At 66.4% G+C, this 98,520-nt stretch carries 109 protein-coding genes and 2 pseudogenes; 62 read left to right on the plus strand and 49 right to left on the minus strand.

The window, feature by feature from the left end; translation table 11 throughout:
* The 12 genes from NA11_RS25270 to NA11_RS25330 form a co-directional block, all read right to left on the minus strand.
* Positions 1–912, minus strand: a 912-nt coding sequence (locus NA11_RS25270) for a hypothetical protein (protein WP_069164484.1), incomplete at its 3' end; no start/stop codon positions are given.
* A gap of 111 nt (positions 913–1,023) precedes the next feature.
* Entirely contained in the window at positions 1,024–1,308 is a 285-nt protein-coding gene (locus NA11_RS25275; protein ID WP_069164485.1) for a hypothetical protein, read from the minus strand.
* 228 nt (positions 1,309–1,536) lie between these two features.
* On the minus strand, positions 1,537–2,049 hold the full coding sequence (locus tag NA11_RS25280) for a hypothetical protein (RefSeq protein ID WP_141717816.1): 513 nt from the start codon (positions 2,047–2,049) through the stop codon (positions 1,537–1,539).
* A 411-nt stretch (positions 2,050–2,460) separates the two neighbouring features.
* Positions 2,461–3,504, minus strand: a complete 1,044-nt coding sequence (locus NA11_RS25290) for an alpha/beta hydrolase (protein WP_141717817.1) — start codon at positions 3,502–3,504, stop codon at positions 2,461–2,463.
* Between the two features lie 160 nt (positions 3,505–3,664).
* A complete protein-coding gene (locus tag NA11_RS25295) occupies positions 3,665–4,480 on the minus strand; it encodes an inositol monophosphatase family protein (RefSeq protein WP_069164488.1) in 816 nt (271 codons plus the stop codon).
* Positions 4,477–5,484 (minus strand): BadF/BadG/BcrA/BcrD ATPase family protein, encoded by a 1,008-nt coding sequence (locus NA11_RS25300; protein WP_069164489.1) that lies wholly within the window; start codon positions 5,482–5,484, stop codon positions 4,477–4,479. Before NA11_RS25300 ends, NA11_RS25295 begins: the two co-directional genes overlap by 4 nt.
* A 76-nt stretch (positions 5,485–5,560) precedes the next feature.
* On the minus strand, positions 5,561–6,850 hold the full coding sequence (locus NA11_RS25305; protein WP_167837724.1) for a condensation domain-containing protein: 1,290 nt from the start codon (positions 6,848–6,850) through the stop codon (positions 5,561–5,563).
* Positions 6,851–6,954: 104 nt separating this feature from the next.
* A complete protein-coding gene (locus NA11_RS25310) occupies positions 6,955–7,302 on the minus strand; it encodes a hypothetical protein (RefSeq protein ID WP_141717818.1) in 348 nt (115 codons plus the stop codon).
* 286 nt (positions 7,303–7,588) lie between these two features.
* Positions 7,589–7,891, minus strand: coding sequence for a hypothetical protein (locus tag NA11_RS25315; protein WP_167837725.1), 303 nt, complete (start codon positions 7,889–7,891; stop codon positions 7,589–7,591).
* Positions 7,888–8,136, minus strand: coding sequence for a hypothetical protein (locus NA11_RS44980; protein WP_141717820.1), 249 nt, complete (start codon positions 8,134–8,136; stop codon positions 7,888–7,890). Before NA11_RS44980 ends, NA11_RS25315 begins: the two co-directional genes overlap by 4 nt.
* 277 nt (positions 8,137–8,413) lie before the next feature.
* Positions 8,414–8,995, minus strand: coding sequence for a hypothetical protein (locus NA11_RS25325; protein WP_069164494.1), 582 nt, complete (start codon positions 8,993–8,995; stop codon positions 8,414–8,416).
* Positions 8,977–9,324 (minus strand): hypothetical protein, encoded by a 348-nt coding sequence (locus NA11_RS25330; RefSeq protein WP_069164495.1) that lies wholly within the window; start codon positions 9,322–9,324, stop codon positions 8,977–8,979. Before NA11_RS25330 ends, NA11_RS25325 begins: the two co-directional genes overlap by 19 nt.
* A 231-nt stretch (positions 9,325–9,555) precedes the next feature.
* On the opposite strand from NA11_RS25330, the gene NA11_RS25335 reads away from it, so the two are divergent.
* Positions 9,556–10,503 carry a helix-turn-helix domain-containing protein gene (locus NA11_RS25335; protein ID WP_245746159.1) on the plus strand — a complete coding sequence of 316 codons (948 nt, stop codon included), beginning with the start codon at positions 9,556–9,558 and terminating at the stop codon, positions 10,501–10,503.
* Positions 10,504–10,509: 6 nt separating this feature from the next.
* Positions 10,510–10,890, plus strand: coding sequence for a DUF397 domain-containing protein (locus tag NA11_RS25340; RefSeq protein ID WP_069164496.1), 381 nt, complete (start codon positions 10,510–10,512; stop codon positions 10,888–10,890).
* Between the two features lie 194 nt (positions 10,891–11,084).
* On the opposite strand, the gene NA11_RS25345 is transcribed toward NA11_RS25340, so the two are convergent.
* A complete protein-coding gene (locus NA11_RS25345) occupies positions 11,085–12,155 on the minus strand; it encodes a hypothetical protein (RefSeq protein WP_141717821.1) in 1,071 nt (356 codons plus the stop codon).
* 155 nt (positions 12,156–12,310) lie between these two features.
* On the minus strand, positions 12,311–13,096 hold the full coding sequence (locus NA11_RS25350; protein WP_069164498.1) for a sigma-70 RNA polymerase sigma factor region 4 domain-containing protein: 786 nt from the start codon (positions 13,094–13,096) through the stop codon (positions 12,311–12,313).
* A gap of 823 nt (positions 13,097–13,919) precedes the next feature.
* Between NA11_RS25350 and NA11_RS25355 the strand changes: the two genes are divergently transcribed.
* The 12 genes from NA11_RS25355 (at position 13,920) to NA11_RS25410 (ending at position 28,911) form a co-directional block, all read left to right on the plus strand.
* A complete protein-coding gene (locus NA11_RS25355) occupies positions 13,920–14,123 on the plus strand; it encodes a hypothetical protein (RefSeq protein ID WP_069164499.1) in 204 nt (67 codons plus the stop codon).
* Positions 14,120–15,094, plus strand: a complete 975-nt coding sequence (locus NA11_RS25360; RefSeq protein ID WP_069164500.1) for a conjugal transfer protein — start codon at positions 14,120–14,122, stop codon at positions 15,092–15,094. Before NA11_RS25355 ends, NA11_RS25360 begins: the two co-directional genes overlap by 4 nt.
* 121 nt (positions 15,095–15,215) lie before the next feature.
* Complete coding sequence (locus NA11_RS25365; protein ID WP_069164501.1) at positions 15,216–15,545, plus strand: hypothetical protein; 330 nt, start codon at positions 15,216–15,218, stop codon at positions 15,543–15,545.
* The gene (locus NA11_RS25370) at positions 15,542–15,985 is read left to right on the plus strand and encodes a hypothetical protein (RefSeq protein WP_069164502.1); all 444 of its coding nucleotides are present in this window, start codon (positions 15,542–15,544) and stop codon (positions 15,983–15,985) included. Before NA11_RS25365 ends, NA11_RS25370 begins: the two co-directional genes overlap by 4 nt.
* Positions 15,982–18,546 carry an ATP-binding protein gene (locus tag NA11_RS25375; RefSeq protein WP_069164503.1) on the plus strand — a complete coding sequence of 855 codons (2,565 nt, stop codon included), beginning with the start codon at positions 15,982–15,984 and terminating at the stop codon, positions 18,544–18,546. The genes NA11_RS25370 and NA11_RS25375 overlap by 4 nt, the downstream gene beginning before the upstream one ends.
* Positions 18,543–20,711, plus strand: a complete 2,169-nt coding sequence (locus NA11_RS25380) for a hypothetical protein (protein WP_069164504.1) — start codon at positions 18,543–18,545, stop codon at positions 20,709–20,711. The genes NA11_RS25375 and NA11_RS25380 overlap by 4 nt, the downstream gene beginning before the upstream one ends.
* 92 nt (positions 20,712–20,803) lie before the next feature.
* Complete coding sequence (locus tag NA11_RS25385) at positions 20,804–21,472, plus strand: NlpC/P60 family protein (protein ID WP_069164505.1); 669 nt, start codon at positions 20,804–20,806, stop codon at positions 21,470–21,472.
* A 21-nt stretch (positions 21,473–21,493) separates the two neighbouring features.
* A complete protein-coding gene (locus NA11_RS47075) occupies positions 21,494–22,957 on the plus strand; it encodes a transglycosylase SLT domain-containing protein (RefSeq protein WP_084655057.1) in 1,464 nt (487 codons plus the stop codon).
* Complete coding sequence (locus NA11_RS25395) at positions 22,957–25,383, plus strand: type IV secretory system conjugative DNA transfer family protein (RefSeq protein ID WP_069164507.1); 2,427 nt, start codon at positions 22,957–22,959, stop codon at positions 25,381–25,383. The genes NA11_RS47075 and NA11_RS25395 overlap by 1 nt, the downstream gene beginning before the upstream one ends.
* A gap of 77 nt (positions 25,384–25,460) precedes the next feature.
* Positions 25,461–25,871, plus strand: a complete 411-nt coding sequence (locus tag NA11_RS25400) for a hypothetical protein (RefSeq protein ID WP_069164508.1) — start codon at positions 25,461–25,463, stop codon at positions 25,869–25,871.
* Entirely contained in the window at positions 25,864–26,955 is a 1,092-nt protein-coding gene (locus NA11_RS25405) for a C40 family peptidase (RefSeq protein ID WP_069164509.1), read from the plus strand. The genes NA11_RS25400 and NA11_RS25405 overlap by 8 nt, the downstream gene beginning before the upstream one ends.
* Positions 26,956–26,967: 12 nt before the next feature.
* Positions 26,968–28,911, plus strand: coding sequence for a hypothetical protein (locus NA11_RS25410; protein WP_069164510.1), 1,944 nt, complete (start codon positions 26,968–26,970; stop codon positions 28,909–28,911).
* Positions 28,912–28,947: 36 nt separating this feature from the next.
* Here NA11_RS25410 and NA11_RS25415 read toward each other — a convergent pair whose 3' ends face one another.
* From NA11_RS25415 to NA11_RS25425, 3 genes are read right to left on the minus strand one after another with little or no spacing between them, the layout of a single operon-like run.
* Positions 28,948–31,416: a hypothetical protein gene (locus NA11_RS25415; protein ID WP_069164511.1), complete on the minus strand. Its 2,469-nt coding sequence runs from the start codon at positions 31,414–31,416 to the stop codon at positions 28,948–28,950.
* Positions 31,413–31,940, minus strand: a complete 528-nt coding sequence (locus NA11_RS25420) for a hypothetical protein (protein WP_069164512.1) — start codon at positions 31,938–31,940, stop codon at positions 31,413–31,415. Before NA11_RS25420 ends, NA11_RS25415 begins: the two co-directional genes overlap by 4 nt.
* 12 nt (positions 31,941–31,952) lie before the next feature.
* A complete protein-coding gene (locus NA11_RS25425) occupies positions 31,953–32,471 on the minus strand; it encodes a hypothetical protein (protein ID WP_141717823.1) in 519 nt (172 codons plus the stop codon).
* 407 nt (positions 32,472–32,878) lie between these two features.
* Here NA11_RS25425 and NA11_RS25430 point away from each other — a divergent pair, with 407 nt between their 5' ends.
* The 10 genes from NA11_RS25430 (at position 32,879) to eccCa (ending at position 45,857) form a co-directional block, all read left to right on the plus strand.
* Positions 32,879–33,136, plus strand: a complete 258-nt coding sequence (locus tag NA11_RS25430; RefSeq protein ID WP_141717824.1) for a hypothetical protein — start codon at positions 32,879–32,881, stop codon at positions 33,134–33,136.
* 129 nt (positions 33,137–33,265) lie between these two features.
* The gene (locus NA11_RS25435; RefSeq protein ID WP_084655058.1) at positions 33,266–33,580 is read left to right on the plus strand and encodes a type VII secretion target; all 315 of its coding nucleotides are present in this window, start codon (positions 33,266–33,268) and stop codon (positions 33,578–33,580) included.
* Positions 33,581–33,592: 12 nt separating this feature from the next.
* Positions 33,593–35,290: a PPE domain-containing protein gene (locus NA11_RS25440; protein WP_167837726.1), complete on the plus strand. Its 1,698-nt coding sequence runs from the start codon at positions 33,593–33,595 to the stop codon at positions 35,288–35,290.
* The gene (locus tag NA11_RS25445) at positions 35,290–35,637 is read left to right on the plus strand and encodes a YbaB/EbfC family DNA-binding protein (protein WP_141717825.1); all 348 of its coding nucleotides are present in this window, start codon (positions 35,290–35,292) and stop codon (positions 35,635–35,637) included. The genes NA11_RS25440 and NA11_RS25445 overlap by 1 nt, the downstream gene beginning before the upstream one ends.
* Before the next feature lie 48 nt (positions 35,638–35,685).
* The gene (locus NA11_RS25450; protein ID WP_141717826.1) at positions 35,686–37,491 is read left to right on the plus strand and encodes an AfsR/SARP family transcriptional regulator; all 1,806 of its coding nucleotides are present in this window, start codon (positions 35,686–35,688) and stop codon (positions 37,489–37,491) included.
* Positions 37,475–37,834 carry a hypothetical protein gene (locus tag NA11_RS25455; RefSeq protein ID WP_069164518.1) on the plus strand — a complete coding sequence of 120 codons (360 nt, stop codon included), beginning with the start codon at positions 37,475–37,477 and terminating at the stop codon, positions 37,832–37,834. Before NA11_RS25450 ends, NA11_RS25455 begins: the two co-directional genes overlap by 17 nt.
* Positions 37,835–38,071: 237 nt before the next feature.
* Entirely contained in the window at positions 38,072–38,359 is a 288-nt protein-coding gene (locus NA11_RS45810; RefSeq protein ID WP_069164519.1) for a hypothetical protein, read from the plus strand.
* On the plus strand, positions 38,356–40,191 hold the full coding sequence (gene eccA, locus NA11_RS25465) for a type VII secretion AAA-ATPase EccA (RefSeq protein ID WP_069164520.1): 1,836 nt from the start codon (positions 38,356–38,358) through the stop codon (positions 40,189–40,191). Before NA11_RS45810 ends, eccA begins: the two co-directional genes overlap by 4 nt.
* 25 nt (positions 40,192–40,216) lie before the next feature.
* The gene (gene eccB, locus NA11_RS25470) at positions 40,217–41,761 is read left to right on the plus strand and encodes a type VII secretion protein EccB (RefSeq protein WP_141717827.1); all 1,545 of its coding nucleotides are present in this window, start codon (positions 40,217–40,219) and stop codon (positions 41,759–41,761) included.
* 1 nt (position 41,762) lies between these two features.
* The gene (gene eccCa / locus NA11_RS25475; RefSeq protein WP_069164522.1) at positions 41,763–45,857 is read left to right on the plus strand and encodes a type VII secretion protein EccCa; all 4,095 of its coding nucleotides are present in this window, start codon (positions 41,763–41,765) and stop codon (positions 45,855–45,857) included.
* A 12-nt stretch (positions 45,858–45,869) separates the two neighbouring features.
* Here eccCa and NA11_RS44985 read toward each other — a convergent pair whose 3' ends face one another.
* The gene (locus NA11_RS44985) at positions 45,870–46,124 is read right to left on the minus strand and encodes a hypothetical protein (protein WP_141717828.1); all 255 of its coding nucleotides are present in this window, start codon (positions 46,122–46,124) and stop codon (positions 45,870–45,872) included.
* Between the two features lie 276 nt (positions 46,125–46,400).
* Between NA11_RS44985 and NA11_RS25480 the strand changes: the two genes are divergently transcribed.
* The 11 genes from NA11_RS25480 to NA11_RS25530 all read left to right on the plus strand — a co-directional run bounded on the left by NA11_RS25480 (position 46,401) and on the right by NA11_RS25530 (position 57,246).
* Positions 46,401–46,697, plus strand: coding sequence for a PE family protein (locus NA11_RS25480; protein ID WP_069164523.1), 297 nt, complete (start codon positions 46,401–46,403; stop codon positions 46,695–46,697).
* A gap of 24 nt (positions 46,698–46,721) precedes the next feature.
* Positions 46,722–48,074 (plus strand): PPE family protein, encoded by a 1,353-nt coding sequence (locus NA11_RS25485; protein ID WP_084655061.1) that lies wholly within the window; start codon positions 46,722–46,724, stop codon positions 48,072–48,074.
* Positions 48,075–48,177: 103 nt separating this feature from the next.
* A complete protein-coding gene (locus NA11_RS25490) occupies positions 48,178–48,489 on the plus strand; it encodes a WXG100 family type VII secretion target (protein ID WP_069164525.1) in 312 nt (103 codons plus the stop codon).
* Between the two features lie 32 nt (positions 48,490–48,521).
* Complete coding sequence (locus NA11_RS25495; protein WP_069164526.1) at positions 48,522–48,803, plus strand: WXG100 family type VII secretion target; 282 nt, start codon at positions 48,522–48,524, stop codon at positions 48,801–48,803.
* A 133-nt stretch (positions 48,804–48,936) separates the two neighbouring features.
* A complete protein-coding gene (locus tag NA11_RS25500; protein ID WP_167837727.1) occupies positions 48,937–49,758 on the plus strand; it encodes an ESX secretion-associated protein EspG in 822 nt (273 codons plus the stop codon).
* A gap of 208 nt (positions 49,759–49,966) precedes the next feature.
* Positions 49,967–51,373: a type VII secretion integral membrane protein EccD gene (gene eccD, locus NA11_RS25505; RefSeq protein WP_281197084.1), complete on the plus strand. Its 1,407-nt coding sequence runs from the start codon at positions 49,967–49,969 to the stop codon at positions 51,371–51,373.
* A 74-nt stretch (positions 51,374–51,447) separates the two neighbouring features.
* Entirely contained in the window at positions 51,448–52,806 is a 1,359-nt protein-coding gene (mycP, locus tag NA11_RS25510) for a type VII secretion-associated serine protease mycosin (protein ID WP_141717846.1), read from the plus strand.
* Positions 52,803–54,926: a type VII secretion protein EccE gene (eccE, locus tag NA11_RS25515; RefSeq protein ID WP_069164530.1), complete on the plus strand. Its 2,124-nt coding sequence runs from the start codon at positions 52,803–52,805 to the stop codon at positions 54,924–54,926. Before mycP ends, eccE begins: the two co-directional genes overlap by 4 nt.
* A 51-nt stretch (positions 54,927–54,977) precedes the next feature.
* Positions 54,978–55,670 carry a helix-turn-helix transcriptional regulator gene (locus NA11_RS25520; protein WP_141717829.1) on the plus strand — a complete coding sequence of 231 codons (693 nt, stop codon included), beginning with the start codon at positions 54,978–54,980 and terminating at the stop codon, positions 55,668–55,670.
* 147 nt (positions 55,671–55,817) lie between these two features.
* Positions 55,818–56,522 carry a chymotrypsin family serine protease gene (locus NA11_RS25525; RefSeq protein ID WP_141717830.1) on the plus strand — a complete coding sequence of 235 codons (705 nt, stop codon included), beginning with the start codon at positions 55,818–55,820 and terminating at the stop codon, positions 56,520–56,522.
* A gap of 340 nt (positions 56,523–56,862) precedes the next feature.
* Positions 56,863–57,246: a hypothetical protein gene (locus tag NA11_RS25530; protein WP_141717831.1), complete on the plus strand. Its 384-nt coding sequence runs from the start codon at positions 56,863–56,865 to the stop codon at positions 57,244–57,246.
* A gap of 24 nt (positions 57,247–57,270) precedes the next feature.
* Here NA11_RS25530 and NA11_RS25535 read toward each other — a convergent pair whose 3' ends face one another.
* The gene (locus NA11_RS25535) at positions 57,271–57,615 is read right to left on the minus strand and encodes a GntR family transcriptional regulator (RefSeq protein ID WP_141717832.1); all 345 of its coding nucleotides are present in this window, start codon (positions 57,613–57,615) and stop codon (positions 57,271–57,273) included.
* 547 nt (positions 57,616–58,162) lie between these two features.
* Between NA11_RS25535 and NA11_RS25540 the strand changes: the two genes are divergently transcribed.
* From NA11_RS25540 to NA11_RS25615, 16 genes and pseudogenes are all read left to right on the plus strand, one after another.
* Positions 58,163–58,498 carry a hypothetical protein gene (locus tag NA11_RS25540; RefSeq protein ID WP_069164535.1) on the plus strand — a complete coding sequence of 112 codons (336 nt, stop codon included), beginning with the start codon at positions 58,163–58,165 and terminating at the stop codon, positions 58,496–58,498.
* 32 nt (positions 58,499–58,530) lie between these two features.
* A pseudogene (locus tag NA11_RS25545) lies at positions 58,531–58,770 on the plus strand (WhiB family transcriptional regulator); the annotation flags it as partial.
* 110 nt (positions 58,771–58,880) lie between these two features.
* On the plus strand, positions 58,881–59,123 hold the full coding sequence (locus NA11_RS25550) for a hypothetical protein (protein WP_069164536.1): 243 nt from the start codon (positions 58,881–58,883) through the stop codon (positions 59,121–59,123).
* The gene (locus tag NA11_RS45815; protein WP_167837728.1) at positions 59,120–59,275 is read left to right on the plus strand and encodes a hypothetical protein; all 156 of its coding nucleotides are present in this window, start codon (positions 59,120–59,122) and stop codon (positions 59,273–59,275) included. Before NA11_RS25550 ends, NA11_RS45815 begins: the two co-directional genes overlap by 4 nt.
* 190 nt (positions 59,276–59,465) lie before the next feature.
* Positions 59,466–59,939 carry a hypothetical protein gene (locus tag NA11_RS25555; RefSeq protein WP_069164537.1) on the plus strand — a complete coding sequence of 158 codons (474 nt, stop codon included), beginning with the start codon at positions 59,466–59,468 and terminating at the stop codon, positions 59,937–59,939.
* Positions 59,940–60,057: 118 nt separating this feature from the next.
* A complete protein-coding gene (locus tag NA11_RS45820) occupies positions 60,058–60,546 on the plus strand; it encodes a hypothetical protein (protein WP_069164538.1) in 489 nt (162 codons plus the stop codon).
* On the plus strand, positions 60,543–60,830 hold the full coding sequence (locus tag NA11_RS25565) for a hypothetical protein (RefSeq protein WP_069164539.1): 288 nt from the start codon (positions 60,543–60,545) through the stop codon (positions 60,828–60,830). The genes NA11_RS45820 and NA11_RS25565 overlap by 4 nt, the downstream gene beginning before the upstream one ends.
* A gap of 144 nt (positions 60,831–60,974) precedes the next feature.
* Positions 60,975–61,478: a hypothetical protein gene (locus tag NA11_RS25570; RefSeq protein WP_069164540.1), complete on the plus strand. Its 504-nt coding sequence runs from the start codon at positions 60,975–60,977 to the stop codon at positions 61,476–61,478.
* Positions 61,479–62,079: 601 nt separating this feature from the next.
* Positions 62,080–63,360: a hypothetical protein gene (locus NA11_RS25580; RefSeq protein WP_141717834.1), complete on the plus strand. Its 1,281-nt coding sequence runs from the start codon at positions 62,080–62,082 to the stop codon at positions 63,358–63,360.
* A pseudogene (locus NA11_RS44135) lies at positions 63,360–63,456 on the plus strand (glutaredoxin domain-containing protein); the annotation flags it as partial. The gene NA11_RS25580 and the pseudogene NA11_RS44135, both read left to right, overlap by 1 nt.
* Positions 63,457–63,849: 393 nt before the next feature.
* Positions 63,850–64,440 (plus strand): hypothetical protein, encoded by a 591-nt coding sequence (locus tag NA11_RS25585; RefSeq protein WP_069164542.1) that lies wholly within the window; start codon positions 63,850–63,852, stop codon positions 64,438–64,440.
* Positions 64,437–65,798: a replicative DNA helicase gene (gene dnaB, locus NA11_RS25590; protein ID WP_069164543.1), complete on the plus strand. Its 1,362-nt coding sequence runs from the start codon at positions 64,437–64,439 to the stop codon at positions 65,796–65,798. Before NA11_RS25585 ends, dnaB begins: the two co-directional genes overlap by 4 nt.
* 1,227 nt (positions 65,799–67,025) lie before the next feature.
* Positions 67,026–67,940: a ParA family protein gene (locus NA11_RS25595; protein ID WP_069164544.1), complete on the plus strand. Its 915-nt coding sequence runs from the start codon at positions 67,026–67,028 to the stop codon at positions 67,938–67,940.
* 41 nt (positions 67,941–67,981) lie between these two features.
* On the plus strand, positions 67,982–68,572 hold the full coding sequence (locus NA11_RS44140; RefSeq protein WP_141717835.1) for a hypothetical protein: 591 nt from the start codon (positions 67,982–67,984) through the stop codon (positions 68,570–68,572).
* A gap of 1,331 nt (positions 68,573–69,903) precedes the next feature.
* Positions 69,904–70,947: a replication protein RepA gene (locus NA11_RS25610; protein ID WP_069164547.1), complete on the plus strand. Its 1,044-nt coding sequence runs from the start codon at positions 69,904–69,906 to the stop codon at positions 70,945–70,947.
* 498 nt (positions 70,948–71,445) lie between these two features.
* Positions 71,446–71,841 carry a hypothetical protein gene (locus NA11_RS25615; protein WP_069164548.1) on the plus strand — a complete coding sequence of 132 codons (396 nt, stop codon included), beginning with the start codon at positions 71,446–71,448 and terminating at the stop codon, positions 71,839–71,841.
* Positions 71,842–71,893: 52 nt separating this feature from the next.
* Here the strand turns inward: NA11_RS25615 and NA11_RS25620 are convergent, their stop codons facing one another.
* Positions 71,894–72,394 (minus strand): hypothetical protein, encoded by a 501-nt coding sequence (locus NA11_RS25620; protein WP_069164549.1) that lies wholly within the window; start codon positions 72,392–72,394, stop codon positions 71,894–71,896.
* Positions 72,395–72,612: 218 nt separating this feature from the next.
* Between NA11_RS25620 and NA11_RS25625 the strand changes: the two genes are divergently transcribed.
* The 5 genes from NA11_RS25625 to NA11_RS25645 all read left to right on the plus strand — a co-directional run bounded on the left by NA11_RS25625 (position 72,613) and on the right by NA11_RS25645 (position 76,970).
* The gene (locus NA11_RS25625) at positions 72,613–73,929 is read left to right on the plus strand and encodes a hypothetical protein (protein ID WP_141717836.1); all 1,317 of its coding nucleotides are present in this window, start codon (positions 72,613–72,615) and stop codon (positions 73,927–73,929) included.
* An 81-nt stretch (positions 73,930–74,010) separates the two neighbouring features.
* Positions 74,011–74,481, plus strand: a complete 471-nt coding sequence (locus tag NA11_RS25630; protein ID WP_069164551.1) for a hypothetical protein — start codon at positions 74,011–74,013, stop codon at positions 74,479–74,481.
* 58 nt (positions 74,482–74,539) lie between these two features.
* Positions 74,540–74,830, plus strand: a complete 291-nt coding sequence (locus NA11_RS25635) for a hypothetical protein (RefSeq protein ID WP_069164552.1) — start codon at positions 74,540–74,542, stop codon at positions 74,828–74,830.
* A gap of 233 nt (positions 74,831–75,063) precedes the next feature.
* On the plus strand, positions 75,064–75,642 hold the full coding sequence (locus tag NA11_RS25640) for a transglycosylase SLT domain-containing protein (RefSeq protein ID WP_084655070.1): 579 nt from the start codon (positions 75,064–75,066) through the stop codon (positions 75,640–75,642).
* 137 nt (positions 75,643–75,779) lie between these two features.
* A complete protein-coding gene (locus NA11_RS25645) occupies positions 75,780–76,970 on the plus strand; it encodes a hypothetical protein (protein ID WP_069164553.1) in 1,191 nt (396 codons plus the stop codon).
* 128 nt (positions 76,971–77,098) lie between these two features.
* Here the strand turns inward: NA11_RS25645 and NA11_RS25650 are convergent, their stop codons facing one another.
* The gene (locus tag NA11_RS25650; RefSeq protein ID WP_069164554.1) at positions 77,099–77,404 is read right to left on the minus strand and encodes a hypothetical protein; all 306 of its coding nucleotides are present in this window, start codon (positions 77,402–77,404) and stop codon (positions 77,099–77,101) included.
* Positions 77,401–77,790 (minus strand): hypothetical protein, encoded by a 390-nt coding sequence (locus NA11_RS25655; RefSeq protein WP_141717837.1) that lies wholly within the window; start codon positions 77,788–77,790, stop codon positions 77,401–77,403. Before NA11_RS25655 ends, NA11_RS25650 begins: the two co-directional genes overlap by 4 nt.
* Before the next feature lie 66 nt (positions 77,791–77,856).
* Between NA11_RS25655 and NA11_RS45825 the strand changes: the two genes are divergently transcribed.
* The 5 genes from NA11_RS45825 to NA11_RS46365 all read left to right on the plus strand — a co-directional run bounded on the left by NA11_RS45825 (position 77,857) and on the right by NA11_RS46365 (position 80,464).
* Positions 77,857–78,027, plus strand: a complete 171-nt coding sequence (locus tag NA11_RS45825; RefSeq protein ID WP_167837729.1) for a hypothetical protein — start codon at positions 77,857–77,859, stop codon at positions 78,025–78,027.
* Positions 78,028–78,099: 72 nt separating this feature from the next.
* Positions 78,100–78,354, plus strand: a complete 255-nt coding sequence (locus tag NA11_RS25660) for a hypothetical protein (RefSeq protein ID WP_069164556.1) — start codon at positions 78,100–78,102, stop codon at positions 78,352–78,354.
* A gap of 38 nt (positions 78,355–78,392) precedes the next feature.
* Complete coding sequence (locus NA11_RS25665) at positions 78,393–78,779, plus strand: hypothetical protein (RefSeq protein ID WP_069164557.1); 387 nt, start codon at positions 78,393–78,395, stop codon at positions 78,777–78,779.
* 73 nt (positions 78,780–78,852) lie between these two features.
* Positions 78,853–79,110, plus strand: a complete 258-nt coding sequence (locus tag NA11_RS44995; RefSeq protein WP_141717838.1) for a hypothetical protein — start codon at positions 78,853–78,855, stop codon at positions 79,108–79,110.
* Positions 79,111–79,735: 625 nt separating this feature from the next.
* Complete coding sequence (locus NA11_RS46365) at positions 79,736–80,464, plus strand: hypothetical protein (RefSeq protein ID WP_218023377.1); 729 nt, start codon at positions 79,736–79,738, stop codon at positions 80,462–80,464.
* A gap of 74 nt (positions 80,465–80,538) precedes the next feature.
* Here the strand turns inward: NA11_RS46365 and NA11_RS25675 are convergent, their stop codons facing one another.
* From NA11_RS25675 to NA11_RS25695, 5 genes are all read right to left on the minus strand, one after another.
* The gene (locus tag NA11_RS25675) at positions 80,539–80,928 is read right to left on the minus strand and encodes a hypothetical protein (protein ID WP_069164558.1); all 390 of its coding nucleotides are present in this window, start codon (positions 80,926–80,928) and stop codon (positions 80,539–80,541) included.
* 71 nt (positions 80,929–80,999) lie between these two features.
* The gene (locus NA11_RS25680; RefSeq protein ID WP_069164559.1) at positions 81,000–82,193 is read right to left on the minus strand and encodes a hypothetical protein; all 1,194 of its coding nucleotides are present in this window, start codon (positions 82,191–82,193) and stop codon (positions 81,000–81,002) included.
* Between the two features lie 586 nt (positions 82,194–82,779).
* On the minus strand, positions 82,780–83,559 hold the full coding sequence (locus tag NA11_RS25685; protein ID WP_069164560.1) for a hypothetical protein: 780 nt from the start codon (positions 83,557–83,559) through the stop codon (positions 82,780–82,782).
* Positions 83,560–83,635: 76 nt separating this feature from the next.
* Complete coding sequence (locus tag NA11_RS25690) at positions 83,636–84,109, minus strand: hypothetical protein (RefSeq protein ID WP_069164561.1); 474 nt, start codon at positions 84,107–84,109, stop codon at positions 83,636–83,638.
* Positions 84,110–84,163: 54 nt separating this feature from the next.
* Positions 84,164–84,916, minus strand: coding sequence for a hypothetical protein (locus NA11_RS25695; protein WP_069164562.1), 753 nt, complete (start codon positions 84,914–84,916; stop codon positions 84,164–84,166).
* Between the two features lie 530 nt (positions 84,917–85,446).
* Here NA11_RS25695 and NA11_RS45000 point away from each other — a divergent pair.
* Entirely contained in the window at positions 85,447–85,746 is a 300-nt protein-coding gene (locus NA11_RS45000; protein WP_141717839.1) for a hypothetical protein, read from the plus strand.
* 11 nt (positions 85,747–85,757) lie between these two features.
* Here the strand turns inward: NA11_RS45000 and NA11_RS25705 are convergent, their stop codons facing one another.
* The 22 genes from NA11_RS25705 to NA11_RS47415 all read right to left on the minus strand — a co-directional run bounded on the left by NA11_RS25705 (position 85,758) and on the right by NA11_RS47415 (position 98,033).
* A complete protein-coding gene (locus tag NA11_RS25705) occupies positions 85,758–86,678 on the minus strand; it encodes an N-6 DNA methylase (protein WP_069164564.1) in 921 nt (306 codons plus the stop codon).
* Complete coding sequence (locus tag NA11_RS25710; protein WP_069164565.1) at positions 86,675–87,157, minus strand: LPD29 domain-containing protein; 483 nt, start codon at positions 87,155–87,157, stop codon at positions 86,675–86,677. Before NA11_RS25710 ends, NA11_RS25705 begins: the two co-directional genes overlap by 4 nt.
* Before the next feature lie 632 nt (positions 87,158–87,789).
* Positions 87,790–88,077 (minus strand): hypothetical protein, encoded by a 288-nt coding sequence (locus NA11_RS25715; protein ID WP_069164566.1) that lies wholly within the window; start codon positions 88,075–88,077, stop codon positions 87,790–87,792.
* Positions 88,077–88,415, minus strand: a complete 339-nt coding sequence (locus tag NA11_RS25720; RefSeq protein ID WP_141717840.1) for a hypothetical protein — start codon at positions 88,413–88,415, stop codon at positions 88,077–88,079. The genes NA11_RS25715 and NA11_RS25720 overlap by 1 nt, the downstream gene beginning before the upstream one ends.
* Positions 88,416–88,417: 2 nt before the next feature.
* The gene (locus NA11_RS25725; RefSeq protein WP_141717841.1) at positions 88,418–88,687 is read right to left on the minus strand and encodes a hypothetical protein; all 270 of its coding nucleotides are present in this window, start codon (positions 88,685–88,687) and stop codon (positions 88,418–88,420) included.
* A 65-nt stretch (positions 88,688–88,752) separates the two neighbouring features.
* A complete protein-coding gene (locus tag NA11_RS25730; protein ID WP_069164569.1) occupies positions 88,753–89,049 on the minus strand; it encodes a hypothetical protein in 297 nt (98 codons plus the stop codon).
* 51 nt (positions 89,050–89,100) lie between these two features.
* Positions 89,101–89,664, minus strand: a complete 564-nt coding sequence (locus tag NA11_RS25735) for a hypothetical protein (protein ID WP_069164570.1) — start codon at positions 89,662–89,664, stop codon at positions 89,101–89,103.
* Between the two features lie 562 nt (positions 89,665–90,226).
* A complete protein-coding gene (locus tag NA11_RS25740) occupies positions 90,227–90,925 on the minus strand; it encodes a hypothetical protein (protein WP_069164571.1) in 699 nt (232 codons plus the stop codon).
* Between the two features lie 186 nt (positions 90,926–91,111).
* Positions 91,112–91,855, minus strand: coding sequence for a hypothetical protein (locus tag NA11_RS25745; protein ID WP_069164572.1), 744 nt, complete (start codon positions 91,853–91,855; stop codon positions 91,112–91,114).
* Between the two features lie 112 nt (positions 91,856–91,967).
* Positions 91,968–92,243: a hypothetical protein gene (locus NA11_RS25750; RefSeq protein WP_069164573.1), complete on the minus strand. Its 276-nt coding sequence runs from the start codon at positions 92,241–92,243 to the stop codon at positions 91,968–91,970.
* Positions 92,240–92,527, minus strand: a complete 288-nt coding sequence (locus NA11_RS25755; protein WP_069164574.1) for a hypothetical protein — start codon at positions 92,525–92,527, stop codon at positions 92,240–92,242. The genes NA11_RS25750 and NA11_RS25755 overlap by 4 nt, the downstream gene beginning before the upstream one ends.
* Before the next feature lie 15 nt (positions 92,528–92,542).
* Positions 92,543–92,785 (minus strand): hypothetical protein, encoded by a 243-nt coding sequence (locus NA11_RS25760; RefSeq protein ID WP_069164575.1) that lies wholly within the window; start codon positions 92,783–92,785, stop codon positions 92,543–92,545.
* A 30-nt stretch (positions 92,786–92,815) separates the two neighbouring features.
* On the minus strand, positions 92,816–93,079 hold the full coding sequence (locus NA11_RS25765) for a hypothetical protein (RefSeq protein WP_069164576.1): 264 nt from the start codon (positions 93,077–93,079) through the stop codon (positions 92,816–92,818).
* Positions 93,080–93,158: 79 nt separating this feature from the next.
* Complete coding sequence (locus NA11_RS25770; protein ID WP_069164577.1) at positions 93,159–93,512, minus strand: hypothetical protein; 354 nt, start codon at positions 93,510–93,512, stop codon at positions 93,159–93,161.
* A 20-nt stretch (positions 93,513–93,532) separates the two neighbouring features.
* Entirely contained in the window at positions 93,533–94,048 is a 516-nt protein-coding gene (locus NA11_RS25775) for a hypothetical protein (RefSeq protein WP_069164578.1), read from the minus strand.
* Positions 94,049–94,125: 77 nt separating this feature from the next.
* Positions 94,126–95,142, minus strand: coding sequence for an ArdC-like ssDNA-binding domain-containing protein (locus NA11_RS25780; RefSeq protein ID WP_069164579.1), 1,017 nt, complete (start codon positions 95,140–95,142; stop codon positions 94,126–94,128).
* 83 nt (positions 95,143–95,225) lie between these two features.
* The gene (locus NA11_RS25785) at positions 95,226–95,420 is read right to left on the minus strand and encodes a hypothetical protein (RefSeq protein WP_069164580.1); all 195 of its coding nucleotides are present in this window, start codon (positions 95,418–95,420) and stop codon (positions 95,226–95,228) included.
* 541 nt (positions 95,421–95,961) lie between these two features.
* A complete protein-coding gene (locus NA11_RS25790) occupies positions 95,962–96,270 on the minus strand; it encodes a hypothetical protein (protein WP_069164581.1) in 309 nt (102 codons plus the stop codon).
* 333 nt (positions 96,271–96,603) lie between these two features.
* Positions 96,604–96,888 carry a hypothetical protein gene (locus tag NA11_RS25800; protein WP_141717842.1) on the minus strand — a complete coding sequence of 95 codons (285 nt, stop codon included), beginning with the start codon at positions 96,886–96,888 and terminating at the stop codon, positions 96,604–96,606.
* Positions 96,889–96,919: 31 nt separating this feature from the next.
* Positions 96,920–97,423, minus strand: coding sequence for a hypothetical protein (locus NA11_RS45005; RefSeq protein WP_141717843.1), 504 nt, complete (start codon positions 97,421–97,423; stop codon positions 96,920–96,922).
* Positions 97,420–97,806, minus strand: coding sequence for a hypothetical protein (locus NA11_RS45010; protein WP_141717844.1), 387 nt, complete (start codon positions 97,804–97,806; stop codon positions 97,420–97,422). The genes NA11_RS45005 and NA11_RS45010 overlap by 4 nt, the downstream gene beginning before the upstream one ends.
* A complete protein-coding gene (locus tag NA11_RS47415) occupies positions 97,701–98,033 on the minus strand; it encodes a DUF8033 domain-containing protein (RefSeq protein WP_501193648.1) in 333 nt (110 codons plus the stop codon). Before NA11_RS47415 ends, NA11_RS45010 begins: the two co-directional genes overlap by 106 nt.
* Between the last annotated feature and the right edge of the window lie 487 nt (positions 98,034–98,520).

Genomic DNA, 98,520 nt, shown 5'->3' on the forward strand with positions numbered 1-98,520 from the left:
CTGGATTTGGAGGCATGCGTGGAGGGTGTCGTCGATGGTGCCGGAGACCCATCGCTGGTTCGTGAGGGCCGGATCGGTGATGGTCTCGACGAGGACCCGCCCGGAATCGTCGAGGGTGGCACGGCGGCGGGTGAACAGGACCGCGGGCAGTTCCAGACCCGCGGCTGTCGCGACGAGGGGCATTGCCGGACTTGGGTGGTCGCGGTGCGGGTGTGAATTGATCACAGCGGTGACAGAGCGTTCGGAACCCGATAGGAACTCGTTGGCCGTGACGGTTCGGTTGCCCACCGTGTCCGACAGCACGAGCCATAGGTGCTCGGTGGTCGCGAGGACGTGTTCAGCATCGACGGGCGCCTCACCGAAATGCGAATCGGGTTGGGTGACCGCCAGCCGTGTGCTCAGGTCGGGCGCACAGCGACCGAGTTCGGCGAGATGGGTCGGGGATCCGGTCGCGATCCAGCGCAGCGGTAGCCATGCCGGTGCCGCGTCGCACAGAGCGCGAACCGGGTCGAGCAGCGCGGTGGTCCGATGCTGTCCTGTCGAAGCCGCGACCACGTCCGTGCGGCCGTGACCGACCGCGTCGAGGACATCGCGGGCGTAGCGGGTGCTGGTCACGTCAGGGGTGATCACCAGCGCCAGGTATCGGGATGCCGCGAGACACAGCAGGGCCAGCAGGTGGGCGGGATCCTCACCGACGGGGATGTCGGCGATGATCGGTGTCCGGACAAGCGGCGGGAGAGGTGGACCGGCGGCTCGAAGTTTCGCGGCGATCACCGTCATATGCTGACGGTCGTAGAGCTCCAGATCTGCGGCGTATTCCGCGCGTTCGCTCTTGTATCGGGCTTGGTCGTGGGCCTCGAGGTCATCGGCGAGCACGGACAGCGATTCCTTCCCTGGTTCATCGATCATCATCGCCAGGTCGGTCTTGTCGACTCGTTGCCGTAGGCCGGTACGAGGAGATTCATCTGGCTGGCGAGTGGTGGCCGGTGTGGTCGTGTCGACCCGGCGACCTCGGCTTCGAGGTCAGCGCGCCGGCTTGTCATGGTCGCCTCCGTTCCACATCTGCTGTGTCTTGGCGAGGCGGGCTCGTTCCCGGCGCAGCCCGATGGCGGAAACAATCGCCAGTCCCGCGCAGGCCACGGCGATAAAGATCGCCACCGCCATTGCCCCGTCTCGCTTGTCCGGAGCCACCTCGATGAGACCGAACTGGATCATCGCGCCGTAACCGGCACCGACCAGGGACACGATGATCGCTACCTGCCGTGCGGTGAACCACGTTTCCAGGTCCGTGGGATCCTCACGACTCATCCGATGCCCCTTGACCTCTCGCGGCGGCGCGGTCTTGTGCCCCTGGCTGATCTCGAGCTCCCGCGCTGCCTGGTGATGACGTTGTGTGTCATTGATCGTGGTTCCTTCTGTGAAATGTCTTCAGCTGCTGGGGAAGTGGTGCATCGGCCTACCTCGGCGGGGCCGTGTTCTCCGGTCAGGGTCGTGAGGACGTGTTCGGCCAGCGGCCGCAGCCTTGACGTAGTTCTGCTACAGCCGCGGGGGTGGTGGTGCGGGAAGGTCGTCTCGTACCTGGTACACCGCGCCGCTTGCGGTAACTCGTTCTTGCACAGGTCCCATCACCCGCAGGTTTGGCAGGAACCAGCAGTGCTGTTCCAGCCGCAGCGGCACCGCACCGGTCAGGCACTCGGCGATAGTTCCACCGTCGTCGTGTTCGTGGCCGGTCATCAGTCGCTCGGCGAAGGCTGCCAATTCCCATGCCGTCGGGATCGGTCCCACCACCACGCCAGGCCTGTCCCCGAAGCAATATTCGGGAAATTCCAATGGCCCGGCGATGCGCCACCGGATCGGCGGTGGCGGAGCAGTTTTCAATCTGTCGAAGCCGACGTACCAGACCGCATCGTCGAGTTCGCTCGGTTCGACGCTGGCCGGTTTCGCGTCCTCGAGATGATCGGACAGTGTTGGCGCGTCACAATCGTCGTCGTCCCAGGTTCCGAGAATCCTGGACTCTTTCGGACGTGGCGTCGCGTAGAACCTCGTCAAGCAGTGCTTGTCCTCGCACAACGTGCACACTGGATCATCACCCCCGATCCAGCTGGTCGCCGTGGCTGGGTGGTTCCTCAGCACGCGAAGCCGATACCGGATCTTCGGCCGCCGGCATCAGCCTGAGCACTGCCCGATGATCCGAACCTTCCAGTGCCGCAACCTTTTCGGTGACATCCTGGATATCATCGCGCAGCCCATGCGACGTAGCGAGATCCGAACTCAAGGGCTCTCCTTTCCCCGGGGCGGGCACATGGTCGCCGGAACGTCGACCGATCCGGACCTGCCAATGAACATCAACGAATGTCCCCGGATCTCCGCTGTGGCGCACCACGGTCCGAGAGATACGGATGCCGACACGTCGTAGCCAGCGCCGGATGCGGGCGCTGCGCCGATAGCGCTGAACCACGGCTAGGCCCCCGCCCGGACAGCGGCGGCCCATCCGACGACCGCCGTCTGAAACTCACCGGTGTTGGGAGCCAGTGTGGTTGCGTGCCCAGCATTGTCGAGCACGTAGGTAGTGAGCAGACCCGCCGCAAAGTACGGCTCTTCGGCCACACGAAGTGCGGGCGCGTCAGCACACACCTGGGGTGCGCACAGCCGGTCTCGCTGCCCGTTGGCCACGAGCACCGGCACGGCGATCTGGTTGGTCACATTCGTGACTGTGGTCGGCAGGCCGTCCAACATCTCGGCCAGGGTGAACACCTCGGTGTGTTCCTCGGCCAATCGCGACACCTGCGGCTCGGTCGAGGGTCCCAGGAACGATTGCGCGCGAGTACCCGGCGCGGTCGTCCAATAGCCCGCGTCGTAGCCGCGATCGGTGAAGCGAGAATCGGTCGCCGCGGGTACGAAGGTTCCCGCGATCGGGAGTAGGCCGCTCGGCTCGAGGAGGTGGGAAAACCCAGCCAGCAACACCGCGTCGACATCGTGATAGGTCGTCGCCTCCCACACCGCGATGCCCGCACCGAGTGACACCCCGGCCAGGATCACGCGCGCGAACGGAGCAGCAGGCGCGGCCCCGGTGCGTAGCAGGCTGATGATGTCGTGCAGACCGTGGGCCTGCCCGAGCGAGGTGACCTCACTACTTGGTGGGCGTGTGCTCGTTCCGGTGCCGAGCAGGTCCACCGTGAGCGTCGCAATCCCCGCGGTGTTCATCGCGCGACGAAAGCTGTATCGCTCTGGAACGTAAGGGAAGTCCCAATAGGATTGATCTATTGAGATCCCCGGCACCAACAGCATGACGGTGTCGGCGCCACCATTCGGAACGCACAGTGTTCCGCCCATCCGGCCTGCGGGTACCGGGAACGACTGCGCTGAACATGTCGCCGGGTCGGGATCGGACGCGCTGGCCGGTGGCGGTGTCGAACCCAGCACCCCGATCACTGCCAGCGCGCAGATCGCGCTCACGCGGACCCGAAATCGGCCCGAATAGTGCGGCTGTGTAGCCGATCTCATGGCCAACCCCCGGCGGTCCGATCGACATAGATCAGGATGGCAGCCCGGATGGGGAAGAGTAACCAATCCACGATCCGCTCCCCGACCGGTGAATACCAGTGGGAGGTGGTGCGGTGCGGCGTCTTTCGCGCCGGAGTCGTGCCGGGTTTTGGTTTGGCGATCATGGTCTCTCCTGAAGTTGGGCGGACAGGATCGGGTCGGCGTGCGAGGCCAAGGCGTGCCAGCCGTGGGCAATTGCGAGGGTGGTGGCTGCGAGGTCTTGGCCGGTGATGGCGGCGGTGACGGTTCCGCCGCTGGCTGCGACCGTGAGGGCGGCCGCGGTGAAGGCTCGGAGTTCAGCAGTCTCGTCGTGTTCGGGGAGATAGAGCGCGGCGCTGGCGCGGCCGGTCGCCACGAGTGTCAGCGCGACCGAGGTGGTCGCGACAGGAACGGTGGTGAGGTGGTGGATGCGTCGGCATCGGAGCCAGTGCGCCACCTGATGTTGTTGGGTGGTGCTGGTCAGGACGGCTCCTCGCGGCATGCGTGGTAGCTGGTCTAGCGACCCGTGGACGCGGAGGAGTTCGGGGGTGGCGTCCAGGCGTATTCCGTAGGCGGGCAACGCGATCACGGCCTCGATAGGGCGGAAGTCGTGGATGCGGCAGGCGGTGATCGCGTAGGCGGGTGAGCCTTTCACCATTGATTCGCTGCCGTCGATCGGCCCGATCAGCACGCAGTCGTTCACCGGTTCTACGGTGCTGGATTCGTCGGTGACCATAGGCAGGCCCGGCCAGGTCTGGGCTATCGCGGCGGTGAGTATTTGTTGCACGGCCTGCTGTGCGGTGGTGACCGGGACAAGCTCGCCATGACCGCGGCCAGGGGTCAAGTGAAGCGGTGCCCCCGTGCTGCGCCAGGCGTCGATGGCGCGGCGGCAGTCCGGCAGGACCGCGGCGATCACTCGGGCCAGGTCCGAATCGGCGAGTTGTTGCGAGTCGGTCATGAATCCCCCTGCGGTGCAATGTGATAGGTCGGAATTGCCGAGGCGATGGAATCGAATGTGTCTGAGGCGGCGCTGATGTGGTGGTGCAGTGTCAGCAGCGAATGAGCGTGGTTGTCGGGGCCGACCTGGGTGATCCACTGCAGAGCCAGGTGGGGCTGGACCGCCCGCACGAGCCGCTCGCGCAGTGACGCGCTGTCGTTGAGCAGGGACCCGGAGACCACCAGGGATGCCGGGGTGGTTTCGGTGATGTCGGTCTGGCCGCTGACGGCGATCACTCCGAGCGCGAGCTCGAGTGCGGCGGCGTCGACGAGTGCCGAGGCGACCGGGTCGGTGTTGTCGGCGGCGTGCAGGACTCGGTAGGCGAAGGCGGCGATGTGGGTCGAGTTGTAGCTGCCGCCGACGTGCACTGTGTCGAAGAGCGCGTCGGTCAGCGACTCGTCGGCGGGAAGATCGAGCCATTCGTGGGCCGCGGCGGTCAGGGCCGTGGCCGGGCCACGGTGGTCGCTGGCGCGGGTGACCGCGCGCAGACCTGCGAGGGCCAGATCGTGGGCTCCCCCTTCGTCGCTGAGTTGCCAGCTCAGCCCGGAGGCGCGCGCGACCGATCCGCCATGGCGCGCCGCGAACCCGGTGCCGGTGCCTGCGGTGGCGGCGATTACGGCGGGGGAATCACAGAGCAACAGCAGCGGGGTGATGTTGCTGGTCACCCAGATCGGCGCGAGTATGCCCAGGCGAGTAGCGATTTCGTGGATCAGTGTCGCGAAATGTTGCGCGGCTGTGCTGGTAGCCGCAGCACTGTGAGCGGCCAGGATGCCCTGTATCGGGCGGCTGTGCCCGGTTGCCAGGTGACGGATCAGGCCGCGCAGCAGGCGCGCGGATCCGGGTTCGCCGACGGTGCTCAGGTTTGTCGACGGTCCGGTCACCTCGGCGACGACCGCGGTGGCGTCCGGGTCGGTGAGCCCGGCCCAGGTGCGGAATCCGCCCCCTTCGAGCAGGATCCAGCTCATGTGACCGCCACCGGTGGGCTCGGGTCGTCGTGTGGGATCTCCACCGGGGATCTCGACAGGTTCGCGACGATCGCGTTCATGTTCGGCCCGCCCCCTCCTCGCCGGGAGCGCGCGGGTTCAGCAGCGACTGCTGCACCGACTCCGTCGCGATCCGTGCTGCCGTTCGCGTGAGGACATCGGTGCGGTAGGTCAGCGACACCGCCAAACCTCCGGTCTCGTCGGGGGTGAGCGAAATCGTCAAGTGTCTTGCGGAGGTGCGTGTTTCGCCAACCTCGACGGTGTTGGCGGGCGCTGAGCCGACTGTGGGTAGCGGAGCCCGCAGCGTCGCGATGTCGTTGTAGTTGACCTCGATGGTCGGCCGGATCTGCGCGTCGAGTTCGGTGTCGATGCGGGTTTGGGTGCTGATGTCGGTGTCGAGCCATCGATCGCGGATCTGGCCGGCGAGCGTGGTGGGCGTGGTGCAGCGTCCGACCTGCACGCGTGTGAGCCGTGTGGTGGTGAACATGCCCACGATGGCCTCGGTGCCGGGCTCGCGGCTGGGGTCTGTGCTGGCGAGGACGATGTCGTCGGCCTGCGCCCATTGCCCGATACTTGTCGAGCACAGGGCCAGGACCAGGTGGAACATGGTCACCGAGTGCTGTCGTGCGAGGTTGCGTATTTCCTCGGTTGCGGCCGGTGAGACCGGAAAGGTGACCGTTCGAGTGGTCCCGCTGGCCGGTGGGTGCGCCGGTGCGCCGGGGAGTCTGAGCAGGGCCTGTACACCGAAGTGGTTCGACCAGTCGCTCAGTTGCTGGTCGGGGTCGAGGGTGCTGTGTTGCCAACGCGCGTAGTCGCTGTAGGCCGGCGGGACCGGGCCGAGCGCACGCGGATCGCGACAGGCCGTCGCCAGCTCGCGTAGCAGTACACCCCAGGACCAGTGATCCATCACCATCGGGTGCGCAGCGAGGGCCAGAATGGCGTGCTCGGTGCCGGGCACCAATGCCCAGCGGGTCAGACCGGTGCGGCCGTCGAGGTCGAAGCGCTGAGTGCGGGCCCACGTGCGGGCACCCGCCAACGGCGACAGCACGGCCAATGCTCGCGTGTCGAGGACCGTCAGCGGCGCCGCGTCTGCGGCGACCCATTGATGCCAGCGTCCACCGTGCTCGCCGATCGCGGTCCGCAACGCGGGGTGCCGCCACCCGAGTGCGGCGACCGCACGGGTAAGGCGACGCGGATCCGCGTCGCGTACTCGAATGGCGAATATCGTCGGGCGTCGGTGGTTCGAACCACCGTCAGGCATCAGCGCGAGCAATGCTTGTTGCTGGTACGAGAGGGGATGCACACCCTGGCGGGGTCCGCTGTGCAGGTTCGGTTCGGCGCCCATCATCCGGCCTCGCCAAGCATCGGATCCGGGATCAGTCGCGCCATGGTTCCCCTTCGTTGCTGTCCCCCTTGGTATTTCGCCCGTGGAAGGCCGCAGCTCGGTGCTCGTCACTCCCCCTCGGCTCGGCTGCATGCTCGCGGCTGCACGGCATCGCGTTCGGTGGCGCTCCGGCAGGTCAGCACGTCGATCAGTTCGTGCGCGGTCGACTGGTCCGCGGGATCATCGATCAGGTCCTGGGCCAGCGCGCACACCTGGTTTGCCCATCGCGGTTCGGACGGTTCGATGCTGTCGCGCTCGAGCAGTTCGTCCTCGATCTGCTCGGCCGCGCGGTGCCATCCCCGGGCGTGTAGATCGGCGATGCGGTCGATGACCTGCTGCATGCCGACCTCGGCTACTACGTCGCTGACGCTGAGCAGACGCTCTTGTCTGCGGTACGGGGGCCCCGGGCCGGTCATCGCGATCGCCTCCGCTGCGACCGGATCTCCGGGGCCCCATCGTGGCGATGCACCGCATCACCGCTGGGAGGAGAAAACGTTCGAAAGGGTGGGGCGGCCTTCCCGGCCCTGAATGGCCGGCGTCGTCGAACAGGCCGGGAAGGCACGCCCCGTGCCACCACCGCAGCTCCCGCGCCTTGGAAGACCGGGGGCTCGCTGGTGGTGGCGATCATGGTGTCGGCGTCACGACGACGCGCCGACAAGGTTGAGCCGCAGTCGTTTTCGGCTCGCTGGAGTGGTTCGGGTATCACTGCAGCTCCTCCCGGCACGGCCAGAACCGATTGGAGGTCGGAGCAGGTTTTCGAGCTCGGCGCCGGACAGAGTGAGACGACGACAGGAGCTGGGGCTTCCACGCGAGGTCGTCGTTGCCGTCCGTCTCGATCTCCTGCTCACGCAGGATCATGAGGTCGGCGACGGTGGGGTGCTCAGGCCGCCACCCTGCGCGCAGTCTCAGCACGCGCAGCTGACGAGACTGCTGCATTCGGCGCATCACGAGCGCAACGCCGATCGCGGAAGCCAGCACGATCGCCAGCACGGCAGCCCCGGTCACCACGTCATGTCCTGGGCTCGCGCGATGTGGTGGCGACAGGTCGAGCACCACGGCTGAAACATCGCATGGTCAGCGTCTGCACTGACCAGTACCGCCATCATCGACAAGCCAGCGTCGATGAGCCCCAGACCGATCCATGCTGGGCCTGCGAGGAATTCAGCGGTCACTACGCGGGCGGCGAAGGTCACCTGCACTGCCACCACCCCGGCCAGCAGCGCTGCCAGTGCCAGCCCCACCCGTGGCATCGATGGTTTGTGATGGAGTGCGAGCAGCATCCGCCGCCGGTGCGCGTGTACCGCTGCCTTGCGGGGCCGACACCACAGGTGATCGCCACATCGGTTCTCCGAAAGCCACAGAACCTGCGCAATGAGTACGGCCAAGAAGACGACCCGTGCGAGCGCTGACACCACCCAAGACCGCTCGGAGTGCGGACCGATCGCATCGGTGGCCAATGCGATCATCGCCAGCCACACCAGCAGCTTTGTATGCGCGAAACGGCACTGCATGCGCCACCTCCACCAGTCACGCACCACAAGCCACCCCCGCGCATTCCGGCAGACTCGTGTTCGCGGCGCACTCCTCGACAGGGCAGCACCACGGTGCCCCGGTCAAGAGCGCAGCACGTCGATTCGCGTAGCAATCCACCAGCTGAGCAAGCTGATTCCACATGCTCAGCACGGTGTCGTCGCGTCCACCCAACAAACGAAGCGTCCGGAAAGTCGACACGCCCAGCACGACGATCTGCCGCAATAACGACGTGATGGAACGACGCTCGGCATCAGGCATCTGCGGCAGGTATCGGCGCACGACGTCGTCGATCCGGGCGGCAATTTCCTCACGGCGGCAACCGAAGTCGGCGTCGCAATCAGCGGTCGTCCTACCGCACTCCGCAGCCCGGGTATCAGCGGCGTGACGCTCGGCGAGCTCACGCATGCACCGCAGCACCAGCCCGGCCACAGGACCACCGACCGACTCGACGGCACCGCATGGTCCAATCGCGCTCAGCAGCTCGAACTGGGTCGGCAGAACCCGCGTAACCGCGGCGCCATCGAGCCCCGTCATCACGCTGCTCGGCGATGCCGTCATCACCGACGTGTCAGCCATCGCTGCCACCTCCGCGCCTTGTCCACGGCCACAATCGGGGGTGCCGGGATCGGCGGCTGGAGCGGAGTTCCGAGCATGCCCGCTGCCTCATGAGCAGTCAGACCGACCGTTCGAGCAGAGTCTTCGATGGTCCGCCAAATCGGATCCCCGACCGAATAGGGCTGACCGGCGAAGGCTTCGGCGAGCCAGACCATCGCTACTCCGCGCTCCTCGGTCAGATGCCAGCCCCGGAGATTCGCCATCACCCAGCCGAACTCGCCGACTTTCTGCACGGAATGGCCGGTGAGATCGCTGTAGATCTGGCTGCCTGCGACGAACTGGACTGCCATTAGTCGTTCACCTCACGGGCACCACGGCCGCTGGCACTATCTCCGTGACCAGGGCGCGTTATGACGCGTGATGAGCAGATGACGGAGCCTGCCGACAGCAGTGGTCGGCGATGCGCCTGGCTGACGCGCCAATTCAGTTTGGTTCGCGTTGTCATCGCTGCTCACCCCAGACCGGCGGACTTATCCGCCTCTTGGCGATCCTGTGACTGCGGCCACTCTTGACAACTAACTATGGCAGACGTTTTGACAACTGTCGAGACAGCACGCATGAGCTACAGTTCGGGTGTCATGTTCATCCGGCGGTATCTGGAGGTCGCCATGCCATCCGAATCCCCCGCTGTGGCACAGATGGAGCTCATCCAGCGAATTCGAGAACAGCGCAGGCGCCTGGGCTATGACGCTGCCGCAGTCGCGAAATCGGTGTCGATCGCGCCGGCCAACTGGTCACACGTCGAAGCCGGGCGGCGCATGCTCACTGTGGCGAAGCTGGACATCTTGTGCGACTACCTCGAGTTCACCGAGCCGGAGCGCAAGAGGCTGCTCGAACTTCGGGCGTTGGCAAAGGAACGAAGCTGGTATCACGACTACAGCGCGTTGCTGTCTGACGAACTTCTGCGATTCCACGGCTTGGAGTTCGGTGCACGCAAGGTTCGCTCGAACGACAGCCTGCTCGTGCCCGGGCTCCTGCAGACCCGCGAATATGCCCATGCGCTGATTTCCAGCGACACGACGTTCATCCCTCAAGCTCAGGTCAAGCAGCGCGTCGCGCTCCGACTGCGCCGACAGGAACGGTTGCGTGGCGACGATCGTGTCGAAATAATCGCCGTCGCCAGCGAAGCAGCTCTGTACCAGCGAATCGGCGGGATCGATGTTCTTCGCGGTCAGATCATGCATTTGATCCAACTGCTGGAGACGTGCGACAACGTCGATCTGCGCCTGATTCCGTTCTCCGCAGAATCCGGAATCCACAATGGCGCAACGTTCTACCTGCTCGACTTCCACGACAGCACGGTGCTGCCGACCATCGGCTGGCACGAATCCCCAGGCGTTGCAGGTCTCCTCGAAGATGCCTCGACAGTGCAAGCCCTCGACGTCATCCACGAACGGGCACTGGTTGCTGCGCTGTCACGCGCAGAGACCCTCGACTTGATCCGAGAAACTGCCCGAAAGATAGGCTGAACAGTTATGAACGATCCCCATTCTCCCCAGGGCGTCTGGACAAAATCCAGCGCCTCCAACGGCGCCACACAGTGCCTTGAAGCCCGCCTCGACGGAGACGTTGTGCACGTCCGCGACAGCAAGTACCGACGCAACCCGCACAATCACCTGGACGACGAACCCATCCTGACTGTGCAGCTCACAGACTGGAGAAACTTCCTCGCCAACATCACTGACGAGCGTTCCTTCGACACCACGATCGCGATCAGTATCGACAGTCATGGATCGGCCATCTTGACCACCAAGTCCGGTGACATCGAGCTGCGGTTCACCCCTGGGGAGTGGACGGCATTCCTTATTGGCGCGCAAGACGGCGAGTTCGCATTCGAAGTCGTTCCCGCCGCTTAACCACCACCGCCGCTTGCTTCCGACAGATCGGGTGGGGAGCCGATCCCGGGACTCGAGGCTACGGCGCGTCCCTGTTGGTCCAGATCACGATCAGCCTGGACCGGCAGGGGCAAACCGGCCTCAGTCGCGCGCATCACTCGGAGTCCCAGGCCTCCCTGCGCCGTGCCCTCCGGTCGGCCAGCACTGACGGTTTTTCAGCTAGCGGAGTGACCGGTGATGGTGATGGAGGAGACGGCGAAGTCGGAGCTGTTGGTGTTGTTGGTGGGGGTCGGGCCGACGTTCATTCCGGGGCCTTGTTGCTCGGCGCCGGTGGGTGCGGTGGTGCTCTGGATTGTGATCTGAACGGTGGATGCGAGGACGGGCGGGGTGATGGCTGTGACGACTTCGTCGCGGGTGTTTTGCGTGGGTTGTTCGATGCTGGTGTGGGCTGGGTCGTCGAAGGTGTAGCGCAGTTTTGTGACGACTCGATGTTTGATCCACTCGTCGCTGCCGTCGCTGTTTTGGCGCAGCCATCCGGGAATGATGCTCATGCGAGTGATGACGTAGGGGTGGTCGAGTTTGATGGTGAGAACTTGGCCGTCGATGCCGTAGACCCGCACGCACATCCACGCGGTTGCGGGGTCGGTGTCGAACGCGAGCGTCGGATCGGTACTGCCTGCCGGACAGCGCGCGGCGACCGACGCCGGCTTGATTGTGTGATCGGCCGGAGCGTCGGGATTGGGGGCGGGGAGACCGGCGGTCGCGGTGCCGGTTTTCGGCGCAACAATGTACGGATTCGGGGTTGTGGTCTCGTCCGTGCTGGCGCGGATGATCAGGGTGAGGCAGGCCAGCACAACGAGGGTGATGATGCCAGCCGTGACGACCTTCTTCTGTGTTGAAAGCGCGTTCCAACGGGGTCTGACGGAGGCCGAGACGGTCCGCCAGGACCTGGATTTAGAGGGTGTGGTCGCTGCGGTCTCACCGCTCAATTCCTGCTCGTCCGTGGTGGTTTCTGCGTCGTCCGAGACGGCGATCTCGGGGGTGCGCAGACTACGGTCGAACGGGTCGTCATCGTTGGCGTCGGTTTCGGGCTGTGTCGTCTGCGCGGTCGAGCCAGGACGGCCGGAGGCCGGAGGAGCCTCGGAGTGCATGATGGTCTTGAGTCGTTCGCTGGTCTCGGACACGGTGGTTGCACTTTTCTGTGCGGGTGCCGTCTGGGTGGTGGGTTCGGCGGCAGCGGATGCGGGGCGGGTGTTGAGAGATTCGTCGGCGATCAGCACGTCCACGATCTCGTCCCTGGTGAGAGGCGTTTCTTGAGTGCTCATGGACTTCGATCTCCCGGTGGGTGTCCCGTGTCGTCGGTGGCAGTTCTGTTGATCGTAGAAGCGCGGGGACGCTTGTACTGGCCTCTGGACCGCGGGTCACGCCGGATTCTGAAGGGTTATGCCGCGGCAGATGCGTCGGCGAACAGGCCGGTGCGGCGATCGGTGAGTGCGGCACGAAGGCGGGATCGAGCTCGGCGGACTTGGCTTTCGACGCCGTCTTCGGACAGGCCGAGGTGCAGCGCCAGTTCTCGTGCTGACAAGGGCGTGTCTGACATGAACTTGACGGCGAGGAGTTCGAGGGCGCGGCGCTCCTTGTCGGTTCGCCGACGGGCCCAGTTGGCGAGGTCCTCGACGGTGATGTCGTCATCCTGCTCGTGGTCGCCCGGGGCGCAGAGTTGATGGACTAGGGGGCGGGTGCGGCGGCGGGGGCCGTCGTGATCGGCGAGATCGTCGGGCAAAGGGTTGGTGCCGGCGAGGTCGACCGGGATCTCCATGAGGCTGCTGTCGCGGATCGGGCCACGATGGCCGCGGTGGCGGCGAATCAAGTTCAGGGTTTTCCAGTAGATGGCGGTGGCGACATCGTCGGCCGAGTCGAGGTCGGCCAGTGTCTGATAGAACGCGGTCATGGTGAGTTGGACCTGGACGGCGGTGTGGTCCGGCCATTCCCACGGGTCGACGTGAGCGCGGCGCGCGACCGCGCGCAGGGTCTCCAGGTGGCGCAGTGCCAGCAGCGCCGCGGCGGCAGGTACGCCCTCGTTGAATCTGTCGACCAGCCAGCGGTCGACGACGCTGGGTGTGGTGTCGGGCGGCAGGCCGGCAAGGCTGGCCTGGGCGTGTGGAGAGGACACCTGCCGGTTGAGCGAGTCCTCGATAGTGGTCCAGATCGTCGCGGTTGTGGCCATTGTCGGCACCTCCCGAATGTGCGTGGTCCAGGGCGGATACCGAGCAGCAAAGCGTCGAAGGTTGCGCGTGGGTGGTTGCGAGCGAAGTTGCCGATGTTGCGGCGCAGGTTGCGGGGACCACCGGTGTCGGTGGTTGCGAGAAACGAATAAGACCAGTTCAGTGGCCTGGTTGTGAACAGTGACGAAACCGTGACAATTGAGGTGGCGGAGCCGTGCGGCGGTGAGCGAGCCCATGCCTTGTTAGGCGGGCAGGCAATTCCGGCGACCGGTCAGCAATGATTTGCCGGGCCGGATCTATCAACCTTCAGCCGGTGCGGGACGGACTCCTTCTAGAACTCGGGACTGCCCGGCGGCCTCGGCCACGTCGTCGGCCGGTGCGGCCTGTCCGAAGGGGCTGACTTCCGCGTCAGGCCGGACTCGGCATCCGGGAGTGCGCCAGAGAACTCGACACGCCGAAGATCATGGGGTCCCCACTTCAGGTGGTACGCTCGGCGCAACGACAGCGAAGCTCAAAGGAAGCCGAGCGCCCCCCTTTTTGGGTAGTTGCGCCGCCGGAATTCTCCGCAATATTGCGTCTCCTCCGTCACCGACACTGAGCGCACGCATTCCTATTCACGCCTCACCGGATCCCTTTGCTCCGGTGGGGCATTGTCGTCTTCTTGCCCCCGAAGACGCGGTCTCTGGGGTGATTGTTCAAAAAATTTCTGCGCCAGGTGACGGAATCGCCCGATCGGCGCGCCTATATCCACTGTGTAGGCAGCGACTGCCCGTCCCCGCCATCGGCGGTGCGGCGGGCCCTGATCGGAGAGGAACCGCTGAGACCATGGCCCCTGCCCGCCGTCACCCGCCCAACCAGGCGGCCGAGATCACCGCGTTCGTCGGTCAGCTGCGTTCGGCGCTGACCGACCTTCACGACGACCCGCTCAACCCCGGTTACGCCGGGACCGTACTCGATTTCCTGGTCAAGGATTGGCCGGGCATGCGGCAGAAGTGCGACGACTTACTCGCCGCTGGAGCGGGCCGATGAGCGCGCGTGGCTCGGCGACTTCTCCCGCGTCCGGTGTCGGGGTCAGCGTCGCGTGGTCGGCGCATCTGCAGCGCCGCGAACGTCGCACGCGTCTGCTTCACGGGGCGGTCGCGGTGCTGGCTGTGCTCGGCGGGTTGGGCACGCTGGCCGGGTGGATTGTTCCTGACTCGGATCCCCCCAATCGTGCTGCCGCTGGGTCGGTGTCGGCGGCGCAATTGGTCGGCGCTTTCTCGATGGATTTCGTCACCAGATATCTGTCGTCCAAGAGCGGTGATGAGAAGGCATTGACGGCATACATCACCGCACCGGCAATCACACTGCCCAACGTCGCGGCGACGGTGTCTGATCCATGGGTCGTTTACACAAAACTGATCACGAATTCAGCGCAAATGACGACCTGGACCGCGGTGGTGTCATTGCGCATCGACGCTGCGGTCAATCCCGACCGGGAACGCGCCTACTTCCGAACCTCGGTCTCGGTGTTCAACGGTGCGCCGCGTGCGCTCTCGCTGCCGCAGCGTGTCGAGGCTCCACACATCGGCGTCGACGCCACGCTGGCCTACCCCGTCACCGCCGATCCGGGAACCGATCTTCATGTGCTGGCGACCGGGTTTTTGAGTGCGTATCTGACCGGTCGCGAAGACCTCTCGCGCTACACCACTGCCGACACCATCCTGACCGCGATCCGGCCTTCTCCTTATACCGCGATTTCGATGGTCACCGTGCAGGTGGATCGGCCCGCTTCGGATGCGTCGTCGCTGCACCTTCTGATGACGGTGGACGCACGCACCACGAACTACTCGGTGACCCGTCTGCAGTACTGGGTTACCGCCGTGAATTCAGCAGGCCGCTGGCAGGTGCGAGCGTTCGACGATCAGCCGCTGATCAACCCGGGCCTGTCCACGCCCGACCCTTCGCATCCGAGTTCCGCGGCGCCCGCCTCACCCACTCAAACCGGAGGAAGCCGATGACAGCACCTGACCTCGCCCCACCATCTCGGCAGCTGAATTTGGTCGGGGCCACCGTGGTTCCCCGAGCTCGGTCCTCACCGCACCGAGGGGTGCGCACGCTCTCCAGGAAAGGACGCCGGCCATGAACGGCACCGCCACCATCAACACACTGCTCAATCACATCGCGGCGTGGAGCCGCCCCGCAGGATTCGCAGTCATCGTGATCGCCGGGCTGTGGTTCTTCGTCGTGCACGTAACGAAGAACAAGTTCGGTCCTGCGGCGATCGCCACCGCACTCGTCACCGTCGTCGCCGCGGCCGTGATCGTGTGGTATCTGCCCTCGTTCATCAGCGTGGGCCGCAACAGCGGAAACGAGATCACCGGCCTCAATCCCGGCGGCACGGGCGGCACCTACGGGTTGCCGCTGCTGGGCGTCGGTGTGCCGGAACTACCAGATTCGGGGCCGGCATGAGCGTGGTGAAAGTGTTCACCGGCGCACGCCGGTTCCCGATCATCGTCGGCAAGTTCACCAACGGCCGGCCGATCCCCCTCGGCCCGTACTCGTTGACGCAGATCATCACCGGAGTCGGCATCATCGCCGGATTCCTCATGCTCGGCACCGTGACGAACGCCGGCCCGGTCACTCTGGCGGTGCTGTTCGTGATCGGAACCGTTCTGGGTGCGGCAGGGGTTTACGTGACCGGACGGATCACCTTCGACGGCATTCCCATGACCCATCGGCTCCTGCGTGAACTGGATCTGCAATTGTCCGCCGGCCCGATCTCGACCGCCGAGGAACTGCGCCCCCTTGGCGAGGAGGACCTGTTCGTCGTCGGCGGTGACGAAATCGTTTTCGAGAACACCGCCATCGCCGATTCACGTAACTACGTGAAGAGCGGGGGCCACCGATGAGAAGGACACGGTTCAAACAACCCACCGTGCATGTCAACGGGCATCTGCAGCTGACCCGTACCGGCGTGGTCACGGCCACCTATTTCGTGACGCCACTGGACTACGGGCTGCGCCCTGATGACGAGAAGGAATCCATCGTCGCCCCGGCGCACAAGAGCCTGATTCAAGCTGTGCCCAGCGGCACGGTGTTCCTGGGCTTGGTGGCGCCGATGGACATGCGTCAGGTATTGCAGGCCATGATCGGTGCCGCTGATATCGACGAACTCGAAGAGTACGCCGAGGAGTGTTCCGCGGCCTACAACCGACTGCTGTTCGATGTCCGGCCCGAGACTCGTGTGCACCTGATGTGCATGCCCGTGCTGAACCCACCCTCGATGGGATCGGCACTGACCAAACAGCTACGCGGCCGTGAACACCACGGCGGGCGACTGCTCACCGGCGAGCAAACCCGCGCCGCGCTGGCCAACGCCTCCTCGATCCTGTCGAAGATCGATGACGTTTTCGGGTTCCATCCGGTCCCGTCCCAGCTGTTCGCGTGGCTGTGGGAGCACAACCTCACCCGCGGCGTGGGGATGGTGCCCCCACCGATCGACGGCGACGGGGCCGCACCGTCCGGCGGGATCGGCACGGCAACAACCCGCGCGGCATTCGAACCCGCGCTGCTCGATGAAGGCGCACGGACCGACCGTCCTCGGCACCGGCGACTGGCGTGGCGGTTGCCGAACTCGCGATCCCCGGTGTTGAAGATTTTCCGCGAGGATCCACTCGAGCCACCGAGCTATCAGACGATGCTCACGATCAAAAGCTTCCCCTCCGGCGGCATGGCCTTTCCCGGCGGATCGGAATTCCTGGCCATAGTCGACGGTCTCGACCTCGGCGGCGGTGACGATTCCTCCTCCGTGTCGGTGGACTGGGCGATGTGGGTCGAACGCCACAGCGCCGAGGACACCATCCGCAAGAATTCCGCAGCACTACGGCGGCTCGACGAGCAAGTCGGTCAACGTGAACACGAAGCCTCGTTCGCGGCGAACTCACTGCTGGACCGCGGCATGCAACTGGGCGAATACACCGGCCATCTCGAGGCCAACGACGGCGAATCCGAGGTGGTGTTCACCGTGGCCCTCGCGCTGGGCGCGATGAGCCACACCCAGCTGCAGCAGGCGGCCGATCGAATCAGAACTGCCTACAAGAAATCCCACATCGAATGGCGTCAACCGATCGGCGCACAAGTCGATCTGTGGAGCTTGTTCCACCCCGGCGCGGCGGCACCGGTCGCGTGGGAAAACTTCAGCCACATCACACCGAGCGACTTCTGGGCCGGATTCGTGCCGTTCACCAGCGCACGCGTCGGAGACTCCAGCGGCCCGGCGATCGGGGCGAATCTGCTGTCGGGGCACTTCGAGCCGGTTCATCTCGATCTGATCGACCATGTCGTCAACGACTTCTCCGCCTGCGTCGCCTGCTCTGGTGACCTCGGCAGCGGAAAGAGCTACTTCTTGAAGAGCCGTTGTCTGGACATCGTCGATCTCGGTGGGCAGTTCCTGGCCATCGATGGCACCGCGATGAACGAATACGGGCGGCTCGCCGCCGCGATCACCGATTCCACCGAAGTCGACCTGGCCCATCCTCGTGTCTCGCTCGATCCGCTGCGCATCTTCGGCAACGACCATTCCACCGCGGTCACGGTCAGCCTCGGCACATTGCTGCCGCTGCTGGGCACCGACCCGATGTCGGACCCGGGCATCCTGATGGCCAATCTTCTCGCTCCATCGACCCGGCGCGAACACGAGATCACCAGCATCCCCGCTCTGCACCGATACCTGGGCGAGTACACCGATCGACACCCCGGCGACTCGGTCGAAGCCACGCTGCTGCGGGCGATGAACGCGATCGCGCATCTGGCCCCGGTCCTGTTCGATCCCAGCCTGCCGGTACTCGAACTGACGACTCCGGCCACGGTGGTCCGCACCCACGGCCTGGATCTACCGAGCTTCGATGAGATGAAAGAGGCGCATCTGTATCGGCGGATGGGTGCACCCAAATTGCTCGGCCAGGCCATGCTCGAACTCACCGCTGTCCTGGCCAGCCGGGCATTCCTGCAACCCAACGGCCGCTTCGGCGCACTGGTCACCGACGAAGCACACCGGCTGACCGGATCCCCGATCGGCACACGGGTGATGCGTGATTTCGCCAACGACGGCCGCAAGAACGGCGCCGGCCTGTTCATGGCCTCCCCCAAACCCCGCGAGCACTTCCGGGGTGTGGACGGCGACCTGGTGCCGATCCGGCTCGGTTTCCGTCAACCCAACCCAGACCTCGCTCACGCACAGCTGGAGTGGCTCGGCATCGATCCCGCCACGAACCCGCACCTGGTGAAGACAGTGCGCTACGGGCTGTCTCCCATGAACGCCAGCGGAAAGGTCAGCCCTGGCCGCGAGGGCGAAGCCATGATGCGCGACGGCCGCGGACGTATCGGGATCATCAAAACCTTCGGCCCCGCCCGCCAGCACCGCATCGACGCGATCAACACCACCCCCTCGCTGCACGGACGGACCTCATGATCCTGACCTCTGTACGTCTGCGCTGGACCCGGCTCCCCGACGGCGAGTGGGACTTCGCGACACCACTGGCCCGCCAGCTCGCGGGCCGTTTCATCGCATGGATGAACGCCACCCGGTGGCGCCGGTGGATCGGCTGGCCGCTGGTCCTGACCCAAATGCTGCTCGTCACCCTCACGATCGTGGCCCCCGACGCCGCGGCCGCCACCACGATGTCGGCGACCTCATGGACCGGGGTCACCGACAGCTACGGCGTACCGGCGTCGGAGTACTTGTTCAGCACCGATCACGGCTCGGCATGGCATCCGCTCAACATCGGTTCGAGCAACCTGCTGCAAATGGAATTCGGCCTGTTCCTGGCCATCACCATCACCGCGATCTGGCTGTTGTCCTGGACGCTGAGCTTCCGCTGGCTCGACCTGCTCCACAGTGTGACCGTCCAGATCAACACCTCGATGGACCGCACCATCCTCGTGCCCGGCCTGTTCTTGCTTTGCGCCAGCATCGGCGCACTGGTGATCGGCTTCGCGTTCACTCGCGGCCAAATCTCCAAGGGCACAATCCATATCGTGTCGGTGCTGGTGCTGGCCATCCTCGGCATCACCATCTTTGCTCATCCGGTCGAGCAAATGCTCAGCCAGAACGGTCCGCTGATCGCCGGGCGCGACATCGGGCTCTCCATCGCGGCCGGGCTGACCGGCAACGGCAACACCGATGCACAAACCACCGTCACACAGTTACAGGGCAACCTGGTCGACCACGAGATCCGCCACCCACTGCAGCTCTGGAATTTCGGCCAGATCATCGACTACGAATCGCCGATGTGCAGCGACGACTGGTCGGCTGCCGTGCGCAGCGGTGACGAGGATCGGATCAAGAACGCGATGCGCGACTGCGGCTCCCCGACCTCTCGCGAGATGAAGATGCGGGCCGATCGCCCCAACGGCCCCCAGATCGGCACCGGATTCGTGTTGCTGGTCTTCAGCACACTGCTGCTGGCCTTCGGCGTCGTCTTCTCGCTGCGGATCCTGTGGTACGGATGCAAAGCCGTCGGAATGGCGGTGCTCGCGCTCCCGGCCTACGCCGCCTCCCAGATCCCCGGCGCACCACAGGTGTTCTACCTGCGTTGTCTCGCCGACGCGGTGATGTCGGCGGTGTCGATGGCCGGCTACATCATCTTGCTCGGTGTCTACTCGCTGGCGCTGAAGTCGGCGTTCGAGGCAGCCAAAACCAATGGCATCGCAGTCATTTTCCTGGGCGCGGTCATCATGGTGCTCGGATTGGTCGCGGTCCGGCGCTTGGGACGCAGCCTCGACAACGGGTCCAAACAGCTCACCCGCGGGCTGGCCAAGTCCACCGGCAACACCGCATCAGGGCCGGTCGAAGGCGCCGGACCGGGTCACCGCCGACACCACATGGGCCCGTTGTCCTCAGCAGCCCTGTGGTATGTCTCCCCGCAAGGGCGGCTGGCCATGGCCGCCCTGCGCGGCGCCAAGCACACCATGCCCAACGGGGCGCCCGGGACGGGCTCGACGCGACCGGCCCAGCGACAGGGTGCGACTAGCGGGTGGCCCGGCATGAGCGAGGCAGCGGCCAAGCGGTTCCGGGGCGCCACTGTGCATCACCGGACGCTGGGTCAGCGGGTTGTCGAGATCCCTGCCGACCACCCCCATCATCCCGACCATCCTCACCATCAGCCCCGACCCAGCACGCGCGCCGGCGGCGCCAAACCCACCCGCACACAGTCCGGTGATGCAGCGACGGGGTCGGATCCGGTCAGCACCACCGCGGCGACCGCGACCAGATCTCGGCGTCGGACCTCGACGTCCAAGACGAGCACCACAGAGCCCAGCCAGCTCAGCGTCGACTCGCCGTCGACGGCGGGTCCCACCCGTCGCGAGATCGAGCCCACCCCGCTGCCGATGCACGACCCGCCGCTGGAGCGTTCCGAACGCCAGGCCGACGGCGGTCATGTGGATGCTGCTGATCCCGAGCCGGCAGCGGACTCCCCCGAGGCGGGCGACACCGACGCAGCGCCGGAGACGGCCGCACCAGATCCGACACCGTTCGGCCCGCCGCGGTCCGCGCCGCCCCAGGGTCCGGCACCCGAGCCGCCGGTCGAGTTGCCGCCGCCAGGAGCGACGCCACCGGCGAACGAGAGCCAATGAGCCAGCAAATCTGGGCTCGGATGGCACGCCCGGACAAATAAGGCCACAAACGATGCCAAGATGCGAACAGGCAGGACGGAGGTGATCAAGAGATGACAAAAGTGCTGCTCATCGCCGGTGCGGTGCTCGCTGCCCTGGTCGCGGCACCGGTGCTGATGGTGACGGTCCTCTTACCCGGCAGCGCAGGCCTGGGTGAGGGCCTCACCGACAGCTGCCCCGAGCAATTTCCCGCCCTCGACGCATCCTCACTCGAGCAGCCCCGGCCCGCCGCAACGACAGCTTCCCCCGCGCCCCGGACGACACCCTCGCCGATCACACCGACCAGTGCCGCGGATCAGTGTGTGCAGGCGTTGCTGACCGATGCGGTGGCCGGGCCGCAAGGGCGTCAGGCCGCGGTCCTGGCCTTCGACCAGCTGGGCCTGGCTGCTCGTGCGGGCGCTGGCTCGCTGCAGGGACCGACCGAGGACGCGTGGAGTGATGTGGCGCTGGCTCGCTATGTCATCTACGCGGCCAGCGCTCACCGCATTGTTCTGCCGGAGTCCGTCGCCGCTCAAACCGGCTACGGGCACCCCGTAGACATCCGCGAGAGCGCCGCAGGCGATCTGGTGTTCAGCCTCTCGATGCCGGGCCGCGCCCTCGATCACGTTGCGGTGGTGCTCAATCCGGCCCTGGTGGTCGACGTCCCGGTCACCGGTGGCCGGGTTGTCGTCGCGGCGTTCCCCGCCGACGAGTCCGTTCTGGTGAAGCGAGTCCTGCGATGAACCGCGAAAGGCAGGTGCACGATGACCAGCCCCGATGACATTGCCTCGGTCGAAGGACACGGCGGCGGACTGCAATTCGGCGCCTATCTCGCCCACGACCAAGACACCCAACACACCGGTGAGGAGGACCCGCGCCGACGCCGCGAACCCGGACGCCCGCCCACCCCGTTTACCCCGGCGCCACCGCGCACCGCCAATGACCCCGATTCGGGGCGGCCCGCTGGTGGCACGCCCGACCCGAGCGCTGCGCCGGCAACCGGACAACCATCCTCGCCGGGCCAACCCGGTGCGACGCCCGCCGCGCCGGGAACCCCGGTCCCCGCGCCGATGCCGAACCCGATTCCGGGGGCACCGACTCTTACCCCCGCTCCCGCTCCTGCTCCCGCTCCGCCGATGGCCGATCCCGGCGCACCGGCGCTGCACGTGGAAACGCCCCTCGGTTCGGCGACGCTGCAGGCACCGCCCCCACCCCAGCTTCCGCAACTGAGCCCTGAGCAATTGTCGACCTTGACCTCGCTGGCGCCGACAGTGCTGTCGGCGGCGCTGTCGCTGCCCTCGACGGTGCTCGGCGCCGCGATGAGCGTCATGGGGGCGTTGACGATGTTGCGTCAGCAATTCGGCACCGGAGAGCCCACGACCGCCGATCCTGCGATCTGTCCTGCAGACCCGCTCTACGCGGCCCTCGACGCCGCCGGCAATTCCCTCGGCTGGTCCGGACCGTCGAGCACCGCGCACGCCGATGCCACCGTCGAGCAGGACATCGTGGTACGCGCCATTGTCGATCTCGATCAGCGATTGCACGCGATCCTGGGCAAGTCCGCCCATACCGTCCGTGATGGCCGACGCAAGATCGACGAGATCATCAGCAGGACCGACGCCACTCTGATGACTCTTGCTCCGGTTGCCAACACCATCGCCGGTCAGACCGCCATCGTGAACACGATCAGCCAAGCCCTGCAGCAGGGCAGTGCTGTCGTCGCCGACGGCGTGCGTGCCTCGACCACCAACGCCACCTCCACCGCCACGCTGTCGAGCACCCCTCGTGCTCGCGGCGCCCAGCTCACCTCCGGACCTGCCTCCCACACTCCGAGCACCCGCCGCAAGCCCGCCGCCCGCAACGTCGAGGAGGCCATCAACGCGGCCCTGGACCATCTCGGGATCACCGACCCGCGCGCCCGCGCCCGGTGGGCGATCGGCTACCGCACGCTCATCGACCGCGAATCCACCGGCAACCCCGATGCCGTCAACGGCTGGGATTCCAACGCTGCGGCGGGACAGCACTCCCGGGGCTTGACTCAGTTGATTCCCGCCACCTTCCGGGACCATCACGTGGCGGGCACCAGCACCGATATCACCGACCCGACCGCCAACGTCGCGGCGTCGATGCAGTATGTGATGAGCCGCTACAACGTCAGCCCCGACGGCACCGACCTGGCCTCGAAGGTGCAGCAGGCAGATCCGACCAGGCCCCCGCGCGGATACTGATGACCGGCTCGGCGACCCGCACCGATCCCACCGCGATGCCGGTGGAACTGCTGGTGCCCGCCGGAGGCCTGGTGTTCGGATTCCTCGCCTGGCAAGCCCTGCACCAGCCGTTCTCGGAGTGGGCACTGCGCAATCACCTGTTCAGCACCGATCCGATCATCGAGTTCCCGGGAGCGGGCCTGGCCCACACCGGGCCGACGTTCGCGGGCCTGGTCGCCGCCGCGGCTCTGCTGCTGGCGTTGGTCTGCGCGGTCGGCACGATCATGAGGGTCATCGGGTGGTGGCATGCTCGTTTCGATCCTTCCGCCACGGACCGGGATCGGCGCCTGCCCAGGTTCACCGCGGCGGCCACCGTAGCGTGCACCACCGACAGCGCGGCGACCGTGGTGCTGACTGCGCTCACCGCAGGAGTGATCCACCAGTACCTGGTGCTCGTGGCCGCGGCAGTGGCCGCGACGGCGGTGACCAGCATGGCGGTGGTGCTGGTCCGACCGCGCGTGGAGCGGATCGAGCTGCTCGATGAGCTCGCCCACGCCCTCTACCCTTACCTCGGCTATACCAAGCTGCCGAACCATCGGTTCCTCACCGCACGCGGGTGGGACACCAACACCCCTCACAAACTGACGCTGTCCTTCAACGGACGGCTCGAACGCCTCCCCAAGGTACTCGGCGAGCACCTCAACGCCATCCTGGAGGGCAACTACGTCCTGACCACCGACCGCAAGGCCCGCCGCATCCACGCCACGTTGGCGACCGAGGGCGATGCGACTCCGACCTCGATCGCGCGGCTGCGGGACAAGATTTCCCAGTCGACGATGTTCGAGGCTGGTGCCACGGTCACCGATATCCAGCCGACCGGAACGCCTGATTTCACCAGTTTCGTTGTGCGCCACAATATTTCACACAAGCTGGCCGGTTCGGTGCGCACCCAGTTGATCGAACGCAAGATCTCCGAGATCCTGCCCGGACGCTGGCGCGCCAGCTGGGATCACGAAACCGACTCCGTGCGATTCAGCCGACGCCCGGAGTTCCCGGAGCAGCTCGCGCCGCTGCTGCCCAAATCGCCTCCGAAAAGCGCTGCAGAGGCCATCGCCCGTTACGACGAGACAGTGTTCGTCTTCGCCGACACCGAGGACGCCGAGGACGTCGTCTGGGATCCCAAGCGGTTCCCACACGCACTGTGCATCGGCACGTCCGGGTCAGGCAAAACCGCCACGACGCACACGATGATCACCCAGGCCGCCCAGCACCAGTGGCCGATATTCATCTTCGATTTCAAGGGCACCGAGTTCAACGCCTACCGCGAATGGCCCAACGTCCAGATGGTGATCACCGAGGTCGAAGAAGCCATCACCGTGATCGAGCACCTGTATCAGATCATGATGCGGCGCTACGACAAAGGCAAGGTCGATCCCAGCGCCAAAAAGAACGCACTGCCGTTCCTGATCGTGGTCGACGAGTTCACCGAGCTCGTCGACCGCATCAGGGAGTTCTACGCCGACAACCGCGATCCTCAGCGACGCGGCCCGGCCGAGCCCCCCACGCTCACCCAGTTCTATTCGATGGCGCGGCTGGCCCGCACCAATCGCATGCATCTTTTTGTCGGCTTGCAACGCCCTGATGCCTCGATCATGGCCGGTGAGGGCCGTGACAACTTCATTATGAGAATTTCGATGGGAAAACTCAGCCGGGTGGCTGCGGACATGGTGTGGGAGTCCATTTATATCGGTCGCACCGTTCCACCAGGGAAACGAGGACGCGCCACCGCACGCGATCGCGGCGGGACACCGGTGGAGGTCCAGTGCCATTTCACCCCGGACCCGGACGATCCGAGCTCAGCCGCGCAGCGCATCATCACCGCATTGCGGCCCACGGTCCGCTCTTACGACCGGCTGCTGGTTGTGCCGTCCTCGCAGATGGCCGACAAACCAGGCTCTTTCGACGGCTACCGGCATCTGGAAATCGTGCGCGCAGTCGATCGACCCGACCTGGATCCGTTGTCCCCGCAGTACTTCCGGCTCGCCGAGCTCTCCGCGGTGGATCCCTCGGCGCCGATGACCCCGACCAAGTCCACACCTGCAGCCGGGCACGAACCAGCCCTGACGATGGTCAAACCGCCCGCCGCCGCGGCGAGGAAACTGGCCACCGATCCGGTCGAAACCTGGTTCGGGGCGCTGGAATCCGAGCCGGAGCCCACGCCGATCACGCGGCTCGAGCCCGGCGATTGCCTGCTCTACGACATCGAACCCGAGCGGTGGGTGATCCTCGAGGAAGCGCCCGCCATCGACGAGGACACGCGCTTGGCGTGTCTGTTCGTGCGCGACCCCTACACCGGCGAACAAGAGGTACGCGAGATCTCCGTCGACGACACCGTCTACGTCCGTGCCGAAAAACCCGAGGAGGTGCCAGCGTCTCCGGCCGCCTGACCGCGCAGTCTCGATACGATGGAACGTCCCACCAGTGGGACACAAGGACCCTCTATTCGACAAAAGGAAACCGACTGATGGCAACTGCGAAAACCGTTCGAGAAAATGCAATCAAAGCCGCCCAGGAACACCTCAGAGCTCGTGCCGATCTGATCGGTGATCTCGGCGAGGTGCTGCAGCGGGCCGCCGACGCCGAAGCCGCCCTGGAAGAGATTCGCAACGACATTTCCGACGCCTACGACAAGGCCATTGCGGGCGGCTGGAAACCCGATGAGCTCACCGCGATGGGTTACACCAGGCCACGGAAACCGCGCAAGCAGAAGCCCGACACCAACGCCACCGCCGAGCACAGCAGCAAATCCGCCACTGCCGCCCCCACCGGCAACGGCGCCACTTCGCCGATGTCGGCACCGTCCACGCCTCGGACCGAGCCCGTGCTCGCCGGTGTCACCACGGCGACGACCAGCCCCCACGAGCCCGGTGACTGACGAGGTCGAGGCGCTACTACAGCGTCTGCGCGCAAGCTACGGCGACGGTGCTCCGGTCCGCGGCGACGCTGACGCGTCGGCCGAGGCCTCCACCGTCGCCGATCAGCTGCGCGCCAACGACGCGACCACCACCACGATGTCGGGCCAGGGTGTGCGCTCCTACACCACCACCGCGCACGAGCAGATCGCCGGAATCGAGGATCTCGCCGACCGCGACGACGCGGCAGGCCAGATCGTCGACAGCTCAGCTACCGACACCACGAGCGGGCGCACCGCGCTCGATGCCACTACCGGGCAGTATCTGCTCGGGCGTGCGGTGGTCGCACCGGTCACCCGAACTCCGGCCGGGGCCCTGGCGATGCTCAAACTCAAGCACGGCGCCGTCTCCGAGGGCGCCTCGGTGCTCACCCGCGACAGCCAGTACTCCGCCGCGCGCGCCGCGCTGGTCCGTCAACTCGCCGCCGAATACATCCGCCGCGTCCAGCCGATGACCGGGCCGATGACGATGGCCGCAGGTGCCGGAATGGGTATACCGGCCACGATGGCGTCCTCCCTCGGCTCGCCGGTCAGCGCGCTGATGGCCTCCGCGCCAGTGCTGCGCCAATCCCGCCCGCGCGCACAGTCCACGCCCGGCCCGGCCGGTCTGTGGTCCGGCGGTAATGCCCCGGCCCTGTCCACGGGTGGTGCCGCGGCAGGTACCCGGGTCGTCGATGCTGCCCGCGGTGCGTTGCGCCTGCCCTACGTGTGGGGCGGCGGATCCCTGACCGGGCCGACCGGCGGCGGCTACGACTGCAGCGGCCTGACCCGGATGGCGGTCTACCAGGCCACCGGCGGACATATGGAATTGCCGCGCACCACCTACGACCAGATCAAGCTCGGCCAGCGCGTCGCACCCGGGCACGAAGCACCCGGAGACCTGGTCTTCAGCAACTTCAGTGCGCGCGGGCCCGAACACGTCCAGATCTATGCAGGCAAGGACAGCTCCGGAAACGCCATGGTCATCGAGGCGCAGCAGTCCGGAGTGCCCGTCAAATACAGCCCGTACAACCCTGCGGGCGCCGTCGTCAAGCGCGTCGTCGAGTAGGAGAGCATCGCCATGGCACCAGAACCGCAGAACCCGCCTCCTGCCGGCCAGCCCTCGCCCGGTTCGATCATCGAATGGCGCGGGCGCAGGGACCCCACCATCCGCGAGCCCGGCCACGACGTAGGCCCCACACCCAAGCCGGTGCCGGGGAAGTCCGAACCCGAACCCGTCGAGGTACGCATCCCCCCGGGCGCGCCGAACCCCTCCGGCCCGGTGTCGTTCCCGCTCCCGCCGGGCAGCCCGGTGCTCGAGAACAAGGATTTCGAGGCTGCGGTCGCCAGACATCTGGCACCAGGGCAATCGATGACGCTGCCCAGCGGTGCGACCTTGACCATTGGGCCCACCGGTTCGTGGATCGTCACTGCGGCCCCTCAATCGGGCCCGACCAGCGGACAACCGGCCCCGGAGCCCGGTTCCACCCAGCCTGGCACGACCCAGCCCGACCCACGCAACGACGAGCCCCGCAAATCGGCCACTCCCGCGCCGACGATGCAGTTCCCGCCGGGCACCGACGCTGATACCCAGCACACGGTGCAGGCGGCGATGGACAGATTGTGGGCGGCGCTGGGTCGGTCCGCGCCGGTCACCGCAGAGCCGGCACCGGTGCCTGGCGGGGTTCCCAAGTCAGACCCCGGCATCGGCGGGTACGGCAACGTCGTCGACGGGCAACGCACGGTCCGCGACCAGTTCGTCGCCGCGGAAACACGCCTGGCGCAACTACTCGCCCAATCGGCACAGAACACCGAGACCGCCCGCAAAGCGGTATTGGATTGTGTCGAGGAGTTCAACACTGCGGTAACCAACGTCGACACGAGCACCCCAGCGGGACAAAAGGTCCTGCTCACCCGCATCCAGACAGCACTGGACACCGCCCAGAACGCCGTCCAACAGGCCCTGACCAACTCCCCCAAGTCCGCACCGACCGTGCCGAAGGACGGCACCGACGGCAAGGACACCCCCGTCCCTGTCGAGCCCGCCGCGCCAGGCACCGACGGAGGCTGGAAGAACGACCCGACCGTAGACACCGATCCCGATCCCTTCGGTGCCCCATTGGATTCCTATCCTTCGCTGACAACCGGCGACCCGTACGAGGCCAGCCCATACCCTATGAGTCCGTTGCCGATGAACCCCTACGCGATGAACCCTTACGGCGCCGGCATGTACGGTGCGAATCCAATGGGTGCGAATCCGTTGGGGGCCAACCCATTAGGCACCAATCCCCTGGGCACCCTGCCTGGGCTGCTGCAGGCGCTGTCGGGCATCCCGCAGAACTCGGCGCCTGCCACCAGCCCCTCACCCGCTACGACCGCGCCGAGTCCGGTTCCCGCAGCCCCTGCCACGGCAAACAGCCCCACGGGCGCCTCGGTGGTCCCCGAGGCGACAATGGCGCCACCGCCATCGACCACCACCGCCGTTCCTGGGACGGCCCCGGCACCACCCAGCGCGCCGACCACCACCGATCCCGGCGCCACGGCACCGAGCACGGCCCCCTCGCCCCCCGCGGCCGCCGAACCGAACGACCACCCCGGCACCGATCAGCCCAAATCCGCCGAGGCAGCAGCCGAGAACACCTCCACCGTGAAACTCCCCGACGGCAGCGAGCAGCAGGCTCCGAATCCGCAAGCCGCGCAGGCGGTCCGGCAGGCACTGCTCAACGCCGACAACACCGGCGACGCAGCCCAAACCGCCTACGCGGGCACCGGTGTCAACCTGCCGGCAGGCCGTGACCCCGGCGCACCGGTGGATCCGGCCGACCTGGCACCGGGCGATGTCGCGGTCTGGGGCGACCACACCGCGATCGTGGCCTCCCGCGGGAACCTCATCGATCACGGCAAGGTCGTTCCGATCGCCGAGCTGATGAACACCGGCGCGGACTTCAAGGGCTTCTTCCGCCCCACCGACACCACAGCCCCTGCCACCACGCCGGATTCGGCACCACCGGCGAGCAAGGGGTGAGACGTGCCCGGGCACCGAGGGCTCGCGGTGGACCGCTCAGACCTGGTCGCCCACCCGGACCGGCGTCTGGGCATCATCGAGGCGTAACAGTGACCTCAGCTGCCGGTAGGCGTAGTACACATCGGCCAGCGCAGGGTCCTCGCGCAGCAGCAGGACTGTTTCGTTGGCGGCACACTCGGCGCTGATCATGGCGAACTGGGGATCCTCGGTGGGTAGTGCCCCGTAGGGCACCGACGGGCCGGGGCTGCGGCGGCACGCGCGAGCGGCTTCGTCGAGCAGTACGTCGGCCTCGGCCAATTCGACCCACCACTGCGGGTCCACCGGCGTGTGGTGGTGCAGGGCCTGCAGAATCAACCCCCGCAGCTGCACGCAGGTGTACCCGGCCGGGGACGCGACATCCCAGCAGGGCGTGGTATCGGCAGCGCTCCATGCCAGCCCGAGACATTCATCGAAAACCCTTGCCTGGTCAACGGATTCGATCTGTTCCACCATGTGGGGCCATGTCGCCTGCAATCGGTGCATGGTGGCCGGGGTGGGGCCGGCCAAGTCGATGTCGGGATCGGCGAGGCTGGAATGGGCGAACGCTGCCTCGTCGGGCAGCGCGTTCTTCAGCGCCGAGGGCACACTGGCGGCCACCGCCGCCAGTTCGGTGCCGAATCGCTCGCTCATGAGGGTGGCGTACTCGGCGATGATGCGGGTGGGATCGGCCAGCCCCTGCCACTGCTGGGAGTCGAGCTCGGTCTGTCCGACCCACGGCAGGGCGATCTCGACCGGCAGGTGCAGTCCTCGCGGCAACCAGCCGCGCCCGCGAGTAGAGGTCACCACATAGCTCGGAGCACCGATGACTCCGGCTCGCAGCACCCCGACGGCCCATTCGGTCACCAGCGCTCCCGGTACGGCCAGGATTCCCGAGAGCAGTGTTTTCGCATGCAGCAGAGCAACATTCACCGGTGCCGAGATCAGGCCGGCCGACGGGGAGGCCGCCACGAACGCGGCGGCGGCGCCGTCACGAATGGCTACGGGTGCGGTGGCGGCCGCGGCGGCCGCGGCGGGCGGTACGACCGGGCCCTCGGCGTGCACCGGCATCGCGGTGGCACCGACGGTGGACATGGGTGGTGGTGGTCCGGTGAACCCAGGGGCCGATGGCGTGATCGGTTGTCGGGCCATCATCGCGGCGGGATCGGCGGCCGGAGCGCGGACCTCGCCGCCATGGATCGGTGGCGCGGCGCTGACCGCGGTGCTGTGCGGGGTCGGTGCCACGGGGGCGCGGGGGGCGGCCTGCGCGGACTCGGCGGTGGGCGCCGCGGGAGTGATCGGCGCGGGTTGAGTCAACGCCGAGGTCCCTGGGTTCATCAGCGGCGACTGTCCGAAAGTGTTGCTGCCCAGCCGGATTCCCTGATTGCCGAGGCCGCTGCGTTCGGGCACGGTGACACCGGGTAGCCCTTTTCCTGTCCCTTCGGTGGTGCCGACGCCGGAGCCTTTGGGGCTGGTGCCCAGATCTCGGCCGGTGCTTGCTCCGGCAGTGACGTCGGGTCGAGCGCTGGTGCCGGTGGATCCGTGTCCCGTTCCCGGGCCGGTCTGTGTGGTGCTGGTGCCGAGCCCGCTCGTGCCGACCGATGTCGAGGTCGGCGTCGTGGGCGTACCTGCGGGGCCGGCGGGGTGCGCACCGGCAGGATCGGGACTGACGGAGTTGGGCGAACCAGCTTGTGGCGCAGTCGGGTTCACGGGGTCGGTGAGACCTGTCTGGTGGGGTCCCTGCGGTGCTGGCTCGGTGTCGGGGAGTCTTGTTCGCCCTCCGCCGAACAAGCCATCGGCCTGGGAACTGGATGATCCGGCGGTCGAGGTCGCCGTGTCGACGGGTCCGGCGGGAACACTCGGGTTCCACGCGGCGTGAGTGCTGGCCTGTGGGGGCAAGGCTCCCGGGGTGAGCGGCCCGGCTCCCCCGGGGATGAGGGAAGGCGCTGCGGCAGCGGTGATTTCACCGGCCATGCCGGAGACTTTGACGGTGGCGGCCGCGGACACGGTGCCGACTTCGGTCGCGGCGGCGGCGACGATCGCGTCGATCATCGCTTCGGCTTTGGCGTGGATCGCCAGGGCAGCGCCGGGCGCGGTCGCGGTCATCTCGGCGGCCGCTGCTTGGGTTTTGATGGTGGCGATGGCCGCTTGTGCTTCGGCGACCAGAGCGGCCAATTGTGTTTGGACACTGCGGATCGTCCATGCCATGACGTCGACCACGGTGCCTGCGCGCACGAGGGTTTCGCCGTGTTCGGCCCAGGTTCGGGCATCGAGCTGCACTTGCGTCGACATCGCTTCGGGCCCGGCGCCTTGGTTGTGGTTGATGATTCCGGCGCCGATGCCGCTCATCTGGGCGGCGGCGGCTCTGATCTCGTTGCCGCTGCTGGTGGTGTCGACCGCGATCTGGGCCAGCAGGTCCGGATCGCCGCTGGGCCAGTGTGAGCCGAGTATTTCATCGGCGTACGGGCCGCTCGGCCGGGGGATACTCATGATCGCCCGCAGGCTCGTCGCGCGGCGACCTCGGCGACCGCGGCGCGGCCGTCGAGGGTGTCGAGGCTGCGTCCGTCGTGGGTGAGCATGGCCTGACTCGCCATCAGTGCGGCGCTGATCCAGTCGCCGACCGCCGCGGTGACGGTCCGGTTGGTTCCCGGTGCGATCTGGACGCCGGTGACGGCCTGATCGACGGCGGTGGTGAACGGGTTGATCCAATTGTCGACCCCGGGGTCGGTGAAGCTCCATTGCGCCGGCCGGTGTGTGCGTCCCGCCGTCACCACCGCATTGAGTGCCGCCGTGAACCCGTCACAGGTCTGCGAGGTCGCTTGCTGCGGCGTCAGACTCGGCGCGCTGGTCACCGTGGTGAGCGTCTGCCCGGAGGGCCGCGTGACCAGGCTGGCGATCAACGCCACCGTCATCGCAGCAAGTAGGCCCGAGAGCACGAGGATGCTCACTCGTGCCGACGATTGTTTCCTCGGTGCCGGGTCGGTGCCGGAATCGGTTGTTCGGGTCTGCACCATCTGCCTTCTCCTTCAGCGGATTCCGCAGGCCGCGCGGCTGGTCAGCTCGGCGGCGTCCAGGCGTGGCCCCAGCACACCTGCCAGTAGCTGCTGGTTCTTGGCACCGATCACCTGGTCGCCGATCAGCACGGTGGTGACCCAATCGGTGAGCGCGGCCTTGACCGCGGGGGCGGTGCCGGGTTCGATACGCACTCGCAGTGCCGCGGCGTCCATCTGGCTGGTGTAGGAGTCGATGCGCTCATCGACGCCGGGGTCGGTCGGTCTCCACCCTGCCGGCAGTAGCGCCTGCAGCGGGCCGATCGCGGTGAGGGCTGCGGAGAACGACGCGCACGAACGGCTGGTGGCCTGCTGGGGTGTCAGGACAGCGGCGGGGTCCGGGCCGGCCGCGGCGACGACGGTGGTCGGCGCGGTGAACAGTTTGACCGTCAGCACGAGCAGTCCGGCCATGAGCACGATCGCGGCCACCACCGCGGCAAGGCCGATGGTCCTGGTCGGTCCCGGCGCCGTGGGCTGCCCGGAGGGTGTCGTCACGTCGGGTGCCTCCTTCCTGGCTTCAGTATGAAGTGAGGAAGGCAGAGTTCTGTGACCTCCGGCGTGCCGTTTGCGCTGCCTGCGACCCATATTCGGGCGCACCGGGCCACGGTGGGGGTCCACGGCGATGGGCTTCATGACCGCTCCTTGGCATCCGGGTGCGCGCTCCGCGCCCGGAGTTGACCACTTTCACCCCCTGGATCCGCAACCTCCGGCGTGGCGTGCCGAGAGGTCGTGGGGAGGCGCTTTCGCCACGGATTTGCGCCAACAAATTCCCCAGCTGTTCTTCGAGGGTAATACTGAGATCGGAACCCAGCGTAGTTTCGAGGGTGAGGAGTATTCGAATGCGAGAAGATTCGGCAGATTTAGGCTCACGGGTGGAACAACTCGGACAACTGATCACCAGCATGAGCAGCGTTTCGTCCGCCGCTGCCGGCCGGTTGACCGGCGGGGTCGGGGGCACCAGTCCGATCGATGCGGCGGTCTCGGCCATCACTACACAGGCGTCGACGGTGCTGACCGATCGGGCGACCCAAGCGCGCACCACCGCGGCAGCGACAGCGGCGCAGATATCGGCCTCTATCAGCGACTATGAGGTCACAGACGATACCAATGCCGCCAGCATCGACGCCGCGGCGCAATCCCTGAGCGGCCCTGCGCGCTGACCGGCTCGGTTGCTGCACCCGGTCAGCCGACACGGCCCCAGGGAATCCTGCGGGCGGAGTCCCGTCGCTGCCGTCGCGAGCGCCTAGACTTGCATTCAAAGGTCCCACCAGTGGGAAAGGAATAGAACAATGAGAGAGCTACACGTCGAGCCCGGTGATCTGGATCGCCTCGCTCATTCTCACGACGATGCTGCCGATCGGCTGGCTGCCTACGGACGCCCCAACGAGCCGTTGATGGAAAACGTTTTGACGACCCACGGTGATGTTTCGGGCCCGTTCGTCGCGGCGCTGGCCGACTACTACCAACGCCGTCGCGAAGCGACCGCCGCGGCCGCCGCCGATCACAGTCAGACTGCCCAGGATCTGCGGATCTCGCGTGCGGACTACGTGGCCACCGACCAGGACAACGCGTCCGCGGCGACGCGCGCGGTCGGCAACCTGTAGCTCGCTGTGGTCGTGCGAGTCGATGCCGAAGGCGTGCGGGCCGCCGCGGACGCCCTCGACGCGTGCGGTGCGCGCTTGAGTTCTGCGATCCCGGTGACCGTGGTAGCTCCGGCCGGGGGTGACACGATCTCGTCGACGGGGGCGCAAGTCATCAATCAGCGCAGCGCACATCTGGTCAGTGCCGCGCATGCCGCGGTGGCGGTGATCCTAGGTGCTGCGGCGGCATTGCGGGCCAGCGCGGCCGACTACACCTCAGCCGACGGCGCGAACGCTTCCTCGATCGCGGCGAACCGCTTCGGTACTGGTGGCGCGGGAGGCGCGCAGGGTGCGCCGGGCCCGGTGGATATCCCGCCGGTCCCCCGTGTCCTCGACACGGCTCGCGGGCCGATCATGATGCCCTCGTCCTTGGGCGCGGAGCCGTTGGCTGCCGCGACCGCGCTGCAAGCCGGCGATCACGGCGCCTCAGCAGCAGCGCACGCGCAGCAATGGTCGACACTGGCCACGGTCTTCGGCCAGGAGGCCGCCGTGACCACTGCCGTCGCCGCCGGTCTGGCAGGTTCGTGGGAGTCTCCCGCCGCCGCGCTGGCCTTGCCGAAGGTCGCCGAGCTGAGCCGATGGCTCGCCGATGCCTCGCTGCACGCCGAGGCGGTCGCGGCGGCCGCGGCCGCGCACGCCGGCAATCACGCCCAGGCAGTTGCCACCCACCCGACGCCGGAATACGTCACCGCGGTGCGCGCGGCGTTGATGACGAATACGGCCCGGGTCGCGGCCGGAGACACAGCTGCGGCTCCCGCGCTGACCCAGACACGAGCACAATGGGCGCAGCTGACCTCCGATTCCGGTGAAGTCGGTGCCCAGTACGGAGCTTCGACGACCCGTTCCGCGGTGACAGACGCCGAGGTGGGAGCACCGCCTGCTGTGGCAGGCGAGGGCGCCGACTCCGCGGACGCCGACCGTGACAATCGCCCCTCCGATGAGCACGATCCCCACGACGAGGCGGATGATCAGTCGTCGACATCCGAGGATTTAGGACTCGATCCCAACGATCCCGCGATCCAAGCCGAAGCTCAGGCCTTGGCCGTGCAGACGCTGGCGGCCCAGCAGGCCGGGCAGATGGGTCCGCAACTGCTGGGCATGGGTTCGCAGATGCTCCAGCAAGCCGTCGGCCCGATCAGCTCGCTGGCTTCCTCGGCGGTGCAAGCCGTCGCGACGGGTACGTCCCCGGAGGATCTGAGCGCCGGACTGGATCCCGCGTTGCCCGAGCCTGCCTTTCCCGGGCTCGATGTCCCTACCGGCACTGGCGATTTCGGCGCGGGCGGGTCATCGGGTGATTTCGGTGCCGGAGCCGATTCCGGTATCGCCGCGTCCGTGCCGGGGGTGGGGGCTACCGCACCGGCAGCAGCCAATGCTGGTGCTGTCGCGGCCCGGACCGCCCCGACCCAGGTTGTGGCGCCTACGGTCGCCAGCGGTAGTCCCGCACCGACCCGGCCGGCCGCTGCCCCGGCGATGATGCCGATGATGAACCCGGCGATGATGGGCGGGCTCGGTGGCGGAGCCCAGAACGAACGGGCGCGCAACCGTAAGGTCGTTCCCGACGAACCGGTGTATCAGGACAAGACCCCGTCGGTTGCGCCGGTGATCGGTGCCCGCAAACGCACTCCCCCTAAACCGACCCCGGCAGCACGCGCCGAGAAAGGCGACGGCGACTGATGGACATTCAGGCCCAGGCCCAGGCAGCACAACAGCGTGTGGAGTCGGCATTGACCGAGGCCGCACAGCTTCGAGATCGACTCGGCACCGGAATCGATGCGTTGACCAGCATGCGGGTGCGCCGACCCTCTCCTGATGATCAGGTGGTGCCCGAGGTCGACGGGATGGGCCGACTGACCGGGCTGTGGCTGGCCCCGGGGCTGACGACACGGACCTCGGCCGACGACCTCGGTGCCGCGATCACCGCGGCGATCCGGGCGTCCCACACCGACGCTGCGGCTCGGCGCGAGCAGATAAACCGTTTCGTGGGTGGGACTAAAGATTCACTCGATTTCGATCCCGAATAGCCCGACACCTGCACCGGATTACTGCTGTTCTGACCGTAAACTCGGAACGTGAGTTCCACCGCGCCTCCAGCACCGACTGCGATCCTCGATTGGCTGTTGCGTAATGACGGATTGCGGCGCGTTCACGCGGGGTGCCAGCGTTTCGAAACGGCGGGAGCTCGCCCCCTTGCCTGCCGCCTGAATCTGGTCTCCGGGCACGTCCATTTCGACCTGAGCGCACCGGCGAAAATGGACCTGCCCTGGCAGCGCGACACCGGCGACGACCACTGGTGGATCGACTGCGATGACCTGCCGTTGGCCGCCGCCACTCAGGGGCTGTTGGTGGTGGTCGGCATCACCGCTGAGGGCGAGTTCCTGATGATCAACCTCGCCGCGACATCGCGGCTATCGGTCCATTCCGTACTGGCGCTGCAGGTGGCCCGGGCCTGGGCGTTGCAGTTGTCGCTCGAACCCGATCTGCGTGCCGCCACCGTGGATCCATCGGTGTCGGTCGCCGGGCCCGGCACCACGATCCGATACTGCCCACCAGGGGCGGTGATCCCCACCGCGCGGGTGGTATTCACCGGCCCCGACACCCGCCAGCTCGACCTCGCTGCCGATGCGATAGTCATCGATCGGGCCCCGGCTCGGGTGGACGCAGATGCCGAGGGCTGGGCGCTGTATCTGGGACGTGATCGCAGCGGCGAAGCCTTCCTGGGTGCTGCCCGCTACCTGCTGCGCACCACCCTGGTGGTCAGCGAAGAGCAGTGGGCGGCTACCGGATCGAGCACCGGTGCCGATGTCGAGCCCACGGTGGCTGCATCTGCTGAGGAAAGTCCGCCACCGGATAGCGACACCGACGTCGCGACCGTTGCCGAGAGCCGCGAGCCGGGGTCAGAGCGTGGTGCACGCCGGCGTGCTCAGCGCGCGGCAGGCTCGGCCGAGGCCCAGATTCCGGAGTTGCTGGGCACCACGGCGATGCAGGCCGACAGCACCTACCCACCCCCGCGGCCAGAACCTGGCCCCGGCACCGAAACCGAGGACGGTGGCGAGGACGCCGAGGCCGCGGCACTACTGGCCGAGTTCGGACATATCTGGGTGCGGGTGCTGGGCCGAATCCGCGTCTGTGTACCGAACGGGCCGACCCTGACCGCCCGTCGATCGACACGCAGCCCGGAGGGCACCGACGGCAAACCCGTGCGAGAAACCGAACTGGTGGTGTGGATGGCCTTGAGTCCCCACGGGCTCTCCGGCGATGAGGTCGCCACGCTGTGGCCTGACGATCATCCCGGCGATACCGCACACCAGCGCCGCCGCAACGAATTCGTCTCGCGGCTGCGGCGCCAGCTCGGACCGATCACGCCGGAAACACCGGAGGAGACCGCGCTGCTGGAACGCGAGCGCAGCGGTGGTGCGAATTTCCGTGTCCATCCCCGGATGCTCACCGACTGGGATGCCTTCCAGCGGCTGGTTCCCGGTCCGCCCGCAGAGGCGCCGACCGCGGCCTTGGCTGCCGCGCTGTCGCTGGTGACCGACCGGCCTTTCGCTGACGCGCCGCACGGACATTACGGGTTCGCCCGCGCGTGGACCGACGTGATGCTCGATGCGTGCACCGACACCGCGGTGGAGCTGGCCACCCGTTACATCACCGCCGGGCGCACCGCGCACGCTTTCGCCGCCGCCAACCGCGGCGTACTCGCCGACCCAGCCCGCCAGGATCTGTGGCGGCTGGTGCTCTCGACCGCGCCGCGCGAGGACCCCGCCGAGATCTATGACCTCATCGCACAGCTCAAACGGCTCATCCCGGCCAGCGAGCTCGAGAACGCGACCTTACGGCTGATAGAGAGGTTGAAGAGCAGTGAACTACCCCGATAATCCAGAGCTCGCCGAGGCCGGCGAGGAGGCCGTCCACGCCGTGCACACCCGGGACCAGAGCATCGTGGTCTGGGCCGACAGCAACGGCGCGGTCACCCAGGTCGAACTCACCTCCGAGGCACTGCACTACGGCGAGCAGTACCTGAGCGAGCAGATCCTCGCCCTCGCTGATCTGGCTCACCAGAATGCCATGGTCGCCATCCGCGCCAGGATCCTCGACGCCGGCGCCCAACGCGGTGAAGCCGGCCTCGCCCAAGCACAGCGTCTCGTCACCGAGATGGAGCTGCCGACCGAAGAGTCCTACCGGCAGGCACTCGATACCCATCTGTACGGCGACGATTGAAAGCCCCGTAGCGCCAGATCCGGGGCTGCGGAAACCTGTCGATCAAACCTCGTCACACGATGGTGAATAGGACATGTTTCGAATTCTGGAAGCGACCTTGTCGGCGGCTTACCAATTCAACTACGAAACCCTTGACTACCCCGGTGTTAGTCTCATTGGTGGGACTATTTGATGGAGATAGGCAAGGGGTTTGCCGTGACTTCGACTCCACGACGACGCTCAGTGGATGCGTCCCTTGTGACAGGGATGGACCATCGCGAAGAAGTGTCCGGGTGCACCCGCCACGCGATGGTGTACGCCGGGTGGGAGAACCGCTTGGATGCTTTGGTGGGTGCAGCGCGACCGCTGCGCCGGGCCACACTGCGGGCCGCGCAGAACTTCGCTTCCCACTGCGCGAACTGCCCGGTGATCGCAGCGTGCCGAGATCGCGCGCAGGCCAATCGCTACACCGGAATCGCCGGCGGGAAACCGTTCATCAACGGGACCGCCATCGCGACCTCGACGACCAGCAGGCGTGCGGCATGACAGCGGCGGTGGAGGCCTTCCGGCTCGGGGTCCGTGAACTCATGAACGCCGCGCAGGAACACAGTGCCCCCGGCGCTCCGGGTCCGGCTCGCACCCGCGCGGCGGAGGCGTTTCGCACCGCGGTGAAGCTGGATCCGACGATGAGTGATGCGGTGATGGGATTGATCGCCGCGGGCGACAACTCCCGGGCGACGTTGTTCAAGGCCAGCCGTGCCCGCAACCTGTATGTGCATTCCCGCGCCGAGGGCCTGCTCGATGGCGAGCTGCTCAGCGGATTGTTCGATCTGCACGTCTACGGCATCCATCATCCGCTGCGGCGCGCGAGCGAAGCCTCGATCGCCTTGGCCTGCGCGCTGGCCTATCCCGCCGACGGCACTTCCGCGCAATGGCAAGAAGCCGCCGAACAGCTCCAGCAGCACCTCGGTGATCGGCACGGCGAGGCCCACGACCAGCAGCTGGCGACGACGGTCCTGCTCGGCATGTACCTGGCCACCGAGCAGTGGACGGCCATCACCGACCTCGAACCCCAGCTCAAGGCCACCCAGTGGGACCAGCCGTTGCTGCAGGTCGCCTGCGCGACCGTGACCGCGCAGGCCTACGCCAATCTCGGCGCGTTCGACGAGGCGCTGCGCCGGGTGAGCGGCATCCTCGACGACCCGCGGGAACCGGCCCAGCATCTGCGGGCCCAGGCTCGGCTCATCCAGGCGCTGGTCTTGCGCGAGCAGGGCGACGAGGAACGCGCTCAGCAGATCATCGCCGAGCTCATGGCCACCGATACCACCGGCACGGTCGCGGCCTACCGGCCCGCGACTCAGCGGCTCAAACTGACCAGCGCCGCAGCGATCGCCACGCGTACCGACGCGTGGGATCCCGCCAGTGGCCACGACCCGGTCGCCACCGCCGATCGTGAGGAGTCCGCGCGTACCCGCGAGCAGTGGCTCGAGGACGCCTCGCGGGTCCTCGAGGAGCAGATCGGCATGGCCGCGGTGAAACAGCAGATCGCGAAACTGCGTGCCACGGTGCAGGTTTCACGGATGCGAGAGAAGGCCGGGTTGTCCATCGACGGATCCTCGCGCCATCTGGTGTTCACCGGCCCGCCCGGCACCGGGAAAACGACCATCGCGCGGGTGGTGGCGCAGATCTTCGCCGGGCTCGGCGTGGTCGACACCCCGAAGGTGGTCGAGGCCTCCCGGGTCGATTTCGTCGGCACCCATCTGGGACACACCGCACCGAAGACCAACGCGCTCATCGATTCCGCGGTCGGCGGCGTGCTCTTCGTCGACGAGGTCTACACCTTGATCCAGACCGGGCTGGCCGGCGGCGACGCGTTCGGCCGCGAAGCGGTCGACACGCTGCTGGCGCGGATGGAGAACGACCGTGACCGGCTGGTGGTCATCATCGCCGGCTACGACGAGGAGGTCGACCGGTTCCTGGCCTCCAACGAGGGCCTGGCCTCGCGGTTCTCCCGCCGGATCCGGTTTGCTTCCTACACCCCTGATGAATTGGTGGCCATTGCCGAAGTCATTGCGAACAAACGTGATTCGGTGCTTTCCGAGGGTGCGCGCGACCGGCTGATGTCGGAGTGCGCGCAGCTGAGCACCACCGTGCGTGAAGGCAAGAGCGCCATCGACGTCGTCGGTAACGGCCGCTTCATGCGCAACGTCATCGAGGGCGCCGAAGAAGAGCGCAACTACCGCCTGGCCCAGGACCCGGAGTTGGCCGCCGCGGCGGGAGCCCCCGACGACTCGGTGCGCCAGGCGTTGATGACGATCACCGAGCCCGACATGGGTGAGGCGATCGAGAACCTGCTGGCCGACAACGCGAGCCGGTGACGGTGGCGCGGCGAAGGAGACCGTTGTGCGATTGAGGATGACCTCGCGGCCCCAGGTGTCGGGGTGGCGGTTCATGCTGCGGCGTCTCGAACACGCGCTCGTGCGCCGCGAAACGCAGATGCTCGATGACCCTCAGCGCTCCCAGAGCCTGGCTCTGATCCTCGGGATCGTGCTCATGGTGCTGGCCGCAGCGGTCTGCGGGGTGATCGCCTTGATCTCCCCGCAAGGCACCATCGATGCCACCACCAAGATCGTGGCCGATCGCGACAGCGGCGCACTCTATGTGCGGGTCGGGGACCGATTCAACCCGGTGCTCAACCTTGCCTCGGCACGGTTGATCGCGGGTAGCCCGGCCCCGCCGAAACGGGTCAAGGCCGCCGAGATAGCCCGCTACCCGCGCGGGCCGCTGGTCGGGATCGTCGGCGCGCCACAGGTTCTCACCGCCAACTCCGATCGCAACTCCGATTGGACCTTGTGCAATGCCTCCAAGATCGGCACCGCCGTCCCGCTCGATCCCGCGACAGGACTGCCCAGCAGCGCGCCACCGGTGTCGACGTCGGTGATCAGCGGCGCACTGGACATGTCCGGGGCCACGGAGCTTTCCGGTCGAGCGGGCCGGGTGATGTCCTACGCCAACGCGATGTGGCTGGTGTACTTGCGCGCGGACGGAACCGCCGTGCGCGCCCGAATCGACACGACCAGCCCGGTGATCACCACCGCGCTGGGGATCACCGGCGCCAAACCCCTGCCGATGGGCAAGGGACTCTACGACGCGTTGCCCGAGGAGCCACCGCTGACGGTGCCCAGCGCCCCCGATGCCGGAGCACCCCTGCCCTACACGGTGAGCGGGGGCGCCAAGGTCGGCTCGGTGCTGCGCAGTACCGAACTCAATGGCACGACAACCTACTACGTCGCGTTGAGCTCGGGAGTGCAGCGCATCGGATCGGTGGTGGCCACGATGCTGCGCGCGTCGAACTCCGTCGGCAACACCGCGGTCCTGGAAGTCACACCCGACGTGGCGACCAAGGCACCGCTGTCCACGCAGCTGCGGGTCGGCGGGTACCCGCCCGAGCCGATCGAGCTGATCGCCGACTCGGCGCCGGTGACCTGTCTGCGCTGGCACCAGAGCGCGGGCGAAACAACCGCCACCACAACACTTCTGAGCGGGCGCACCTTGCCGTTGACCAGCAAACAACGTGCCGCGATGGTGTCGCCAGTAACCGCGGGCGCCTCCGCGGGGGCCACCGCCGACTCGGTCTACATGCCAGCGGGGGCGGGCCGGTTCGTTCAGGTCCACTCCGACCCGGGGGCGACCCGGGAAGCGTTGTGGTGGCTGGCCGATACCGGTGTGCGCTTCGGTGTCGACACCACCGACGACGACTCCGGCCCTGATCGCACCGTCAGCGCGCTGGGCCTCGGTGAGCCGATCCCCGCGCCGTGGCCGATCGTGTCGTTGTTCGCTCGCGGGCCGTCACTGTCGGTCCGCGATGCCCTGGTCGTCCACGACGGCATCGAGGCCGACAAGCAGGCCGCACTGCTGCCCACGGCACGACCCGGTCAGGGGGGTTGAGATGGCCACCAAACGCTTCAGCCGTCCCGCGACGTCGGTTCCGGCTCCGGTGCAACGGATTCGGCAGGTAGTCGTCGAGGCACCGGTGGAGCTACCCAAGGCAGTGCCGACACCGAAGTGGCGGATCCTCATGCCGGTCGTCGTCATTGTCGGCATGGCAGGGATGATGCTGTTCATGTTCCGCTCCGGCGGATTCAACCCGATGATGGTGCTGTTTCCCCTGCTGATGCTCGGCGGGCTCGGGCCTATGCTGGCCGGAAACGTCAGCGGAGGCAAACGCACCGGGGAACTCAACGAAGACCGCAAGGAATTCCTGCAAGGGCTGGGCCGCTCGCGCGGTGTTCTCCACGACTGCGCCCGTTCGCAATACGACGCGGCCGCCCACCACAACCCCGCACCCGCTCAGCTGGTGCGTTTCGTCGGCACCGACCGCATGTGGGAGCGGACACCGGGCGGCAAACATGCCGAGACATGGGGCGAAGCCCGCATCGCGCGCGGACGCACCGCCCTGGACGCGGCACCAGCAGCACCGGAGTCCGCTCCGGTGTCCGGCGGGCACGTCGACCCCCTCACCGCGGTCATGGTCGCGAAGTTCATCCGGACCCACTCGACATTGGCCGGCATGCCGATCCGGGCCAGCTTCACCGGTCAGCCCGCCTTGGGGTTCCGCGCCGAGGAAGGGGTAGCCGCTGAGCAGCTGCGCGGGCTGGTGCGGGCGCTGCTGTGCCAGATCGCGGTGTTCTATGGCCCCGACCACGTCCTGATCGCCGCCGTCGTCGATGCCGAGCACGCCGCGCACTGGGAGTGGCTCAAGTGGCTACCCCACACCCAGCACCCCGACGCGCGCGATGGACTCGGCGCCGCCCGGATGGTGTATCGCTCCACCGCGGCCTTGCGCGAGGGCTTGGCCGCCGAGCTCACCGCCCGCCCGCAGTTCTCCACCGCCAGCGACGTGCGCGCTGATCGCCGTCAGATCGTGATCGTCTGCGAGGGAGTCGACGACGAGGACCGCACGATCAGCGGGATCGACGGTGTCACCTGGCTGCAGATGGATGCCGGGTCGCGATCGCTGGCGGCGCGACGCGACATGATCTATCTACTGGGGCCCGCCGGTGCACTGGCCCATCTGAAGGAACCACTCGGCACAGCACCGATCCATATCGGCGAGGCCGACTATGTCTCACCGGCCGCAGCAGAGGTCATCGCCCGGCGGTTGTCGAGCTATCGGCTCGCCGATACCGGCACCACACTGGCCGCACTGACCACCGAAGACAACCACGACTGGGCCTCGCTGATGGGGATCATCGATCCCGCCGCTCTGGATGTCGAGGCTCTGTGGGCAACCAAACCTGAACGAGACCGGCTGCGGATCGTTTACGGTCACGACCGCGCCACCGACCGGCCCATAGCCCTCGATATCAAGGACGGCTCGGTCATTCCCGGGGGTATGGGCCCGCACGGGATGTGCATCGGGGCCACCGGCTCGGGCAAATCCGAATGGCTGCGCACGTTGATCTTGTCATTGGCCACCCAGAACAGTCCTGACGTGGTGACCATGCTGCTGATCGACTTCAAAGGCGGTGCCACCTTCCTCGGCCTCGAGCGATTGCCCCATGTCACCGCGATCGTCACCGACATGGCAGAAGAAGCCGACCTGCTCTCGCGCTTCGCCGATGTGCTCGAAGGCGAACTCGAACGCCGCCAGCGCCTGCTACGCGAAACCGGCGGATTCAAAGACATCAGCGATTACGAACGCGCCCGGGCGCGAGGGATGTCGGCAGAACCACTGCCGACCCTGTTGTGCGTGATCGACGAATTCACCGAGCTGCTCACCCAGCATCCGGAGTTCGCCAAACTGTTCGTCCGGGTCGGTCGGCTGGGACGCGCGCTGGGTGTGCACTTCCTGTTCGCCTCGCAGACCGTGGAGCAGGGCAGTATGCGCGGGCTCGAAGCGCACCTGTCCTATCGCATCGCGCTACGGCTGAACTATCAGCAGGAATCCAAGGTCGTCATCGGCGACCCGGCCGCCAACTTCATCGCCCTCGACGAGCCCGGACACGGTTTCCTGCGCGCGGGCGCCGGGGAACTCCAGGAGTTCCAAACCGCTTATGTCAGTGGCGAATTCGAGCCACCACCGGCGCGCGCGCCGCATGCCACCGCCGCGCAACGGGCGAGGATCGAAGGATATGCCCCGGCGGCGTTGTTCACCGCCGACCCGCTCGAGGCGGCCCCGCAGGAGCCGGGCCCCGAGCAATCGGCGGGCCTCGACACCCCCGAGACCGAATCCGCCGAAGCGACAGAGGCAGAACCCGCACGAACCTTGATGCAGGTCGTTGTCGACCAACTCGCCAGGCATGGGCGTCCCGCACGGCGGCTGTGGCTACCGGAGCTGCGTATCGCGCCCACGCTCGATCAGTTGCTCGCCGCGGCCCCGGCCAGCATGCCGGTCGCCTCGCTGCGGTTCCCGGTGGCGTTGCTCGACCGGCCCCGCGACCAACGCCAGGATGTGTGGAGCTTCGTGCCCACCGGTGCCGCCGGCAACATCGCCATCATGGGCGGCCCGCAGTCGGGCAAGAGCACCCTGCTGCAGACCCTGGTGCTCTCGGCGGCCATGACCCACACTCCCGAGCAGGTGCAGTTCTACATTCTCGACTTCGGCGGCGGACGCCTGGCCGCCGGTGTGGCCGAACTCCCGCACGTGGGCTCTGTGGCCCGCCGAGGCGACACGACCCTGATCCGGCGCACGCTGGCCACCATCAAACAGATCCTCGAGCACCGGGAACGGCGTTTCGCGATGTTGGGCATCAGCGACATGGCCGAGGTACGTACCCGGATCGGCACCGATGCCGACTTCGCCGCACGAATCAAGCAGCAGGACACCGAGTTCGGTGACATCTTCTTCATCGTCGACGGGTGGGACTGGGCCGCGGGGGAGAACAATCCGCTCTACGAGGCGAAGCCGGACTTCGAAGCGTTGGCGGCCTCCGGGCTCAGCTACGGCATCCATCTGGTCATCAGCGCGGCCAGTCAGTCCTCGTTCCGACCGGCGATGTTCAATCAGCTGCAATCGAGGATCGAACTGCGCCTCGGCTCCCCCACCGAGTCGGTCCTGGATCGCAGCGTGGCTCTTTCGGTGCCTGTCGGCCGTCCCGGTCGAGGAATCGGCCCCGAGGCCCTGCATTTGATGACCGCGCTGCCCCGGCTGGACTCTGTCCCGGATCCGGCGACTCTGCCCGCGGCGATGGCTGACGCGGTGGCCCGGGTGGTAGCCCACTATCCGGGCCGCTCGGCCGAGCCGGTGAAACTGCTGCCCGACGAGATCGACCGGGCGAGCATGCTGGCCCGATGGCAGGCGCCGGTGGCCTCGGCCGACATCCTCGACCGGTTGCGCTCGGTGCCGTTCGGGGTGCGTGAGTCCGATCTCGAGGCAGCGACGCTGAATTTCGTGGACTCCCCGCACCTGCTGATCGTGGGTTCGCGCGGGTCGGGCCGCTCGACCGCCGTCGAGTCGGTGGTCACCGGAATCAAAAAGGTGCTGCCCACTCCGGCCCAGGCCCGTTTCCTGGCGGTGGACTACCGATACCGGCACATGGAACTGTTCGACGATCCCGACTGGATGCTGCTGCCGCCGTTCTATGGGCCCGGCGAGAACATCGATGCCACGATGGCCGACCTCACCCAGTCGATCCGCACGCTGCGCACCCCTCCGGTAGGGGTGACGGCGGCCCAGATCCGCGAGCGCTCGTGGTGGCAGGGCCCGGAGTACTTCGTGATCATCGACGACCTCGATCTGGTCGCCGGACGTGGCAACGACCCCAGCAATCCGTTACGGCACTGGGCCGGGTTCGGTGCCAACGGCCTGACCTACGGCCTGCATCTGATCGTGGTCCGCAATGTCGCCGACGCCGCGATCTCGATGCACGCCGATCCGGTGCTGCGCTCGCTCAACAGCGCCCGTTGCGATGTGCTGCTGTTCGACGGACCCCGCACCGAGATCCTGTTCGACAGCGTCAAACCCCAGATCCATGTCCCGGGCGAATGTGACCACCTGCGGCGCATGCACAACCTCACCGATCTGGTGCGCATCGCGCGTTGACTCGCTTGGTGGTCAATCGGAGTCACCACCCCACCCGCTGACGAAAACATGATCGGCCCGCCCGCGTGCCCAGCGAGCCGCCCGGCCGAGCGCATGCCACCGGGTCAGCCCCCACGACATATGCACCGGTACTGATCCGGACAGTACCGTCGCCAGCCACGGAGACAACCACGCCTGACGGCCCTCGAGGACTGCCAGCTGCTCATATCGAGGTTGTTCGGGTGTATCGGGAAAGCCGAAGCGGACAGCCAGACCTCGATTGAGCATGCGTGTCTCCCTCGAAACAGTTGAAAGCCGATCCGCGATGCCATTGAAGGGTTACACAGGGAGGGCCTTGCCTCCGGTGCCACACCCTGATCCACTACAAGATTCCCGATGCGCTACCGGCCCGAAGGACGTCTCTCAGCAATTTGGCCATGTTTTCAAACGATCGCTTGCAGTCGTAGGATCATTTTCCTGGATATCCGATGTAGTCTCACTGGTGGGATAAGATCGCGATACAAAACATGTGTTGCCGAATGACATCCCCGAAGGGGGAACCCCATGTTTGTTCAGGTCGAGCCGGAGGCCCTCGATGGCGCCGCAGTGACTCTTGCCAGCATCACCGCCCAGCTGACCCGGGCGATCACCAGCACCGCGGTCGCGGTCTCGGCGGTGCCACCGGCCGGGGTCGATGACGCATCGCTGGCCGCATCTGGCATTCACAGCGCTCACGGTGCGGAATTCGTGGCCGTGGGTGCGGGTTCGCAGGCGGTCTTGGGTCGCGCCAGCGCCGAGATGGCGGTGATCGCGGGCGAGTATCGCGCCACCGATCTCGCCAATGCCGCGCTGCTGGCGTGAAAGCCCGTACGGACGGCTGAACCCGTGGAGTGGGTCGCGCTACCTCCAGAGATCAACTCGGCACGATTGATTGCCGGGGCAGGTGTCATGCCGATGCAGGTCGCCGCGACCGCCTACACCACCCTGTCCGCGGAATTCGCCGCCGCGGCGAGCGCTTTGACCGGCTTGATGGCCGGCATGTCCGCGCAATGGGTCGGCCCGACATCGGCGGTTGCCATGGGTTGCTTCGGCACCTATCTGAGCTGGGTCAACGGCACCTGTACCCAGCTGGGCGGGGCCGCGGCCCGCGCGCAGGCCCAGGTCGCGGCCTACGAACTCGCCATGGTGACGATGCCGCCACTGCCGGTGATCGAGGCGAATCAGGCCACCGGAATCACGCTGGCCGCCACCAACTTCATGGGCGTCAACACCGCTCCCCTGGCAGCCAACGAGGCCGCCTACGTCGCGATGTGGATCCAGGCGGCGGCGGTGATGAGCGCCTACGCGGCAGCCACCGCGGCGAATGCGATCTTCGACCCGTTCATGCCGTCTCCACCGATCGTCGGCGAAGGTCCGCCGAACCCCCTGATCGCCACCACGTTGGCCAATGCGGCCTCGACACCGCTCAAGGATGCTCAGCTGGCCGCCACCGCGGCGCGGGCGACCCTGCAATCGGCGATCAACGAGATCGCGTTGCCGGTGAGCATTGCGATGGTCACCTCTGCGCGCACCGACGGGCACGCCCGCGACGAGCAGAGCGCTGGTGACCAGCAGGCCCAGGCACTGGCCCGTCACGGCGAGTTGCAGGCGCTGCTCTCGCAGGCCCAGCAGGTAGGCGGACAGGTCGGCAGCGCCGCGCAGCAGGCGACCGGGATGGCGACGAACACGGTCCAGTCCGCGGTCTCTCCGGCCACCCAGCTGACCGACTACCTGCGCCAGCGCCTCGAAGGCCAGCCCGGGGTCGGGGCACTGGACAATCCCGGGTTCGCCGGAGTCAGCCCCAGCTCCCCCACCGGCGTCGCGATGTCGAGCGGCACGGCCCTTCCGGCGGCGTCGCTGCAGTTCGCCCCGTCACTGGCCGGGATGTCCGGCGCCACGACCGGGTTCCGGCTGCCCCACGGCTGGCAGGGCGGAATGCCGCCCGCGATGGCGCCCGCGATGGGCTCGACGATCCAGGCCGGTGCCGCCGAAGCCGCTGCCGCAGCACGTGCTGGCGCACCGCCGATGTATCCCCCCGCCAGCACGGCAGCCGCCGGTGAAGGCCAACCTGCGCGTCGGCGAGCGGTGGTCATGGGCGCACGGATCGTGTCGGTCCCGGTGGCCGAACAATCCCCGGACACCGAGACCGCGCCGGGCCGCGTACGGCAACCAGTGGATGCGAACTCGGACAGCGGATGACCGCAAAGCTTGTGCCCCTTGACCGTTCGGGGCACACCACCACCACGGTGGCGGACGCAAGGACGGTCAGGAAACCCATTCACCACGGCACAAGGAGACAGAAATGGTCAATCATTTAAGGGCCGAGACCGGTGCTCACGCCAGCGCGAGCACCGATTTCGCCACCGCGTACATGACCCTGAAGACAATGCTCAACAACGTCACAGCTACCAGCGAGGGCACATACGCCAGCCTTCAGGGACAAGCGCAGATGGCATTCCAGGGAGCACATGACCGCTGGAACTTCGCCGCCAATGCGGCCACGCGACTACTCGATGAGATCGCCTCGAATCTCGGCATTTCCGGCGCCGACTACGAAGCCACCGACACCGAACGCGCGCAGGTGTTCAACGCCTCCGGCGCCAACCTCGGCTGATCCCAACCCTCTGTCTCGGAAGGACTTTCGACATGTACTACGAATTCACCGGAATCGAATCGGCAGCAACCAGCATCGCCGGAGCCAGCAAGGGCATGGTTGCGGCCTGGGACGGCGTCAAATCCAGTTCAGCCCGCCTGGCGGGTAACTGGCAAGGCACGGGATCGATGTCGTGGCAAGATTCCCAGGTCCAGCTCGACGCCATGCAGAACGAGGTCATGTCCGCGCTGGCTGATCTCGGGGTGCGCCTCGAGCAGACCGGGATCACCATGCAGGGCACCGACAGTGCTGTTCGGGCACGGTTCGGCCACTGATCCCACTCAGTTCCTGACACCGAGCACCACTTGATCGCAGCGCCCGCGCCCTGTTCGGGACGGGTGTGGCGCTGGTATGCGCCCGGTGCTTTCGACTGCTCTGCCGACCTTTTGAGGACAGGTGATTTCTGCCGTGCCGATCGCCGTGTGCGCCGAACTCAGCGTCGATGCGTTGCTGCTGGCGGGCCGGCAGGCGGGCGTGGCGTCGTTTCCTGATGTGCTGGCGGTGATGCCGACGGTGTTCTACCCCGACGAGCAGGCCGCGATCGATGCCAAGGTGATCTCCTCGCTGACCGGCACCGACCTCCTCGACGCGACTGGATCGTTCAATTCCTCTGTACTGCACTGGGTTTCGGTACTCGGACGACCGCAGGTCGAGGCAGCGGCACGGGTCCGCAACGGCGATCAGTGGCTGCGGATGTCGCTGGTCCGCGCCGGGCAGGCGCATGTGCTGGCCGCGCGGCTGGGCGAGATGGTCACCCTACAGCCGGTGTTCTGTGATGGAGCCGACCCGCATGTGGTCAGCTCGGCTCTGTGGTCCGGGCTCGGAGGATGCCCTGCGCTGGCGTTCACTCCGGTGACCGCGTTGACCGCCGACCTGGCCGCCCTGCAACATCTCGAGCCCGCAGCGCTGATCGACCCGCTGCTCGGATTGGGGGCCGAGGCGGCCTCGGCGGCGGTGATCAGCACGCTCGGACGCGCCCGACAGCGTGCGGAGATCACGATGACCTCCCATTCGGCGACCGGTCGCCGGCCACTCGGCGCGGGCCTGGGCGTGTTCGACACCGAGCACGGGCGGGTGATCGCGCGGGCACGCCGCGGTGCGAGCGGGCAGATGTGGTCGGTGTTCGTGCCCGGTTCTCTCGCGGAGTTTCATCAGGGCGTCACCGATCTCGCGGCGTTGTTGCCCGAGGGTGACTGGTTTGGAACGCGTCGCGTAAACACCGGCTCATAGTCTCACTGGTGGGACATTCGGTGGTTAGGATTGACTTCCGGCCGAACTGGCATCCGGACATGGTGCGCTGCGGTTGTCGAATTCCGGGTCACCCGGCGCGGCCGGCCCAGTAAAGCGCGCACTTCGCGCCGAGGCGCTGTCATCGGATCGGAAGGACATCGTGGCGACGACAAATCCGACAGACCCTGTCGCTCCGCCGCGGGTGCGGGTGCCGATTCGAGTGGGTGATCGCCAGATCGATGTCGATTTGGCCGAGCAGATCCCGCTTGAGATCGTGATGGAGGATCTGCTCGAGTTCTTGGCGCGATTCGCCCCGATCGATCGCAGCGCGGCGGTGATGACACTGGCTCGTATCGGTCAGGCGCCGATCCCGCGCGAGCACACCCTGGCTCAGGCCGGGGTGACCGACGGCGTCCTGCTCGAGCTGCAACCCGCACCCGATGGTGAGCGGTTCAGTCCCCTGGTCGAGGAGATCAGCGAAGCGGTCGCGCAGATCAACGAGCGCGGCTTCGCCGAGTTCGAGCCCTCGCACGCGAGCGCGTTGTCGCGGCTGGCGGTGGTCGCCGGGTCGGGAGTGTGCGCGGGGCTGCTGGCGCGCAGCTGGCTCAGCGCAGGCTCGTCGAACTGGTGGTGTGCGGCGGTGGCGCTGATCCTGGCCGTGGCAGCGGCGGCCGGTGCGGCTGCGGCCGCGCATTGGTGGCGTTCGGCAGCGACGGCCTATGCCTTGACGATCTCCGCGCTGATCCTGTCTGGCACGGCGGGGGCGGTGCTGGTGCCCTCGGCCCAGGGCGCTCCCGCGCATTTCGGTGCCGCGCAGGCGCTGGGTTCGGCAGTGGTGACCGGGATGGCCAGTGTGCTGCTGTTGCGTGCGCTCGAGGGTCTCGGGGTGATGCTGCACGCGACGGTGATCACCGTCGCGGTCGCGGTGGCGGTCGATGCGCTGCTGGTGGAATTGCTCGGCTGGCGGGTGTCCACGGTGGCCGCGGGCACGGTCATCGCGGCGATGATCGTGCTGGTCAACGCTCCCAAGGTGGGTGTGCTCGCGTCGCGGTTGCGCCCGCCGAATCTGCCTGCCCCTGGTGAGGACATCGACCCCGACGCCCTCGAGGAAGTCTTCGACCTCGATCACGATCTCGACGCGACCGGCCGTCTCGAGCGGCGAGCAGTGGCGGCGACCAAAGCGCTGACCGGGTTGCTGCTGGGGACCGCGGTAGTGCTGGCGTGCGCGACCGCCGCGACCGTGGTGCCCTACGCCTACCATCTGCCGATCCAGCTCGTCGTCGCGGGCCTTGTGGTCGCCTCGGTCACGCTGCGGGCCCGCAGCTACACCGACCGGGTGCAGGCCACGATCATGTATGTCACGGCGTTCGTCACCGCTGCTGGCGTCGCGGCGCGCATCGTGGCCGGGTATGCCTCGTTGCCGGTGCAGCTGAGCGTGGTCGTGGTGATGGTGGCGTTGACGGTGGCCGCCGCGGCCGCGGCCCGGCTGCCCGCGGCACGCCCCTCACCGGTCACCCGCCGCAATATCGAGTTGCTCGAGCAGCTTCTGATCGTGGCGCTGATCCCGCTGGCGGCCTGGTGCATGGGCGTGTATTCCTTCGTCCGGAACCTGTGACGCCGATGACGGGGCTTCGGATGCTGATCGTTTCCGCGACAACGGTTCTCGCGGTATCGGCGCTGGGTGTGGTGATGCCATCTCCCGCCCGGGCCGTGCCGGGGCCACCGAGTGTGGACACCGCCCGGGTGCCGGCGGATACACCGCCGGGACCGGAGGGTAATGCCCGCCAGACCAAGGGTTGCGCCGGTGCGGGGGTGCTGGCCGACTCCGATCTGACCCAGCCCCCGCCCCCGGCACTGACCCTGCAACTGGCGGCCGCGCATCGACTCTCCACCGGCGCCGGGGTGTCGGTCGCGGTGATCGACACCGGGGTGCGCGCACAACCGCGGCTGGCCAATCTGGTCGGCGGCGGCGATTATGTCACCGCGGGCGGGGACGGTCTGAGCGATTGCGACGCGCACGGCACGCTGGTGGCGGGGATCATCGGTGCGGCGGCTTCACCGGCGGACGGATTCGTCGGGGTCGCCCCCGACGCCCAGATCATCTCCATCCGCCAGTCCTCGGATGCGTTTTCCGCCGACCTGCCCCCGGGCACCGATCCCAACGATCCCAACGCCGGGCGCGCGGCGATCGAACTACGCGCGCTGGCACGAGCGGTGGTGCACGCCGCGAACATGAACGCGCGGGTGATCAACATTTCGATCGCCTCCTGCCTGAACGCGGCCAGCGGTATCGATCAGGGCGAACTGGGTGCTGCGCTGTGGTACGCCGCGAGCGTGCACGACGCGGTCATCGTGGCCGCGGCCGGAAACACCTCGAGCGGGGGCGGGAACCCGGGCGGCTCCTCGTGCAGCCAGAACCCGCCCGAGAGCCCGGCGACACCGGACGATCCGCGCGGCTGGAGCCAGATCAAGACCATCTCCACACCGGCGAACTTCGCTCAGCACGTGGTGTCGGTGGGGTTCACCTCCCCGACCGGCACCCCCAGCCCGTACTCGCTGCGTGGCCCCTGGCTGGGCCTGGCAGCACCGGGCACGGCGATCGTGAGCCTGAACCCCTTGGGCGGCGACGGTGTCGTCAACGGCGTGGCTGGACCCAACAACGGCAGCGTCCCGGTCGCGGGGTCGAGCTACGCTGCGGCCTACGTCTCCGGGGCCGCGGCCTTGGTGCGGGCACGGTTCCCGCAGTTGAACGCCCGCCAGGTCATCGACCGGCTCACCCGCACCGCCCACGCCCCGGCGCGCGGTCTCGACAACACCGTCGGGGCCGGGCTGCTGGATCCGCTGGCCGCGCTGAGCGCCGATGTGCGCCTCGACGGTTCCGGAGTCGGACGTTTCGGCAGCAGCGCGCTGCCCCCGATCGCGGCGCCCCCGTCCCGTGATCGGTTGCCGCGGGTGATGGCGCTGGCCACAGCGGGTGGCGCGGTGATCCTGGGATGCGGGCTGCTGGGGTTGCCGGTGCTGCTACGGCGTCGAAAGCAGGCCCGATGACCACGACGCACAGCGTGATGACCACGACCGCCACCGCCGCCCGGGCGGTGGCCCGCAAGGGCCGCGCCTACCGGCATGCCACGACGCGGCGGTGGGAGCGCACCACCCTCGCGCTGCCCGCGCACACCGGCGATCTGGTGGTGCTGGCGCTCGGGCTGAGCCTGGTGGGAACTGTCGCGGTCACGGTGCGGCTGTGGTGGATCCCGGTCGTGGTGATGGCGGTGATGGTGCTGGCCGCGATCGTGCGTTTCGACGGATATCCCGTGTGGCGAATCGGGTTGGCGGTAGCGGGATTTCGGCGTCGGCGCCGACGCAGTGCCGAAGCGGCGCCCGCACCGGCTCCTGTCGATGTCGAGGTCAGTGGTGTGGGAATCGGGGTGCGCTGGGACCGCTCCGGGCTGGTGTCGATGATCGAAATCAGCCCCGCCGAACCGTTGACTCCGACCTGGGTGGATCCGGCGGGCCAGGCACGCCTCGAGGGCGGTACCGCCCTGGATCTGGCGATGCTGGCGCGGCTGCTGCGTTTCGGTGACGCCGTGGTCGGCATCGATGTGGTCGCCGCCGGTCATCCGCTGCCGCGCGGCACCGGTCACTACAGCAGCTATCGTCGCGCGCTGGAGGGTCTGCCGCTGGTCGCCGACCGCACCACGTGGCTGATCGTGCGCCTGGACCCGCTGGCCAATCTCGCCGCGCTGCGCGCTCGCGGGTCTGCGCGGCGCACGCTGGCCGCGGCGACCCTGCGCATTACGGCCCGGTTGTGCCAGTCCGGTGTGCCCGCGGCCGCGTTGTCGGCGCGCGAGCTCGCCACCTTGGAGCATTTCCTGGCTCCTCGGCGCTGCCAGGAACGGTGGGGTCATCTGCGGGCCGCGGGTGATCTTGTGCTGACGACTTTCGTCGCCGACCCTCACCAGCTCCAGGCCGACAGCGTTGACCGCTGGTGGTCGGTGACCTCGGCGGTGCATATCGCGACCACGGTGCGCCTGAGCGAGACCTCGGCCGGCCAGCGTCGGGTCGGTGCGCTCGCCCGCTATGTCACCACTCGCCCGCTGCGGCAACCGCCCGTGCCGGGACTGCTGAACGTGCCCGGCCACCAAGGCGAAGCGCTGGCGAGCGCGATGCCCGCAACCACGGTCACGGAGGTCCGGGCGCCGTCGGTGCCGCTGGACAGCGTGGAGCTGACCCGGATCCCGCTCGGCCCGTCAGGGCAGCTGATCGGGTTCACCGACGACGGGCACGCTCTGGCCCTGCCCTTGGTGACGCCCGCCTCGAACGCGGCGGTCACGGTCATCCAGGCGCGCGCGGGGCGGGCGCTGGCCGTGCAGCTGGTGCTGCGTGCGGTGGCCACCGGTGCACGGGTGGTCATCCACACCGAGGACCCGGACCGCTGGCGCGCTCTGGTCGCCGACAGCCACCAGCGGGCGTGGCTGGCCACCGAGGACGCCGGACGCCGGAGTCCGCAGATCGCGGTGTTCGATCGGCGCGATCGCCCGGCCGCAGACCGCACCTCGACCGCGTTGGTCCTGTGCGAGGCCGACGCCGAACCGGTCCCCGAGGCCGCGGTGCAGATCGTGCAGCCAGATCCCGATCCCGACAGCGATCGGTTCGAGCTGACCGTGGCCGGTCACAGCTACGGCCTGCACCTGCGGGTGGCCGCTGGCGAGCACCTGTATCTCTACGGGGCCAGCGCGGGCGATCCCGGCCCCACCACCGCAGACGGCCCGGACCTGCGCGAGAACCCCACCTCCGACGTCGAGGCGTCCGATCCGGGGCCCGAGACTGCCTCGGCGGATGCGCGCACCCCCGACGCACCGGTCGTCGAGGACGGCGCACCGGCGACTCCCCCGTGGCTGATGCCCGTGCTGGGTGAGCGCCGGGCGCTGCGCCAGATCCCGCGCGAGACGCTGGCGCGCCCTGGCGACGGTGGCGGTGTTGACGCTCGGCGTCCACATCCGAGCTCGTCGTTCGACCTCGACCGGGCTCGCCGCGACGCCGCCGACCGTGTCCGGCGCGAACAGGACGACACCGAACGTGATCGAGGAGACACGGGCACCTCACAGGACGGTCCACCAGGGGAATCACAGCAGGACCCTGAGACAGGTGCGCCAGGGCGCGGTATCTGAGTACCCGACCGGAGGTCGAATCCAATGTTGTGTGCGACCATCGATACCACGATGACCACGCCCGACCCCGCAACCCCGCTCGATCCAGGCTCCGACCTCATCCAAGGTGTGAATGGGTTGCCGAACGCCATTTCGCTGTTCTTCGCGAGCAAATTGCAATCCGTGCTGGACGCGCATTCTGTCGGCGACGGGGAACGCGCCCGGGCGATGTCGCCCTACACTTTGCACGCCATTATCTCCGATCAATTCCCCGCGGTGGCGGTGTCGAAAACCCACGTCTACCGTCTTCGGGAGGGCAAAGCGCTGCCCCGGCTGGACCTGATCCACGCGCTGGCCTCGATCTTCGAGATCACCCCGGCCTACTTCCTCGTCGAGGACCTGGATCTCGAGCACGCCAAAATGATTCGGCCCCACCATGTTCCGCCCGACTTCGATGCCAAGCTGCGTGCCTTGGTCGCCCGATATGAGGTGGTGTCGGACATCGCCGACACCAAACCGATGACCGGCTACCGACTGCATCAGATCATCATCCGCGAGTACCCCGACATCGCGGTGTCCAAGAGCCATATCTACCGGCTGATCAATGGAGAAACCCCGCCCGAGCGCCGCCCCTCGGCCGCGATTCCCCGCCTCGATCTGATCATGGCATTCGCCGAAATATTCGACGTGTCACCCGCGTATTTCGTCGACGACGAAATCAATATCTCTCGCTCGGTGGCGCGACGCCATCGTCGTGCCACGTGAGCCATCGAATCGGTGTGTCTGGCCCGGCCGAAGGCTTCGTTTGAGACATGGCGTCCGGAGTGATGGATCATGCGGCCCGCAGAGACCGATGGCGGGCGGGATCGCGCTAATCTGGTCGCACGAGTGGGATAACTGGAACATTTTCAGGTGAGCATATTGCGGTATTCGAGGTGCGCCGCGCGCGCATGCGGGATAACGGCGGCCGCGGCTGCCGTGGTGCTGCTGGCCGCGCCGGCCAATGCCCGCGCCGCGGTGGTGGGGCCCGGCACGGTGATCGTGCACGGCAACCACCAGTGCACGGTGGGGTTCACCGGGCTCGCGCACGGTAATCGGGCCTTGGCGTTCACGGCCGGCCATTGCCGTGATGACGCCGATCCTGAGGCGCCGGTGCTGGCCGGCGGGCGCCCGATCGGCTACTTCGCGGCCACCGTCGCCGAGGACGAGCACCGGGCCGGCCTCGGCGACGCGAGCGGGTTCGGCGTCATCGAACTGCGCCCGCAGGTCGCGGTGTCCTCGCGGAACACGAGCTTCGACCAGGTGCTGCAGGGACAGCACAGCGCCCGGGTCGGCGAGCCGATCTGTCATCTCGGTGCGCGCTCGGGGCTGGCCTGTGGCACCGTCACCGCGGTCACGCCGCGCCAGATCACCGCGGCGATGGATATCGCGCCCACCGATTCCGGTGGGCCGGCATTCCGGCCCACCGGCCGGCATTCCTTCCTGATCGTCGGCATCGTCGTCGCCGAGCTCGACGACGGTCACACTGCGGTGATGAACCCGATCGAGGCCTACCTCGACGATGTGCGCGCCGAGTACGGCAGCGCCTGGTCTCCGATCGCGACTCTGCCGAGCTGAGACCGCCGTCTCGGGCCGCCCGATCCGGCGTGCATCGGGCGCTATGAATCGCGGTGGCGTAACGAACCGGAATAGTTCGCGCGAATACGGCTTTCTCGCGTGCTGAATCCTTGCGACAAGATCGAAAATTCGGATAACCTGCACTTTGCACTCCCTGGGGAAACACGAGATATGCCGACCGTGATGCCCGTGTGACGACGCGTTCGTCCGGGCTGGTCACCACTGCCCGCAGGGCCCGCAGACCGGGGATAACAATGCACCGCTTCAGCTTTTGTGCCGTGCGAATTCCCCTCCGCTGCGCGCTCGTTCGAACAGTTTGCCGATAGAAGGAGGGGATCGGATGGCGATGAATCCGATGGGAAGTTATCGACGGCGCGCTTCCACGCGAGCGGCCCGGGCGCGACGGCGCCTGGCGGCGGCGCCGTCATCGGTGCGGTTGGGACTTTCCGACATCGCGCAGGTCCGGGGCACCGAGGCCGTGCTGGGCCGCATCGCCGAGCTGCACACCCGCGGGCTGCACGGCGCCGCGCTGTGCCTGGAACAGGAGCTCGATCATCCGCCCGCACCCGAGCCCGCCCTGGCCTATTCACGCCAGGTCAGGATGCTGGCCCAGGATCTGCTCGACGACCCGATGGACGCCTCGACCGCCAATGAGCTGATCGAACTGCTCGCCGGCCATCAGCACGATCCCGGCACCGACGGCCCACCGGCGCTGTGCAGCTGATCGCAACCGTGTAGCGCTTGGTGATCAGGGTTCGGTGCGAGCGGTCGTGCCCGCTTCCAGCGCCGCGACCCGCCGGCTCAGTTCGTGCAGGTCGGCCGCGAGCTGCTCCACCGTGGGTGGTTGCGGCGGCATCTGGGTTGCCCGCACGAATGTGCCGGACCCGGAAAGGGTTTCGATGAGCCCGACCTCGCGCAGTTTGGCATAACCGCGGTCGAGGGTGGCGATAGCGACGCCGAGGTCGGCGGCCAGCTCACGCTTGGACGGCATCTTCGCGCCGGCACCGCCGTAGGCGCCGGCGACGATGCGGGCGCCGAGCACCGCGACGACCATCTGTTCCTTAGTCTCGGGGCGGGCGGCCGCTGCGTTCACGGCCACCAGCCTAATGACCGGGGTGCCACAACCCCGGCTACGCCACGTAGCTACCTAGTTACCTTGAGTTAGCTAGTTGGCTGTGCTGTACTGGATGACCTGGGCACTTCACCGATTGCTACCGCGGTGATGACCCGACCCCACTACCCGGCGCCAGGAGCTGACCTTCCCCTCTTCCCCGCCCGCCGGAGACGACCCTCGGCAGCACGGGAGGCCCGAATGCACCACCGGCGACCACGCTCTCGGCCCGGCTCCGGCCCGCTCAGGTGCCACCTGGCGACACCGCCGGTTCGGCCGCGTGCCGGTCACGACGCGCTACGTCGATCCACGGTGCCGCCCTGAGCTGGGTTTCCGAAATTTTTCTGCGCGCAGGTGACGGAATCGGTGTTTTCGCGCGCCTATATCTCTAGTAGAGCGATGAGTTTCCGCCGAGGGCCTTGGGGCCGTCCGACGGAGAAGGAGACCACCCAGCCAACAGAGGAAGGACCCCGGCGGATGCGACCCGACCGGGGCCCGATTTCCTCGCAACCCGTAGAGGAGCCAGGGAATGTCCATCGTACCTGGAACACATCATCAGCAGCCACGGACCGCCCCGAGCGTGTTCGACACAATTCTGCTGCGCGACAATGCAATCGACTCTCATGCCCGCGTGGCCACGCTGGCCTACGCGATGTCACTGGAAGCCGAGGCCGCGCGCTTGCGCGCTGGCGCCGGTAACGGCGCGAGCCCGCAGATCGCCTACCTGATGTGGCGTGCACGGATCCTGCGCAGCAATACCCGCCTCGAGGACACGCTGGCGCTGGCGTCGTTGCTGGATCTGGCCACCGAGTCCGCCCAGGCACGGCAGTTGGCGTGCCCGCCGGTGATCGCGAGCCGGTCATGATCGGGCGCAAGCTACAGCTGATCAGCGTATCCATGGACGCTGTCGGGTCGACGGGCTACCAGTTCGATCCCGAGATCGACTGGCAGGCGAAGGCGCTGTGCTCCCAGACCGATCCCGAGGCGTTCTTTCCGGAGAAGGGTGGCTCGACCCGGGAAGCCAAACGCGTCTGCATGGGTTGCGAGGTCCGCGACGACTGCCTGGACTACGCGCTCAAACACAACGAACGCTTCGGCATCTGGGGCGGGTTGTCCGAGCGCGAGCGCCGTCAGCTGATCAAATCCACCAAGGCCCCGCGCGTCGTCGATCCCGCCGATGCCCCGCCGCCCGTGCTGGACCCTGCGACCGACCAGCCACCGGCCACGCCCTCACACAAGCAGGCGTCGTGAACACCGTGCTGGCCTGGCTGGCCCGGGCGCTGCAGAAACGCTGGTCGGATCGACTGTCCTCCCCCGCGGCGGTGCCCCGGCACAGTTCGCGGCCCGCCGACGCGATCGTGTTCACCGCGGCCACTGCCGCCGGAGCCGCGCTGGCCATCATCACCACCCTCGCGGCCCGTGTACGAACTACTCGCCCGGACCGGTCCCCGACCGTCGGAGGTCCAGCACGAGGCGGTGAGTCGTCATGAAAGCCATTCTGATGCAACATGATCCAGAGCCCGAACGGGTCGAGCCGCATCCGTGGCGCCCCCACAGCCGCGCAGCGGCCCTCGCCCAGGTGTTGATGGTGGTGCTGATCGCGGTGTACTTCGTGCTGTGCTGGTCGGGAGCCCAGCCATGAGCCCGGGGCCGCATGTGGCCCGCGGCAGCGGCGGCTGTCTCGGTTCGCTCGTCTGGCCGATACTCCGGCGCCGCGTCGGCGACGCCGGTCAACGACGACGCCGCCGCGGTCACCGGCTGCGGATCCAGGACCGCGGTGGCGTCGTTGCCTCCCTCGCCGAGCGTGGCGAGTGTTCCCGAGGCGACCTCGCATGAGCGGGCTGTGTCCCCGCTGCTGGACCGAGGGGATCCTGGCTCCCGAGCACCAGCACGACCAGAGCCGCTACTTCTGGTGCCCGATCGCCAATCGGGCGGTGATCCTCGGCGTCACCGCGATCCGGCTGACCCGCCCGTGCCGCCTGGTGCTCGTCTCTGCCCGCCCACACACCGCATGCTTGCGCACACGTCACACCCGGCCCAGGCCAACGGCATTCGAACGAGACACCCTCGACCGCGTCGGGCACCGCGTCCTGGGCGCCGGGTGCGTGGTCGGTAGCGAATTCGACCCCGCGCGAGCAGATCACACCGCTCGGCTCCGGCTCGTTCCGGTGCGCTGGCCCGGTGACCCGACGGAATGGCTGATCAACCGGCCACTACCGGTACCGGGCCAGACCACGACCAGCGAGCACGTGTGGTGGGCGCGGCTCTCGCGCCGCGACATCGCCGGGGGCCTCACCGGCTCCTGACCACTCAATCCATCTATCCGGTGCCGCCCTGCTCCTCTTTGCCGCACCGGATCCGTCTACCTCATCGACCGAATCGGCCCATCTGCGAGATGGTCTCGGTTCAGAAGGAGGGATCACCATGTCCCGCAACCTCGTTCGCGCTCTCGTCCGGCACCCCGACGCACCCGCGCAGCAGTGGCGCCCCGAGGGCACCGCGGCCAACACCTGGGTGGCGCCGTGGTCGCACCAGACCATCACCCACCTCGACCGCACCGTGCACGCGGCGGGCTGGGACAGCCTGCTCATCGACCCCGACTGCATCGACGGCCGCGCCGACATCGACGATCTGATCGCCTTCCACTACCAGCTGGTGCGTGAACGCTACGACCGTGCGCTGCAATTGGGCCGGCCGATCCACTACGGCCGCCGCGTGCTGCTCATGCTCGGCGCGCTGCCCCACACCAGTCCGCGCATGCACCAGCTCGGGGTGATCGCCTGCCACGGCGCACCCGCCGGAATCCACCTTGGGGTGGACCGCCAACTGCACGAGCACACCTCGACGGTGTTTCACCGCTACATCACCAGCATGTACACCGGCGCCTCGACACGATCGGTGCGGGCATCATGAGGACCTCACGGGCACCGTTCGCCGTGCAGGTCCTGCGCGACACCGCCGATGAGGTCGCCCGCGATCATGCGGCGGCACCGGCCGAACAGATCGCGGTCGTGGCACTGGCGCTGCGCGGGCTCCTCGACGCCTTACTCACCCAGCTCGACGACGGCCGGATCACCTCAGCACAGCTGATGGAGCTCATCGACCGATCCCTGGAAGACGAGCTCCCGGCCCAACGCTCGGCAGCGCACCACATTTCACCGCTCGACCACGTCGTACCCGAGAGCGCATCAAAGTGACTGCCGGGCAACAGTTTCCCTCTCCCCGGGCCGCCGTTGGGCCGGGTCAGAGGCCCGCAACGATGTCGCCGCGCCCGGAATTGCCGATCTTGAGACGGCGTGTCGATCAGTTTTTGAAAATGCCTCGAGGCAGGCTATCGAACCATGGCAGCACACTTGCGTGGATTAGGTGGCAGGCCACCCAGACAAGACGGCCCGAAGTTCCGCACCGTCGGAGCCAACATCCCCGGGACGCTGGCGCGGGCCCTGGGCACGCCAGCCAACAAGACCGCCCGCTACATCGCCCTGCTCGACGAAGGCCTGGCCGACGCCCAGCGGTTCCCCGATCTACGTGTCCTGCGCGTCACCCGGGGAGACCAGAAGGGCTTCCAGGTGATCGATCCCGTTGCGCCCGAGGTGAACTACTTGTACTCGGGCCCAGCGAAATACATTTCTGCCGGACTGGCGATCAGCCAGGCCGAGCGCGTACTCGAGCCCTGCTTTCGCGACGGTCGCCCGGTGCCGGGCATGCCGATCACCATCCGGCTCATCGAGCTGTTCCATCGCGGCTTGCGCAGCTTCGGCGAGCTGGATCCGGCGGTGTTCCCCAAGGACATCGATCTCGACTTGGAACTCGGCCTCGGACTGGAGGCCACCGGCACGATCTGAGCTGGGCCACACCAACCCATAACGCGCGAAAACCCCCGCCCGCCGGCCAAAGCAAGGGGGGTTTGCGCCACACAGACCGCCTCATCCACATTCCGGAGGAGCCCTATGGACCGCCACCTGACGCGGGAGCCTGTATGCAGCTTCCGATTGTAGGACAGAAGATCAAGATTTCGGCAGCATCGCGGCCTGGACACGATCATGTCGGCTCGCGGATGCGCTCGATGATCGACCTGACCTGGACTTCGACGCGCCGCGACGCATTCACCGCCGCGCCGGTCCACTCCTGCCTCGGCACCGGATGTGACAGCGCCGCCCTCGGCCATCACAACCCCGCCAGTACTCGCGGCCACGCGCCGCGCACCCTGCTTCACGCCGATCCGATTCGGCGTCCCCGACCCCGGAAGGAGGCTGTGGCACCGCGCTGAAATACCCCTGGCGCCCGACACCTAAATCCATAACCGCGCAGCACGCGGGCAGCACGAAATCCCCTGCCAGACAAGGGATTCGATGCTGAGGGGCTGACCACCCCTCGGATGCTGACTTCCGGAATCGAGGACCAGTCGATCCCGGGTGCTGCTGACCTCAAATGAGGAGTGCGATCGTGAACCGCAGCTCCCAGGGTAACCCATGCCCTTCGGACGGCTCTACCACCAAACCGCCCTCACGCCGGCGCGAACCCGCATCGGCCTACACCCGATCCCGCAATGCCGCAGCGCGCCAGCGCAAACGGCCCTCACGGCCCCGCAGCGGGCCGCGCGCACGCATCCGCTTCAGCGATGCCGACCTGCTACGTTCGCGGGTCCAGCAGGCCGCTGCGGCGCTGAAATTGCGCGGTGCCCGCAAACACGTCCTCGCCGCCGCACTTGAGCTGTTATGCGGGTGGTCTCGCCTCAGCGACGACCAGGTCCGCATCCAGCAACTGATCCGCCTGTGCGAGATCGCCCACGACCCCAAGACCGTCGGACGCGCCCTGGCTTCCCTGCACCGCGACGAACTGATCACCTACACCCCGGCCCGCGGCCGCGGCGCCTGCGCGACCCTGGCCATCCACCCACGATTCCTCGACGAAATCACCGAGCTCGAGCGCGACGAATCCGGGCGGGTGATCACCTTTTCCGACGCGGCCCCTATATCTCTTTCCAAGAAAAACCCCCAAACCCCCCATCGGCTGCGTGACCGGATCGGTCGACCGATTGGGGTAGCGATCAACCCCGCCGACGTCGCACACGTGCTCTCCAACACCCCCGAGATCTACCGCGACATGCCTTGCCTGCTCCGCGGTCGCCTACGCGCCGAAATACGCCGCTGCCTCGGCCGCGGATACTGCCCCCAGCAGATCCTCGCCATCCTGGCCGCCCCGGTCCCCGCCGAGGTCAAAGCCCCTTTCAAACTCGCCCAGTACCGGCTGCGCCAGAACATGGTCGGCGCGGGCCCGCGCCTTCGGCCACTGCAACGAGCCTGGGATCGCGCCCATCAGGCCGCCGTCACCGCCCGTGATCGCAGCCTGCGGGAGCGCAAGACCGACGAGCTGGTCGAGGCCACCACCGCCTCGATCCGTGCCCGGATGTTGCACACCCTGCTGGCCCTGCTTCCCGGCCAGCCCTTCGCCGACGAAACACGCGCCCTCGTGCACGCCGCCCGCATGGCCTGCCGCGAGTTCCCCGGCCACGGCCTGCGACCCGCGATCCAGCGCTGGCTCCACGCCCATCCCGCCCCCACGGCCACTCCCCCACCGGCCACCACCGCCGAGGGCACGTGCCTGTTCTGCCACGCCGAGGACGCCCCGATGCGTCCAGAGCTTCCCATCGCGGCGGCGGTCTGCGAGCCGTGCTGGAGCGCCGAGATGTCCGATCACCCACTGCCCGAGGAGGTCCTGCTCTGATGACCGTCACCGTCTACACCAAACCCGCATGCGTCCAATGCGAGGCCACCTACAAAGCGCTGGCCAAAGCCGGGGTCGACTACCAGGTCATCGACCTGGCCACCGACACCGAAGCCCACACCCAACGAGGCTGGGCCGCCTACCTCGCCGCCCGACACAAGGAGGACCCGTGACCCCACCGAATATCACCAGCCCGAATATTGCCCCTCCGCCGGTCCCCCGCGCCACGACTGACTCCCGAACCGCCATTCCGCAGGAATGACATGGAGCCCGAACTCACTGTGCCGCAATCAGGTTCGGACACCCTGACCGGTTCGCCTGTGCTTCCGCCGATGATCCTGCACCGGCCGCCAGGTCAGCTGTAGCCCCGACGACGACACCCCCGTAAGCCGTCGACCACCCCCAACGAAAGGCACCCGTGTCGAACACCGCCAGTTTCGCCGCCATCACCCACCTGCCGGTCATCCGGCCGCCCGAGGAGCCCGATTGATGCCCAGAAAACCCGAAATCCCCTTCGACAAGACCCTGGCCCAGCGGGCCGCCACCGTAGCTGGATGGCCCGGTGTCGCGCTGGCCCGCATCCACCTCAACGATCACCCGGTCTACCCGATCATCGACGCGCTGCACGCCGACTGGGACCATCGCATCGCCCGCTGGCAGCGACCCGAACTCGACCGCTTCACCCTCGATCTGTGGGAAGCGATCCCCGAACTCGGAGTCCCACCCACACCGCTGCGGATCATCGGATTAATCTGCGCCGCAACATCGTTCACCGATGCACTGCGCGCGCTGCCCGCCCTCGATCAGCTCGGGCCCACCCTGTTGCTGCACCGAGGTCCGCGTGGCCCGCGTGAGTCGGCGATGCGACGAGCCAGCGCAGCACGCGCGGGCGTGGTCTGGGCACGACCCGACCACACGCTCACGGCCCTGCTCGACCACCGCCACCAGCGAACACGACGCACCGTCACCGACCGCTACCTGGAAGAACTGCTGTTCGGTCATGCCCTCGCCTACACCGGCCCAACAGCGCGTGACACGGTCGATCACCGCAGCGAGCTACCCCGGCGAGATATCCGATGACGGCCGTCGAGAAAAGGGCCTCGGCACCGGCCAGCGGGGATTTCGGCCGCCAGCCACCCCACGATCTCGTGGCCGAGCAGTCGGTACTCGGCGGCATGATGCTGAGCAAGGACGCGATCGCCGACGTCGTCGAGATCGCCGGGCCCTCCGACTTCTACAAACCCGCCCACCAGACGATCTACGACACCATCCTGGATCTGTACGCCCGGGGCGAGCCGGCCGACCCGGTCACTGTGGCTGGAAGCCTGGTCCGGCGTGGTGAACTCAAGCGCATCGGCGACGCCCCGTACCTGGTCACCCTGACACAAACGGTGCCGACCGCCGCCAACGCCAACTACTACGCCGAGATCGTCAAGGAAAAGGCCACTCTGCGGCGGCTCATCGAAGCCGGCACCCGCATTGTCCAGTACGGCTACGCCGCCGAGGATCAGGACGTCGACGAAATCGTCGACCGTGCCCAGGCCGAGATCTACGACGTCACCGAACGCCGCAGCAGCGACGACATACTCCCCCTCGCCGATCTGCTGCAACCGACCCTCACCGAACTCGATGCCATCGCGGCCGGAGGCGGGGTCGGTGGCGTGCCCACCGGGTTCACCGAGCTCGACGCCATCACCAACGGCTTCCACCCTGGTCAGCTGATCATCATCGCGGCCAGACCTGGCCATGGCAAGAGCACTCTGGCAATGGACGTCATGCGTAGCTGCTCGATCAAACACGGCCTCGCCAACGTGATCTTCTCGCTGGAAATGAGCCGCAGCGAGATCGTCATGCGCCTGCTCTCCGCTGAAGCCAAGGTGAAGCTGGCCGACATGCGGGCCGGGCGGATGAGCGATGCCGACTGGACCCGTCTGGCGACCCGCATGGCCGAGATTGGCGACGCGCCACTGTATGTCGACGACTCACCGAATATGACGATGATGGAGATCCGGGCCAAGGCGCGACGACTACGCCAGCGCCATGACCTCAACCTTGTCGTCGTCGACTACCTACAGCTCATGACCTCGGGCAAACGGACCGAGAACCGAGAACAGGAAGTCGCCGAGTTCTCCCGCAACCTCAAACTCCTCGCGAAAGAACTCGACGTACCGGTCATCGCCGTCTCCCAGCTCAACCGCGGCCCCGAGCAACGAGCAGACAAACGACCGATGGTGTCCGACCTGCGCGAAAGCGGCGGAATCGAACAAGACGGCGACATGGTCATCCTGCTCCACCGCCCCGACGCCTACGACCGCGACGACCCCCGGGGCGGCGAAGCAGATCTAATCCTAGGCAAACATAGAAACGGACCGACAGGTACGATTACTTTAGCCCATCAACTCCACCTCAGCAGGTTCGTGGACCGTGCACGTGGCTAGCCCAAGAGGTGAGGCGGTAGCAGCAACTAACTGCCCCCAACTACGTCCAATAACGTCACTGTGACGAAACATTTCCCCAGCTCAGAGCTTTATTCCGGAAGATCGAGCCAAGTAGTCAATATAGATGGATTTGCAGATTCGTTGATTGATCAGTAGGTGCAACATTAAGTGTATAGAGCAACAATGTCCTGTGCTCATAGCACAGTTGACTCATCGTCTCAGCGCCTCACTTGCTGCAGCGTCTACTACACTACCTCAAGGCTGGTTGCCAGCTGAGTAATAATATTGGCCTACGTCGATGTCTAGCCATGAGCAGCTGGCTCAATCTATCGGATTGTAGGCACATAGGGTATCTGATCGACATAGCTATCAGTGTCATTGCAGATTTGCTTCGTCGTGTTCAAAGTGACCGATGCAGTGGTTGAGCAAACAGTAACCCGGACAGCATGTGGCACAACGTATGCATAGACTTATTACCAATCACATTGATGAATGTGCTTAGACGTGAGTCACCAGGTTTACAGAATCGCACAACCATCGACTGACAAATACATTGCCAACTTAGCATCCGTCCATAGCTGTCCAATGGTAAGGCCCTCAGTATCTCTATCGGTCGGCGACCTAGTCGAGCACACCGTGCGCGTACACATCGTGAGAACCATACGTGCACTCGCTGCGTCCTTAGCAGCCGCATGAGTGACTGTCCTAGTGGCACTGTGAGCGGCACACGCATCGGCTAGCTTAGTGAATTCGCTAGTGGCGTCTTTAGTGGTGGTGTTAGTGATGGTGTTAGTGGTGGTGTTAGTGGTGCAGCTAGTGTCACGACCAACTGTGACCTGTGCATATGCAGCGGTCGCGCCACCCGTAGGTGACTCGATTGTTGACGTAGTGGTGCCCACCGCCAACGCTTGTGCTGAGAGCTTCAGGCAGCGGCTTACTGCGTCGTCCATGTCCTTAGCAGCGTGTATATAGACGGATGCGGGGGCTGCCTGCACTGTTGCCCGATGGATGTACTTGGCATCACATCCATCAGTTGCATCGGTGGCTACGCACAGTGTTGTCCAAACAGTGCCTTGCCGTGCCATGCCGAATGTTGCTCGATCGGTGTCACGCGCTACACTCAGCTCACTACAGGCACCAGCACAGCGACAAGCATCGTGGTCGACGTGAGGAGTCATGTACGAGCACCCGACCTTCCGCTCTCGTTTTGCCTGGTAAGGAGCAATTGTGACAGAGCAGAGCCTAGCCGACGAGTGCACCATCTGCACCGGCCTGAGTGGCAAAGGTGGCGCGTCAAAGAGCTTCATGAAGTGGCTCCTCGCCAGCGCGGCCTCCACCGAAGACATACCGACACTGCTGATAGATCTCGATCCCGAAGCGAACATGACTCAGGGACTGAGCCAGTCATTGCCGCACCTCATGAGCGCGCCTGGCATCGGCGACGCGCTGATGGAGGCGGGCGCATTGTGGGCTCAAGACGGCGACGACTATGACATCGCCAAGGGAGCAGCCAAGCTCGTGGAGGTCATTACTCCGTCGACGCTTCCTGGCGTCGACTTCATACCTGCCGGCAAGCAATTGCAGGCGGTTGGAGCTGGCCAGCTTCGAGGAAGTGACTGGGGTCGGCTTCTGAGCAACCTGATTGACGCCGCTGGTTTTCGCGAACGCTATCGCCTGATCCTCATCGACACGGCTGGGCGGCGAGGGCACCTCGTCACACTGGCCATGTACGCGAGTGACGTCGCCTTCTCCCCGATCAACGGGCTGTCCCAAGCAGTGAAGAAGGCGATTGAGGCCAGGGCACGTGTTGAGGCGATTCAAAAGGCCCATCCCTTGCGGTGGGCTGGAGTGGTACTGACAGGCATCGATGTCACTCGCAATACGGCGGTCAATCATCTCATCCGTCAAGACGCTGCCGAAGCGTTCGGAGCGGAACTGCATCCCGAGGATGGGACCTTCGTGGAGTGGGGGCAAGTCATCCAGGAAATCCCCTATCGGCCAGCGCTGTTACACCAAGTCTTTGAACTTAAAGAGCGATTGTCCGACCAGCCCGGTGCGCAGGCTCGCGATCTCAGCAAGATGATGAGCGACATCCTGCACAAGCACATCCTGACCTCGGCCGGCCGCGAGCACCGCGTCTAAAGCCTGAACCACGAGAAACGGAGGCCTACATCATGAGCAGAGTGGACCAGCTCAAGGAGCGCCGGGCAGCCGCGGCCGCAGCGGCCCAGGAGAACTTTGTCGACCCGGACGCCGTCGACGTCGGGCCAGCTACCGAGCAGTCGAGCACTTCTACGTCGGCTCCGAGCCCCGTCACCTCCACCCCGGCAGAGGCGGCGCCCCCGAAGAGGGCGCCGCGCAAGCGGACTATGGCGGTCACAACCGATGGGCGGCCGACAAAATCAGTAAACGTCGTCTACGTCAGCGAAGCTGTTAAGAGGCGCTTCGACGCTCAGCGCCACAAGACCAGAAAGGTCAGCCACCAGCTGGTGCTCGAAGCCATCAGCAAGCAGAGGGCCGAGCTGGCGACGATCATCGAGAACTCCCGCTTCTCGACGGCGCCGGTCGACGACTTGTTCCCTGCGGATCCGAAGGCGGTGCGGTATCTGGGCGGTGGAAGCGCTCAGATCCACTACAACATCACTCCGGACCAGGACGCCGTGCTGGACGAATTGACCGCCGAACTCGGGTTCGACACGAGGAGTACCTGGATCGCACCAGTGCTCAATGCGTACCTGGGCGGGCGCAAGGAGAAGCTGGCGGGGCAGGGCTAATTTTGCACCGCGCAGCGCCATTCACGGCTGATGAGCGGGGTCCCCTGCCCGGGCGTACTTCGCTTGCGGACGCGCTGTACAGCATTCGCCACGCATTAGAAGGGTCACGAGCGTCAGCTGGTCGCCACCGAGAGCCAGGCCAGCACGGTTCGTGCCCTTGACCAAGACCGTGACGAGAGCAAGGAAGTCGTCCTACATCTGTCAACGAACCCGGCAGGTGGCGGGTGAGGGGAATTCGGTTGGAGCACCGATTCCGGCTAGAAGCCTTGGGGGAGTGCAGTTTCGGCACCAGTGGGCGTAAACCGCTTCTTCGCTCGGGATCACGCGAAGGCAGTCTGGCCGGGTCGTCGGAAGGCGGGCGGCTGTTTTGCTGAGGAGCTATCAGGACTCCGACACGCGTAAGAGGAGTCATAAGCGTCGGCTGGCTCGCCGGTTACTAGTCAGCTGGGGACTGGAGCGGCGGCTCGGTCAACGTCTCGTCCGGCCGGACATGCTGCGCTAAGCGGTCGTTCGACGCCTAGGGCGACCTGCCGAGCCGCTGAGAGAATGTTGGACCGAGGCCCGGGTCGAATTCCTGTTGGGGTCAACTATCCACAGCCGATCCGGAAGCCACCCTAACAGGTATCTTTCATAGGGGGTTTTAAATACAGGGGGGACCACGATTTCTGCCGTCTGACCTGCGGGTTTGGGCGTGTTGCGGAAACTGTTTCTTCGCTTGCTTGGCAACTGTTTCTTCGCTGCTTCCTGGGAAAATGCCGATTTTTGCGAAACTGTTTCTTCGCTGAGGGCGACTGAAGTTATCCACAGGGAAACTGTTTCTTCGTGCTTATCCACAAGGGCCACCTCGGGAAACCGTTTCTTCGCTCCGGCGAAACCGTTTCTTCGTCACAGCCCCTGCGTCGCTCCGGCGAAACCGTTTCTTCGCCGGGTGGTTGTGGGGGTCTACCTGGCGAAACCGTTTCTTCGCTGGGGCGGCAGGGGGCCCGCTCCCAGCGGAAACCGCTTCTTCGCTGCACTCGGTGCATTCCCGTCTTCTGGATCGTCGCAGGTAGCCGAGCATCGGTAAACCGTTTCTTCGCCCGGCCGCTCACGTCACCGTCCTGGATGCCGAATCGCCCGCTCAGGACGTAAACCGGTTCTTCGTGCACTGCGTGCACCTTCTGACCTGCAGCAACGCGCTGGCCTTCCTCGGCGGGCCGGGGGAGGGAAACCGTTTCTTCGCTGCACTCGGTGCACCGGCGGCCCGAGGATGTAAACCAATGCTGCGCTGACCGGGGTGAATCCCGCGACACGACCAACCGCGAATCCCGGACTTGAACATGAGGAGTGGCATGATCGCGAGCATGGCTCCCAGCAATCAGTCAGCGCTGGACTTGCCGCCGGGCGAGACCGTACCGCTGCAATCGGTGTCGCAGCCGCCCGCCCCGAAGAAACGCAAGGTTCGCCTGGCTCCGAAGCACATGGCCATCACGAGCATGCCGTACAACAAGCCGGACATCACCGTCGAGAAGTGGGTCCGCAAGAACGGCCCGGAGACCGTCACATGGCAGGCTGGCACCGGGCAGGACGAGAACGGTGAGACCGTATCTATCGGGCTCCCGTACGGGATGATGGCTCGCCTGATCGGGATCTGGTGCGCCAGTGAGGCATACCGCACCAAGAGCCGCGAGCTGGAGCTCGGCGGCAACCTGGCCGAATTCATGGAACAGATCGGGATCGAACGAGAACAGCAGTCCGGCGGTGTCCGCGGCAATATAGGCGTGGTCCGCGAGCAGGCCGACAAGCTGTTCTCATCGAGCATGAGCGTCCGCGTCGAAGCCGCCAGAGACGGCAGCCGCCCGCTCGAGCACCAGCTGACCTCGGTCGCTGTCGGCCATACTCTCTGGCTGACCCAGAGCGAGACCCGGGGACGGAAGTCCCAGATCGAGCAGACGGAGTCACGCAAGTCGACAGTGACCCTGTCCCAGGAGTATTACGACATGGCGATCAAGAACCCGGTGCCGGTTGACGCCAACACCATCCGCAAATTGCGCGGCGACGCCCGCGGATCGGCCATGGCTTTCGATCTATACGTGTGGCTGACCCGGCGCATGTCCTACGAAGAGGAATACCGCCTCGTGAGCTGGAACGCCACGATGAGTCAATTCGGCTCCACCGTCACCCCGACCAGCAGTCGGCAGGCCATCCGCAAGTACCGGCTGGCCTTGACCTCCGCTCTGGACCGTGTGCTGGACGCTTACCCGAAAGCCAACGCGCGCATTGTCGAGAAAGGAATCCTGGTCGGACCCGGCGCAACGGATGTACCACCGAAGGGCTGGAACGACCGCAACGGCTTGGAAGAGCAATGGTACGAGGAAAACGGTCACCTGTTCTGACCGGCCGCTGCTCCGCCGCCGAGTCGGACGGCGCGCTGGGTTTGGACGGCCATAGACCGTGCCGATAGTGGTCAACCGCAACGTAGCCCGGTGTGCCTGTCATCGCCTGGGACGTGCTCGTCAGAACGAGGCGGCTCGGTGTATACACCGGCCCCGTTTGTACCGCCAGACAACGCAGTGAGCAGTGGAGCTACACAGTCAGCCCACCGGACGTCGCCTTGCACTTCAGCCTTGCTTGCTCTTCGGCCTTCAGGTTTCGCGGCGGCGGAGTGTTCTCGCAGTCTCGTCGGCAGCTCGCGGTAGAGCTGTTGTCTTCGCGGTGACCCTTCTAATGCGCCCGGGGCCCGGGGCGCAGTGAACCGTCGATCGCCGGCCCCGCCAGCAGCGAGGGATGACCCTTCTAATGCGTGAGCGATTCCGTGACTGCGCGGGTAGACCGGATGCCCAAGCGATCTAGTCCACCACCTTCACATTACCCTTAATTAGGTGTAATGTTGTGTGGAATTGATCCTCCCACTCAACAAGGAGAACATCCCGATGCACGATCCGGTCAACGTCAATCAGATCTACGCCGTCAGCATGCAGGCGTTTCGTAATGGCCAGTGGTCCAAGCCTTTTGAGATCGAGATCTACGCGGGAGGCTACGGCCAGGCCGCGCGGCGTGGTGTGGATCGCGCCATCCAGAACGCGTTGGGCTGGAACGCTGCCCATTCCGACAGCGTGGCCCTTCGGCCGGTGCAGGCCAGCGCCTATCGAGTGCTCTCGGTTGCGCCCGCTCATCTCGCGCACGACGCCGCGAACCGAGGCCGGGCGGTCGAGGATGCGGAGGGGGCTCGTGTGCTGATCACGATCGATCTGGAGGCGTTGGTGGCCCGTGCGGGGCGTGCGGCCTGAGTGGACCTCGCACCCGATCGGTTTCGTGCGCCGGATTCCTTGTATGGCGATTTCAAGGGGTGTCGTTGCCGGTCGGTGCGAGTGCTGGGCACCGAGTTCCGAGGATGTTGTCACGGAACTCGGTGCCCAGCGCGTGGGTGAGCAGTTGCTCGGCGTCGAGGTCGAGGGCCAGGTGGATGTCGGCGGCCCGGCCCAGCCGGGCCAGGGTCAGCAGCCGGGGATCGCGGCAGTACCGGGCGGATTCGCCGATGACCAGCAGGATCGGCGTGCCCGAGCCGGTCCCGTCGTCGCGGTGGCTGCGGAACCGGGTTTCGACCTGTTGCTGCAGGCCCTCGAGGAGTTGATCGGCGGCGCCGGGCGCGGCGATCGCGCGGGTGATCCTGTCGTCGTGCCCGGACAGGGATTTGTCGCCGCGGTCGGAGTCGATGATGTAACTGGTCCATCCGGCGGCATCGGCTTCGCGCAGCAGTTCGCCGATCGTTTCGGTACTCCAAGGGGCAATCCAGGTGTGTGCCTGGTTGGCGCCGGGTGTCCATTGAGCCTGCTCAGCCATGATGTGCCCCTTCGTCTCGGTGTGCGGTCGGGGTCGAAAGCATCGGGTATGCCTGATTCTCGCACCCGGGTTCGGCCTGGTCACCTGGTATCGCCGGCCAGCTTTTCGGGGGCCCCTTCTTCCCGCGTTCCGCGGATCTGGGGATAGACATTCTTGGACATTACCCCTAATTAGGTGTAATGTTGGTGGGGTAGCGACTCACACCCTTGGAGGACGCGATGCTCACCACCACGATCGGACCCCTCGCCGACGGCACCACCGACGAGGTCGCGTTGCCGACCTATGAGATTCCCGCCGACCGGCTCGGGGAATTCGGTGCGCGCATCGCTGTGGCCAACCGCAAGCTGGCCCGCCACGGCATCGCGCAGCGGTTCGAGACGGTCGTCGAGGACTTCACCCGCGAGCGCACGACCGAGGACGACATCGTCGAGGTTCAGCACTGGGTGCGGATCACATTGTCCGCGCCGGTGATCTCCTACGGCGGCTGGGTGTTCGTGGCGAGCCTGGATTTCGATTTCGGTGAGGCGCTCGTGCGGTGTGCGCCGGGCCAGAGCCTCGATGGGTGGGTGCGTCCGGCCGAGAACGTCTGTGAGCACTGCAATACCGTGCGCCGTCGCCGTGTGTCCTATGTGGTGCGCCACGCCGAGACCGGGGAGCTGCGCCAGATCGGCAGTTCGTGCTTGAGGTTGTTCCTGGGTGTGTGCCCGGCGGGGCTGTGGTCGCTGAGCTTCCCCGCCGAACTCGAGGAGCAGGCACGCCAGGCCCGGGCGGCGGGGTGCATGGTCGTCGATTGGGACGTGCGTCAGGTGCTGGCGTTGGCCTGGGTGATCTCCGAGCAGGGCAAGAGGTTCGTCTCTGCGGGGACCGCACGCGATCGGGACACCGTTTCCACCGCCAGCACGGTGCGCTGGATGCTCACCGTCCGGCGCGACCATCTCCACGGTGATGCGCTCAAGGACTACCGCACGTGGAAGGCGGCCGCGGCCGAGGTGCCCGAGGAGGTCGTCGACGGACTGCTCGCTGCGGCCCAAACCCTCACTCCGGGAACCGATTACGCGGAGAACATGCGCATCATCTGCGCCGCGACCCACGTCACCGGCCGCTACGTCGCGTTGCTGGTCTCGCTGATCGCGGTCGCCAACCGCAACGCCGAGCGCGCCCGCGAGACCGCAGCGCGACCGGCCGTCGTCGAGGAATACCTCGGCGAACCCACAGCAGTGCTGACCGACATCGACGCGGTGGTGATCACGCACCGCTACCTGCCCAGTGACCGCTACGACCGCACCGACACCTTGATCATCTTGCTGGCCGACACCGGGCATTTGCTGAAGTGGAAGGCCTCGGGCGCACGCGATGACATCGAGCACGGCCGCCGGTACCGCATAACCCGCGCCGCGGTGAAGGCCCACACCGTCTATGAGAACCGCGACGGCGTGAGCCAGTACCAGACCGTCATCACGCGGGCCAAGCTCACCGCGCTGGACACCGAGCCAGCTCCCGAGCCCGCCCAGTCCGCCATCGGGCTCGTCGAATGAACCACCGCCACAACCGGTCTCGCCGAAAGTCGAGACATCCATTCACGGGCACCGAAACCCGTTCGACACCAAAGGAATTCCATGACCAACTATCGCGAAGTCATCATGGCTAACCCCGCGCTTATCGTGCCCAAACTGGTTGTTGCGCGGGGCGTACTCGCTGGCTTCGGAGAGTCGTGGCCGCCACCACAGGCCAGAACGGTCTTGCGGCAGGTCACCGTTCGCGATCGCAGCCTCGAGCCGTGGTGGGCGCGTCGATTGTCACGCCCGCGTGCGGTCGCCACCGTGCTGACCCAGCACGAGTGCCAGCACGAGGGCTGCGGAGCGCCACGCGGTGAACCCCATTGGAACGGACCGGTGCAGGAGTGGACCAATCCGTGCGGACACCTCGACCTGCCCGAACACATGATCATCGAATCGTGGCTCGTTGAGATCGCCTACGTCGAACAGCGCTATCCAGGCCGCACTCCGGCAACAGACGCCATCCCCGCTGAGCCCGAATCGTCGAGTCGCCTAGCACCTTTTCAACGGCCGGACCTCGGCCGCGGCTGAATTCCTTCCCAACCCATCCGACAACCCGTCCTAGAACGGCGAACCAGAAAGTAACGCTATGCCTGAACCCCTTGTACTGACCGGCAAGTCTCCCGGCGAACTCGCCCTGATGGCGTTCACCGCGGTAACCGCGGCGGGCTTTGCAGCCCTGACCGAGGAACAACTGCGTCAGTTCCCGGGCCGCCAGACCGACATCTTCAAGAAGGTGTCGACCAATGCGCTCGAGGCCGTCCTGCGGTTCGCGATGATCCTCGGCGTCTGCGAGGAGGACCTGGACTCGGCGACGGTGCAGACCGTCGTGCAGTTGACCGAGTCGGCCAAACCGCCGGGCAAGGGGGTGAGCGCCTGATGAATCGATGTGACGCGCGCCAAACGTAGCGCGTCGGCAGGCCCGAATCTACACCGATCCTGCTCTGACCCGGTGACCGTTTCCCTTGGCCACCAAGTGAATTCGACAACTGAACAGGCACGTTCTCCGGTGAGCGCGACGCGTTCGCTGCAGATCAGTGCTGCCTTGTGCCGGTCCGGGCCGATCCCGGTTCGGCTGATGTCCGCCTTTCGAACACGAACAGGAGAACAACCATGACGATGTCCAGACACAATCCCCGCGGCCGCGCCGCCGCGGCCGCGGCCGCTCTGCTCGCCTCGATGAGCATCCTCGGTGGCGGCGCCGCGACCGCACAAGAGCAGAGCCAAGCCACCCCGATCCCGGCACCCATGCCGGCGCCGGTGATGCCCGCGCCGGCCCCGATGCCCGATCCGTGGCCAGGGATCTTGGCTCAGCTGGGTGCTGCGCCGCCAGCTCCGACGTCACCGGCGCCGGAGTCCCAGGCAAGCTATAGCGACGACCTCGACGGATGGATCCTCGAGTCGCTGGCGGTCATGGATCATCACGGTATCCCGGGGAGCTATGAGGGAATCCGGCGCAATGTCATGCGTGAGTCCAACGGCGACCGCTGGGCGGTGAACAACTACGACAGCAACGCCGCGGCGGGAACGCCGTCCAAGGGGTTGCTGCAGGTGATCGATCCGACCTTCCGCGCCTACCGGCTCGAGGGCACCTCCGAGGACATCTTCGACCCGGTCGCCAACATCACCGCGGCATGCCACTACGCCGCGGCGACCTACGGAACCATCGACAACGTCGACGGACCCTACTGACCGAAAACCGCTCTACAACACCATGATCCATCCGAAACCCTGGGCATACCCATACCCCAACCTCACCCCTAGCTAGGGGTGAGGTTGGGGTGCATATCGCAATTCGGCTCGATCCCTACTCGCGGAAGGCCTCACCCATGAACCGCACACCCGAGGATCCGGGCTCGCCGGGCCCGCCGGCCGCCGAGCGTGTGCTACTCGATGAGGACCAGCGGCTGCTGCTGGCCGGCGGTGGTGGGTGGCCCATCGCCTATGCCCTGGGGCTGCCCGAACGCGGTGTCGCCCAGCTGTTCAACTCGCCCTGGCGCAGTGCCCTCGACGCCGACGTCGTCGCCGTGCGCCCGCGGTGGCGTGCCTGCCTGCAGGGGTTCCGCATCGAGTCCGACGCGATCCGCCTCGGGCCCGCGGCCGCAGACGCCGAACCTGTCGCGCCGGTCGTCATCACCCGCCGGCGCCTGGACGCCTTCGCCCGCGCCCTGCCCGCTGCGTTGAGCCGGGCGCTGGTGGAGGCGATGAGCAGCCGCGATCACGACCGGATCGACCACGCCGTACTCAGCGCGCTCGGCCTGACCGACATCCGCGGCGCCGAGGCCGACCGGGGTGACACCTACCTCGACACCGCCGGCGCACTCGACGACGAGGACGATGACGAGCTCGAGGCGCCGGTGCGCCGGCGGCACCCGGGATGGTGGGGCTGGCTGAAGCGTTGCGCCCAGACGTTGCCCCTTCATAGGAATACAGTCGGGGGCGTGGTGCAGATGATGTATTTGTCGACTATCGAGCTCGGTGAGATGCACGAGCAGGGGGTGGAAACCGCACGCTCTTACTTCAAGGACGATCGCTACCCGCCGTGCGACTCGGTGATCGGTGGCGGGCTGCTGCGCGGCAAGGTCCCCGGGCTCGACCCGGTCGAGCAGGACCCCCAGGGGCGCAGCGACGCGCGATGGGGATGGCTGCCCGAAACCGGTGTGAACTGGGAAAAGCCCGGTCGTGGTTTCCGTGCGGATCTGCACGAGGATCCAGCGCCGGCGACACGGGTGGCCGGCGTTCGCACTGCCGCCGGTTTCACGATGTATTTGTCGGTTCTCGAGTTCGGCGAGATCCACGGCCACGCCGCGGAAACCGCGCGCGCCTACTTCAAGGACGGCCGATACCCGTTGTGGGACGCGGTGGTCGGTGGCGGACTGCTGCGCGGCAAGCTTCCCGGCCTCGACCCGGTCGAGCCGGATCCGAAGAAGCGCTCCGACGCCCGGTACGGGTATCTGCCCGAAACCGCGCTCAACTGGCGCAAGCCCGGCCGCGGCTACCGTTCCGATCTGCACGACTGAAACTGCCGGACCGGGCCACAGTCACATCGGATTGAACCGGTGCGGTGGGAATAGGCTGGCGCACAGAAGGTTCCGGCTCGATATTCTCGGGCCGGAACCGTCGGTGATCGTGTGGGGAGGGGGTGCGCTCAGCTGCCGGTGCTCGGCAGGTAGGTCGGGGTGGGAAAGATCGAGGTGACCGGCTCGGGGCCGATGTAGTGCCGACACCCGCACGCCACGGTGGTGGCGTATTCCCGGTTTTCCACGGTCTGAACGTAGCCGTTTCGGTCCAGGACAGGGTTGCCGTCGCTGTTGCGCACTACGGCGTCGGTCTCGTTGTAGATGACCTTGGTGTGGCCGCAGGTGCCGTTGTGATGGTCGTGCAGGGCCAGGTGGTGGCCGCAGCCGCAGATCGCGCGTTTGGTCGGATCGGGCGTTCGCCGGAAGATGTTCATCGCGTTCCTGTCTCGGTGCTCGGCTCGGGGGTGAGGGGGCGCGCGTGGGTCTCGGCGATGGCGTCGTGGCGGGCTTCTCGCGTGGGGTAGGCCTGGGTGCTCAGGTCGCCCTCGGTGAACACGACCGTGCCGAACAGCTCGCCGCCGGGGTGGTCGTAGTAGGCGATGATCCGGTAGGGCCACTCGCCGTAGACCAGCTCGTCGGTGCCGGTGACGACGTACCACGGGGTGATCGCTTCGAGCAGGCTCGCCCAGTCGCGGCCGTCGAGGTGATAGCCGTCGTCGTCGACGGTCTCGGGGACCGGCGGCAACATCGACCTGTCGACTTTTAACGCTGCTGCTTCGGAGGCGGGTGGGTCGGCAAGGGGATCGGAATGCGAGGCCATCGGGGTGGTCTCCGTCCGTGAGTGTTTCCCTACACATTACACCTTATAAGGTGTAATGTGTAGGGCATGAACACCACCGCTCCCGCCGCCGCCCCGACTACCTGCCACACCTGCCTAGGGATGGCCGGCTTCCTCCACACCCGCCCCGCGGTCCGCAAGAACGGGGTCGTCATCCGCGGGCCGGTGCATGCCTACATCTGCGACAACGACCACGTCACCACGGCAAGCGTGAAATGACCCCGCCAACCCTCAGATCGTTTGTGGCGTCGACCATGAATCCAAATCCATTGCCCTGGTAGGAGATCCCGGATGAGCGCCATCATCGAGACCTGTATCCGTGAGGCCTACGCCGCGATAGGCACCCGGACCGTGCGGCTCGCCGAGCTGCGGCTTCGGGTGCCCGCCAGTCCTGCCGCGGTCGACACGGCGTTGCGCGCGATGGCGCGCCAGCCCGGCGTTCACCTGCGCGCCGAGGCGGACCAGAAGACGCTCACCTACTCCGACCAGATCGCCGCCATCGTGCTCGGCGGCACCGCACGCCACACGCTGCTGATCGAGCCCTGACCTCCCACACCCTGTCCCCGCACACAAGGAGAACTTCAATGATCGAGTCGCATAGTGCCCCCACCTCGCAGATCACCTTCACCCAATGTGATGAGGAAGGACTCACTTACACCGCAGGCGACCGATTCGACGAGGCAGCGCCGTTCGCGCGTTTCTGGTTCCGTGAACGCACCGGCGACTGGGATTTCCGCGTCGAGTACGAGGGCAACCCGATCGCCCTGGCCCGGCCGCAGTCGGAGGAAGCCGCACAAGAGATGGTGCACACCGTCTTCGCCAAGTTCTATGCCCGCCGGGGACGTTCGGGCATCGCCGCGCAGCGCGATCAGTACGGCAACTGCTTGCACGCGGGAACCGTCACCGAAGACGGCATCGAAATCTGCGACAACTGCCATCGCCGTACTTCGGGCATCGAAATCCCTTTTTGACCCGAAATGCCCTGCCGGCGCCCACACCGGTTGGGCGCGGAACCCAAACGCCTTCCCCTGACAGGAGATTCAGATGCCTGCGCCTCGGGCCCTGCGCTACAACCGCCCCACCTTCCGCGTGCCACTCGCCCACCGCAGGGACGTGCACGCCGCTGGGGGTGAATGCGACTTTTGTGTCCTTCTCGAACAGCGATACGAGTGGGAAGAGCGGATTGCAGCCATGACCATCGCCGAGCGCATCAACATCGGATGGCGCCACGCACAGGACCGCATGCAGCGCCTCATCGACGCCTCGACAGCCCTCGACACCTGCGACGGTTGCCCGTTCTAGCCGAGTCGCCGAGACAGCATGCGCGACTACGCAGGGGCGGTGGCTCGAGGGAGGGGCAGGCGGCGGCGGGCTTGGTTTTCAACTGCCGCAATCGCTTTCGGACGCCTGACGTCAGCGGCTCTACATGTACCAGGCAGGAAGGACGTGGTCTCAGCGGTCTGCGCCGATTGCCGTGCGCGCAGCAGCATTTCGGCCGCTTCGGTCATTGCCGTCGGTCCGGGGGCCACGGCGTAGACTGCTCGGTGGCACGGCTACGCGTGCCCGCTCCGAGTCGTGATGGCCCACGTCCGCCACGACAGCGAAGACAAGGTTCCTTCCCGAATCGTGTAGCAGCCATTCGCCAGGTCATCCATGTACCCGCGGCGAGACTGGGCGTGGGGCGTCTCGCGAGATGGAGCGCATGATGACCCGTGACCGCCGCCACAAGGCCGCGATCCGCACCCACCAAGCCGCGACCGGAGTCTCCTACATGGTGGCCCGTCGGCAACTCGATAGTCTCGGTTCGCCTGCAGCGACGTCCGACGAGGTTCCGGCCGGGGTGGAGATTCTGCCGCCGTTGAGCAGCTGGACTAGGCCCGTGCAATGCCGATGGTGGGCTGAGACGGCAGCTAGACACGGACCGCTGATGGTGGTGAACGTCAGCAGCGGGGCGCGGTGGTGGGATCTCGACGATCTGGTCCGTGGCGTCGCCGGAGCCACGCAGGACCGACCTCCCGAGGAACGCGATCTGTGGATCAATCTCGGTGGCAGTTCGTATTTCGTGACCAAGCGCGAACACCTTCCCGGCATGGCCGAGGTCCTGGCCGCCGCGGGCGCGCTGTCGCGGCTCACGGTGCGTGCGGTACCTGACGCGGCCCACTGCGAACACCGCAGTTGCCGCCGGCGCCGAGGAGAGCCCGCGGAGCCGGGGCCGGCGAAGCCCCGGCGGCCTGCCGTGCGTCCCTCGGTGGAGCATGCACCGATGCTCGGCTTGGCTGAGGTGATGCAGCTCCATCCGCATCTGACTTACTTCGGTGTGGGTGCCTACCGTCGCTCTGGCCAGACACCCGCGCAGTGGAACGCCGAAGTCGCTGAGGGGCGAACGCAGCTCGTTTCGCACGAGCCTTCGGTGGTGGCACTCGCTACCTGGCTGCGAGAGAATGTCATGCCGATCAAGACGCCCAAGGTCGGCAGCTATGGCATGAAGCATTTGGTGGAGAACGCGCTCGGCACATACGTTTCCAACGGCGAACTTATCGCCGCGGCTCTGATCGCCTCCTATCCGCACCGCTACATCACCGGCCCGAACCTCCTGCTCGGGATGAGCGCACGAGACATAAAACGGATCAGGGCCACCAGGCAGGCCACCGGATAGCAGTGGCGGGCCGAGGACTTCGTCGATGCTCCAACGGCCGCGTGGGGCTCGTGCGCGGGTTTCGGCCGCGGCAGTTACTCATGTGATTCGGCGGGAGTCTCGAGTGCCTTGTCCAGGTCGGTGAGGGCCTGGTTGAGATCACGGCTTTCTTCTTCGTAGCGTAGGGCGATCAATTGCACGTGGCCGATGAGTGTTCCGAATATCTGGTCCACCGTGTCGAGGGTGAAGGGCAGGCCCGGCAGGTGCGGATGCTCCCACCACTCGGCGGGATCGGCGTAGGGCACCGCTGGTGTGGGCAGGGTGCGCAGTTCGGTCAGCTTCTGTGCGACCGCACGCAGGTCGGCGGCTGCGGAGTCCGCGGTTCGGCAGCCCTGGCGCCACACGTGCCGCATGTCCTTGATCACTTCGGCTTCTTCGTCGGGTTCGCCGAATTCGATTGTCTGGCTGGTGATGTCGCTGTTCATCGCGGGTGTCCTTGGATAGGTGGACGCATCCGGGGGTTGGCTGGGTGGACGGCTTGGTCGTGTGGCCGGGCTTAGTTGCCGTCGGCGGCGTGTCGCGGTGCGGGGCCAGGGCTATACCCCGGTGCGCCGGTCGCGGAGTGTTCGCCGCGGTGATCGTCAGGGCTGGCGTTCTCGGCGAGGATCCTGGTCACGATGTTCTTCTCCTCGGCGTTGAGCGGTCGGTTGCGGGGATCGCGGCTCTGGCTGAGATACCACTCGCGATTCTGATCCCAGACGCGGCGTTCGGGCCCGTCATCGATGGCCGCGCGCGCGGCTTTCCTGGTGGTTCGGGTGGCGATGGTGGCACCTCGCAGATCGACGACGTCCCATCGGCGCTCGGTGACACGCTTGACGGTCCATTCGGTCGGCGGGTGCAAAAGGTATTGGCGGGCGGCGTTCTCGAACGCCTGCATCTGCGCTGAGAGCGGCGGTGCGGCAGGAGTGCGGGCCATGTCGCCCAGCAGAGCGTTGGCGTTGGTGCAGACGATGGTGAGGTAGTGGCGCATCGCGGCGGCGGTGTCGGTGGTGTCGGGGTAGTCCAGGGGTTTCGATCCGCTGGTGACGGCGAGTAGGCGCTGGTGTGCGCCGTTGTTGCGGATCAGGATGTGGTAGCCGGTGTCGTCGTGGGCGTCGTCGCCGAGTAGTTGCAGGTGCAGGCGCGGGTCACCGGTCAGCACCTGGCGGTTGCGGGCGGCGGTAATCAGCTCGGCCAGGTCTTCGCCGGGTGCCTCACGGGTGAGGCGGGGCAGCAGGGCGTCGAGGTCGTCGATTGTGTCGATGTCGGCGGTGACCACCCAGCGGGCGAACGCGTCCTCGTCGATGGCGAACTCGCCCAGATCGGCGGGGACGGTGACGGTGAACCCGGCGACCACGACCGCGTCGGTGTCGGTGCTCGCGGGTGGGTGTGCGCTGGTGGTGTCATCTGGGGTGCGGGTGGGTGGCATCGGATCTCCTTGGTGCACAGGGTGAACCGCGTCCGGTGCGGGGCCGGGGGTTCGGGTGCCGTTGGCGATGGCCTCGTATCGGTTGGCCTCGCGGCGGTAGTGGTCGTGTTCGGTGGTGAGCCGGGTGTTGAGGGCGGTGAGTTCGTTTGCGATCTCGCTTGCGCGATCGGCGGCGGGCCCGCGCATGCGCTGGGCGTGGTGTACTGCGGCGACGCGGTGCAGCGTGGCCGGGTCGGGGCGGGTGGTGAAATGGGTGAGCAGGGCGCGGACCACGGCGGCCATGTAGCGGTGGGTCTTGTTGGGGGCGTTTTTCGCTGGTATCGGTGGCCCGGCGGCAGTTGATGCGACCGGTCGGGATGGAGTCGATCGCGGTGATGTCGAGTGCGGTTGTGGTCCCGACGATTTCGATGCCGTTGATGACGGGTTTGTTCGCGCGGTCGTGTTCGCTGGGTAGGTGTTCGTGCTCGGCGCCGTGGTAGACGTCGACGGTGGTGATAGCGGTTTGGTCGGCGGCCGCGGAGATGGCTACAGTCCATGTGCCCGACAGTCGTGCGCCGGTGAGGGTGTAGTAGCTGAAGCCGGTGGTCCAGTCGGTGAGCAGGGTGCCGCGCGCGACGCCGAATCCGGCTCCCACGTCGAGTTCGATCGCTGCGGGCTCGGCGGGCACGGGCCGACACGGCCGTACCGGTGTCCCGTGTGGCAGACCGCGATCGAGCAGCGAGGTGCCGGTGTCGAGCAGCGGTCGTCGGCAGGCCGGGCATCGGATGGGGTTGGTGGTTGACTCTGTCATCGAGATTCTTCCGATCGCGTAGAGGCAGGAGTTGGGCGTGGCGGCCGGGTGGCCGTGAACGGTGAGGGGCGTCAGGACTCAGTTGTCGATGAGGGCGTTCTGCGGTGCGGGGCCGGGGGATCGGGTGCCGTTGGCGATGGCCTTGTATCGGGTGGCCTCGCGGCGGTAGTGATCGCGGTTGTCGGTGAGCCGTGCGGTCGGATCGGCGAGTTCGTTGCCGATCTCGGTCACGCGGTGGGTGGCGTGGACGCGCATCTGCTCGGCGTGGTGTCGTGCGGCCACGCGATGCAGGGTGGCGAGGTCGGGCCGGTCGGTGAAGTGGGTGAGTAGTGCGCGGATGACTGCGGTCATGCGCTGGCGGGTCTTGAGCGGGGCGCTCTCGAAGTCCTGGGCGGCGAGCTGGCAGTTGATGCGGGCGGTGTCGAGGCTGTCGATGGTGGTGATGTCGAGTGCGTATGTGGCACCGGCGATTTCGATGTTGTTGATGACGGGATTGTTCGCGCGGGATTGTTCGCGGCCGATGGTGTCGTGGTGTTCGCCGTAGTAGACGTCGATGGTGGCGATGCTGGTTTGGTCGGCGGCCGCGGTGATGAGCACTGTCCAGGTGCCGCGAAGCCGTGGTTCGGTGAGGGTGTAGTAGCTGTAGCCGGTGGTCCAGTCGGTGCGGACGGTGCCTCGGGCGGTGCCGAATTCGGTGCCCAGGTCGAGTTCGATCGGTGTGGGTTCGGCGGGAACCGGCTGGCATGGGCGGCCTGGGGTGGCGTGTGGCCAGCCATGGTCGAGTAGCTCTTCGCCGGTGTCGAGTAACGGGCGTCGGCATGCCGGGCACTGGAGAGTTTGTGCGCGGGCGATCCTCATTCGATTCTCCTGATCGGGTTATCAGATTGGGGGACAGTCGCTTTCGCGGTGGTATCGCTGCCCAAGGCAGTCGTCGCTATGCCGTGGAGATGGCCGGGGGTTGTGGAGGTTCGTCGGTGACGGCGCGGGGTGCGTCGCGGTCGAATCGGCGCAATTGCGCGGTGTCGAGGCGGGCGAATTTCTCGCCGAGGATCCCCTCGGCGGTGAAGTGATAGACCGAGTGCGCGTCGCTGACGTGGCGGTTTGGTAGGGCGTGGGAGGCCATGTAGCGGTAGCCGCCGATATCGGTCGCGATGGCATCGGGAGGCCAGTCGAAGGCCTGGACGGTGAAGCTCTCTGCGCGCACGTGCACGAGGCCGCTCTTCTGGCCGGGGCGACGCAGCAGATAGCGCTGCTGGAAGCCGGAGGCTTGGCGTTCATAGGCGCAGTCGTCACACCACGCGAGCAGGCCGTCGTGACACGGGAACACGACGTAGCCCTCGCCGTGGGCGCTGGTGATGGAGCCGTGATAGGCGGCGAATGACCCGATGACCGGCGGGGTGTCGACCATGATGGACCTCCGAGGTGGAGAAGGGGACGAGCGGGGCTGGCTCGTCTTGTGCGGTCAGTTGTCGCTGGTCGGGTCGACGGGGGCGGCGTGCTCGGGGGCCAGGTGCACGGTGGCGGAGTAGCCGCCTTCGTCGGGGTCGACGAGTTCCCACTCGCCGACGACGATGTAGCCGTTCTCGGCCAGCATCTGCGTCGCTTTCTCCGGGGTGATGTCGTCGGGCAGACGCTCGTCGCCTCCGGGGTAGGAGTCGACGGGCGGCATGTGCTCGTCGGCGGGATCGGAGACGTCGATCTCGGCGCTGTAGGAGGAGAAGGCGGCGCGAAACTCTTTGGCGGGCATCGGGGTTCCTTCGGTCGGTGTGGGGTGGGTGCGGTGGTAGTCCTCGAAGGCGCGGCAGTAGGCGGCGAGGAAATCGGTGGGGTCGGTGCCTTCGCCGACGGGTTCGTCGGTGGCGCGTTCGTAGATCGAGACCGACCACTCGGTGATGTCGTCGCGGTTGGTGGCCAGGTTGTGGTCGGTGCTGGTCGCGATCAGGTACAGCGTGTTGTCGGGGTCGTGGGTGGGACACAGGTCCGATTCGATCGCCCACAGCGTCATGCCGCCGTTGTCGCGGATGAACGGGTGCGCGCCCAAGGTGGTGAGAATCTGGAATTCGTGCTGGTAGAGCTGTCGCAGCTCGGCGGCCGCCGCATCCCAGCGGGCGTTGCGTTCGGCAAGCGCGGTTGCCTCGCGTTCGGCGAGTTGGGCCGCGTCGCGTTCGGCGAGTTCGGCCGCGTCTTGTGTGTCCTTGGACTGTTGCATCATCATGCGCGGCAACCCCTTTCGATTCCGGGAGCGGATCAACACCCATAACATTACACCTAAGAAGGGGTAATGTTCAAGAGGTGTGCACCCCGCTCGGTGACGAGGATCGGGGTGGGGCCGGTCGGGGCCGACATGACGGTGCCGCCGGGAAGGGGATCTCCGGCGGCACCAGTTCCCGGCGCGGCGGCCGGCAAAGGGGGGATTTGCCGTGATGTCCGCGGGCGCCAGGTCAGCCGCTCAAGGGGGAGTGAGTAGCTGACCTGTTGCGAATATTACGCCGGGGGTTGCTCAGATCCAGCGATTTCGCGCCGGGGTTCGGTCTGGGCTGCTGGCTGGCGGTCTGCGGTTTTGCCGGGTCGGTTGCGGGTTCGTTTCACGCGGCCGTGTATCGAGCGCCGGATCGGCGCTAGTACGCCGTTGGCGTCGCGCAGGGCTTCGACCTTGGCGGCGCACTCGTCGCTACAGGACTGTGCCGAGAGCGGCGGCTCCTCGACCGAGGGGTCACACAACGAGCCGGTGAGCGGGGTTCGCCAGTGGTAGCCCCAGGAACTGGGCTGACCGGCCTCGGCGCAGGTCCGTCCGCACCCCGCGCATACCTCGTCCTGCCACTGGTCGCGGTGGACAAGCGCGACCCGATCGCACTCGCAGGCGAAGCAGTACACCAGCGAGGCGGCCTCGGTCGGCTTGCGATCGGCGTCGAGGCGGCCGACGGCACACCCGCAGCAGGCGGTGACGTAGTCGGGGTCAAGGGTCTGCGCGGCTATCTCGGTGAGTCCGCATGCGCAGATGACGTTGCCGGTGTCCGGGTGCGCGGCGAAGGCGTGCTGGTGTGAGCGGGGGGCCATCACGAACCCGCCTGCTCGGCCGCCGGGGTGGTGTCGGTCAGTCGCAGCACGTCGCGGGCTGCTTTGGCGTAGCGGAATCCCTGTGCGATGTGGGCGTGGTGGGCGAGGACACTGCGGCGCTCATCGGCCGCCAGCGCGACGCCGTCGACGGTGGTCAGGGTGTCGCCGATGTAGATCAGGACGTTGGGACCCAACCCCCACAGGATGGCGTTGATCGCGGCGCCCGCGCCCGCGAGCGGGTTGACCTCGGCGAGATACCAGCAATAGTCGGCGGGCTCGGCGCCGTGGGCGCGAAAGTGCTGCGCGGTCGAGAGGATCAGGCCGCCGGTGCCTGCGGCGTCGTCGCCGATCCGGGCGCCCGCCGGTGGCGGCGTCGACTCGATCAAGCGGTCCGGGCGAAGTACCAGCTCGGAGATCAACGCCGCCGCGTCCGGCGGTGTCGGAAATTCGGCGAGGCCGTCGCGGGCGCCGGAGGAACGCAGGTAGATCAGGACCGTTCCCAGCAGGTCGGCGCTCGAGCGGTCCGGTGCGTGCGGGTAGCCGGTGATCTCGGTCAGGCCCGCGTGCAGTGCGGCATCGATGACCGCCCGGACTCCGGCGGTGATCTTCGGGTCGGACGGCTCGTCGAGCCACGCACGCAAGGGCTTGGCCGTTTCGACCAGATACGGCTCGGCCAGCCAGAACACCGCCCAGACCCGCCGCAGGCACGCGATCAGCGCGTCATCGTCGAGTCCTCGCCACCACAGGCGCGCACGCTCGACCTCCTCGGGCGAGGGGTGCTCGACGGGCCAGCGCAGGCACAGGGTCGCGACGGTGCCCAGCGCGATGTCGATGCGCTCGCAGGCGTGGCTGGCGGTGGTGTTCCAGGCTCGGCACACCTGCTCGGCGATGTGGTGGCATCGCTCGGTCGTGCCGGTCATCGCGCAGCACCCAGCACGGCGGCGGGATCGTCGAAATCGACTGTGCGCGCGATCAATTGCACCAGGTCGGGAACGTTGTAGGTGTGCCCTGCCGCGCCGAAGAATCGGCCGTTGATGGCGATTCCGCCGGTGTGTGAGAGCTGGTGCGCTGTGCGGGTATCGAGCCCGCCCTCGGCGGTACGCGGGACGGTGATCTCGGGCAGGGCGCGCTCGAGCGCATCGATCACCAGGGCCTCGGCAGCGGGGGAGTAGCTGCGCTGGTGCAGGGTGCCGGAGACGAGGTGGGTCCCCGCGCTGTTGTTCAGCAGGTGGGTGCTGAAGGCCTGCACGGCGTCCTCGGAAGGGCCGTCGGTCCAGTGCACGGTGACCCAGGTGCTGGTTCCGCGCCCCAGCCGGGCGCCGAACCTCGCGGCGGGCCATTTCTGGCGTAGTGCGATGCGCAGAATCGCGCTGGTCTCGGTGAACGAATAGTTGGCCATGTCTCACTCCTGGGGTAGGCGACACTGCCGCCGTGGGTCGAAAGATGTTGGTGGCGGCCGGATCCTGTGCCTGGTGGCGCTGGCCACTGGGCGGCGCCGCGGCAGTGCCGGTGTGGCTGCCGACCGGGCGGACTCGGGAAGTTCAGTGGTCGCGGGTTCGGTCGAAATCGACCGGGGCGTCAACAGGAACAACATTACACCTAATAAGGTGTAATGTATAGAGGTGATCTCCTGATTCCCGCCATGCCGAGATTTGTCCGCACACACGGTTGACTGGCGGCTTATATTGCTGATGTGCCAGCTCAGCGCCTCGGCCCTCGGCGATTGGGGAGAGAGGACGGCTGCCCGTACAAGACGCGGGTCGCCGGCGCCGCCGCGTGCCGAACCTGCGGCGCGCCCATCATCCGCCACACCGAAGGCCGGCCTCGCACCTACTGCGATTCGACCTGCCGCTCCGCCGGGCACCGCGGAGCCCGATCCTCGAGCGGCGCCCGCACCCGTGAACTGCCCGCCCGCCCGGCCCGGGACTCGACCGCGGCGACGCGTGACGCGGGTGGCCGCGAGGAGAAGACCCCGAACCGGGGTTAGCGCGAATTACGCACTGACTCAGCCGATATCGCTACCGTCGGCCCTTACTGCGCGCCCGGATCGTAGCCGGGGATCGGTGGCATGACGCCACCTCGCCGCATGAACGGCACCGGCTCCTCGGCGGCGACCGCCTTGTCCTCGGCCGAGTTCCACGGCACGTGCGCGTTGTAGAGGATGGCCCACTTCCGTGCGTCGTCCCGGTCCTCGAAGGCGGCCAGCTCCTGGCGATAGGCGTACTCGCCGGTCGTGACCACGTAGACCTCCGGGGTGGTGACCTCGTCGAGCAGCTCGGCCTCGATCACGGGCTCGGGCACCACCATGTCCTCGCTCATCACATCCACCCCGGAGCGGGGTTGGCGGCGATGTAGTCGCGCAGCAGTTCCTCGGGGTCGGCGTCGGAATCGATGTCGCTGGGAAAAGACCCCGGAGCGGTCGGGCACAGGCTGTGCCAGCAGTCCTCGGTGAGCGCTTCGCCGATCAGGCCATCGTTGCGCCACGGCTTGATGTACCAGTGCCGCTTGCGCGCCCGCGAGAGGAAATCCGCGAGGGCGGTGCGCTTGTCGGGGTAGATCTCGAGCACCCGTTCAGCGCCGCCGGAGTTGAGGTGTGCTGTCAGCACCCAGATCCGGTCATCGTCACCTGCTGCGGGAGGGGTCCGGTCCTTGGTCATGATCACTGCTCCTCGGAAGTCGGGACGGATCGAAGTGCCGCACGCTGCGCCCGCTCGGGCTGTTCGTGCGCGGTGTCAGCCGGGCAGGTCTCGGCCCGCTTCTCCTCCTGCGCCATCTGGGCTTCGAACAAGGCAATGAGCGCTCTGGCCTGCGCTGCGGTCATGGTCCCGGTCTCCAGCGCGGTCTCGATCACAGCAGAAAAGCAGTTTCTCGAATAGCGGATGAGCGAGGCCAACACGAACTTTCGGGACTCGACGTCGTCGATGCTCATCGACCTCTCCTGGCTGGGTTCGGCGAGCGCAAGCCCGATGGGCTGGCGCGGGGTGCGGCGCGCGGTCACGGCTGTGCGGGCCAGGTGACGCACGGAAAGACCTTGAACTCGACGGCGAAGGACTCCCACTCGTCTGTGTCGGGGTCGTAGTCGAACGACCCTGGGTCGTAGGTGTCGATGACCACGTCGCGCAGGCTGGCGAGGGGCCGCACATTCTTGGCGTCGGCTTGGTGCTCGCGGGCCCGGTAGGTCGGCGAGCGGTCCAGGTCCGCGCATCCGGCGGCGTGGACATGGAAGGCGTGGGCGGTGGCGCGCAGGTTGGGTCCGATGACGACAACGTCGACGGTGGCGGTAGTACTCATTCGGGGGTCTCCGATCGCTGACAGTTCGGTAATGACGGGCGTGGGAATGGTTCAGGCCCAGCAGATTTCGGCGATGGCGTGGTCGTCGCAGAACGCGCACAGGGCCTCGAGCGCGGTGAGGATCCGCTGGAGGTAGCCGGGTTCGCGGCCCATCTCGACCATGTGCATCCCGCCGTCGCCGAGGGTCTCGATCGTCGGGTGACCGGGGTCGGTGACGGTGACGATGTCGGCCAGGGCCAGCCGGGCGCGCAGGTCGGTGACCGTCGCCGAGCCCACCACCTGGCCGTCGACGACGCCGTCGGTGATCTGCAGGGCGTCCAGCAGCAACTCGGCGTCGTCTTGGCCGACCCTGAATCCCTCACCGCGGGGGTCGGCGGCCACGAGGTTCAGGATCGCGGTGGAGGTAGCGGAAAAGCCGCGGTAGAGCCGTGTTTCCTCGGGCTTGGTGTCGCCGGGCAGAACGGCAGTGCCCTCGACGATCGCGACCTCATGTGCCTCGGCGGCGGTGAAGGTGGCGAAGCCGTCGCGGCGGCCGCCATGGTGGGAGACGACGCTCCATCCCTGCGCTGCGACCATCGCGTCGAAGTCGTAGGCCGGACCGAAATGGATGCCCATCTAAGTCTCCTGAGTCGTGGAGGGGGTAGCTGGCAAGAACATTACACCCAATAAGGGGTAATGTCTACGAACGGTTTACCCACACGCCAACCTCGGGGGGAAGTGTCGCAAGGTTGGCGTCGCGCGAATTACTCACGCGCGCAACACGATAAGGTCACAAAGCGCACGAGACCAGCGGCGAACGAACGAGCTATGCAACGAAACTCCGGGCGCCAGCGGAATGCATCGAAACCCGCATGCGGGTCCTGAGCGCACCCTGTGTCGGCAGGCCTGTATTCCCGCGCGGGAACGATCCGCTTCCAAACCCCTCGCCGGCACGCCGGAGGCAGGAGCCGACGGGAATAGTCGGTGACTTCTGGGCTTCAACGGGGGGCGAAGGCCGGCCGCAGAAGGGCTACCAATCGGGGAGGGTTGGACACCCGCGTGTTGGCCTCTGCCGCGCTTGGATGCGCGCTCTGAGCCCGAACGGTCGAGTGGTAGAGCCTCATCCTACAGTCCACGCGCACAACATCATTGGTGCCCTGCGCGCAACCGCCCACCGATTCAGATCTCGGCGAGGGCGTCAGCGGGTAACCCAGCGCTCGGGAATGTAGCCGAGCGCCTGAGCCTGGCCGAGGTAGCCGTGGCTGGTTCGGCGCTCGCTGTCGGTGTCGGCACCGGCCCACCGCTCGATGCCGGGGTGCGGGCACCGCCGTGAGCGTTCGCCCGGCTCGGGGTTGTACATGCCCCCGGTGCTGCAATCGGGACAGCGAAAAATGTCGATGTGGCTGGCGATGACGTTCCAGGTCAGCCACCACGCCTTCGCGTGCTGCGGGTCGATCTCGGAGTGGTGGCGGTAGTTCTGCAACGCCCACAACGTGTACTCGAGCGCTTCGACGGTGGCGGCCTCGGCGGCATAGCGGGCGACCGAGGCGATCAACTCACCGAGTCGGGTGCCGACGGTCTCCATCACCTCATCGGCGATCAGGGCACCGACGTGGTGGTCGATCGCGGAGATCACCAGCGCCGACGCGGCATCGGCCATGGTGAGCGGACCGGAGCCGAGCTCGCGGGTGGGCACGGTGACACCGAGCCCGGGCCGCAGATCGGGGTAGCCGCACGCATCGATCACCTCCACATCGGTCAGGCCGGTGAGCTTGCCCTCGGCACGTTGATGCTCGACCACACGCGCGGTCCAGGTGTGGTGAAAATCGAGCTCATCGGCGTGCACCACGACGAACGTGCCGGGACGCAGCGCGGCAAAGGGGGATCGGACGATCATGAGGAACCTCTCGATGCGGGAAGGGCGGCGGCGGGCAGAACCGCCAGACGGGTCACGCGGAGCCGAGCGGCGGCGCGCGGGAGTGCAACGAAACTCGCGGGACTTTGAAGGGGGCCTCGCCGGCCGAAAGTGCCGCGGCTGCGGGCCGGGCGCTCAGGCTGTCGCGGGAGCGCCCGCTCCGCAGGGCTATTGGGTGAGTTCGTCGGTGCCGAAGACTGCCAGGTAGAGGGTCAGTTGAGCGGCTGTGCGGGTCACGGCGCGGGCGAGCATGCCGCCCCAGTCGCTGTCGGCGTCGAGGGTGTACTGGTGGTCACCGGTGCCGTCGCTGCTGGTGGTCTGGACATGCACGCGGGTGACCGTGACAGCGGCGAGCTGGTCAGGATAGCGCGCGTCGTTGTGCAGGGGAGCCCATCCGGTGACGACCCACCGACGTTGGGACAGCTGCTCGGCGTGGGGGCCGGAGCGGACGACGATTTTGAACGCGGGCTCTCCGTCGAGTTCGGTGATCTCGAAGTCGTCGAGGATCTTACCGGCGGGGCTGCGCTGCTCGAGGGAGCCCAGTACAGCCTGCCAGCGTCGCCACGTCGCGCCGTGGATATCGGTCCAGCGCGCCTCCTGGCGTTCACGCAGGACGTTCTTCAACGCGGTCAGCCACTCGGTGAGCAGTCCGGTCGGTAGCGCTGCGAAATGATGCTGGTGCAGCAGTTTGTTCATCGCTTTGCGCGGTGTGCGCACCAGGGTGCCGTGATCGATCTGCTTGCCGCGCCGGGCGAGAGTGTAGGTGCGCCGGGCACCCCGGCCCTCGGGGGTGAGGGTGGCGGTGTAGTCGCCGATCGCGATGGTTTCGGTGGCCTTCTTGCCTGCTTCCCAGGTGCCCTCGAGCGGGGTGGGCAGAACCAGGTGGGTGTCGGTGGTGGTGGCGATAGTCATGGGAGACCTCTTGTCGTTGTGTGGGTTTGGTGGATGTTGTCGCGAATCCCTTTGCTCGGTTGGGTGCCGAATCCGCAGTAGTGTCACGAATCCGGTTGCGGCAGGGCAGGGTTCAGCTCTCGGTTTCGGGAAGTAGTTCGACTTCGCTGGGGTGGACGCCGTTGGCGCGGATGCCGTTGTCGAAGGTGATGCCGTAGCGCGTCCACGGATTCGCGCCGTGGGATTCGACGTTGTGGATCGTGCCGAGCCATCCGGCCTCGAGCGGCTTGAGGTGATCGAGGCAATCGGGCGCGTCCCACCCTGGAAAGCTCGGTGCAAATCCGTTGCCGTGGATGGTGTCCAGAGTTCGGACGCGGCGGCCCTCATGGTGGGCGTCAACGCTTTTCATTTCTGCTCCCTGGCTTTGGCGTCGTCGACGCTGGCGATGTGGGCGTTTTCGGTGTGCGGGGCGTTCAGATAGCACCAACCACATTTCGAGTCGTAGGCGCGGAAGCTGCTGTGTTCGTCGCTGATGTCGGTTCGTCCGGCCGTGTGGATGTGCTGGACTCCTGAGACGCCGTCGCCGTGGCCGGTGTATCGGTCGAAGCGAAGCCGGGCGTCGATCGCGGGGCCGACCTCGGTAGTTCCGTACTTGCCGGTGTAGGTCGCCCGGATTTCTGCGGTGTCGAACATCTAAATTTCCTCCGATCAGGGGGCAAGGAGCCGGTCAGCGCGGTAGTGGCCGACTGCCTGGAACATCGAGTCGCCGAACTGATCGCGCAGCAGGCGCAACTTCTCGTCGACGTGCGCCTCGAGGCCGTTCTCGTAGTCGTAGCCGCGCCGGTACCACGCACCGGGAACCTGCTTCCACGTGCCGCCGCTGTCGCGGCTCTCCTGGATCTCGTAGGCGTAAATCGCTTTGCCTGCGGGGATCGCGGCGGTGGTGGTCATCTGAGGTCCTTCGGTTCGCACGGGTCGGGGCTAGGACTTGTAGTTGGGCCGAATAGCGGTGACGCGGTAGTCGCATTGGTCCGTCGTTTGCCGAGCCGGGGCGATAACACCGGCGGGCAGGTCCCTGTGCGCTCGGTTGGCTTCGGCGGCGGCCGCGATCACGCTCCGGACGCCGTGATAGGCGGCGGTGTTGAAATCAAGGGCGTACACGGTCACGGTGACCGTCTCACCGCCGTCGAACGTGGCGAATCCGGTAGCCGTTTCGACGTCGACGTCGTAGTGCATGCCGGTCATAGCGGGCTCCTTCGGTACGGGTGTTCTGTGTCTGGGAGGGCGTGTGCAGCGAAACTGCGGTGCAACGAAACTCGGGTGCCTACGCGCTGGTGCTGCGCCAGACCCGGACGGGCACGGTGATGTGTTGGCGGGTCATCTCCGGGCTGAACTGCCAGGCGTCGGAGTCGCGACGTTCGCCGGTATCGGTGAGGGTGAGCTCGAGCGGGCGCGCCAGTCCCCCGGAGTGCCCCATGGCGGAGGTGGCCGGGTTGTAGTGGAAGCTGCTGCCGGGGTGCGCGAGCATGATCCGCCCGTCGCGCAGCACGGTCGCTATACGGTCGGCGCTACCGGTGCCGGATTCGATGAAATCGCCTATGCGGGGGCCGATTTCAGTCTTGCGGCGGGTGCGTGACTTGACTGTAGCGCGCTGGCGCTTGCCGGATGTGGTGGCCATGGTGGGCGATTCCTTTCCGATTACGCGGGGGTGTCGAGGTGGAAGGAAAGACGGCGCACTGCGGCGTCGATCGCCGCGTCGTTCTCGGCGAGAAAAGCGGTGCGCGCGTCCTGTAGTTCGGCGATCTGATCCTCAGCGCGGCGAATCTTGGCTTCCCACAACGCATGTGGCGTGTGCAGCTCGGCGTACACCTCGGCAAAGAGCGCGTCGAGCTTGGTTCGGGCCGAAGCGGTGGGGTAGTCGTCCCAGTTGCCGTCGGACTTGCGCACCCACCAGGCAGCCTCGCTGCCGGGCTTGTCGGTGCAGCCCTTCGCGGGCTCGACCATGAGGTCGACGTAGGCGTCGTAGTCGACGCGGTTGGTGTTCAGCCGGGGGCCGGTGATCCGCAGGACCCATCCGGTGGCGCTGCTGTTGGGCAGCTTCTTGCGCCAGTAGTAAGCGACCTCGAATGGCCCGGATACCGGGCCTTCGGCCAGGTAGATGCGATGGCCTTCGGAGGTGTTTTTGCCGGTGTCGGTGAATGCACGGCCGGTCATTGAGAGCCCCTCTCGGCGTGACGGGTGCTGGGTAGGGCGCGGGGGCAGCGGGCAGGCGGCCCCCGCGCGCGGGTGGGTCATGCTGCGAGCTGGGGTGCGGACTCGGCCAGCACGGGTTCGTCGCCGGTGTCGTCGTTGGCGGTGCTGTCATTGGTCGCGTCGATATCGAGCGCTTTTGCGATCTCGACGGCGGCGGCGTGCACGCGTGTCGCGGTCTGGGCAACGAGTTCGGTGTTTCCGTCGGCCCATCCGGCGACGTAGCCGACGCTGTAATCGGAGGCGTCGAGCCCGAGCATGGCAGCGACCACGTAGGCGACCGATTCCGCTTCGGTCTCCCAGATACCCCGATGCAACGGCGGAACCTCGGCACCGGCGTCCTCAGCCGCCCGGAACGGCTCCGCATGCAGGACCACATGCGCCAGCTCATGAATGACGGTCTTGGCGGTCTGCGCCGGAGACAACCCGGAATCGACAACGACACGCTGGGGACCGGTCAAGGTGGTGTAGCCGTTCTTCTCGCCGGGGATTTCCTGTCGGCTGACGTCCCATCCGCGTGCAGTCAGCACGGACGCCGCTCGGTCGTAGATGTTGGCGTGGTCCTCACCGGACAGGCGGCGGGCCAGTTCACCGGGTTGGGCTACACCGGGGATCGGCTCGGTCTGGGAGATGTCCCACACGGACAGGATCGGCGGGCGGCAGGCTACGCGGCGCTTGGTTTCCTCCCCGGTCTTGGCGTCCTTGTCCTTGACCGTGCGGAAGGGCCGCCCGTAGATGCGGATACTGCACCTCTGATTGACCTTGCGGCCCAGCTTGCGCCACGCGTCGTATCCGGCGACCTGGGTCGCGTTCGGGCACTGAGCCAAGATCAACAGCGTGTTGTTGAGGCTGTAGTGGTGGAACGACGCGGTGAAGTTCAGGAACGCCTTCCACTGGTCGCTAGCGACGAGTTGGCTTACCTTGCTGGTCAATTCGGCGTGCAGAGTCTCGGCACGCTCGGCGTAGGTGGCTTCCTTGCGCTCGATCTCGGCCGGGGTGAGCGGACGGCGGGCACTGGTGCGGCGGGGCTTGGTGCTGCGCTTGCTGGTGGTGGTCATGGCGGGGGCGTCCTCTCTGGCAACGCTGGGAGTGGTCAGGAATCAGGCGGGATGGGCCACAAGATGGGCCGGACGGCCGGGGGTTACGGCGTAGATGAGTGCGCTTCCGTCCGCATTTCGCATAGTCGCGGTGTCGCCGGTGCGGTCGTCACCTTGGCTCCGAAGAATTCGGCGATATTGATGCTCGTACCCATGAAGCGACGTGCTGACCGGTAGTCGGAGTGCGGAAAGTATTTGATGTCGACACCGTGGGTGCGGATGACCGTGTAGTCGCTCATGACGCTCCGATCGCTGAACAGGGTTTCTGCGGATTACGCTGCGGCGAGGGAATCTTCATTGATTCCCTGTGACACTTCGTTGTGCCTGCCGATGAACCAACCATACCCTTAACAAGGGGTAATGTGTCAAGACTGGAGTCCAAAAATCTTCGACGAAGAAATGTGCAACGAAACTGCGATGCAACGAAACTAGCCAGGCTAGAACGAAGGGTTCGACCGGATGCAACGAAACTCGGCCGGACTCAGTCAGCAGGCCCGAGCCAGCCGAGGCCGGCGCGGCCAGGCGCGCTAGGGCGAGCCGCGGGAGGGTCCTTGGCGAGGTCAGTTCCGGCGGGTTAGCTACCTCGAGTGCCAACCCTGATGTACGGCACGCTCGAAAAGCGTGCCAGCGCCATAGAGGACTTCCATACGACAGGACGTGACTTGATAGACCGTCGTCACACGGAAGTCATCCAACGTCGGGTAGTGCGTGTGAGCATACCCGCCCAGGTCTCGACCGGTATTTTGCACATAGTCTCGCTGTTCGGCGGTAATCATGCGCTCACCCGATCGTACTGTCAGCGGTAGCCGACAAGTCTTCTATATCTGCGGCAAGTTCATCGTTGGGGCTCAGGCACACCCGTACCCCTGGCGCAAATTCCAGGAACATCGCGCCGAACGTCTCGTCTACCACAAGGGTAATACGCGTGGAAATACCCTCATGTTCCACGCTTTCCACCCGCCCGGAATATACCTCCGTTCCTGCTGCGAAAAGGGCCGACTCGGCCAGAGAGGCCAATTCGTCGCACAGTTCTGCCTTAGTGACTTTGCGAGATTTCAGGTTGTCCAGAATCTCAATCTTTGTAGTCATCTCGAACCTCTTTCATGATGTCTGTACGTCTGAACTTCTAGTACCGAGTCCGCGTATCGTCGGACTCGACACAAGTACCTCAGTCGCAACTAAGGAAACGCTGCTGTGTTCGGCTCTCACTCCGGGAATTCGAATTTGAATGAAGCCCCTTGTATCTCTTTCTCGTACGAATTCCAGTCCGTTTCGTCGGGCATTTGGAACGGCTCCGTAGTCTTGTATCCGCCGTCGTTCATACAGTCCATTCGGTAGTCAATCGACTCATCTAACGTTTCCCCTGAATTGACATGCAGAGAACCGTCCTCGCAATCCATAATCACTACCCATGCCATGGCACTACTCCTTTTCGCAATCGTCGAAATGCGGCTTGTTGTCGCGCGCGCCGCACGACCGACAATGACCGTGCTCGGGGATACCTAGGCACTCCAGCGACCCAATAGACCCGGCCAGCTTGGCCAGCGCTACCCAATCGGTAGACTCCGGCATTTCGACAGGGTCTGTCGTGGCGTACGCTGCCGTTCCGCAATTGAACCTATAGTCTGTCGCGTCGTCCTCGGTATCGAGCACATGTACATAGAACTCACGAGATGAGCCGCCCTCTTGAATAACCGCCCATGCCATCACACCGTTCCTTTTCCTGAGACCGACCGAATTAAACAGTCAACAATGGACGCGATGCGCCTATATCGGTTGCACCCATAAGCGGCGCGTCGATTTCATCAATGGGTGTCTCGAATGTGCGCGTTCCATCGCGTACCAAGCTCTCAGCGAGTTCGGTGCCGTCGAATATGTACGCGCGGTAATAGCACGAGAATTCGCGTAGAATCTTGCGCGCATGCTGCCGTGCTTTCTTCAAATCGGCGTAACCGGAAACCTTGGAAAGCTCATAGCAAGACAGTCCACCGTTCACGCTGCGGAACACGACACGGAAATTTGTTTCGCGCTGGCGGATGATATCCATAAGGTCGAGCTCAGCTTTCACCCGGAGTACATGAGTCCCATATTTGGCGTTCATGCGCAACAACATTCTTACCTCGCTATGCAAATGCTTGGTAGCGAACCATTCCGGGCGTGACTGCGGACAAGGGTCACTAAGTCGACGTTGTGAATACGGAATGTACGGATGGGGATTTGTCCTATAGTCGTATGCGGTCATTTGCCCTCACCTTTCAAATAGATGTGAAAGTCGTGCGCGTGCGGCACACCATAAAAGTAGTAATAGACGCGCCAATGAACGGTTTCGCTGGTTTTCGGATCACCGGCGATATTGTCGACCGAGCGCATAGGGTCACCACTTCCCGTTTCGTCCGCCCAGCGCTTTACTGTTGCGAATGTCACAACAGATTCACGCACGAATTCAGAGTTCTTTCGGCCGATTTGGTGACGTTCGATTACGGTCACTTTGCTACGGGCGGTTATTTTGTGCGCCATTTCTATGCGGCTTTCCGAATCGACCACAGACGGCTCTGATGCCGAGTGGATGTGGTTTGGGTGTATTTTTCGTTCGGAATAAACCAACCCGCATGCGCTGTCCACCACGCGATCGGCGTGTCGTAGGACCGGACTACATACATAGCCGTTCCCGCGTCCTGGCTTGCCTTGTAGTCGAGCTCCCATACTTCCCGGTGGGACTCGGGGAGCCGACCGGTACGTGATGCGGAGAATTGCGACAGATATTCGCCGGACATTGAACCGTGCGTTTGAAACGTCTCACGATTCGAGATATAGGCGGGGGTGTCGGCTGTGCGAACTGGCCTGGTTGCCATTTCGGTTTCTCCCTTCGTTTCGATTGAGACTGACGTTACCCCTTACAAGGGGCAATGAGAAAGAGGGTGGACAGTAACAATTAGATAACGAAGTAGACGCCGGCCTGAGCATGCTAGCGCCGTCGATCTGCTGTCGAAATAGATTGTGCGACAAGTAGATTGGTATGTATCAGGCGAAAACAGTTGCTGTACAAAGCCTTATGCTGCTGGTGCGCGCATGCTAGCGCTTGCGTGAGCACAGTTGCTCGAACGGGGGGAGGGGGTGTCCGGCGGTAGCCGTACGCCGGTGTAGGCGTATATTGTTTCAGTCAGATCTGGTGCGTAGCAACAGATTCGGTGTAAGTGAAGCGTGAGAGATTATGCGGCGTAGCCGCACAATCGGAATGAATAGGACGGTTAATGCTGTTGCGTAGCAACAGAATTAGACTAGTCGTGAGTGGAAGACGTTCCCGCGTAGCGGGAATCGACTTCGGGGAAGGCGAGCACG

The sequence above is a fragment of the Nocardia altamirensis NBRC 108246 genome, assembly GCF_001612685.1.
GTDB lineage: Bacteria > Actinomycetota > Actinomycetes > Mycobacteriales > Mycobacteriaceae > Nocardia > Nocardia altamirensis.

Excerpts from the sequence above, each read along its gene's own strand:
- NA11_RS25275 (WP_069164485.1), bottom strand. The coding sequence starts at position 1,308 with ATGAGTCGTGAGGATCCCACGGACCTGGAAACGTGGTTCACCGCACGG.
- NA11_RS25290 (WP_141717817.1), bottom strand. The coding sequence starts at position 3,504 with ATGAGATCGGCTACACAGCCGCACTATTCGGGCCGATTTCGGGTCCGC.
- NA11_RS25295 (WP_069164488.1), bottom strand. The coding sequence starts at position 4,480 with ATGACCGACTCGCAACAACTCGCCGATTCGGACCTGGCCCGAGTGATC.
- NA11_RS25300 (WP_069164489.1), bottom strand. The coding sequence starts at position 5,484 with ATGAGCTGGATCCTGCTCGAAGGGGGCGGATTCCGCACCTGGGCCGGG.
- NA11_RS25305 (WP_167837724.1), bottom strand. The coding sequence starts at position 6,850 with ATGATGGGCGCCGAACCGAACCTGCACAGCGGACCCCGCCAGGGTGTG.
- NA11_RS25310 (WP_141717818.1), bottom strand. The coding sequence starts at position 7,302 with ATGACCGGCCCGGGGCCCCCGTACCGCAGACAAGAGCGTCTGCTCAGC.
- NA11_RS44980 (WP_141717820.1), bottom strand. The coding sequence starts at position 8,136 with ATGCCACGGGTGGGGCTGGCACTGGCAGCGCTGCTGGCCGGGGTGGTG.
- NA11_RS25325 (WP_069164494.1), bottom strand. The coding sequence starts at position 8,995 with ATGGCTGACACGTCGGTGATGACGGCATCGCCGAGCAGCGTGATGACG.
- NA11_RS25330 (WP_069164495.1), bottom strand. The coding sequence starts at position 9,324 with ATGGCAGTCCAGTTCGTCGCAGGCAGCCAGATCTACAGCGATCTCACC.
- NA11_RS25335 (WP_245746159.1), top strand. The coding sequence starts at position 9,556 with ATGGCAGACGTTTTGACAACTGTCGAGACAGCACGCATGAGCTACAGT.
- NA11_RS25340 (WP_069164496.1), top strand. The coding sequence starts at position 10,510 with ATGAACGATCCCCATTCTCCCCAGGGCGTCTGGACAAAATCCAGCGCC.
- NA11_RS25350 (WP_069164498.1), bottom strand. The coding sequence starts at position 13,096 with ATGGCCACAACCGCGACGATCTGGACCACTATCGAGGACTCGCTCAAC.
- NA11_RS25355 (WP_069164499.1), top strand. The coding sequence starts at position 13,920 with ATGGCCCCTGCCCGCCGTCACCCGCCCAACCAGGCGGCCGAGATCACC.
- NA11_RS25360 (WP_069164500.1), top strand. The coding sequence starts at position 14,120 with ATGAGCGCGCGTGGCTCGGCGACTTCTCCCGCGTCCGGTGTCGGGGTC.
- NA11_RS25365 (WP_069164501.1), top strand. The coding sequence starts at position 15,216 with ATGAACGGCACCGCCACCATCAACACACTGCTCAATCACATCGCGGCG.
- NA11_RS25370 (WP_069164502.1), top strand. The coding sequence starts at position 15,542 with ATGAGCGTGGTGAAAGTGTTCACCGGCGCACGCCGGTTCCCGATCATC.
- NA11_RS25375 (WP_069164503.1), top strand. The coding sequence starts at position 15,982 with ATGAGAAGGACACGGTTCAAACAACCCACCGTGCATGTCAACGGGCAT.
- NA11_RS25380 (WP_069164504.1), top strand. The coding sequence starts at position 18,543 with ATGATCCTGACCTCTGTACGTCTGCGCTGGACCCGGCTCCCCGACGGC.
- NA11_RS25385 (WP_069164505.1), top strand. The coding sequence starts at position 20,804 with ATGACAAAAGTGCTGCTCATCGCCGGTGCGGTGCTCGCTGCCCTGGTC.
- NA11_RS47075 (WP_084655057.1), top strand. The coding sequence starts at position 21,494 with ATGACCAGCCCCGATGACATTGCCTCGGTCGAAGGACACGGCGGCGGA.
- NA11_RS25395 (WP_069164507.1), top strand. The coding sequence starts at position 22,957 with ATGACCGGCTCGGCGACCCGCACCGATCCCACCGCGATGCCGGTGGAA.
- NA11_RS25400 (WP_069164508.1), top strand. The coding sequence starts at position 25,461 with ATGGCAACTGCGAAAACCGTTCGAGAAAATGCAATCAAAGCCGCCCAG.
- NA11_RS25410 (WP_069164510.1), top strand. The coding sequence starts at position 26,968 with ATGGCACCAGAACCGCAGAACCCGCCTCCTGCCGGCCAGCCCTCGCCC.
- NA11_RS25415 (WP_069164511.1), bottom strand. The coding sequence starts at position 31,416 with ATGAGTATCCCCCGGCCGAGCGGCCCGTACGCCGATGAAATACTCGGC.
- NA11_RS25420 (WP_069164512.1), bottom strand. The coding sequence starts at position 31,940 with ATGGTGCAGACCCGAACAACCGATTCCGGCACCGACCCGGCACCGAGG.
- NA11_RS25430 (WP_141717824.1), top strand. The coding sequence starts at position 32,879 with ATGAGCAGCGTTTCGTCCGCCGCTGCCGGCCGGTTGACCGGCGGGGTC.
- NA11_RS25435 (WP_084655058.1), top strand. The coding sequence starts at position 33,266 with ATGAGAGAGCTACACGTCGAGCCCGGTGATCTGGATCGCCTCGCTCAT.
- NA11_RS25445 (WP_141717825.1), top strand. The coding sequence starts at position 35,290 with ATGGACATTCAGGCCCAGGCCCAGGCAGCACAACAGCGTGTGGAGTCG.
- eccA (WP_069164520.1), top strand. The coding sequence starts at position 38,356 with ATGACAGCGGCGGTGGAGGCCTTCCGGCTCGGGGTCCGTGAACTCATG.
- eccCa (WP_069164522.1), top strand. The coding sequence starts at position 41,763 with ATGGCCACCAAACGCTTCAGCCGTCCCGCGACGTCGGTTCCGGCTCCG.
- NA11_RS44985 (WP_141717828.1), bottom strand. The coding sequence starts at position 46,124 with ATGCTCAATCGAGGTCTGGCTGTCCGCTTCGGCTTTCCCGATACACCC.
- NA11_RS25480 (WP_069164523.1), top strand. The coding sequence starts at position 46,401 with ATGTTTGTTCAGGTCGAGCCGGAGGCCCTCGATGGCGCCGCAGTGACT.
- NA11_RS25490 (WP_069164525.1), top strand. The coding sequence starts at position 48,178 with ATGGTCAATCATTTAAGGGCCGAGACCGGTGCTCACGCCAGCGCGAGC.
- NA11_RS25495 (WP_069164526.1), top strand. The coding sequence starts at position 48,522 with ATGTACTACGAATTCACCGGAATCGAATCGGCAGCAACCAGCATCGCC.
- mycP (WP_141717846.1), top strand. The coding sequence starts at position 51,448 with ATGCCATCTCCCGCCCGGGCCGTGCCGGGGCCACCGAGTGTGGACACC.
- eccE (WP_069164530.1), top strand. The coding sequence starts at position 52,803 with ATGACCACGACGCACAGCGTGATGACCACGACCGCCACCGCCGCCCGG.
- NA11_RS25520 (WP_141717829.1), top strand. The coding sequence starts at position 54,978 with ATGACCACGCCCGACCCCGCAACCCCGCTCGATCCAGGCTCCGACCTC.
- NA11_RS25530 (WP_141717831.1), top strand. The coding sequence starts at position 56,863 with ATGGCGATGAATCCGATGGGAAGTTATCGACGGCGCGCTTCCACGCGA.
- NA11_RS25540 (WP_069164535.1), top strand. The coding sequence starts at position 58,163 with ATGTCCATCGTACCTGGAACACATCATCAGCAGCCACGGACCGCCCCG.
- NA11_RS45815 (WP_167837728.1), top strand. The coding sequence starts at position 59,120 with ATGAAAGCCATTCTGATGCAACATGATCCAGAGCCCGAACGGGTCGAG.
- NA11_RS25555 (WP_069164537.1), top strand. The coding sequence starts at position 59,466 with ATGAGCGGGCTGTGTCCCCGCTGCTGGACCGAGGGGATCCTGGCTCCC.
- NA11_RS45820 (WP_069164538.1), top strand. The coding sequence starts at position 60,058 with ATGTCCCGCAACCTCGTTCGCGCTCTCGTCCGGCACCCCGACGCACCC.
- NA11_RS25565 (WP_069164539.1), top strand. The coding sequence starts at position 60,543 with ATGAGGACCTCACGGGCACCGTTCGCCGTGCAGGTCCTGCGCGACACC.
- NA11_RS25570 (WP_069164540.1), top strand. The coding sequence starts at position 60,975 with ATGGCAGCACACTTGCGTGGATTAGGTGGCAGGCCACCCAGACAAGAC.
- NA11_RS25585 (WP_069164542.1), top strand. The coding sequence starts at position 63,850 with ATGCCCAGAAAACCCGAAATCCCCTTCGACAAGACCCTGGCCCAGCGG.
- dnaB (WP_069164543.1), top strand. The coding sequence starts at position 64,437 with ATGACGGCCGTCGAGAAAAGGGCCTCGGCACCGGCCAGCGGGGATTTC.
- NA11_RS25610 (WP_069164547.1), top strand. The coding sequence starts at position 69,904 with ATGATCGCGAGCATGGCTCCCAGCAATCAGTCAGCGCTGGACTTGCCG.
- NA11_RS25620 (WP_069164549.1), bottom strand. The coding sequence starts at position 72,394 with ATGGCTGAGCAGGCTCAATGGACACCCGGCGCCAACCAGGCACACACC.
- NA11_RS25625 (WP_141717836.1), top strand. The coding sequence starts at position 72,613 with ATGCTCACCACCACGATCGGACCCCTCGCCGACGGCACCACCGACGAG.
- NA11_RS25630 (WP_069164551.1), top strand. The coding sequence starts at position 74,011 with ATGACCAACTATCGCGAAGTCATCATGGCTAACCCCGCGCTTATCGTG.
- NA11_RS25635 (WP_069164552.1), top strand. The coding sequence starts at position 74,540 with ATGCCTGAACCCCTTGTACTGACCGGCAAGTCTCCCGGCGAACTCGCC.
- NA11_RS25640 (WP_084655070.1), top strand. The coding sequence starts at position 75,064 with ATGACGATGTCCAGACACAATCCCCGCGGCCGCGCCGCCGCGGCCGCG.
- NA11_RS25645 (WP_069164553.1), top strand. The coding sequence starts at position 75,780 with ATGAACCGCACACCCGAGGATCCGGGCTCGCCGGGCCCGCCGGCCGCC.
- NA11_RS25650 (WP_069164554.1), bottom strand. The coding sequence starts at position 77,404 with ATGAACATCTTCCGGCGAACGCCCGATCCGACCAAACGCGCGATCTGC.
- NA11_RS25655 (WP_141717837.1), bottom strand. The coding sequence starts at position 77,790 with ATGGCCTCGCATTCCGATCCCCTTGCCGACCCACCCGCCTCCGAAGCA.
- NA11_RS45825 (WP_167837729.1), top strand. The coding sequence starts at position 77,857 with ATGAACACCACCGCTCCCGCCGCCGCCCCGACTACCTGCCACACCTGC.
- NA11_RS25660 (WP_069164556.1), top strand. The coding sequence starts at position 78,100 with ATGAGCGCCATCATCGAGACCTGTATCCGTGAGGCCTACGCCGCGATA.
- NA11_RS25665 (WP_069164557.1), top strand. The coding sequence starts at position 78,393 with ATGATCGAGTCGCATAGTGCCCCCACCTCGCAGATCACCTTCACCCAA.
- NA11_RS44995 (WP_141717838.1), top strand. The coding sequence starts at position 78,853 with ATGCCTGCGCCTCGGGCCCTGCGCTACAACCGCCCCACCTTCCGCGTG.
- NA11_RS46365 (WP_218023377.1), top strand. The coding sequence starts at position 79,736 with ATGGTGGTGAACGTCAGCAGCGGGGCGCGGTGGTGGGATCTCGACGAT.
- NA11_RS25675 (WP_069164558.1), bottom strand. The coding sequence starts at position 80,928 with ATGAACAGCGACATCACCAGCCAGACAATCGAATTCGGCGAACCCGAC.
- NA11_RS25680 (WP_069164559.1), bottom strand. The coding sequence starts at position 82,193 with ATGGCCGCCGTGGTCCGCGCCCTGCTCACCCATTTCACCACCCGCCCC.
- NA11_RS25685 (WP_069164560.1), bottom strand. The coding sequence starts at position 83,559 with ATGAGGATCGCCCGCGCACAAACTCTCCAGTGCCCGGCATGCCGACGC.
- NA11_RS25690 (WP_069164561.1), bottom strand. The coding sequence starts at position 84,109 with ATGGTCGACACCCCGCCGGTCATCGGGTCATTCGCCGCCTATCACGGC.
- NA11_RS25695 (WP_069164562.1), bottom strand. The coding sequence starts at position 84,916 with ATGATGATGCAACAGTCCAAGGACACACAAGACGCGGCCGAACTCGCC.
- NA11_RS25705 (WP_069164564.1), bottom strand. The coding sequence starts at position 86,678 with ATGACCGGCACGACCGAGCGATGCCACCACATCGCCGAGCAGGTGTGC.
- NA11_RS25710 (WP_069164565.1), bottom strand. The coding sequence starts at position 87,157 with ATGGCCAACTATTCGTTCACCGAGACCAGCGCGATTCTGCGCATCGCA.
- NA11_RS25715 (WP_069164566.1), bottom strand. The coding sequence starts at position 88,077 with ATGAGCGAGGACATGGTGGTGCCCGAGCCCGTGATCGAGGCCGAGCTG.
- NA11_RS25720 (WP_141717840.1), bottom strand. The coding sequence starts at position 88,415 with ATGACCAAGGACCGGACCCCTCCCGCAGCAGGTGACGATGACCGGATC.
- NA11_RS25725 (WP_141717841.1), bottom strand. The coding sequence starts at position 88,687 with ATGAGCATCGACGACGTCGAGTCCCGAAAGTTCGTGTTGGCCTCGCTC.
- NA11_RS25730 (WP_069164569.1), bottom strand. The coding sequence starts at position 89,049 with ATGAGTACTACCGCCACCGTCGACGTTGTCGTCATCGGACCCAACCTG.
- NA11_RS25735 (WP_069164570.1), bottom strand. The coding sequence starts at position 89,664 with ATGGGCATCCATTTCGGTCCGGCCTACGACTTCGACGCGATGGTCGCA.
- NA11_RS25740 (WP_069164571.1), bottom strand. The coding sequence starts at position 90,925 with ATGATCGTCCGATCCCCCTTTGCCGCGCTGCGTCCCGGCACGTTCGTC.
- NA11_RS25745 (WP_069164572.1), bottom strand. The coding sequence starts at position 91,855 with ATGACTATCGCCACCACCACCGACACCCACCTGGTTCTGCCCACCCCG.
- NA11_RS25750 (WP_069164573.1), bottom strand. The coding sequence starts at position 92,243 with ATGAAAAGCGTTGACGCCCACCATGAGGGCCGCCGCGTCCGAACTCTG.
- NA11_RS25755 (WP_069164574.1), bottom strand. The coding sequence starts at position 92,527 with ATGTTCGACACCGCAGAAATCCGGGCGACCTACACCGGCAAGTACGGA.
- NA11_RS25760 (WP_069164575.1), bottom strand. The coding sequence starts at position 92,785 with ATGACCACCACCGCCGCGATCCCCGCAGGCAAAGCGATTTACGCCTAC.
- NA11_RS25765 (WP_069164576.1), bottom strand. The coding sequence starts at position 93,079 with ATGACCGGCATGCACTACGACGTCGACGTCGAAACGGCTACCGGATTC.
- NA11_RS25770 (WP_069164577.1), bottom strand. The coding sequence starts at position 93,512 with ATGGCCACCACATCCGGCAAGCGCCAGCGCGCTACAGTCAAGTCACGC.
- NA11_RS25775 (WP_069164578.1), bottom strand. The coding sequence starts at position 94,048 with ATGACCGGCCGTGCATTCACCGACACCGGCAAAAACACCTCCGAAGGC.
- NA11_RS25780 (WP_069164579.1), bottom strand. The coding sequence starts at position 95,142 with ATGACCACCACCAGCAAGCGCAGCACCAAGCCCCGCCGCACCAGTGCC.
- NA11_RS25785 (WP_069164580.1), bottom strand. The coding sequence starts at position 95,420 with ATGAGCGACTACACGGTCATCCGCACCCACGGTGTCGACATCAAATAC.
- NA11_RS25790 (WP_069164581.1), bottom strand. The coding sequence starts at position 96,270 with ATGACTACAAAGATTGAGATTCTGGACAACCTGAAATCTCGCAAAGTC.
- NA11_RS25800 (WP_141717842.1), bottom strand. The coding sequence starts at position 96,888 with ATGGCATGGGCGGTTATTCAAGAGGGCGGCTCATCTCGTGAGTTCTAT.
- NA11_RS45005 (WP_141717843.1), bottom strand. The coding sequence starts at position 97,423 with ATGACCGCATACGACTATAGGACAAATCCCCATCCGTACATTCCGTAT.
- NA11_RS47415 (WP_501193648.1), bottom strand. The coding sequence starts at position 98,033 with ATGGCAACCAGGCCAGTTCGCACAGCCGACACCCCCGCCTATATCTCG.